At 42.5% G+C, this 115,343-nt stretch carries 104 protein-coding genes, 10 tRNA genes and 1 riboswitch (2 of these 115 running past the window's edge); of the genes, 55 read left to right on the top strand and 59 right to left on the bottom strand.

Annotated features, from left to right (window positions below):
• Positions 1-678 carry the 3' end of a methionine synthase gene (metH, locus tag K358_RS0116095; RefSeq protein ID WP_038150275.1) on the top strand. Its footprint begins 3,024 nt before the window's first position, so the window shows 678 of its 3,702 coding nt (coding positions 3,025-3,702); the start codon falls outside the window, past its left edge; the stop codon is at positions 676-678.
• 200 nt (positions 679-878) lie between these two features.
• Here metH and lysC read toward each other — a convergent pair whose 3' ends face one another.
• Positions 879-2,228 carry a lysine-sensitive aspartokinase 3 gene (gene lysC, locus K358_RS0116090; protein WP_027697777.1) on the bottom strand — a complete coding sequence of 450 codons (1,350 nt, stop codon included), beginning with the start codon at positions 2,226-2,228 and terminating at the stop codon, positions 879-881.
• A 126-nt stretch (positions 2,229-2,354) separates the two neighbouring features.
• A riboswitch (Lysine riboswitch) is annotated at positions 2,355-2,535 on the bottom strand.
• Between the two features lie 305 nt (positions 2,536-2,840).
• On the opposite strand from lysC, the gene K358_RS0116085 reads away from it, so the two are divergent.
• On the top strand, positions 2,841-3,962 hold the full coding sequence (locus tag K358_RS0116085; protein WP_027697776.1) for a pyridoxal-phosphate-dependent aminotransferase family protein: 1,122 nt from the start codon (positions 2,841-2,843) through the stop codon (positions 3,960-3,962).
• 201 nt (positions 3,963-4,163) lie between these two features.
• Here the strand turns inward: K358_RS0116085 and K358_RS0116080 are convergent, their stop codons facing one another.
• The 4 genes from K358_RS0116080 to K358_RS18650 all read right to left on the bottom strand — a co-directional run bounded on the left by K358_RS0116080 (position 4,164) and on the right by K358_RS18650 (position 10,970).
• Positions 4,164-5,954, bottom strand: a complete 1,791-nt coding sequence (locus K358_RS0116080) for a PglL family O-oligosaccharyltransferase (protein ID WP_027697775.1) — start codon at positions 5,952-5,954, stop codon at positions 4,164-4,166.
• 352 nt (positions 5,955-6,306) lie between these two features.
• The gene (uvrA, locus tag K358_RS0116075) at positions 6,307-9,132 is read right to left on the bottom strand and encodes an excinuclease ABC subunit UvrA (protein ID WP_027697774.1); all 2,826 of its coding nucleotides are present in this window, start codon (positions 9,130-9,132) and stop codon (positions 6,307-6,309) included.
• 192 nt (positions 9,133-9,324) lie between these two features.
• The gene (gene galU / locus K358_RS0116070; RefSeq protein ID WP_027697773.1) at positions 9,325-10,176 is read right to left on the bottom strand and encodes a UTP--glucose-1-phosphate uridylyltransferase GalU; all 852 of its coding nucleotides are present in this window, start codon (positions 10,174-10,176) and stop codon (positions 9,325-9,327) included.
• Between the two features lie 143 nt (positions 10,177-10,319).
• Positions 10,320-10,970, bottom strand: a complete 651-nt coding sequence (locus tag K358_RS18650; RefSeq protein ID WP_051241349.1) for a LuxR C-terminal-related transcriptional regulator — start codon at positions 10,968-10,970, stop codon at positions 10,320-10,322.
• Positions 10,971-11,281: 311 nt separating this feature from the next.
• On the opposite strand from K358_RS18650, the gene K358_RS0116060 reads away from it, so the two are divergent.
• From K358_RS0116060 to tldD, 28 genes are all read left to right on the top strand, one after another.
• Positions 11,282-11,806, top strand: a complete 525-nt coding sequence (locus K358_RS0116060; RefSeq protein ID WP_027697772.1) for a single-stranded DNA-binding protein — start codon at positions 11,282-11,284, stop codon at positions 11,804-11,806.
• 139 nt (positions 11,807-11,945) lie between these two features.
• Positions 11,946-13,937 (top strand): RNase E specificity factor CsrD, encoded by a 1,992-nt coding sequence (gene csrD, locus K358_RS0116055; protein WP_027697771.1) that lies wholly within the window; start codon positions 11,946-11,948, stop codon positions 13,935-13,937.
• A gap of 47 nt (positions 13,938-13,984) precedes the next feature.
• Complete coding sequence (locus tag K358_RS0116050) at positions 13,985-15,412, top strand: MSHA biogenesis protein MshI (protein ID WP_244875264.1); 1,428 nt, start codon at positions 13,985-13,987, stop codon at positions 15,410-15,412.
• Complete coding sequence (gene gspM / locus K358_RS0116045; RefSeq protein ID WP_083962846.1) at positions 15,412-16,068, top strand: type II secretion system protein GspM; 657 nt, start codon at positions 15,412-15,414, stop codon at positions 16,066-16,068. Before K358_RS0116050 ends, gspM begins: the two co-directional genes overlap by 1 nt.
• Positions 16,061-16,390: a hypothetical protein gene (locus K358_RS0116040; RefSeq protein ID WP_027697768.1), complete on the top strand. Its 330-nt coding sequence runs from the start codon at positions 16,061-16,063 to the stop codon at positions 16,388-16,390. The genes gspM and K358_RS0116040 overlap by 8 nt, the downstream gene beginning before the upstream one ends.
• A gap of 17 nt (positions 16,391-16,407) precedes the next feature.
• Positions 16,408-18,081 (top strand): pilus (MSHA type) biogenesis protein MshL, encoded by a 1,674-nt coding sequence (gene mshL / locus K358_RS0116035; RefSeq protein ID WP_027697767.1) that lies wholly within the window; start codon positions 16,408-16,410, stop codon positions 18,079-18,081.
• Positions 18,082-18,083: 2 nt separating this feature from the next.
• Entirely contained in the window at positions 18,084-18,926 is an 843-nt protein-coding gene (locus K358_RS0116030; RefSeq protein ID WP_027697766.1) for an ExeA family protein, read from the top strand.
• 2 nt (positions 18,927-18,928) lie between these two features.
• A complete protein-coding gene (locus tag K358_RS0116025) occupies positions 18,929-20,119 on the top strand; it encodes a tetratricopeptide repeat protein (protein ID WP_027697765.1) in 1,191 nt (396 codons plus the stop codon).
• A gap of 2 nt (positions 20,120-20,121) precedes the next feature.
• On the top strand, positions 20,122-21,849 hold the full coding sequence (locus K358_RS0116020; RefSeq protein WP_027697764.1) for a GspE/PulE family protein: 1,728 nt from the start codon (positions 20,122-20,124) through the stop codon (positions 21,847-21,849).
• A 10-nt stretch (positions 21,850-21,859) separates the two neighbouring features.
• Positions 21,860-23,080: a type II secretion system F family protein gene (locus tag K358_RS0116015; RefSeq protein WP_027697763.1), complete on the top strand. Its 1,221-nt coding sequence runs from the start codon at positions 21,860-21,862 to the stop codon at positions 23,078-23,080.
• A gap of 231 nt (positions 23,081-23,311) precedes the next feature.
• The gene (locus tag K358_RS0116010; protein ID WP_027697762.1) at positions 23,312-23,773 is read left to right on the top strand and encodes a hypothetical protein; all 462 of its coding nucleotides are present in this window, start codon (positions 23,312-23,314) and stop codon (positions 23,771-23,773) included.
• Positions 23,774-23,865: 92 nt separating this feature from the next.
• Positions 23,866-24,432 carry a prepilin-type N-terminal cleavage/methylation domain-containing protein gene (locus tag K358_RS0116005; protein WP_027697761.1) on the top strand — a complete coding sequence of 189 codons (567 nt, stop codon included), beginning with the start codon at positions 23,866-23,868 and terminating at the stop codon, positions 24,430-24,432.
• 45 nt (positions 24,433-24,477) lie between these two features.
• A complete protein-coding gene (locus K358_RS19510; RefSeq protein WP_027697760.1) occupies positions 24,478-24,936 on the top strand; it encodes a type II secretion system protein in 459 nt (152 codons plus the stop codon).
• A gap of 129 nt (positions 24,937-25,065) precedes the next feature.
• Positions 25,066-25,542, top strand: a complete 477-nt coding sequence (locus K358_RS0115995; protein WP_027697759.1) for a type II secretion system protein — start codon at positions 25,066-25,068, stop codon at positions 25,540-25,542.
• 375 nt (positions 25,543-25,917) lie between these two features.
• The gene (locus K358_RS0115990; protein WP_027697758.1) at positions 25,918-26,430 is read left to right on the top strand and encodes a prepilin-type N-terminal cleavage/methylation domain-containing protein; all 513 of its coding nucleotides are present in this window, start codon (positions 25,918-25,920) and stop codon (positions 26,428-26,430) included.
• Positions 26,427-27,050, top strand: a complete 624-nt coding sequence (locus K358_RS0115985; RefSeq protein ID WP_038150273.1) for a type IV pilus modification PilV family protein — start codon at positions 26,427-26,429, stop codon at positions 27,048-27,050. The genes K358_RS0115990 and K358_RS0115985 overlap by 4 nt, the downstream gene beginning before the upstream one ends.
• Positions 27,050-27,811 (top strand): PilW family protein, encoded by a 762-nt coding sequence (locus K358_RS0115980; RefSeq protein WP_027697756.1) that lies wholly within the window; start codon positions 27,050-27,052, stop codon positions 27,809-27,811. Before K358_RS0115985 ends, K358_RS0115980 begins: the two co-directional genes overlap by 1 nt.
• 20 nt (positions 27,812-27,831) lie before the next feature.
• Positions 27,832-28,317: a hypothetical protein gene (locus tag K358_RS0115975; RefSeq protein ID WP_027697755.1), complete on the top strand. Its 486-nt coding sequence runs from the start codon at positions 27,832-27,834 to the stop codon at positions 28,315-28,317.
• Between the two features lie 111 nt (positions 28,318-28,428).
• On the top strand, positions 28,429-32,721 hold the full coding sequence (locus tag K358_RS0115970; RefSeq protein WP_027697754.1) for a DUF6701 domain-containing protein: 4,293 nt from the start codon (positions 28,429-28,431) through the stop codon (positions 32,719-32,721).
• A gap of 214 nt (positions 32,722-32,935) precedes the next feature.
• On the top strand, positions 32,936-36,622 hold the full coding sequence (locus K358_RS0115965) for a DUF6701 domain-containing protein (RefSeq protein WP_027697753.1): 3,687 nt from the start codon (positions 32,936-32,938) through the stop codon (positions 36,620-36,622).
• 598 nt (positions 36,623-37,220) lie between these two features.
• A complete protein-coding gene (locus K358_RS0115960) occupies positions 37,221-38,264 on the top strand; it encodes a rod shape-determining protein (RefSeq protein ID WP_027697752.1) in 1,044 nt (347 codons plus the stop codon).
• A 114-nt stretch (positions 38,265-38,378) separates the two neighbouring features.
• Positions 38,379-39,260, top strand: a complete 882-nt coding sequence (mreC, locus tag K358_RS0115955) for a rod shape-determining protein MreC (protein WP_027697751.1) — start codon at positions 38,379-38,381, stop codon at positions 39,258-39,260.
• A complete protein-coding gene (gene mreD, locus K358_RS0115950; RefSeq protein ID WP_027697750.1) occupies positions 39,253-39,741 on the top strand; it encodes a rod shape-determining protein MreD in 489 nt (162 codons plus the stop codon). Before mreC ends, mreD begins: the two co-directional genes overlap by 8 nt.
• An 81-nt stretch (positions 39,742-39,822) precedes the next feature.
• On the top strand, positions 39,823-40,422 hold the full coding sequence (locus tag K358_RS0115945) for a Maf family protein (protein ID WP_051241348.1): 600 nt from the start codon (positions 39,823-39,825) through the stop codon (positions 40,420-40,422).
• Positions 40,423-40,474: 52 nt separating this feature from the next.
• Positions 40,475-41,944, top strand: coding sequence for a ribonuclease G (rng, locus tag K358_RS0115940; RefSeq protein ID WP_027697748.1), 1,470 nt, complete (start codon positions 40,475-40,477; stop codon positions 41,942-41,944).
• A gap of 11 nt (positions 41,945-41,955) precedes the next feature.
• Complete coding sequence (locus K358_RS0115935; RefSeq protein ID WP_051241347.1) at positions 41,956-45,906, top strand: YhdP family protein; 3,951 nt, start codon at positions 41,956-41,958, stop codon at positions 45,904-45,906.
• Positions 45,907-45,939: 33 nt separating this feature from the next.
• Positions 45,940-46,764: a carbon-nitrogen hydrolase family protein gene (locus tag K358_RS0115930; RefSeq protein WP_027697746.1), complete on the top strand. Its 825-nt coding sequence runs from the start codon at positions 45,940-45,942 to the stop codon at positions 46,762-46,764.
• A gap of 7 nt (positions 46,765-46,771) precedes the next feature.
• Entirely contained in the window at positions 46,772-48,220 is a 1,449-nt protein-coding gene (gene tldD / locus K358_RS0115925; RefSeq protein ID WP_027697745.1) for a metalloprotease TldD, read from the top strand.
• A gap of 334 nt (positions 48,221-48,554) precedes the next feature.
• Here the strand turns inward: tldD and yjgA are convergent, their stop codons facing one another.
• Positions 48,555-49,076 (bottom strand): ribosome biogenesis factor YjgA, encoded by a 522-nt coding sequence (gene yjgA / locus K358_RS0115920; protein WP_027697744.1) that lies wholly within the window; start codon positions 49,074-49,076, stop codon positions 48,555-48,557.
• 123 nt (positions 49,077-49,199) lie between these two features.
• Here yjgA and pmbA point away from each other — a divergent pair, with 123 nt between their 5' ends.
• The gene (gene pmbA / locus K358_RS0115915; protein ID WP_027697743.1) at positions 49,200-50,543 is read left to right on the top strand and encodes a metalloprotease PmbA; all 1,344 of its coding nucleotides are present in this window, start codon (positions 49,200-49,202) and stop codon (positions 50,541-50,543) included.
• A 294-nt stretch (positions 50,544-50,837) separates the two neighbouring features.
• Here pmbA and mgtE read toward each other — a convergent pair whose 3' ends face one another.
• The 12 genes from mgtE to K358_RS0115855 form a co-directional block, all read right to left on the bottom strand.
• Complete coding sequence (mgtE, locus tag K358_RS0115910; RefSeq protein WP_027697742.1) at positions 50,838-52,208, bottom strand: magnesium transporter; 1,371 nt, start codon at positions 52,206-52,208, stop codon at positions 50,838-50,840.
• Between the two features lie 161 nt (positions 52,209-52,369).
• On the bottom strand, positions 52,370-52,699 hold the full coding sequence (locus tag K358_RS0115905) for an HPr family phosphocarrier protein (RefSeq protein ID WP_083962845.1): 330 nt from the start codon (positions 52,697-52,699) through the stop codon (positions 52,370-52,372).
• Positions 52,696-53,580, bottom strand: coding sequence for an RNase adapter RapZ (gene rapZ, locus K358_RS0115900; RefSeq protein ID WP_027697740.1), 885 nt, complete (start codon positions 53,578-53,580; stop codon positions 52,696-52,698). Before rapZ ends, K358_RS0115905 begins: the two co-directional genes overlap by 4 nt.
• Positions 53,577-54,026, bottom strand: coding sequence for a PTS IIA-like nitrogen regulatory protein PtsN (ptsN, locus tag K358_RS0115895; protein WP_027697739.1), 450 nt, complete (start codon positions 54,024-54,026; stop codon positions 53,577-53,579). The genes rapZ and ptsN overlap by 4 nt, the downstream gene beginning before the upstream one ends.
• A 2-nt stretch (positions 54,027-54,028) precedes the next feature.
• Complete coding sequence (gene hpf, locus K358_RS0115890) at positions 54,029-54,316, bottom strand: ribosome hibernation promoting factor (RefSeq protein ID WP_027697738.1); 288 nt, start codon at positions 54,314-54,316, stop codon at positions 54,029-54,031.
• 63 nt (positions 54,317-54,379) lie between these two features.
• Positions 54,380-55,813, bottom strand: coding sequence for an RNA polymerase factor sigma-54 (locus K358_RS0115885; protein WP_425315041.1), 1,434 nt, complete (start codon positions 55,811-55,813; stop codon positions 54,380-54,382).
• A gap of 182 nt (positions 55,814-55,995) precedes the next feature.
• A complete protein-coding gene (gene lptB / locus K358_RS0115880; protein WP_027697736.1) occupies positions 55,996-56,721 on the bottom strand; it encodes an LPS export ABC transporter ATP-binding protein in 726 nt (241 codons plus the stop codon).
• A 2-nt stretch (positions 56,722-56,723) separates the two neighbouring features.
• The gene (lptA, locus tag K358_RS0115875) at positions 56,724-57,236 is read right to left on the bottom strand and encodes a lipopolysaccharide transport periplasmic protein LptA (RefSeq protein WP_027697735.1); all 513 of its coding nucleotides are present in this window, start codon (positions 57,234-57,236) and stop codon (positions 56,724-56,726) included.
• Positions 57,217-57,780 (bottom strand): LPS export ABC transporter periplasmic protein LptC, encoded by a 564-nt coding sequence (gene lptC / locus K358_RS0115870; RefSeq protein ID WP_027697734.1) that lies wholly within the window; start codon positions 57,778-57,780, stop codon positions 57,217-57,219. The genes lptA and lptC overlap by 20 nt, the downstream gene beginning before the upstream one ends.
• Positions 57,780-58,337: a 3-deoxy-manno-octulosonate-8-phosphatase KdsC gene (kdsC, locus tag K358_RS0115865; RefSeq protein WP_027697733.1), complete on the bottom strand. Its 558-nt coding sequence runs from the start codon at positions 58,335-58,337 to the stop codon at positions 57,780-57,782. Before kdsC ends, lptC begins: the two co-directional genes overlap by 1 nt.
• On the bottom strand, positions 58,337-59,308 hold the full coding sequence (kdsD, locus tag K358_RS0115860) for an arabinose-5-phosphate isomerase KdsD (RefSeq protein WP_027697732.1): 972 nt from the start codon (positions 59,306-59,308) through the stop codon (positions 58,337-58,339). Before kdsD ends, kdsC begins: the two co-directional genes overlap by 1 nt.
• A 113-nt stretch (positions 59,309-59,421) precedes the next feature.
• Entirely contained in the window at positions 59,422-60,387 is a 966-nt protein-coding gene (locus K358_RS0115855) for a calcium/sodium antiporter (RefSeq protein WP_027697731.1), read from the bottom strand.
• Positions 60,388-60,670: 283 nt separating this feature from the next.
• Here K358_RS0115855 and mlaF point away from each other — a divergent pair, with 283 nt between their 5' ends.
• The 8 genes from mlaF to K358_RS0115815 all read left to right on the top strand — a co-directional run bounded on the left by mlaF (position 60,671) and on the right by K358_RS0115815 (position 66,247).
• On the top strand, positions 60,671-61,471 hold the full coding sequence (mlaF, locus tag K358_RS0115850) for a phospholipid ABC transporter ATP-binding protein MlaF (RefSeq protein WP_027697730.1): 801 nt from the start codon (positions 60,671-60,673) through the stop codon (positions 61,469-61,471).
• Positions 61,472-61,514: 43 nt separating this feature from the next.
• Positions 61,515-62,291, top strand: a complete 777-nt coding sequence (mlaE, locus tag K358_RS0115845; protein ID WP_156888766.1) for a lipid asymmetry maintenance ABC transporter permease subunit MlaE — start codon at positions 61,515-61,517, stop codon at positions 62,289-62,291.
• Between the two features lie 26 nt (positions 62,292-62,317).
• The gene (mlaD, locus tag K358_RS0115840) at positions 62,318-62,794 is read left to right on the top strand and encodes an outer membrane lipid asymmetry maintenance protein MlaD (protein WP_027697728.1); all 477 of its coding nucleotides are present in this window, start codon (positions 62,318-62,320) and stop codon (positions 62,792-62,794) included.
• A gap of 14 nt (positions 62,795-62,808) precedes the next feature.
• Positions 62,809-63,453, top strand: a complete 645-nt coding sequence (gene mlaC, locus K358_RS0115835) for a phospholipid-binding protein MlaC (protein WP_027697727.1) — start codon at positions 62,809-62,811, stop codon at positions 63,451-63,453.
• Complete coding sequence (locus K358_RS0115830) at positions 63,453-63,770, top strand: STAS domain-containing protein (RefSeq protein WP_038150271.1); 318 nt, start codon at positions 63,453-63,455, stop codon at positions 63,768-63,770. The genes mlaC and K358_RS0115830 overlap by 1 nt, the downstream gene beginning before the upstream one ends.
• 16 nt (positions 63,771-63,786) lie before the next feature.
• On the top strand, positions 63,787-64,041 hold the full coding sequence (gene ibaG, locus K358_RS0115825) for a BolA family iron metabolism protein IbaG (RefSeq protein WP_027697725.1): 255 nt from the start codon (positions 63,787-63,789) through the stop codon (positions 64,039-64,041).
• Between the two features lie 92 nt (positions 64,042-64,133).
• A complete protein-coding gene (gene murA, locus K358_RS0115820) occupies positions 64,134-65,390 on the top strand; it encodes a UDP-N-acetylglucosamine 1-carboxyvinyltransferase (protein WP_027697724.1) in 1,257 nt (418 codons plus the stop codon).
• 131 nt (positions 65,391-65,521) lie between these two features.
• Complete coding sequence (locus tag K358_RS0115815; protein WP_027697723.1) at positions 65,522-66,247, top strand: 1-acylglycerol-3-phosphate O-acyltransferase; 726 nt, start codon at positions 65,522-65,524, stop codon at positions 66,245-66,247.
• Between the two features lie 116 nt (positions 66,248-66,363).
• On the opposite strand, the gene corA is transcribed toward K358_RS0115815, so the two are convergent.
• The gene (gene corA, locus K358_RS0115810) at positions 66,364-67,317 is read right to left on the bottom strand and encodes a magnesium/cobalt transporter CorA (protein ID WP_038150269.1); all 954 of its coding nucleotides are present in this window, start codon (positions 67,315-67,317) and stop codon (positions 66,364-66,366) included.
• Positions 67,318-67,513: 196 nt separating this feature from the next.
• Between corA and K358_RS0115805 the strand changes: the two genes are divergently transcribed.
• The 3 genes from K358_RS0115805 to K358_RS0115795 are packed head-to-tail and all read left to right on the top strand — an operon-like array spanning position 67,514 to position 70,763.
• On the top strand, positions 67,514-67,948 hold the full coding sequence (locus K358_RS0115805) for a MarR family transcriptional regulator (RefSeq protein WP_027697721.1): 435 nt from the start codon (positions 67,514-67,516) through the stop codon (positions 67,946-67,948).
• A 59-nt stretch (positions 67,949-68,007) separates the two neighbouring features.
• Entirely contained in the window at positions 68,008-69,219 is a 1,212-nt protein-coding gene (locus K358_RS0115800; protein WP_027697720.1) for an HlyD/EmrA/EmrK family protein, read from the top strand.
• Positions 69,220-69,227: 8 nt separating this feature from the next.
• Positions 69,228-70,763 carry a DHA2 family efflux MFS transporter permease subunit gene (locus tag K358_RS0115795; protein WP_027697719.1) on the top strand — a complete coding sequence of 512 codons (1,536 nt, stop codon included), beginning with the start codon at positions 69,228-69,230 and terminating at the stop codon, positions 70,761-70,763.
• A gap of 67 nt (positions 70,764-70,830) precedes the next feature.
• On the opposite strand, the gene K358_RS0115790 is transcribed toward K358_RS0115795, so the two are convergent.
• The 6 genes from K358_RS0115790 to K358_RS0115760 all read right to left on the bottom strand — a co-directional run bounded on the left by K358_RS0115790 (position 70,831) and on the right by K358_RS0115760 (position 75,682).
• Positions 70,831-71,931, bottom strand: coding sequence for a GGDEF domain-containing protein (locus K358_RS0115790; RefSeq protein WP_027697718.1), 1,101 nt, complete (start codon positions 71,929-71,931; stop codon positions 70,831-70,833).
• Positions 71,931-72,413, bottom strand: a complete 483-nt coding sequence (locus tag K358_RS18645; RefSeq protein ID WP_051241346.1) for a putative pterin-binding protein — start codon at positions 72,411-72,413, stop codon at positions 71,931-71,933. Before K358_RS18645 ends, K358_RS0115790 begins: the two co-directional genes overlap by 1 nt.
• Positions 72,414-72,554: 141 nt before the next feature.
• Positions 72,555-72,944, bottom strand: a complete 390-nt coding sequence (locus tag K358_RS0115780) for a Rid family detoxifying hydrolase (protein ID WP_027697717.1) — start codon at positions 72,942-72,944, stop codon at positions 72,555-72,557.
• Between the two features lie 30 nt (positions 72,945-72,974).
• Positions 72,975-73,436, bottom strand: a complete 462-nt coding sequence (gene pyrI, locus K358_RS0115775) for an aspartate carbamoyltransferase regulatory subunit (RefSeq protein ID WP_027697716.1) — start codon at positions 73,434-73,436, stop codon at positions 72,975-72,977.
• A 15-nt stretch (positions 73,437-73,451) separates the two neighbouring features.
• A complete protein-coding gene (gene pyrB, locus K358_RS0115770; RefSeq protein ID WP_027697715.1) occupies positions 73,452-74,381 on the bottom strand; it encodes an aspartate carbamoyltransferase in 930 nt (309 codons plus the stop codon).
• A gap of 296 nt (positions 74,382-74,677) precedes the next feature.
• The gene (locus K358_RS0115760) at positions 74,678-75,682 is read right to left on the bottom strand and encodes an ornithine carbamoyltransferase (RefSeq protein ID WP_027697714.1); all 1,005 of its coding nucleotides are present in this window, start codon (positions 75,680-75,682) and stop codon (positions 74,678-74,680) included.
• A gap of 278 nt (positions 75,683-75,960) precedes the next feature.
• Here K358_RS0115760 and rraB point away from each other — a divergent pair, with 278 nt between their 5' ends.
• Both rraB and K358_RS0115750 read left to right on the top strand, forming a co-directional pair.
• Positions 75,961-76,395 carry a ribonuclease E inhibitor RraB gene (gene rraB, locus K358_RS0115755; RefSeq protein ID WP_027697713.1) on the top strand — a complete coding sequence of 145 codons (435 nt, stop codon included), beginning with the start codon at positions 75,961-75,963 and terminating at the stop codon, positions 76,393-76,395.
• Between the two features lie 80 nt (positions 76,396-76,475).
• A complete protein-coding gene (locus K358_RS0115750) occupies positions 76,476-77,279 on the top strand; it encodes a glycosyl hydrolase 2 galactose-binding domain-containing protein (RefSeq protein WP_027697712.1) in 804 nt (267 codons plus the stop codon).
• 14 nt (positions 77,280-77,293) lie between these two features.
• Here K358_RS0115750 and K358_RS0115745 read toward each other — a convergent pair whose 3' ends face one another.
• The 5 genes from K358_RS0115745 to pepA form a co-directional block, all read right to left on the bottom strand.
• The gene (locus K358_RS0115745) at positions 77,294-77,785 is read right to left on the bottom strand and encodes a GNAT family N-acetyltransferase (RefSeq protein WP_027697711.1); all 492 of its coding nucleotides are present in this window, start codon (positions 77,783-77,785) and stop codon (positions 77,294-77,296) included.
• A gap of 142 nt (positions 77,786-77,927) precedes the next feature.
• Positions 77,928-78,389 carry a DUF2061 domain-containing protein gene (locus K358_RS18640; RefSeq protein ID WP_038150268.1) on the bottom strand — a complete coding sequence of 154 codons (462 nt, stop codon included), beginning with the start codon at positions 78,387-78,389 and terminating at the stop codon, positions 77,928-77,930.
• A 214-nt stretch (positions 78,390-78,603) separates the two neighbouring features.
• Positions 78,604-81,462, bottom strand: coding sequence for a valine--tRNA ligase (locus K358_RS0115735; protein WP_027697710.1), 2,859 nt, complete (start codon positions 81,460-81,462; stop codon positions 78,604-78,606).
• Positions 81,463-81,573: 111 nt separating this feature from the next.
• The gene (locus K358_RS0115730; RefSeq protein WP_027697709.1) at positions 81,574-82,050 is read right to left on the bottom strand and encodes a DNA polymerase III subunit chi; all 477 of its coding nucleotides are present in this window, start codon (positions 82,048-82,050) and stop codon (positions 81,574-81,576) included.
• 95 nt (positions 82,051-82,145) lie between these two features.
• On the bottom strand, positions 82,146-83,660 hold the full coding sequence (gene pepA / locus K358_RS0115725) for a leucyl aminopeptidase (protein ID WP_027697708.1): 1,515 nt from the start codon (positions 83,658-83,660) through the stop codon (positions 82,146-82,148).
• A gap of 241 nt (positions 83,661-83,901) precedes the next feature.
• Between pepA and lptF the strand changes: the two genes are divergently transcribed.
• Together lptF and lptG are read left to right on the top strand one after the other, a co-directional pair.
• On the top strand, positions 83,902-85,008 hold the full coding sequence (lptF, locus tag K358_RS0115720) for an LPS export ABC transporter permease LptF (RefSeq protein ID WP_027697707.1): 1,107 nt from the start codon (positions 83,902-83,904) through the stop codon (positions 85,006-85,008).
• Entirely contained in the window at positions 85,001-86,074 is a 1,074-nt protein-coding gene (gene lptG, locus K358_RS0115715; RefSeq protein WP_027697706.1) for an LPS export ABC transporter permease LptG, read from the top strand. Before lptF ends, lptG begins: the two co-directional genes overlap by 8 nt.
• Positions 86,075-86,142: 68 nt before the next feature.
• On the opposite strand, the gene K358_RS0115710 is transcribed toward lptG, so the two are convergent.
• Positions 86,143-86,616: an RDD family protein gene (locus K358_RS0115710; RefSeq protein WP_027697705.1), complete on the bottom strand. Its 474-nt coding sequence runs from the start codon at positions 86,614-86,616 to the stop codon at positions 86,143-86,145.
• Between the two features lie 200 nt (positions 86,617-86,816).
• Here K358_RS0115710 and K358_RS0115705 point away from each other — a divergent pair.
• The 3 genes from K358_RS0115705 to K358_RS0115690 all read left to right on the top strand — a co-directional run bounded on the left by K358_RS0115705 (position 86,817) and on the right by K358_RS0115690 (position 91,106).
• Positions 86,817-86,901 (top strand) — tRNA-Leu (locus tag K358_RS0115705).
• Between the two features lie 1,043 nt (positions 86,902-87,944).
• Positions 87,945-89,453, top strand: coding sequence for a DUF3360 domain-containing protein (locus K358_RS0115695; protein WP_027697703.1), 1,509 nt, complete (start codon positions 87,945-87,947; stop codon positions 89,451-89,453).
• A gap of 222 nt (positions 89,454-89,675) precedes the next feature.
• Positions 89,676-91,106, top strand: coding sequence for an NAD-dependent succinate-semialdehyde dehydrogenase (locus tag K358_RS0115690; RefSeq protein ID WP_027697702.1), 1,431 nt, complete (start codon positions 89,676-89,678; stop codon positions 91,104-91,106).
• 165 nt (positions 91,107-91,271) lie between these two features.
• On the opposite strand, the gene K358_RS0115685 is transcribed toward K358_RS0115690, so the two are convergent.
• The 13 genes from K358_RS0115685 to mutY form a co-directional block, all read right to left on the bottom strand.
• Positions 91,272-91,347: transfer RNA gene (locus K358_RS0115685), tRNA-Asn, on the bottom strand.
• Positions 91,348-91,385: 38 nt separating this feature from the next.
• Positions 91,386-91,461 (bottom strand) — tRNA-Thr (locus K358_RS0115680).
• Positions 91,462-91,515: 54 nt separating this feature from the next.
• A tRNA-Asn gene (locus K358_RS0115675) sits at positions 91,516-91,591 on the bottom strand.
• 39 nt (positions 91,592-91,630) lie between these two features.
• Positions 91,631-91,706, bottom strand: a tRNA-Thr gene (locus K358_RS0115670).
• Positions 91,707-91,891: 185 nt separating this feature from the next.
• Positions 91,892-91,967, bottom strand: a tRNA-Phe gene (locus K358_RS0115660).
• Positions 91,968-92,321: 354 nt separating this feature from the next.
• Positions 92,322-93,920, bottom strand: a complete 1,599-nt coding sequence (locus K358_RS0115655) for a lytic polysaccharide monooxygenase (RefSeq protein ID WP_027697701.1) — start codon at positions 93,918-93,920, stop codon at positions 92,322-92,324.
• Positions 93,921-94,215: 295 nt separating this feature from the next.
• Positions 94,216-94,291: transfer RNA gene (locus tag K358_RS0115650), tRNA-Asn, on the bottom strand.
• A gap of 47 nt (positions 94,292-94,338) precedes the next feature.
• A tRNA-Phe gene (locus tag K358_RS0115645) sits at positions 94,339-94,414 on the bottom strand.
• Positions 94,415-94,420: 6 nt separating this feature from the next.
• Positions 94,421-94,496, bottom strand: a tRNA-Thr gene (locus tag K358_RS0115640).
• A 55-nt stretch (positions 94,497-94,551) separates the two neighbouring features.
• Positions 94,552-94,627, bottom strand: a tRNA-Phe gene (locus K358_RS0115635).
• A 127-nt stretch (positions 94,628-94,754) separates the two neighbouring features.
• Positions 94,755-95,891, bottom strand: coding sequence for a membrane-bound lytic murein transglycosylase MltC (gene mltC, locus K358_RS0115630; protein WP_038150332.1), 1,137 nt, complete (start codon positions 95,889-95,891; stop codon positions 94,755-94,757).
• Between the two features lie 139 nt (positions 95,892-96,030).
• Positions 96,031-96,303, bottom strand: a complete 273-nt coding sequence (locus K358_RS0115625) for an oxidative damage protection protein (RefSeq protein ID WP_027697699.1) — start codon at positions 96,301-96,303, stop codon at positions 96,031-96,033.
• A gap of 22 nt (positions 96,304-96,325) precedes the next feature.
• Complete coding sequence (mutY, locus tag K358_RS0115620) at positions 96,326-97,381, bottom strand: A/G-specific adenine glycosylase (RefSeq protein WP_027697698.1); 1,056 nt, start codon at positions 97,379-97,381, stop codon at positions 96,326-96,328.
• A gap of 261 nt (positions 97,382-97,642) precedes the next feature.
• Here mutY and trmB point away from each other — a divergent pair, with 261 nt between their 5' ends.
• Complete coding sequence (gene trmB / locus K358_RS0115615; RefSeq protein WP_027697697.1) at positions 97,643-98,362, top strand: tRNA (guanosine(46)-N7)-methyltransferase TrmB; 720 nt, start codon at positions 97,643-97,645, stop codon at positions 98,360-98,362.
• Positions 98,363-98,470: 108 nt separating this feature from the next.
• Positions 98,471-99,394: a glutaminase B gene (glsB, locus tag K358_RS0115610; RefSeq protein WP_027697696.1), complete on the top strand. Its 924-nt coding sequence runs from the start codon at positions 98,471-98,473 to the stop codon at positions 99,392-99,394.
• A gap of 93 nt (positions 99,395-99,487) precedes the next feature.
• Here the strand turns inward: glsB and hemW are convergent, their stop codons facing one another.
• The 7 genes from hemW to K358_RS0115575 all read right to left on the bottom strand — a co-directional run bounded on the left by hemW (position 99,488) and on the right by K358_RS0115575 (position 104,239).
• Positions 99,488-100,663, bottom strand: coding sequence for a radical SAM family heme chaperone HemW (gene hemW, locus K358_RS0115605; RefSeq protein ID WP_027697695.1), 1,176 nt, complete (start codon positions 100,661-100,663; stop codon positions 99,488-99,490).
• Positions 100,664-100,666: 3 nt separating this feature from the next.
• Positions 100,667-101,275 (bottom strand): XTP/dITP diphosphatase, encoded by a 609-nt coding sequence (locus tag K358_RS0115600; RefSeq protein WP_027697694.1) that lies wholly within the window; start codon positions 101,273-101,275, stop codon positions 100,667-100,669.
• A gap of 17 nt (positions 101,276-101,292) precedes the next feature.
• A complete protein-coding gene (locus tag K358_RS0115595) occupies positions 101,293-101,724 on the bottom strand; it encodes a DUF4426 domain-containing protein (protein ID WP_027697693.1) in 432 nt (143 codons plus the stop codon).
• 12 nt (positions 101,725-101,736) lie between these two features.
• A complete protein-coding gene (gene yggU / locus K358_RS0115590) occupies positions 101,737-102,027 on the bottom strand; it encodes a DUF167 family protein YggU (protein WP_027697692.1) in 291 nt (96 codons plus the stop codon).
• A 3-nt stretch (positions 102,028-102,030) separates the two neighbouring features.
• Positions 102,031-102,585 (bottom strand): YggT family protein, encoded by a 555-nt coding sequence (locus tag K358_RS0115585; protein ID WP_027697691.1) that lies wholly within the window; start codon positions 102,583-102,585, stop codon positions 102,031-102,033.
• A gap of 35 nt (positions 102,586-102,620) precedes the next feature.
• A complete protein-coding gene (gene proC, locus K358_RS0115580) occupies positions 102,621-103,439 on the bottom strand; it encodes a pyrroline-5-carboxylate reductase (protein WP_027697690.1) in 819 nt (272 codons plus the stop codon).
• Between the two features lie 86 nt (positions 103,440-103,525).
• Positions 103,526-104,239 (bottom strand): YggS family pyridoxal phosphate-dependent enzyme, encoded by a 714-nt coding sequence (locus tag K358_RS0115575; protein ID WP_038150330.1) that lies wholly within the window; start codon positions 104,237-104,239, stop codon positions 103,526-103,528.
• A gap of 28 nt (positions 104,240-104,267) precedes the next feature.
• On the opposite strand from K358_RS0115575, the gene K358_RS0115570 reads away from it, so the two are divergent.
• The 3 genes from K358_RS0115570 to K358_RS0115560 are packed head-to-tail and all read left to right on the top strand — an operon-like array spanning position 104,268 to position 106,883.
• Positions 104,268-105,317, top strand: coding sequence for a type IV pilus twitching motility protein PilT (locus K358_RS0115570; RefSeq protein ID WP_027697688.1), 1,050 nt, complete (start codon positions 104,268-104,270; stop codon positions 105,315-105,317).
• A gap of 29 nt (positions 105,318-105,346) precedes the next feature.
• Entirely contained in the window at positions 105,347-106,450 is a 1,104-nt protein-coding gene (locus tag K358_RS0115565) for a PilT/PilU family type 4a pilus ATPase (protein WP_027697687.1), read from the top strand.
• A gap of 1 nt (position 106,451) precedes the next feature.
• A complete protein-coding gene (locus tag K358_RS0115560) occupies positions 106,452-106,883 on the top strand; it encodes a DUF3293 domain-containing protein (RefSeq protein WP_027697686.1) in 432 nt (143 codons plus the stop codon).
• A gap of 85 nt (positions 106,884-106,968) precedes the next feature.
• Here the strand turns inward: K358_RS0115560 and ruvX are convergent, their stop codons facing one another.
• From ruvX to metK, 8 genes are all read right to left on the bottom strand, one after another.
• Positions 106,969-107,391 carry a Holliday junction resolvase RuvX gene (gene ruvX / locus K358_RS0115555; protein ID WP_027697685.1) on the bottom strand — a complete coding sequence of 141 codons (423 nt, stop codon included), beginning with the start codon at positions 107,389-107,391 and terminating at the stop codon, positions 106,969-106,971.
• 33 nt (positions 107,392-107,424) lie between these two features.
• Positions 107,425-107,988 (bottom strand): YqgE/AlgH family protein, encoded by a 564-nt coding sequence (locus tag K358_RS0115550; protein ID WP_027697684.1) that lies wholly within the window; start codon positions 107,986-107,988, stop codon positions 107,425-107,427.
• Positions 107,989-108,065: 77 nt separating this feature from the next.
• Entirely contained in the window at positions 108,066-109,019 is a 954-nt protein-coding gene (gshB, locus tag K358_RS0115545; RefSeq protein ID WP_027697683.1) for a glutathione synthase, read from the bottom strand.
• A gap of 95 nt (positions 109,020-109,114) precedes the next feature.
• Positions 109,115-109,846 (bottom strand): 16S rRNA (uracil(1498)-N(3))-methyltransferase, encoded by a 732-nt coding sequence (rsmE, locus tag K358_RS0115540; protein WP_027697682.1) that lies wholly within the window; start codon positions 109,844-109,846, stop codon positions 109,115-109,117.
• Between the two features lie 105 nt (positions 109,847-109,951).
• Entirely contained in the window at positions 109,952-110,827 is an 876-nt protein-coding gene (locus tag K358_RS0115535; RefSeq protein ID WP_027697681.1) for a sensor domain-containing diguanylate cyclase, read from the bottom strand.
• Positions 110,828-110,898: 71 nt separating this feature from the next.
• Positions 110,899-111,414, bottom strand: coding sequence for a SprT family zinc-dependent metalloprotease (locus K358_RS0115530; RefSeq protein WP_027697680.1), 516 nt, complete (start codon positions 111,412-111,414; stop codon positions 110,899-110,901).
• A gap of 80 nt (positions 111,415-111,494) precedes the next feature.
• Complete coding sequence (locus tag K358_RS0115525; protein ID WP_027697679.1) at positions 111,495-112,271, bottom strand: DUF2189 domain-containing protein; 777 nt, start codon at positions 112,269-112,271, stop codon at positions 111,495-111,497.
• A 192-nt stretch (positions 112,272-112,463) separates the two neighbouring features.
• Complete coding sequence (metK, locus tag K358_RS0115520; RefSeq protein WP_027697678.1) at positions 112,464-113,615, bottom strand: methionine adenosyltransferase; 1,152 nt, start codon at positions 113,613-113,615, stop codon at positions 112,464-112,466.
• Positions 113,616-114,120: 505 nt separating this feature from the next.
• On the opposite strand from metK, the gene tkt reads away from it, so the two are divergent.
• A protein-coding gene (tkt, locus tag K358_RS0115515; RefSeq protein WP_027697677.1) for a transketolase crosses the window boundary here: on the top strand, positions 114,121-115,343 show its 5' portion. Its footprint extends 772 nt past the window's final position; 1,223 of the gene's 1,995 nt are visible here — the first part of the coding sequence; its start codon is at positions 114,121-114,123; its stop codon lies off the right edge, out of view.

Genomic DNA, 115,343 nt, shown 5'->3' with positions numbered 1-115,343 from the left:
TGTGGCTTATTCCCTGCCAATAGTGTGGGGGATGACATTGAAGTCTATGCGGATGAAACTCGTACAGATGTGATTAAAGTGTTGCACAATTTACGCCAACAAACTGAAAAGCCAAAAGGTCCGAACTACTGTTTATCGGATTACATTGCACCAAAAGACAGCGGTAAAGCTGATTGGATTGGTGGTTTTGCGGTGACGGGCGGTATCGGTGAACGTGATTTAGCGGATGCTTATAAAGCCGCTGGTGATGATTATAATGCGATTATGATCCAAGCGGTGGCTGATCGTTTAGCTGAAGCCTTTGCTGAGTATATGCACGAAAAAGTTCGTAAAGAAATTTGGGGTTATGCGGCGGATGAAAATCTGACTAATAATGATCTTATTCGCGAAAAATACCAAGGTACGCGTCCGGCACCAGGATACCCAGCTTGTCCTGAACATACGGAAAAAGGCAGCTTATGGGAGCTTCTAAAAGTTGAAGAAACCATCGGCATGTCTTTGACCACCAGTTATGCAATGTGGCCGGGCGCTTCAGTGTCAGGTTGGTATTTCTCTCACCCAGATTCACGTTACTTTGCGATTGCTCAGATCCAACAAGATCAAGCCGAAGATTACGCGCAACGTAAAGGCTGGGATGAAGTGGAAATGGAGAAATGGTTAGGGCCGAATTTGAGCTAGGGGAGGTTTCTCGAACGCTTTGCTTTTAGGGCGCTCCGCTGCTTGTAACTCGAAAAAGAAAAAACGCTATCAGAGCAATCTGCTAGCGTTGTTTATATTTTTAAAAATGGTAAATTAGAAAGGAAAACACGGTACTGAAATATACCCAATACCGCTCTTTCGAAATACGAGCTACGAGAAACGAAGTGCTCGAAAGACTTTTACTCAAACAACTCCCGATGCAACACTTCTACCGCAGTTTTTGCTTCCGCTTCTCCTACCAAGAAACATAAGTTATGCGGGCTCGCACCGTAACAAATCATACGTAAGTTGAAATCTTCTAACGCGCTGAATACTTGCTTAGCGTAGCCTTTTTTAGCACTCATATTATTACCGATTAATGCGACTAGGCTTAGGTTATATTCGACTTCAACTAGGCACAATTGCTCTAATTCTGAGCGAACCTCAGCTGGGAGTTCAGGGGCTTGGCCGGATGTATTGGTTTGATCTAGGGTTAATGACACACTAACTTCTGACGTTGTGATCAAGTCTACTGAGATCTGATATTTCGCTAAGATATTAAATACTTGAGCTAAGAAACCGTAAGTTTGGAACATATCAGGGCTACGCAGTGTCACCATGGTTTGGTTATTACGCAACGCTAACGCGCGGAATAGTGGAGCACTTTCTACTTGCTTGCGGATCCAAGTGCCACCTTTTTCTGGCTCGCGAGAAGATCCAACAAATACTGGGATCTGGTGACGAAGCGCAGGAAGTAGGGTAGAAGGATGCAAAATCTTGGCACCGAAGTTGGCCATTTCAGAAGCTTCACTAAAGCTGATTTCTGGAATCGGTGCCGCTTTTGGTGCAATGCGAGGATCGGTGGTGTAGATCCCCGGAACATCCGTCCAAATCTCTAAGCCTGAAGCTTTAACCGCCTCGGCAATTAATGCTGCGCTGTAATCACTACCACCACGACCAAGCGTTGTGGTGTTGCCATCAGCATCGCTGCCAATAAAACCTTGAGTGATCACGACATGTTGCTGGCAAAGTGGGGTGAGCTTTTGTTGTGCCAGAGTAGAAATATCGGCAACAATTGGTTCGGCTTTTCCATGATCAGAATTGGTACGTAATACTTCGCGAATATCAAATCGAACCGCGTTAATACCGCGCTCTACCATCAACTGCGTCAAAATGTGAGTCGACATTAGTTCGCCACAAGCCACGATATGATCGGTGAGTTTATCGCTCGATTGGAATGAAGCCGCTTCAGCCATGCTAGAAAGGGTAGTTAAGATAGTATCGATCGCATGTCGCGTTTTTTCTTCATCGGAAAATTGCTCAATAATGCTGTAATGAATAGCGCGAATTTTTTCTAAAGTCGCAAGGCGATCATCCGAGTTTTGTACCCCAAGCGCTAACTCAACCAATAAATTAGTCACGCCAGAACAGGCACTACTAACAACCAGTTTAGTTGACGGATTATCTTCAATTACAGCCGCACAACGACTCATGGCTTCGAAATTCGCCACACTGGTGCCACCAAACTTTGCTACGTTAAATGCGCTCACGGCATTGTCTCCCATAATTCTCAAATAAAGCCCATTGATATCAATAAGCAAACGTCCAATGTTGAAGAGAGATTTCTTAGAGCGGGGAAATACATAGAAGTGAATCACTAGAATCGTGACCATGTAAATCTTAGAAGCTCTTCACTAAGTGAGGCACTCAGTGACAGTTGCCAGGATTCAACCTGAACAACCGATGCGATAAATTTCCGAGCATTTACCCATCTCGGCGTAACTCCCCCTGAATGACTAGTTTAGGATCTCGGGATCCACTGGTCATCTGCCTGGGTTACGCTCCTCTTCCTTTTCAACCATTATCCTATGGCTGAAAGAATCTCCATTGAACGTTGTTGCACCAAAAAAGTCAATCATTGAAAAGGCTATACGAGGATATTTTTAAACTTGATTTGTCGACAATAAAAATTAAAACTGTACACAATTAATAGAGCAAGCTCACAGCTTTTATGGCTTCGCGATGAGGTGGCTCTCATTGCGTGGTAATTTTATTTATACAGCACACAAATTTCGCCGTTGTTTTTACGTGGCTCCCCAAAAGCTGAAGTAAAGTTGTTATCGAGCGAATGATAAATATGGAATACACCATTAAGGATTATTATGACAATTCAGCGCTTTTTTCCACCTCGTCGCATTTTGATGGGCCCAGGACCTTCTGATATTTCATCGGATGTTTTACAGGCTTTAAGTCGCCCGACGGTCGGTCACCTAGATCCACTGTTTATCGGCATGATGGATGAAGTGAAAACCCTTCTGAAATATGCTTTCCAAACCGAAAATGACTTTACAATTCCGGTTTCGGCACCCGGCAGTGCAGGTATGGAAGCGTGCTTTGTGAATCTGATTGAGCCTGGTGATAAAGTGATTATTTGCCGTAATGGTGTGTTTGGCGAACGTATGCGTGAAAATGCGATTCGTAGTGGCGCAGAAGTAGTGCTGGTGGATGATCAATGGGGTAAACCGGTTAGTGTCGATAAAGTAGCAGCAGCCTTTGCGGAAAACACAGATGCTAAAATCCTAGCCTTTGTTCATGCGGAAACTTCGACCGGTGCGTTAAGTGATGCGCAAGCGCTATCGAAAGTCGCTAAACAGTACGATGCGCTGACGATTGTTGATGCCGTAACCTCACTTGGTGGCGTACCACTGAAAGTGGATGAGTGGCAGTTAGATGCGGTGTATTCCGGTAGTCAAAAATGTCTATCGTGCGTACCGGGTTTATCGCCAGTGACTTTCTCTCCTAAAGCGATTGCTAAGATTCAAGCAAGAACGACACCCGTGCAAAGTTGGTTCTTAGATCAAAGCCTAGTACTTGGTTACTGGAGTGGCGAAGGTAAACGTAGTTATCACCATACCGCACCGGTAAATAGCCTATATGCGTTACATGAAGCTTTGCTTGGCTTGTATAACGAGGGGCTAGAAAGTGCCTGGCAACGTCATGCAGATATGCATCAGAAACTAAAGCAAGGTCTTGAAGAGTTAGGCTTTAAGTATGTGGTGGATGAAGCGTGTCGTTTACCGCAATTGAACTCTGTATATTTACCAGAAGGTGTTGAGGATGCTAAAACCCGTCAGCATTTACTTGAAGAGTATAATCTTGAAGTGGGTGGCGGTTTAGGTGATTTAGCTGGCAAAGTATGGCGTATCGGCTTGATGGGATATAGCGCAAAAAGTGAAAATGTGGCGTTATGTTTGAAAGCGTTGCAAGAGACGATAGGGAGGTAACGACTCTCGGACGCTTCGCTTATCGTAGCTCGTTACTCGAAATATACTTCGGATCTTTTTGCTACAAGAAGTAAAAAATTCGAGCAACGAGTTACGCTATACCGAGTTACTGATGTTTAACCATGCTTTCTCGTGATGTGAATTTAGCTTTTGCTTTTTCTAGTCACGAGAAGCGAAGCGCTCTAGTAACGAGCTACGTTTCTATTTTTCCTGTACCGCTTTAGTCTCCGATGCCGCCTCTGCCTTTGAAACCCTCTCCTCTGGCGGAATATAACGAATCTTTGAAAAATCCTGTGCCGGGAATAAGAAACTGGCTTCTTTACGGATTTGTTCTGCTTTTCTGTTATCACCAATACCTTGGTATGCGACGATTAATTTTGTATAAAACGCCGCTCTTGGTTTGCGCTTGATGATTTGAGTCGCCCAATCAATATAAGGCTGGATGTACTCTGGATTCTCAAGGTGTAAGCCGATGTTGAGTTGGGTGCTGTACACATCCCAATCAAATCTATCTTTCCAAACACTAGGGTTGGTCACCTGGTTCAATAAATCTGGATTGATTGGTCTGGTATATTCAAATCGACTGAGAACATAATTGGTATGCAGAGCGGTGATCATAAAAAACGCGGTAATGATCGGGATGACCAACGAAAAGACACTCAATAAACTTTTGGTTATTCTGCTAAAGCTAATCACTTTATATTGAGAGGTTAACTGATCGACCCAGTAGATAAGTATCACAAAGATGATCCAATGGATCGCAGAGTGATAAAACGGATATTCAAGTTGGGTATGTAACACGATTGGGAAAAATAAAGCGATTAATGCCAAACGGGTTCCTGACTGAGACTTTCGCACTTTACGAAATACCATCAAAGCCGCAATGAGCAAACCAAGTACCGATATGATGCCGCCTTCTACCGCCCAATATAAAACCTCATTATGTGGGTGATCCATCGAAGGCAATCCCGGATGGTAGTCAGGATTTAGCTGGTGTTGCCTTGCGGTGTAAACCATATAAGCCGGTTCAAACTGACCATAGCCATATCCGGTAAGTGGCTTTTCTATCACCATATCTAAGGTTTGCGGGAAGGTATAACGACGCGGGCTTTCTAAATTAGATTTTTTAGTAATTAACTCATTACCACCATTCGCCGTTGCAAGAGTATAACCGCCAGCCAAACCGACAATGATTGAAATGAGCCATAATGACATCATTCGCTTTGGCAAGAATTTAGCGAGATATGGGATCAGCAGTACGGTAGAGACAGTCGCACCTAACCAGCCAGTACGTGAGGCAAGTACCCATAATAATGGAATAGTGATGATTGGCATTAACAGCAATAAACCGGAGAATACTTTATGTAGCTGGACATTGGTGTGATTTTGTCTCGCCAGTAAGTAAGAGCTAATGGCTAACCCTGTAGCTAGAAAACTTGCGGTGACATTAGGTTGTTGGAATATTGCAAACGGACGATTTTCTTTGGTGTTGTAACCAAATGAATTACCCGGTTCTAAAAATAGGTATTGAAAGTAACTGTAAGCTGCTTCGATACATACCGCGCCAACAATGAGAAGTAATAGCGTCTGCTTTTGTTTAATCGACAACGGGTATTGGTGCAAAATCAGTAGCAACAGCCAGCCAGCCCACAGCCCGATCAAGCGTAACATGGCATCTTGAACATTGGCGGTCGAATAGAAAATTGGCAGAGTTAAAATAATACAAGCAATAAACATCACTATGGTGAGGCTCGTAATGCGTAACACTCGCTGATTGGCAATCGCATACAAGCCAATGCCAAAACTAATACTTAAGGCTAACCAAGTGGTAGAGTTGAAAGATAAAGCGAGTCCCGCACCACCTGGATTCGGCTGGAAAAAGTGCATGGCAAGTAAGAACACCACTCCTAGCGACCAAAGAAATGGTTTGGCTAAGATATTAGGTTCAGGCACTTCTTCAAGTTTCGTACCTTGGATATGTAACGTTGCCATGTACAGTGCAGCCTCTAGATGTTTGAGTTGTCTATAGGACGGTTATATTAGCATTGTTTATGTAAAAAAGATGACGAAAAGTAACTGGAATTATGGGGGAGAGTTCTAGTTTTTGGATTTAGAAAAGGTGGAGGGATAAGGGAGCTAGGCTCTGGTTCCTAGTCCCTAGGGGATGGGTTTCTAGGCCCTGGTCCCGAGTTCCTAGGTAGTTGTCGCATTAATAAATAGATACTTGCGCTTGCTTTAATATGGCTTTTCACGGAAAGCTATCCTCCAGGAACCAGGAACCAGGAACCAGGAACCAGGAACCAGGAACCAGGAACCAGGAACCAGGAACCAGGAACCAGGTTTCTTATTTCAACAACGGCTTAAGAAAGTGCGCAGTATGTGACCTTTTAACCTTAACCACTTGCTCTGGTGTGCCTGCTGCGATGATTTCACCGCCGCCATTGCCGCCTTCAGGACCTAGGTCGATAATCCAGTCGGCCGTTTTAATCACATCTAAGTTGTGTTCAATTACCACCACGGTATTGCCGTGATCACGCAGACGATGTAGAACGTTTAGTAGTTGTTGAATATCGTGGAAATGCAGCCCTGTGGTTGGCTCATCCAAAATATATAAGGTTTTACCAGTGTCGCGTTTTGATAGTTCTTTTGCTAATTTAACCCGCTGAGCTTCACCACCAGATAAAGTGGTCGCCGCTTGACCAAGTCGAATATAAGAAAGGCCAACATCAATCAGAGTTTTCAGCTTTCGGGCAATCACTGGTACCGGTTCAAAGAAAGTGTGAGCATCTTCGACCGTCATTTCTAGCACTTCATCAATGCTCTTCCCTTTGTAACGCACATCTAAAGTTTCACGGTTATAACGCTTTCCTTTACAGGCATCACAAGGTACATATACATCCGGTAAGAAGTGCATCTCTACTTTGATAACACCATCACCTTGGCAGGCCTCACAACGACCTCCACGTACGTTAAAACTAAAACGTCCCGGTTTGTAACCACGAGAACGAGACTCTTGCGTGCCGGCAAACAATTCTCGGATCGGAGTGAAAATACCAGTGTAGGTGGCAGGGTTTGAACGTGGGGTCCGGCCAATGGGACTTTGGTTAATATCGATGACTTTATCAAAGTGCTCTAGGCCATTAATTTTTTTATAAGGTGCAGCCTCTGCGGTGGTCGCGCCATTTAAGCGGGCGTGAGCGATTTTAAAGAAAGTATCGTTAATTAGCGTTGATTTACCTGAACCAGATACACCAGTCACACAGGTTAATAAGCCCACGGGAATGGATAGGTTGACATTTTGCAGGTTATTACCTGTTGCGCCAATCAGTTCAACGGTTTTCTTTTTATCCATTGGTGTGCGTTTTTTTGGCACTTCAATTTGCTTAGCGCCGCTTAAATATTGGCCGGTAAGAGAATTAGGATTAGCGAGAATATCGTCCATCGTGCCTTCGGCAATCACATTACCACCATGGACACCAGCTCCCGGGCCAATATCAATTACGTGATCGGCAGCGCGAATGGCATCTTCATCATGCTCGACAACGATAACCGTATTACCTAAGTCACGCAGATGAATTAAGGTTTTCAGTAGGCGTTCGTTATCTCTTTGGTGTAAGCCAATCGACGGTTCATCGAGCACGTACATGACGCCTACAAGGCCAGCACCAATTTGGCTGGCGAGACGAATACGTTGCGCTTCACCGCCAGAAAGTGTCTCAGCACTACGCGATAAATTGAGGTAATTTAGACCGACATTAATAAGGAAGTTTAAGCGATCATTGATTTCTTTTAAGATCTTTTCCGCGATCTGAGCACGTTGTCCGGTGAGTTTTAATGACTCAAAAAATTGCAGCGCACCATAAATACTCATTTCTACCACTTGAGGTAGCGCAGTATTGTCAATAAACACATGACGAGCTTCAGTTTTTAAACGCGCACCACCACAGCTAGAACATGACTTATTAGAGATGTATTTAGACAATTCTTCACGCACTGAGTTTGATTCTGTTTCATGGTAACGACGGTTAAGGTTATTTAGGATCCCCTCAAAAGCGTGACGTTTAACTCGAGTATCACCGCGGTCATTAACGTACTTAAATTCGATTTCTTCTTTTTTCGAACCATGCAATACCACATCACGGACTTTCTTAGGTAGCTTGTTAAATGGCTGTTGTAGGTCAAAACCATAATGTTCTGATAGTGCAGTGAGCATGTGGAAGTAGTAGAAATTCTTTTTATCCCAGCCACGAATTGCACCATTAGCAAGGCTTAAACTCTCATCTTGAATCACGCGCTCTGCATCAAAGTACTGTTGAACACCCAGTCCATCACAGGTTTCGCAAGCGCCTGCTGGGTTATTAAAGGAAAATAGACGTGGTTCTAGCTCACGCATGCTATAGCCACAATGCGAGCAGGCAAAATTAGCAGAGAAAATAATGTCTTCTTGCTGTGAATCATCCATCCAAGTAATGGTGGCAGTACCGCCAGATAACTCTAACGCGGTTTCAAAAGATTCAGCTAAACGCTGTTGCAGTCCATCACGTACTTTAAAGCGATCAACTATTACTTCAATCGTGTGTTTTTTATGTAACTCAAGAGGCGGTGGATCAGAAAGATCGCAAGTTTCACCATCAATGCGTGCGCGGATAAAACCTTGAGCTGCGAGGTTTTGTAGCGTTTTTACATGTTCCCCTTTTCGTTCTTTGATGATGGGTGCTAACAGCATAAGCTTACTGTTCTCGGGTAGCTCTAATACCTTATCGACCATTTGTGAAATAGTTTGCGCTGCTAATGGAGTGTTGTGATCTGGGCAACGCGGCTCACCGACACGTGCGTACAATAAACGTAAATAATCGTAAATTTCAGTAATGGTACCCACGGTTGAGCGAGGGTTATGTGAGGTTGATTTTTGCTCGATGGAAATTGCAGGTGATAGCCCTTCGATATGATCGACATCGGGCTTTTCCATTAACGATAAAAACTGGCGAGCGTAGGCAGAAAGCGACTCAACATAGCGGCGTTGGCCTTCAGCATACAAAGTATCAAAAGCCAGCGAAGATTTACCAGAACCCGATAACCCAGTGATAACAATAAGCTTATCACGTGGCATGGTCAGGTTGATATTTTTCAGGTTATGGGTACGGGCTCCGCGAACTTCAATTGTTTCCATGCTTCACGCTCTCATCAATGATAGAAGTGATACCAATCTGTGTATTGGTTGAGTATTGGATAAGTATTACATAGGTTATTAAAAGTGGAAATAGTTAGCTGTATAAAAATACAGTATTGTTGAGGCGTAAGACAAAGGCCGTAATAGCAATGAATCTATTACGACCTAAAAAAGCTTGCGAGTTAAAGAAGGTTACTTCTTGCTTGTCGTAGCATCTTTATCTTTTAGATACATATTTTCGTAGCAGTAGTTAGTCGCTTCGATGTAGCCTTCAACGCTACCACAGTCAAAACGCTTACCTTTAAATTTATATGCTAGAACACACCCTGATTTAGCTTGCTTGAGCAGGGCGTCGGTAATTTGGAGTTCGCCACCTTTGCCAGGTTCTGTTTGTTCAATTAATTCAAAAATATCAGGCGTCATGATGTAACGGCCAATGATCGCTAAGTTACTTGGTTCAGTGCCTGGTTCTGGTTTTTCTACCATGTCATCCACACGGTAAAGATCGTCTTTGATCATCTTACCGGCAATCACACCATACTTGTAGACTTCATTTTTTGGTACTTCTTGTACCGCAACAATAGTGCAGCGAAATTGCTTATACAGTGCAACCATTTGTGCTAGAACGCCTTGGTCAGGGTTAACACATAAGTCATCCGCCAGTACTACAGCAAATGGTTCATCACCGACTAATTCACGACCAGTCAAAATTGCATGGCCCAAACCTTTCATTTCACGTTGGCGAATATAAGTGAAGTTAGCACTGTCGATGATATTACGGATATCAACTAATAGTTCTTCTTTATTAGTACCGCTAATTTGGTGCTCTAATTCATAGTTTTTATCAAAGTGATCGGTCAATGAATGTTTACCACGGCCGGTAACGATACACATGCCATTCATACCTGCTTGGATGGCTTCTTCAACACCATATTCAATTAACGGCTTATTAACGATCGGCATCATTTCTTTTGGCATAGATTTAGTCGCTGGTAAAAAACGAGTGCCGTAACCTGCAGCAGGGAATAGACATTTTTTGATCATGTTTGAGACCTTGTATAAATGAAATGTATTTACGTGATAAAATAGCATTTTTCGTATAATAAACACAAATATAGCAAATGAGTGGTTAGGTTTCTGCAATATCGATTATCAATTGTCGAAGTATGACTAAATTAGAAAACTACTTATAGGTAGAGTTGAGCCCAGTTGATAGCTTGTCTACGGTTGTTGACATTAAGTTTTCTGAAAATTCGATATAAATGCGATTTAATTGTATGTTCACTGACAAATAGTGAATCCGCAATATCTAGATTCGATTGACCTATTTGTAAGTGAGTCAAAATTTCTAACTCTCTGCGGGTCAATGATAGCTTAGCCTTTATAGTAGGATTGGCTTTTTGGTGGTTAAGAGCTTGCCAGTGTTTGAATAGTTTTATTAATAGTAGCTTAGGTAGGCGGTTATGCCCGGCGATCATTTGTATAAGCTCGTCGCAAAACTGCTCGTTGGATGTTGAATGATAAAAATAACCAGTCAAGTTATACCATTGAGAGAGTAGGACTAAATTAGCTTTTTCAGGTGCGAAGATAAGAGCGCTTGCTTGAGCTTTTTTTAAAATAGGATGAGTCTGTAGATTGAATAATTCTTCTTCGGTAAAGCGTGCATCGACAAGCAGAACGTAAGGTTCTGGCTGATGTAAGATTTTAGACACTTCATCGTAATTGATAATCTTTAACTGAATATCAACCAGTGTTTTGACTATTGAGATAAAAGCGTCATTGGATTCAATAAATGGTGATAGCAAATACACGGAGGTTTCTTGATTTTGGCAAGTCATGTCAGCAGACCCTTCTTGATAACGCGGTTGATTTTTAATATAGCGACTGTATGAAACTTGCAGCTTGAATAGTATAAACTTATGCTGGTTTTTTATACTATTCTTGCTTTTGAGAAGAGATTCATGGAATTCAATAATTTATGATGAATGCTTTGGAAGTTTACTCAGTAAGTGGTGACTTTCGCTATTGGTTATCGTGAACATGAAGGCTAATCTCAAAGTGAGTTGAGGCGATATTATTATACCGTTAGCTGTATAAATTATGATATGATCGACAGCTATTTTTGAAATGTATTAAGACGGAGCAGAACATGGCTAGCCGCGGAATAAATAAAGTAATTTTAGTCGGAAATCTAGGTAACGACCCAGAGATTCGTTATCTACCAAGCGGTGGTGCGGTTGCAAACATTACCCTTGCGACTTCTGAAACATGGAGAGATAAAGCAACAGGCGAACAACGTGAAAAAACTGAATGGCATCGCGTTTCTTTGTTTGGCAAGCTAGCTGAAGTGGCTGGTGAGTACCTACGTAAAGGCTCTCAAGTCTACGTTGAAGGTCAACTGCAAACACGTAAATGGCAAGATCAAAGTGGTCAAGATCGTTATACAACTGAAGTCGTTGTACAAGGTTTTAATGGCGTAATGCAAATGCTTGGTGGCCGTTCTCAAGGCGGGCAAGCACCAGCAGCCGGTGGCAACCAAGGTAACTGGGGTCAACCGCAGCAACCACAAGCGCAACAATCTGCGCCGCGTGCTCCTCAGCAACAAGCACCACAACAGCAAGCTCCTCAATATAACGAGCCACCAATGGATTTTGATGACGACATTCCATTTTAATCTCAGTATGTTTAACTGAATAAAAAATGTTCGTTATCGCACGATTTGATAAAAAGCCGCATCTCAAATGCGGCTTTTTTGTTATTATAACAATTAGATATACCAAAGTGACTTCACTCGATATGGAACTTCGACTTAAATGAACCCGACTCCAACATTAAAACTAAGTACTCGCTTGGTTGCTTTTGTCACCATGATTGTTGTGAGTGCCATGTTTATATTATTCGTGGGTGGTGTGTTTACCTTTAAAAAAATGGGTGGGCAATATGTCGATCAAAGCTTGCAGCGTGTGACTGCGATTATTGATCAAGAGTTAGCCACGCCACAAGATTTTGATGCGATGCGTCATTGGCTGCCCAAATTGTTGCAGGCTAGCGATGTTGGAGAGTTGCAAATTACCTCTCCAGCAGGTGTGATTTATACCTTCAAAAATAAACATCTGCTGCAACAAGATGAATTGTTGCTGTATAAAAAAACTTATCCACTTGAGCGCAATCAAAATTACTTTGCTGAATTTAAAGTGGTGCCACCTTACGCCAACAATAGTTATTCTTTTGAAGCATTCTTTTCGTTAACACTGGCAGTTGTGCTAGTGATGTTTTGTTTATTGAAAGGATTACAGTGGTTAAGAGATCAATTGTATGGCTCTGAACTACTTGAAGAACGCGGCCGGATGATTTTAGCCGGACAGGTAGAGCAGTACACCAAAGGGGATGAGCGAGAATTCCCATACTCTGCCAGTCAAGCACTAACCCAGTTGATTGAAGAATTAAATGATGCCAGACAAGAGCGTAGTCGATTTGATACTTTCATTCGCACTCATACGTTCTTAGATAAGCTCACTGGAGCGGCGAATCGAGTGTTATTCGATAGTCGTTTGACTTCTGCACTACAAGAAACTGGTGCGAGTGGTGGAGTGCTAGCCGTTGAAATTAATGGCTGGGATGAGTTGGTTGAAACTTCTGAAAAATCCGAATACGAAGCATTTTTGGTGACTGTCGGTCAAGTATTGATGAATTTAACTCAAAAGTTTCCGAATGCGGTATTTGCTCGTTATTACAGTGGCCAGTTCACATTACTGATCCCCCATCAATCTGAAAAAGAAATATCAACCCTAGCAAGCCAGTGTATTAATCAGCTTAAAAAGCTCGAGATTCCGAGCGAATTAGACGCTGAAAACTGGTGCCACATTGGCGCAACAATTTTTTCACAAGGAGAGCGTCGCGGGAAGATCGTCGATGAAGCGGAAACAGCAGTAAAAAGTGCCCGACTAGAAGGCGTTAACGGTTGGGCTAAGTTTAAGAAATATAAGCATAAAACGGTAGAATATCGTGGTGGAGTCCGCTGGCGAAATCTATTTGATTTATCTTTAAGTCCAAATAAGCTATTTATTTATGAACAGCCTTGTTATCTAATAGAAAATGACGGCAAAAAAATCACAGAACACTATCAATTATTCACCAGAATTCCAGATGAGAAGGGTGACATAATTAAAGCTTCTCGTTTCTTAACAGCAATTGAACAAGTTGGTTACGAGAGAATTTTGGATCAAGCAATACTCAAAACTGTGTTTAGTCAGTTGAAATCTGAATGGCTAGAAAACCGTTATGCGGTGAATTTATTTACGGTGCCATTTAAGAAAAAAGACTATCGACGTTGGCTGAGAGACGAGTTATTGCAACTTCCAGCAGAAGCAAGGCAACGGCTGAGTTTTTCTTTTATTGAGCGGAACTTAGTGACGGACTTAGATGTTATGCGCCCGGTTCTAAAAATGCTTTCAGGCTTGGGGTGCCAAATCATAGTTAACCAGGTTGGCAGAACCATTGTTAGTACTCATTACATCAAAATATTGCCGATCAGTTATTTAAAATTGCACCGTAGTTTAGTTAAGCAAATCGATAGAAGAAGTGAAAATCAACTGTTTATTCGCAGCATACTAGGCTCTTGTATTGATAGTAATACTAAAGTTATAGCGGTAGGCGTTGAGACCGAAAGTGAATGGTCTGTCTTATCTCAATTAGGGTTAGATGGTGCTCAAGGGCGCTATTTTGTAGCGGAAAAACAACTGCTACCTACTACAGAAACAGCACGCGTGATTAAGCCTGGTCGAAGAAACCGTTGGCGTAAATAGAGGGATTTAAACTACCTATGAGTATTCACTCAATGCTCCAGAATTTTATGAATAGAGGTCCGGAGGTATCATCGCTCAGCATTGTTATGCTAAGTGAAGGTATTTACTTATCTAAAGTTGATCCCGAGTCTGGCCTGGAGGTGGCCTCTTTTCATGAGTTAACGGATAATAATTGGGATTTCGTTTTAAGTTCAGCGCTAAAAGAGCATAAATGTCAAAATTTGAATGCTACCGTGACTTTAGGTTCTCATTTATACCAAAGCTACCATATTGATAAACCGGCTGTTCCTAAAGAAGAATGGCCGGTTGCTTTGCCTTTCTTATTGAAAGATCTGATTACAGAGCGTGTCAATGAGATTGTCACGGATGGGGTTGAGCTCGCCGATAGCAATAAAATACAAGCTTACGTTGTCATTAAGCGTTTTGTTGAGCAACTAAAGCAAGTGCTTGATCACCGTAGTGTTAAATTATTAAACATCACACCAGAAGATGAAGTGTGGGCGCACGCGCGTTCTGATGTACCTGCTTTTATGCTATTACATCGCTCACAAAACAGTGATTTTAAAATTGGCGCCTTTGTTAATCAAAGCTCAGTTTTTCAAAGAACTGTGCGTGGTGTTGAATCGCCAATTACCGGTGAATTCGCCAGTTCATTACAAATTGATGCTTTGGCGCTTGAGCTACAGCGCTCAATGGACTACCTATCAGCACAGTTAAAACAAGTTCAGATTAATAAGCTATTTATCTGTTGTGATGATGAAAATACCGAAGAGTTACGAGAAGCGCTGCAAGAACGACTAAATGTAATGGTTGAACCGTTACTACTGTCTGATGTGACGCAAAAAAGCGGTGAAGTGTTAGTTTATGAGGCTTATCAGCTTGGACTGAAGGGCGTTAACTTATACCCAGAGCACCTTAAACCAAAGAAAGACAGGTTTAATCTGGATATCGTTGCCGCCAGTTGGGCTGCTATATTTTTGATTATGATGGTGATTTATAGTGTTTATAGTTATAAAAATCACCAACTAGATGAGCAGATTACAGTAGCAAACCGTCAGGCAACTGAACTGACTAACGAAGTTGCTGTATTGAATAAAAAACTGGCGGCTCATAAACCGTCTCCAGCAAAACTCGCGGCGGTTGATCGTTTACGTGAAGATGTCAAAACTAAGCAAGAGTCTTTGAAAGTTATTTCGAGCTTTGATTCGCAACTCCAAGTGGGCTATTCCGGCATAATGTCTGGCTTGTCGTCGATAGATCGAAGCGATATTTCACTAACCAGTATTGATATCAAAAATGGCAAAATGAATATTCAAGGTTTAGCGAAATCGCCAGAAGTGATCCCAAGTTGGGTGCAACAGTTTAAAAATGAAATGAACTTAGTCGGTCGTACATTCGAAAGTTTATCGATTAGTCGTGATGAAAATAACGTAGTGATCTTCTCCTTACGTTCAAAATCAGGAGATGAAGACTAATGGAGCAATTGAAACAACAATGGGCAGAACTGAGTGCTAAGTTTGCCAAACTTTCTCAACGTGAAAAATGGCTGACAACTGCAGCGGGCTGGATTGCCGTTCTATTCTTGCTATACACCTTTGCGGTAGAGCCAGCCCAAGTTGACCATAACGCTAAAACGGTTCGATTAGCCTCATTAAAAGGTCAAATCGGTCAGCTGCAAGGTGATATTGAAGTAATCAAATACAAACTAAAACAAGATCCAGATAAAGACGTTGATAAAGAATACACCGTGTTATTAACCGAAAGTCAGGATCTATCACTACGCTTATCTAACGTTGTTGATAGCCTTGTGACACCGAGTGGTATGGCAGAATTACTTGAGCAAGTTTTAGAGAAAACTCACCAACTGAAATTGGTTTCTTTAACGTCTCTGCCGAGTGAGCCAATTACGCGTGATGGTTCCGATGAAGATATTGGTTACTACATCCATCCGGTGAAAATTGAATTAACAGGTAACTACTTTGATATTTTAGAGTACCTTGCCGAATTAGAGCAGATGAAAGTGAAATACTACTGGCGCAGCTTTAATTACCAAGTTATTGAATATCCGCAAGCTCAATTGCAATTAGTAGTGTATACCTTAGGGGCTAAAGAGGAGTTTATTGGTGGCTAGAACCTTTATATTAAGTCTTCTTTTGATAGTGTCTGGCAACGTAATGGCGCAAGATGACGACCCAACTGCACCACTTGATTGGATGACAGGCAAAACACCAGCCGCTAAGCCTGAGCCTGTTTATTACCGCGTACCATCACTACAAAGCATTATTTGTAATGATGGTGGTGGTCAATGCCGAGCAATATTAAATAATAGAATAGTGAGTAAAGGAGAATCGGTAAGTGGTTACCGAGTGGCTGATATAAGCCGTGAATACGTCACTCTAACTCGAGGGTCTAAAACATGGAATTTAGAGCTCTTTTCTCAGGTAAAATATTAAGGTTTCAAGGTTAACTTATGCGTAAACTCATTTTAAGTATCATGATTGCCTCGTTAGCAGGTTGCTCTATGGGACACAGAGATCCCACAGAAATTAAGCACGCCTTAAATGAAGCCGTTAATGAGAATAACAGCAGCTCGGTTGATGACTTACCCGATTCCGTTCAAGCTGATCTTATGCCAGATGTTGATGGCTCTCGCTCCAGTGCTAATTCATCGGTTAAGCGTTTCCGTGTACAAGCGCAAAATGTGAATGCTAAAACCTTCTTTGCTAGCTTAGTGCAAGGCACCGATTACAGCGTGATCGTACACCCAGATGTGGCAGGCCAAGTTACTTTAAACCTTTCAGATGTCACATTAGATGAAGTGCTTGATTCAGTACGCGATATTTACGGTTATGACGTGGTGAAAAACGGTAAAGTGATCCAAGTGTATCCAGCTGGGTTACGAACTGAAACCATTCCTGTTGACTACCTACAATTTAAACGCCGTGGCATGTCACTGACGACAATTACGACAGGCTCGGTTACATCTGAATATGATGACGATGATAGTAACAGTAGCGGTAGCAACAACTCATCGACAACCAGTAGTAGTAGCAATTCCAATAGTGATGACTACAGCAGCGATGATGGTATGTCGACTGAAACCAATGCGACTGGCGGTACTCGCATCGAAACCACTAATAAAAGTGATTTTTGGCCTCAACTACAAAAAGCTGTGAAGTCAATGGTGGGGTCAGGAAGTGGTCGTAGTGTCATTGTATCACCACAAGCAGGGGTGATAACGGTACGCGCTTATCCAAATGAATTGCGTGAAGTAAAAGCTTTTCTAGGGACTTCACAAAAACGCCTACATCGCCAAGTAGTACTTGAGGCGAAAATCATGGAAGTGACATTAAGCGATGGCTACCAACAAGGTATCAACTGGTCAAATCTAAGTGGTTCGATTGGTGGTACGACTATTTCTGGTGGTACATCTGGTGCGGGGATTGTCCCTGGGCTTAATACGATTGGTGATCTACTCGGTGGTGGCACTAATATGGTGATCAGCGATGGTAACTTTACTGCGGTGATGAACTTCATGGCGACTCAAGGTGATTTAAACGTCCTATCTAGCCCACGCGTAACCGCTTCAAACAATCAAAAAGCGGTGATCAAAGTTGGTGAAGATAAATATTACGTAACCGGTGTGGATGGTGAAGTCGGCAGTGGTGATAACGCTAATGTTGCACAAAATGTTGATTTAACGCCATTCTTCTCAGGTATATCTTTGGATGTGACCCCCCAAATCGATGATAAAGGTAACGTGATGATGCACGTTCACCCAGCGGTTATTGATGTGACTACGGATAACACCTCTATTGACCTTGGCGATCAAGGCGGTACGTTTCAGCTACCACTAGCGAAAAGCTCAATTCGTGAATCTGATACGGTAGTACGTGCTAAAGATGGTGATGTTATTGTCATTGGTGGTTTGATGAGTACAGCATCGATCGATCAAACGACTAAAGTTCCATTCTTAGGTGATATACCTGGGCTCGGACACCTATTCCGTAATACCAATCAGTTAACCAAAAAAACAGAGCTGGTTATTTTGCTTAAACCAACCGTTGTAGGGGTTAACACTTGGTCTCAAGAAGTTGAGAAGTCTCGTGACCTGCTACAAGAATGGTTCCCAGATTCTGAATAATGATCTATCAATCTTTCTTCGGTTTAAGTCAGGCACCTTTTAGCCTGACTCCGACAACAGCGCTTTTTCACGGTTTAGAACCTCATTATGAAGCGATTCAAACCGTGCTAAGTGCTGTCGAAATGGGCGAAGGGATTGTCAAGGTAACGGGCGAAGTCGGTACAGGTAAAACTCTAGTTTGCCGCATGCTGATCAACCAACTAAAAGATAATGTTCATCTGATTTATTTACCAAATCCGGTTTTAACGGGCCATGAACTAAAGCAGGCAGTAGCGCATGAATTATCGCTACCGAGTGATATTGATTCAGTCAGTTTGGTGGATGCTATTCACCTGAAACTGTTAGAGATACATCAATGTGGTCGCTCAGTTGTAGCACTGATTGATGAAGCTCAGGCATTAAGTGATGAAGCGATAGAGACATTACGTTTATTTGGTAATTTAGAGACCGAACATCGCAAATTATTACAAATGGTGATTTTAGGTCAACCAGAACTTGATGAACGTTTGCAGCAGCATAGTCTACGTCAGTTTCGTCAGCGTATTACTTTTAGCGCCCAATTAAGACCGCTAACCATGAGTGAAACCGTTGCTTACATCGAACACCGAATGATTCAAAGTGGTGGCGAAGCCGAAGTGTTTAGCCTTCACTTAAAAAAATCCATATGGAAAGCGACACAAGGCATTCCACGAATGATTAATCAAGTGTGTCATAAATCGTTATTAATGGCTTTTATGGAACAAAACAAACAGGTGGGAAATCACCATGTGTTTAGTGCGTTGCATGACACCTTTGATGTTAGAAAACCAAAATATAAGACACCATATTTATGGGGTTGGAGTTAAACATGAGTACCATTAATAACGCTTTATCAAAATTAGCGGAACAGCAGTCTGCTCAAAATAAGTCAGCGCAAAACGAACCAGCGACAGTGACAAATACTGCTGACGCTTTGGTTCGTGCCAAAGTTGCTCCGGTTAAATCATCTCGTTTGGTGTGGGCGGTTGGTGGCTTTACCTTAAGTCTAGGTCTTGGGGCTTGGGCGGTAAGCAGCGCGCCGAATCCAATCCAAACGTCTGTAATGACGCAAAATGATACTCAATTCGTTCAACCTGCCGCGGTAACATCAACGCCGAGCATGCCAAGTAACACCAGCAAAGTGGTTGAGCCTGTTCATACGACCATTTATGAAGCGCCAAAAGTGGCCGCTGCGCCAGCACCGAAAGCGGCTCAATCGACAGTACAAACCGTTGCAGCAACGAAACCTGCGGCGACTAGAACTGTAGCAGCTCAACCCGTGACGAAAAAGGTAAATACACCCGCTCCTCAGCGTGCTTCTGTAGCGACTAAACCTTCTAGCGACGGCGTATTGCTGGCTTCTAATAATACACAACCGACTGCAACTCAAGATGCAGGCGAGTCTTCAATGCAAGTACACCATGTTGAACTGACTCACCGTCAAATGGCGGATAAAGCCATTGATCGTGCCAACAAAGCGCTAGAATCAAATGATTTTGCGGGCGCAAGTGCCGAATTCCAAACCGCGTTACGCTACGTACCTGAAGATGAAAATACCCGCCGTAAACTGGCTGCTCTGTATTACGGTAACAATCAAGTTCGTAAATCAGCGGAATTGCTCGAAGAAGGCATCAAGATTAATAAAAATAGCACCGCGCTACGTATGTCTTTGGCGGGAATTTTATTAAAAGAAGACCAACCAGAAGCGGCATTAAGTAGCCTAGGTTACATTCCTGATGACGTGACTGATAAATATTTAGCAATGCGTGCGGCACTGGCACAGAAATTAAAAAATAATGAATGGGCGCTGCAAAGTTACCAAATGCTGTCTCAGCGTGATCCTGAAAATGGCCGCTGGTGGCTTGGACTAGGTATCCAGCAAGAGCGCAGCGCACAGCTAAAAGAAGCCAAAGAGTCTTACACCAAGGCAATCAACAAGGTCGGTTTGTCATCACAATCACAAGCCTTTATTCGTGATCGTATTAATGTTCTGACATCTCTAGAGCAAGGAGCAGATTAAGCATGGCTCAAGTTAAACTACGTAAACGTCTTGGTGACTTATTAGTTGAAGAAAACGTTATCTCGCAAGATCAGCTAGATACCGCACTGGGCTCACAAAAATCAACCGGCCGAAAGCTAGGTGATACTTTAATTCGTTTAGGCTTTTTGACTGAGCAGAAAATGCTGGCGTTCCTTTCTCAGCAGCTTGCTCTGCCGTTAATCGATCTAAGCCGTGCCAATATTGATGTTCAAGCGGTGCAATTACTCCCTGAAGTACATGCTCGTCGTTTGCGTGCTTTAGTAATTGGCCGTAACGGTAACGCATTGCGTGTTGCGATGAGTGATCCTGCTGACCTTGCGGTACAAGAGTCGCTGCTAACTCAGTTAAGTAATTACTCTCTGGAATTTGTGGTTGCCTCAGAAAAGCAGCTTCTGAATTGTTTTGACCGCTTTTATCGTCGTACCAAAGAAATTGCCTCCTTTGCCGAGCAGCTACATGCGGAGCACCAAGGTAGTACCGCCTTTGATCTCGCGTTTGAAGATGACGAAAGTGAAGAAGTTACCGTAGTAAAACTGATCAACTCTCTGTTTGAAGATGCGATTCAAGTCGGCGCTTCGGATATTCATATCGAACCCGACTCTGATGTACTACGTCTCCGTCAACGTATTGATGGCGTATTGCATGAAACCTTATTGAATGAAGTGAACGTCGCTTCAGCTTTGGTTTTGCGTTTAAAACTAATGGCTAACATGGATATTTCAGAAAAGCGTTTACCACAAGATGGTCGTTTTAATATCCGAGTTCGTGGTCAGTCGGTGGATATTCGTATTTCAACCATGCCAGTACAATTTGGTGAATCTGTGGTAATGCGTTTATTAAACCAATCTTCGGGCATTCAATCGCTTGATGAATCAGGTTTATCGCCAGAGTTGTTAATCCGTTTCCGACAACAGCTGCGTCGCCCACATGGTATGATATTGGTTACTGGGCCAACTGGTTCAGGTAAAACCACCACTTTATACGGCGCGTTATCGGAACTGAATGAGCCGGGTAAAAAGATCATTACCGCCGAAGATCCGGTGGAATACCGCTTGCCTCGGGTTAACCAAGTACAAGTAAACTCTAAGATCAATCTAGAGTTCTCAACCGTCTTACGTACTTTCCTACGTCAAGATCCAGATATCATCTTAATCGGTGAGATGCGTGACCAAGAAACCGTCGAAATTGGTTTACGTGCGGCATTGACTGGTCACTTAGTATTATCAACATTGCATACCAATGATGCGGTGGACAGTGCACTCCGTATGATGGACATGGGCGCGCCGGGTTACTTAGTTGCCAGTGCGGTACGTGCGGTTATGGCGCAGCGTCTAATTCGTAAAGTTTGCCCTGATTGCGGTGATAACCATTACCCAGATGCCGCGACGGAACAATGGATTGCGACTCGCTTCCCAAATCAAGTAGGCGCCAGCTTTAAAAAAGGCATCGGCTGTCAGAACTGTAATTTAACTGGCTATCGTGGTCGTATTGGTGTGTTTGAATTACTCGAACTTGACCAACCTATGATGGATGCATTGCGTTGTAATGATGCTGTCAGCTTTGCTGCCAAAGCTCGTCAAACCGAAGGTTATAAACCTCTACTTGCTTCGGCAATGGAACTGGCTCTACAGGGGGTCGTGAGCTTAGATGAAGTGATGGTACTTGCGGAAGGGGATTCTTCTGCTAACCAACAACCGATTCTGCTGTAAGGAATATTGAATGCCAACTTATCAATATCAAGGCAGAAACGCGCAAGGTAGACAAGTCTCTGGACAAGTGGACGCGCCAACCGAGGAACTCGCGGCAGAATCGCTATTTTCTCGTGGGGTAGTACCAACATCAATCAGCAGAGGCGGCAAAGCAAAGAAAGAATTTGATCTTGCCGATCTATTTGCAACAGCGGTGCCGCTTGAAGTCTTTATCATCTTCTGTCGTCAGTTATACAGCCTGACCAAAGCGGGTGTTCCTTTGTTGCGTGCGATGAAAGGGTTAACTCAAAACTGCACCAACAAGCAATTAAAAGAAGCATTAGAAGATGTCAGTATAGAGCTAACCAATGGTCGTAGTTTTTCTGCTTGTTTACAGTTACACCCTGCGGTCTTTACTCCGTTGTTTGTTTCACTTATCCATGTCGGTGAAAACACTGGTCGTTTGGATGAGGCGTTATTACAACTTAGCCAGTATTACGAAAAAGAAGTTGAAACCAGAAAGCGAATTAAAGAAGCACTACGTTATCCAAGCTTTGTAATCGGTTTTATCGGTATTGCGATGGTGATTTTGAATACCATGGTAATTCCTAAGTTTGCTTCAATGTTTGAACGCTTTGGGGTCGATCTACCACTACCAACGCGTATGTTGATCGCCACCTCTAACTTCTTTGTCGATTATTGGGTATTACTATTAGCATTATTTGTTGGTGCGATATTTGGTTTTAAATCTTGGGTAAGCCGTGCTTCAGGTCGAGAGAAGTGGGATAAGTTTAAACTACGCATGCCACTGGTTGGTAGCATAGTAAACCGCGCACAAATGTCACGATTTTCACGAACCTTCGCCTTGATGCTTCGTGCCGGTGTGCCAATTAACCAATCATTAGCCTTGGCCGCAGAGGCACTAGGTAACCGCTTTTTAGAAGTGCGTTTATTGGAAATGAAAGCTTCGATTGAAGCCGGTGGTAATATTTCAACCGCCGCCGTCAACAGCGATATTTTCACTCCACTGGTTATTCAAATGATTGCCGTCGGTGAAGAAACCGGTCGCATCGATGAACTACTACTTGAAGTGGCGGATTTCTACGAACGTGAAGTCGATTATGACCTGAAAACCTTAACTGCACGTATAGAGCCAATTTTACTAGTAATAGTAGCAAGCATGGTTCTGATTCTAGCATTGGGTATTTTCTTACCAATGTGGAATATGTTAGATGTGATTAAGGGGGGGTAAAAGTCCCTAGAAAAAGAATAAAAGCGGTTGCGAGTGGCGAGAACGCTTCGCTGCGTGTAGCGAGAGAGCAAAAGCGAAGACAAAGACGTATTCGTTTCTCGGGTGCTACGCTGATCGTGTCTCGGAAAAGCAAAAGCGCGGATCGAGCAACGAGAAACGAAGTGCTCGAGCTACGAGCCACGAAAAAAGAGACCAGAAACTAGGAACCTAATATTAGGAACTAATAAACCCATGAGCGATACCAACAAACGGTTAAAATTTTTCATCTGGTGTTCGGTGGTATTTTGTATTATGGCTGCTTGGCTGTATGTATGGAAAATTAAGACTGAACCGGAGGCGGAACGCACGGCATTTATTGTTGCGCAAAGGCAAATACTGAGTAGTGCTAACACATACCGCCAAGATTGGATGCTCGATAAGCAGCCAGAAAGCGAAGTGATTGATGACTTTTTAGTTGATTTTACATCGTCAGGTTGGCCAATTACACTTACCAACGGCGAGGTTAACTGTGATAAATGGTTGCTGCTACTGTGGCCAGATAGCAAAGTATTTGGTCAAGAGTACAGTGTTTATAAGGTGGAAGGAGCAAAAAACATTGCCTACTGTGAGTATCAGTTTCCTCAGGGGAAAAAAATACAGTTACAACTGTTACATGGCACATTACATGTCGATGTGAAAGAAGCTGATCAGTAAATTTGTTTTATTTTATGATGCGTAAGAAAAATCTGATGTATATTGAGGCTCTTGATTTCAATGGTACTATTCCAACAGCGGTCTATTAAGATATGAAAAAACAATTTGGCTTTTCTTTGTTGGAATTGATCGTCGTGATTGTGGTGATAAGTCTTATCGCGATTATTGCATTACCGAAATACCTCCACATTGTAGACGAAGCGAAAAAAAGCAGTGTAGAAGGTGTAGCAGCTGGTTATACCGCCGCCGTTATGTCGGCTCGCTCGCAATGGGAAGTTGCACAACGACCTAAGCGACAATCTGGCCGTTATAATTATAATTATGTCGAACTGGACGGCTCCCCATTATGGTTAACCGATAACTCAGCCAAGGGTTTGAGTGGTTACATGAATGGTTACCCAATGTCGGTTCGTGAAGAATCAAGCAAATACACCACTACAATGTCTAATCACGGTTGTGTATTGTTGATGGAATACTTGCTACAAAATCCACCCCTTACCCAAGCGGTAGATGTAGCAGCAGAAGACAAGAAAGAGGATGTGCGCTACTTAGCCAAAGCTGACTCTAATTCTTGCGTTTATTTTCAACAAGAAGGAGCAAACCACTCCTTTACGTATGAAATGAAAACTGGTCGTGTGACCGTAAATTTACAGCCATAACTTAATGGTTGTATCGTAAACTATTAAATATAGAGAGATAAAACTATGAAAAAACAAGGCGGTTTCACGCTAATCGAATTAGTGGTTGTAATTGTTATTCTAGGTATTCTTGCAGTAACTGCAGCACCTAAATTCCTAAACCTTCAAGACGATGCGAAAGTAAGTGCAGTTAAAGGCCTTGCTGGAGCAATGAAAGGCGCAGCTGGTATTACTTACGGTAAAGCGGCTGTAGCTGGTGAAGAGTCAAAAGAAACTGGTTATATTACAGTGGATGGGGTATCGACTGCTGTGAAATACGGTTACCCAACAAATGATACTCTGGGTGATGTTGTTGATGGTCTAGATTCTGATTGGACTACACCTATTTCTGGCGCAAATACTTATGGATATGCTGGTTTTGATTGTTATGTCCAATACTCAGAGGCTCAATTAAGTGGTGGTGTAGCTATTCCTGCTAAAGTTGATGTGCTAGGTAGTGCAGAAAATTGTGTATTAAATAATTAATAATATTAGTAGTTATTTTATATCTAATGAAGGCCAGTATTATTCTGGCCTTTTACATTATTAATTTCGTTGTTGAATAAATGTTGTTGGATATTTATTCGGTCAATAACATGTCTTATTGGAATAGAAATGAAAAAGCAAAACGGTTTTACCCTAATTGAATTAGTGGTTGTGATTGTGATTTTAGGTATTTTAGCAGTGACAGCGGCACCTAAATTCCTAAACTTACAAGATGATGCCAAAGTAAGTGCGGTGAAAGGCCTTGCTGGAGCGATGAAAGGTGCTGCAGGTATAACTTATGGTAAAGCGGCTGTAGCTGGAGAAGAGTCAAAAGAAACCGGTAATATTATGGTTAATGGTGTTTCTACTGCGGTGACTTATGGCTATCCTCAAGCAACGTCTGCTTCACTTGGAGCTGTCGTTGATGGTTTGGATACCGATTGGGTTGAAAACCCGAACACTACAGTGCTTCATCCTGGAGCCGATGTGGCTTATGGTTATGAAGGATTTAATTGTATTGTTACTTACACCGAAGCTCAGTCTGCTAATGAACCAGCAAAAGTAGAAGTGAAAGGTTCTGCGGAAGGTTGTGAGATCGATAACTAAGTAGAGCATTAATTACCGTCATCCTGAAAAGCGACATAGGAGCGCAGTTCAGGATCTCCTATAGAAATGTGAGGCCTCAAAGCGTGACTGGAGATCCTGAATCACGTTCGTTCCTCACTATTCAGGATGACGTGTTGAAAAAAAGTAGTTCCTAGTTTCTGGTTCCTAGTTCCTAGGAAAAGCAAAGACAAAGACGTAATTCGTTTCTCGGCCGCTACGCTGCTTGTGTTTCGAAAAAGCAAAAGCGCGGATCGAGCAAAGAGAAACGAAGTGCCCGAGCTACGAGACTCGAAAAAGTAAAACCACCACTGTTCCCACTCCCCTCCTAGGGACTAGGAACCAGTAAACTAGAAACCTAAAAATACAGGTGCAGCAATGTCTAACCGCTATTCATCACAACGTGGGTTTACGTTAGTTGAGCTCACCATCGTTATCGTTATTTTAGCGATTCTTTCTATCTATGCTGCCAGCCGCTTTCAAGGCGCATCCTCTTTTTCTCCTTATGCCGCGCAAGCTCAAGCGATTTCGGTTATTCGTCAAATTCAATTAGCGCGCATGCAATCGAACACACCAGATGGTGCCGAAAATGAGCAATACCAATTAGAAGTATCGAATACTTGCTTAGGTTCACCGGCAGCTTGTACCGGTAATGAATCTTTAAGTAGTAAAGTTGAAGTAGATGGTCAGGATTTAAAATTTACCTTATCGCCTGATAATGGTGATATTCAATTTGATTTACTCGGGCGCCCTTTACCATTAACAATATCGGGAAATGCAAAAACAGGTAGCGAATACACCATCACCATTACAGCTACAGGTAACAATGTAGAAAGCACTAACATTTGCATTAATTCTGAAGGCTATGTTTCAGGCGGAGACTGCAAATGAAAAACAATAAAATAAAGCAGAAAGCTCAACGCGGCTTCACCTTAATTGAAAGCATCGTCGCGATGGTTGTGATGGGCATTGCGATGACGATTCTATTTTCAATCTTTTTCCCACGTGTAGAAGATTCCGGTCGTCCACAATATATCGTTCGTGCTTCTGCGTTAGGGCAGAGTGTGATGAATACTATTTTAGCTCGTAGCTTTGATCAAAATAGTGACCCGAGTGGTGGCGTAATTCGTTGTGATGATACAACCGTAAACTCGGATCTTGATACCGATCCCCCTAAATGTTCAACACAATTAGAGTTAGGTCCTGATGAGGGGGAATCTGTCGCGAATGATTTTAATGATGTCGATGATTATGGTGTCGAAGCTGACGGCACCGCTGGTCGCTGCTGGTCTCAGCCTGAATCAGGCAATTGCGCACCGTTATCCGATCTTATTAATGACAGCACTAAGTACGCTAACTTTAAAGTTGAAGTTAGCGTGGTTGATGCTAATACACCCGAATTAACCGCTAACCAGCCTTCCGGCACCCATATAATGAAAAAGATCACGGTGACGGTTTCTTCTCAGCGTTATGAATCTTTCAAAATTGTGGCTTACCGAGGTAACTACTAATGAAGCGAGTCAACAAGCGGCAAGCTGGATTTACCTTAATTGAACTTATCATCACGATTGTCGTGATAGGTATTATGGTGATGGGCATTGCTGGGTTTATTGAACTCGGTACCAAAGGCTATGCCGATACCGTCGACCGTCAGCAACTGCAAAACCAAGCTCGCTTTGTGGTAGAAAAAATTACTCGTGAAATCCGCCATGCTGTACCCAATAGTTTTGAACAAAGCGAAGGCTGCATTTCCTTTTACCCTATAGATTATGCTGGCGCTTATGCCGTGCTGCCAACTTCAGACGATGCGACATTTCAATTTATTGTTGTTAATACAGAGCTTGCTACTCCAGCAGATTTGAATGGAAAACAGTTGGTGATAAACCCAAGTGTGCAAGATGACTTAGAAAGCGGAACGAATCATATTGATTTAGTCAATGTTCAAGAAAGCTCAGACGATGATGGCGTGTTACAAACGGATGTTGACTCTAGCCAGTTTAACCAAGGTGCTGTGACCAACTCTGTGGGTAATCGCTTATATATCTACAGCAACAAAGTATCTTATTGCCTAGAAGGTTCACGTTTAGAGCGCAATGGTGTGACGGTTGGCGATTATTTGACATCAGACTCCTCGTTTGCCAGTGGCGATACTAATAGTCCAAATTCTGATTCTTTATCTCGTAGTGGTTTAATCCATATCAAACTTTCATTTAAGCAAAATGATGAAACTACGGAATATGAAAATGATATCCAAGTTTTGAACGTGCCATAAGTGAGTGACCGATGAATAGAATGAAAAACCCCCGTTCATCAAGCAATCGCCAATCAGGTAGTGTCCTGATTGTGGTGATTTTTGTGGTGGTGGTGATGGGGTTACTGGCTGCCACAATGGCACGTTTAGAATGGTCAAACCAAGATACGCAAAGCCGTGAAATTATGGGTAATCGAGCTTGGTTTATGGCGCATTCGGCTAATGAATGGGCGTTAACTCAGCTGTACCTTTTAAATCACCAAGGTAGTGTTCCTAGTGATATTGAAGCGCGTTGTAGTGGTTTAAATTCAGCCGATGCCGCTAATATGTTGACTACGCAATTTCGTGAAGACTCAGAATATGGCAATTGCTCGGTTAAAGCATTGACGTGTTCAACCAGTATTTTGTCAGCAGATGACATTGATTATACATATTTTAAAGTGCACGCAGAAGCCAGTTGCGGTGATGAGCAAGGTTTGTTTTCTGTCGAACGTTCACAAGATGTCGTGGTAAAAGCACTTAAATAACGACCCTTATTGAAATTTATAGAACTAGCTTGTTTCACAATGGCGTACCCTCTTACTCCGAACAAATAAGCTAGATAACCCTTTTTGTATGTTGTAAAAGCGGGAATACCCATGAAACCTTTCTTTGCCAGTGCGATAGCAGTGAAAAATATCGTGCTTAAAAAGTTGAATTGTCTTTTTAGTCCTTTATCTATGATGTTGTGTATTCTCGCGCTAGGGGCCACTTCGCAAAGTGCCTGGGCAGAAGATTCTTGCTCGGTTAAGGGGAATAAGAATTTTGATATCACGGTCATTATCGAGGATTATGATCCGGCCCAATCGTATGATATTAACTACGAAAAAAATGGAACGACTCTAGTTTGGTCAAACCATGATGATAGTGCCGTCATCTATGACACCACGCTAGAAGAAGGACAGAAGTATCAACTAAAGTTTTATTATGATACTGCGGCAAGCACCGTCACTTACTATAAAAATAAAAACGATTCTGACTATTGGTCTGAGGGCGTTACTGAGAATGCTGACTTCCACAATGGTGATTCAGTTTTCATTCAAGGTGGTGCTGATGATATTCAATGTTTAAATTCAGGCGATGTTGAGCCACCTGAGTCGATACCGGATGTGTGTGAATTGGTGCCTGATGTATTACAAAGTAACTATTACACTGGCGGTAGTGTGTATGGCAACTTATCGACCACGCCAGGGGCTGGAAATAAGATCTATCTTCCTTCTGATGATACCAATATGTCATTCCATTCCACTTTTTCTACGGACTGTTATTACCCGGAGGCGGGAGGACCTGTGGACTGTAAAGTCGATCCTTCGAAATTGACTCCCGGTTACCCTTTTGTACTTGAAGATCATTTTACTGGTGAGACGCTTACGATTGCAGCAGGAGAAACGTCTACTCTGGAGGCCGGCGAATATTGGTTTGACACGATAACATTTGGTGGTGATAAATCTTCATTGGTCGTGAATGGCATGGCCGTTATTCATTATAAACAATTGGTGGTTCCACCAACGGGCAGTAATACTCGCATTTATATCAATGATGGCGGTGCACCAAGAGATTTACTTTTCATTGGTCACGGGCCTGATGCTGCGGTATTAACTGATGAAAACTCTGCCGCGATCACTTCTTATGCCCACTACTATGTTGCAAATGAAGCCGATCAAGGTTTGACGTTAGGTGGTAGTAATTCGATTTTTTATGGTGGTCTTGCTGCCAATGCGGTGTCTTTAAGTGGTGTCGATAACGTATTTAATGGTGAAGGTAGTTGTGGTGACCCTGATCCAGAACCACCGACACCAGAGCCTGACCCAGACGTATGTACTTTCTTCCCTAGCGGTTTGCAGGGAAATGTGTATGACGAACAAGGGAAAATCTCTGTACCGATTGTGATTAAAGATGGTAATGGTGGCGGTGGTAACCGTATTTACCTCGATGAAGATGGTGTTTTAGGTTTTAGTGCAGCCGATAACAGTATTTATCCATCGGATGTAGGTACACCATCAAGCGGCTGTGTTTATCGTAATGCAGATGGTTCATTTCCAGCTAGTAATGAAACACATTCGGCGGTTGAGTGTAATATTGACCCTAATTTAGATGCATTTGATGGTGCCCCTCCAATGCTCGATGCATTTGCACCATCTGGTGACGCTATTCAAGGTATTGATAATGGAACTGTAACCGCGAACCCTGGTAACTACTCAACGATTAACTTTGCTAATAATGCCAGTGTGGTTGTGTTAACCACCGGTACTTACTGGATCGATACTCTGGATTTTAGTAAGAATGGCGCTATTTTACAGACTGCGGGTGATGGTCAGGTCATTATTCACTATAACCATATTACCTTTGGTGGTGATCGTGTATTTGTTAATGCGGATACTAATCGTAGTAATGAGGCTTCACAGACTCCCGACACAATTGAGACTATTCGTGGTGAATACTCCCCCCAGAACTTAATGTTACTTGGTCATGGGCCTGAGTCTGGTTTGAATAACCCTCACAGTGATACTTATATCAATGCCTTGTGGTATATCTCACCAGAATCAACCAAAGGGGTCGATATTAGTTCGACCCAGCGTTTCCAGTTTTCAGGGGCGCTCTCGGCTCCACAAGTAAGTATCACTGGTGGTTCGGATTATAGTTATGTTTATTCGATTCCAGGTGTTGCTTGTCCGGAGCCAGACCCTGATGCGAGCTATACAATTGAAGTCACTCCTGATGAGGGATATTACCTAAGTTGTGATGCGCCCAATATCACCTTTACCGTCAAAGATGATAGTGGTGAAATTGCCACTGATTACGATGGTAATATCAATGCCACATTCCCGAATGGTTTAGTGCCTGATAATGACAATATAATCCAAGGTAAAGTCATTGATGCGGACAATAATGTTTATCAACCTGTTGATGGGCAAGTGATTGTTCCTGTGACATCCGGTGAGTATAAGTCTTACGAAGTTGAGGGTGAATTAGCTGATGATAGTTCGCAAACTGATACTGGTAATATCGATTTTGTACCATTTGCATTTTATGTCGATGACCAACATGTCATTGCCGGAAAGTCTCAATCTGTCGAAGTGAAGGCGCTGGCGTGTGATAGTGATACTAATGACAAAGTTGCCGTTAATTATTCTGGTACGCCAGATGTAACTTCTTCACTAAAAGAGCCTAGTGGTGGTGTTGGAACATTAGATTTTGATGCTAGCTTTACTGGCGAAGATAACGGTGAGGTTTCAACAGATTTAACTTTCACGGATTCCGGTAAAGTAAGTGTCACCCTTGAAGATAAAAGTTTCGATTGCACAGGTTATGAAGGCTGCCCAATAGGCGAAGATGGCAAAATGGATGGAGTAATGAAAGGTGGGTTCACTGTTTATTCCCGCCCATGGACCTTCGCTATTTGTGATGCCGATAATTCAGCAATGGATGGCAATATTACCGATAGCGCAAGCCTAGGCTATAAAGCTGCAGGCCAAGAATTTGACTTACATATTCGTCCATTACGTTGGGTATCAGGAGTGACGGATCCCGTTGCTGGCGCGGAAAATATCGATGTAACCGAGCTGTGTGATAAACCCATTACTCAAAACTATTTATCATCGGCCTCACCGGATTCGACTATTCAATTGAGTTATGAACTGGCACAACCTAGCCCTGATGTTGGCCATGAAGGTTCGTTGTCGGGCACTCAATCTCTCGTTAATACAGAGAGTAGTGAGTCTGGAGAAAATGGGTACTATGATTTTGCTCAGCTTGCTTGGTCGGAAGTTGGTGTATTGACGGTGAAAATCGATACGCCAGAAGATGAAAAATATTACGGTATGAACATTAACCAAGGTTACCGTAATATCGGACGTTTCTACCCTGATCATTTATCGATTTTACAAAACTCCTGGGAATATGCTGGTGGGCATAATGGGTTCGCTTACATGAATCAACCAATTGGTATGACTTATACTGTAGAAGCGAGAAATGTGAGTGATAGTCCCACTCAGAACTACGGCTATTTTACGGAGAGTTTGCAAGCTCAAGTAGAAGTGGTAGGGGTTGATGAAGACAATCAAAGTTTAGCTAGCCGTTTTTATGTGGGCGATGAAGGGACGGATGTTGGTTGGAGCTCTGTTACACCAATATCAGATCGAAATGCTCAGTACGTTTATAGCACGGGGAATTTTGAATTCTATAAGTTAACGGAAGAGGATGCTCCTTATGCTTCAACACCCGATGGTCCATTTGATGTGGATAATTCAAATTGGGGGATGGAAGTGACTGACTCAACGGTGGATCAGGTTAACTTTGACTTTAATGATAATGACAATAGTTTTACGGTTGATACACTAAATGAAAAAGCGATGGCATTCAGTGAGAAACCTAATTTCCGTTATGGCCGCATGGTGCTAGACAGTGTAAGTAGCCCAATTGGTGGCCCTGTTTCAGTGCCATTACGTGCGGAGTACTGGGATGGTGAAAGCTATGTCGTTAATGAAGATGATAGTGGTAGCCAATTTGAAGCTAGTGTTTATTGTGCGATTGATGAAGACACTGCCGCTGCAAACGATACTGATTATCTAACGGATACCGATGGTGGAACATCTACTGATCAAGTAGAAGAAGGCACTTCGTCGATTGTTCAAGCTGGACAAGAAGAAGGTGAGCGGGCGACTGTGCGCATCTTCTTGCGACAAGGCAGTGATGGTTCGGAAAACTTTAATAACCCACTGCCTGAAGAAACTTGTGAGTGGCATAAAGAGGATTCCATCGGCCAGCCTTGGTTGCAATTCAACTGGCGAAATAAAGGTGATGAAGATCCATCAACCGTGGTTAGCTTTGGCGCTTATCGTGGTAATGACAGAATCATCTTCCGTGGTGAAGATCAGCTGACGGCAAACTAAAACTACCTTCAGCAAAAAATAGCGCGATAAAAAACGTAAAACCCTGATAACTGAAACGTTGTCAGGGCTTTCTTTTATCTGCGAGATGTGAACTAAGTGATGAGTATATGTAAGATTAAGTGGTAAGATTAATAAGGTTAAATTGTTTTTTGAATATTTCCCCTGACACTAGTAATCATAGTGATGGTTTGTGGGGAGCTTTAGGTAGGAATGGATGCGCTATTTAACTAAATTAGTATTGATGGTTTTGCTGTTGTTGCCTGTGTCTGTGTGGGCGGCAGAGTGTCCCGTTAAAGGAAATGAGAATTTTGATATCACTATTAAAGTGCCTAGTTACAATTCTACGCAGACGTATACTGTTTATTACGAAAAGCAAGGTAATAAAGATCCTGTTTTAATTTGGACGAATAAGTCATCTGTGAACGGCGAATCCCCTGTTATTTATGAATCAAGCTTTGCTGATGGTACTAGTTACCAGATTAAGTTTTTTTATGACTCTTCTACTAGCACTATAACTTATTATCATAAGCAGGAATCCGATGAGTATTGGAGTGAAGGGGAAACTCGCTCTGTAGTCCTTGATAATGGGAAATCTTTTTTGGCTGCAGATCACGCGAGTGAAGAGGATTTAAATTGTGATAGTGGTGAGGTGACACCACCAGAGCCAAATCCAAACCCTGACATTGATTGGTGTGAATACTTTCCTGAACCGGCACAAAGTTGGATAACTGAAGGTACAAACGATTATTCCAGTTATCCTCAAAGTCAATTAATCATGAGTAATGGTAAACAAGGGCAATCTATCATCGGATGGAGTGGTGGATATGTTCAAGATAACTATATCGAAGGGGGTTATACCGATGGTGAGTATGGAACAATTGATGTATTAAAAGTTGGTTTTGATCAAACATCAGATGTGAGTAATTTACATGCTCCAGGTACTTGTGAATCTGCTCCTTGCGATACTGGGGGTGAGGATGTTGATACCCGAAAAATCATTCCACCAGTTTTACTTAATGCCAACTTTCCTGCTGACGGTTCAGCTGATGTTGATATATCACCGCCTTATAATCCTGGGCAGGGGTATGAAATGTGCGATACTTCAGAGTTATGTACTCGCACCACCGATAGTACTGGTACTACAGTAATCATTGACCAAGATATTAGGAAATTAACAGTTGCGAGTTATAATGGTGAGCACTATACGATAATTCTTGATGGGGAGAAAACCATTAAGAATTTAGATGTAAACTCAAGAAATGTTGATGTGGTTTTTAAGGCTAATAGTATTATTACCGTTAATACAGCTACCTTCACACAATCCCCTACGATTATATTTGAAGATAATATTCGGGTGAATATTCAAACGAGTTGGACTTTTACGAACTCTACTGGTTTTGAGTATGCTGATGGCGCTGATAGTTCATTATTATATGGTCCAGAAGCCACAATAACGATAAGTAATCCTAATATGGATTATTATGGTTACATATTAGCCAAAAATGTAATTTTAAATAATAACATTAATATTTATGGTGCTGTTACTGCTAATAAATTACAAATGGACACGGCTGGAAGTCATATTATTTCAGCTGGTCGATGTTCAGAGGTGACACCTTCTTCTAATTACTTCATAGACGTCACCCCAGACAACCAATTCGCTTTACTATGCGAAGCGCCAGAAATTACCTTCACAGTACTCAACGAAGATGGCTCTGTGGCTACCGATTACGACGGCACCATTACCGCTAACTACCCAACTGGTTTAACGCCATTAAACCCAACTACTGGAACGCAAAACAGTGAATATGTTTACACTCCTGCTCAAGGCCAAGTGGCCGTTCCTATTCAATCTGACAGCTTACAAGAATACACCGTCAATGCGGAATTGACGGATGATTCTGATGCGAGTGATTCGGGCAATGTCCTCTTTGGACCATATAAATTCTCCGCTGATCCGGTAAAAGCGGTAGCCGGTCATCCCACTCAATTTGATGTGCAAGTACTGGCTTGTAAAGATGATGAAGTCACTGAAGTACAAGGTTATAACGGTGATAAAGATTTAACGGTTAGCGAAATTAATTTAACCAAACCAACAGCAGCTGATGGCGCGGTTGATGGTGATTTAGAAGTGAGTGCGACGCAAAGTGGCGGCTATAGTAACAGCGATGTCACGCTTAACTTTAGTGATGATGCCAAATCGCAAGCCTACCTAAAATATAACGAATCAGGCTCATTGAACTTTACTTTGACTGACCCTGAGTTCGTTTGTCCACCAGAGTACGATGGTTGTGAAGTGACCAATGATGACGGTACATCTGAAAATATCACTAGCTTGCAAGGTATCGTCAATGTTGATGTTCGCCCTTGGACATTTGCGATTTGTGATGAGAACGGTGGAAGTAATTTACCTAGCGGCAACTCCGATGGTGGCGATAAGTTTATTGCTGCTGGAGATAAGTTTTCCCTGCAAGTGAAGCCTATCGTTTGGCAAGATGGCGGCTCACTAACCGGCGATATTGATGTAAGCGGTTACTGTAACGCCACTGTGACGCAAAACTTTTTGTTATCGAATGCTCAACCAACCACAGTGTTAATGGCTAGTACCTTGGCAACACCAGCACAAGGTCGTTTAGGCTCAGGAATTCAAGCGGATGAGGATGGCAGTTTAGAGCGTGCACATGATGATGCCGTATTGAATTCAGGAGATGCTCATTACTCGTATGTTGATTTAACTTGGCAGGAAGTGGGTAGCTTAAATATTACAGCGGATACCAACAGCGATGATTACCTAGGCATGAACATTAACCAAGGCTACCGTGAAATAGGTCGTTTCTACCCACATCATTTTAGATTGGAAAATGACAATGTTTGGGATTATGCCGATGGCCATCATGACTTTGCTTATATGAATCAGCCGATTCCGATGGATTATCGAGTCAAAGCGAAAAGTGCAACGGACAGTGATACTGAAAACTATGGTTATTTTACGAATAGTTTAAAAGCGGACTTTGTGGTTGAAGCGATAGAAAGGGAAATAGTCTTTGGTGCAGGGGTTGATGGTGAGAGTTTAAATAACCGGTTAAGTAGCGGCGAAAATCAAAACTCAAATAATTGGGATAAGGCGACCTATACGTTTAACTCGAATGACTTTATGTTCTTGAAATTCAGTGTTAATACCGACCCTTACTTGACGACCCCAGATGGCCCTTATAATCGTGATAATGCACTATTTGGCGTTGGAGTAGATGCAGGAAATGTCACTTATGAAAATCAGGATGAGGTTAATTTTGAGTCTGAGTTTGTTGATACCAATACCTTTACGGCGGAAGACAGTTTAGACGGTATCGCGGTATCCTTTTTCCATCAACCAGAGTTCCGCTATGGCCGCATGGTACTCGATGCAGTGAGCGGCCCGATTGGTGGTCCTATCTCGGTTCCATTGCGAGTGGAATATTGGGATGGTGCAAGCTTTGTGGTCAATAGTGATGATAATGGCAACCAGTTTAAAACGGATGTTTATTATGTGATGAGTAATTTCGATAACAGTAGTGCTAAATTAAATAGCTCAGCATCGTCTTCATTTATTACCGTCGCAAATGGTAAATCCAGCCGAGTACAAGCTGAGCAAATTACAGCGCAAAGAGAACAAGTACGATTATTTTTAAGACAAGGTAATAATTCGAGTGGTTTTGGGAACAATTCTGAACCAGAGGCCGATGATTCTTTGAATGCGACTAATGATGGCTGGAAGAACTCAGAAGATATCGATCAACCTTGGCTACAATTTAACTGGCGTGATAAAGGCGATGAAGATCCTTCAACGGTCGTTAATTTTGGCGCTTACCGAGGGAATGATCGAATTATCTTCCGTGGAGAGTCGAATTTAACGGGTGGGTAGAAGGGGAAGCGGGTTCCTAGTCCCTAGGAAGAGCGTTTTCGAGGCTCGTTTTTCGGGCGCTACGCTGCTCGTTTCTCGAAGGTGCTCAATTTAATACCGTCATTCCAAAAGTGAGGAACGAAATGTTTGGAATCTCCTGCAGTAGTTAGAGGTTCTAAATTGTGGTTGGAGATCCTGAACTGCGCTCCTACGTCGCTTTTCAGGATGACGTTTTTTATCTCTACAACCTATCTTTTGATCTTTTCCGAGCAACGAGAAGCGTAGCGCCCGATTTTCTAGCCACGATCAATCACCTTCTTTTCCTAGAAACTAGGAACTCGAAACTAGGAACCGCTCTTTGCTTTTGATCTTTTCCGAGCCACGAGCAGCGAAGCGCCCGAACACCGAGCAACGATCAACAATCTTCTTTTCCTAGAAACTAGGAGCTTGTAACTAGGAACCGCTCTTTCCCCATCTTTTTCCTGACCTTGAGTTAACTTTATGTAAGAATACCGCCTATTCTTACTCTGTGTACGGTTAATGCTTGCCGACAGTGCAAGGCATTGGTACATTTAGCACAATTTTATTTCCTTCTATCGCTCTTAGGATAACGAAGAATATGTTCAAGAAACTTCGTGGTATGTTTTCAAACGATCTTTCAATAGATCTAGGTACAGCCAACACACTTATTTATGTTAAAGGTCAAGGCATTGTTCTTGATGAACCTTCAGTCGTTGCTATTCGTCAGGATCGTACTGGTACTGCAAAAAGCGTCGCAGCTGTTGGTCATGAAGCTAAGCAAATGCTTGGTCGTACACCGGGTAATATTTCTGCTATTCGTCCAATGAAAGATGGCGTGATCGCTGATTTTTATGTGACAGAAAAAATGCTGCAACACTTCATTAAGCAAGTGCATGATAATAGTGTTTTAAAACCAAGCCCACGTGTATTGGTATGTGTACCTTGTGGTTCTACTCAAGTTGAACGCCGTGCGATTCGTGAGTCAGCATTAGGTGCTGGTGCTCGTGAAGTGTATTTAATCGATGAACCAATGGCAGCCGCAATCGGTGCTGGCCTTCGTGTTTCTGAGCCAACCGGTTCTATGGTTGTCGATATCGGTGGTGGTACCACTGAAGTGGCTGTGATTTCTTTGAATGGTGTGGTTTACTCATCTTCTGTTCGTATCGGTGGTGACCGTTTTGATGAAGCGATCATTAATTATGTTCGTCGTAACTACGGCAGCTTAATCGGTGAATCGACAGCTGAGAAAATCAAGCATGAAATCGGTTCTGCTTACCCTGGCGATGAAGTGATGGAAATGGAAGTTCGTGGTCGTAACCTTGCTGAAGGTGTGCCGCGTAGCTTTACATTGAATTCAAACGAAATTCTAGAAGCATTACAAGAGCCTCTATCTGGCATCGTATCAGCGGTCATGGTTGCACTAGAACAGTGTCCACCAGAGCTTGCTTCAGATATCTCTGAAAATGGTATGGTTTTAACCGGTGGTGGTGCGCTACTAAAAGACATAGATCGTCTACTAACCGAAGAAACGGGTATTCCAGTTGTGGTTGCTGATGAACCACTAACTTGTGTTGCTCTAGGTGGCGGTAAAGCGCTTGAAATGATCGATATGCACGGTGGTGATCTATTCAGCGAGGAATAATGCCTTCATCTTTGAAGTTGTAGCCTTGTTGGCGTCATTCATTGACTCGTCACCTCATTGCAACTTCAATTATTTGGGAATTATCCATATGGATAGATATAACAATTTAACTGCATGAAATTGATATTTGGCCGCGGCCCTTCTTTACAACTGCGTTTATTTTTCGCACTGATTTTATCAGCCGGCTTAATGCTGGCTGATAGTCGTTTAGATACCTTTTCAAATGTTCGATATTTACTCAATAGCTCGGTAGCGCCAATTCAATATGCGGCGAATTTACCAAGAAGCATGTTTGATGGAATGTACGAACGTTTAAATAGTATGAAAACCTTGGTGCAAACCAACAGTGCTTTAAAAAATGAAGTTCTTAGCTTGAAGAGTAACTTGTTGCTACTTGAGCAATACAAGCAAGAAAATATTCGTTTGAGAGAATTGCTTGATTCTCCTTATGTGAGAGATGAGCGTAAGGTGGTGACAGAAGTGATGGCGGTTGACTCATCACCTTATCGTCATCAAGTTATGATCGATAAAGGCCGTACTGATGGTGTTTATGAAGGGCAGCCTGTCATTAACGAAAAAGGTATTGTCGGCCAAGTCATCAATGTATCAGCCCATAACAGTCGCGTATTGTTATTAACCGATAGTAATAGCTCTATTCCGGTTCAAGTGCTACGTAATGATATTCGTGTCATTGCATCTGGCAATGGCGATATTGACTCCATTCAATTAGAAAACGTACCCACAAGCACTAATATTGAAACTGGTGACTTATTAGTGACTTCTGGCTTGGCTGGTCGCTATCCGGAAGGTTACCCCGTCGCTTATGTCACGAGCGTTAGCAATGATAACCACCTTACTTTTTCTGAAATTGCGGCTAAACCTGTCGTTGCATTTGATCGTCTACGTTATTTATTACTGGTGTGGCCAGATAAAGAGCGTCAAAAGCAAGCTCAAACTATCGAATTAACGGAAGAAGAGGCGATTGGTAATGACTAATCACTTATTTAGAAACAAGTTAATTATTTGGGTATCCTTTTTTATTGCTCTTATTCTGCAAGCTGTGCCTTGGCCTGGCCCATTTGAAATGATGCGACCAAGCTGGCTTATCTTAGTCTCTAGTTACTGGATATTAGCCTTACCACATCGGGTTAATGTTGGTTCTGCGTTGATCTTAGGCCTACTTTGGGATTTGGTGATTGGTACGACTTTAGGGGCTCATGGTATCGTAATGTCGATTACTGCATACCTAGTCGCGCTAAACTTCCAAGTATTACGTAATATGGCATTGTGGCAACAAGGTGTCGTGATTGGGGGGTTAACAGTACTCGCTGAGTTCCTTGAGTTTTTCGGCGAGTTTTTAATAAAAGATATCGATTTTAATTCTCATCTTCTATGGTCGGGTCTTATTAACTGCATTTTATGGCCGTGGATGTTCTTACTTTTGAGAAGAGTGAGACGACACTGGCACATGCGATAGGATTTGAAGCTGCAGTGCTGTTGGTTGCACATCTATCCGCACTGCTACTTTGATACAAACAACTTTCACTGGCGAGGCCGCATGTCTAACTCTTCTGATTCAAAGCATTCTGATTTTTACCTGGCTTCAGGTTCCCCTCGACGTAAAGAACTTCTCACTCAACTTGACTACCAATTCAATATTGTGGTTCCTAATATCGAAGAGAAGAAACAAGCCAACGAATCTCCTGTCGATTATGTAAAACGCCTTTCTCGTGAAAAAGCCCAAGCGGGCGTGAAGCTTATTTCATCTATGGCAGAAGCCTCAGAACTGCCTGTTTTAGGGGCTGATACAATCGTGGTTATCGATGAGCAAGTGCTCGAAAAACCAAACGATTATGCTGATTGTCTACGCATGTTGCAGGCGCTATCTAATCGAAAGCATCAAGTCATGACTTCTGTGACTGTCGCAACTTCTACTGAACATCACACTAAAGTAGTGATAACTGATGTATGGTTTAAGTCTTTAACGGAACAAGAAATTGAAACTTATTGGCAAACTGGCGAGCCGTGCGATAAAGCCGGTGGCTATGGCATTCAAGGTATTGGTGGCCGTTTTGTTTCCCGCATTGATGGCAGCTTTCATGCTGTAATGGGGCTACCTTTATATGAGACCGATGAGTTATTGAAGCAATATCTTTAGAATTTATCTTAGCTAATTCATTATTAGCGACCAAAATTTATGAGGCACAATCATGAGTGCAGAATTACTGATCAACGTCACCCCTAGTGAAACCCGACTCGCAATGATTGAAGGGGGGCTATTGCAAGAAGTCCACATTGAACGCGAATCACGTCGCGGTATTGTCGGCAATATTTATAAAGGCAAAGTCAGTCGAGTATTGCCCGGTATGCAAGCGGCTTTCGTGGATATCGGTTTAGATAAAGCAGCCTTTTTACATGCCTCAGATATTGTTCCTCACACCGAGTGTGTGGCAGAAAATGAAAAGAAACAATTCCAAGTAAGAGATATCGCCGAATTGGTTCGCCAAGGTCAAGATTTGGTGGTGCAGGTGGTCAAAGATCCACTAGGCACCAAAGGCGCACGCTTAACTACAGACATTACTTTGCCTTCACGTTACTTAGTCTTTATGCCTGGAGCCGCTCATGTTGGTGTATCGCAGCGTATTGAAGATGAAGTTGAACGTAACCGCCTAAAACAAACCGTATTGCCTTATTGTGATGAAAATGGTGGCTTTATTATCCGCACAGCAGCCGAAGGGGCGGATACTGAAGAATTGGCTCAAGATGCCGCCTTTCTAAAACGTTTGTGGAATAAGATCAACGAGCGTCGTAGTAAATATAAAACCAAGTCGATGCTGTATGGTGAGATCGGTTTAGCGCAGCGTATTTTACGTGACTTTGTTGGTACAGAGATTAGCCGTATTCAGGTCGACTCACGTTTAGCCTATGAAACTTTGCTGGAATTTACCGCCGAGTTTGTGCCTAACTTAACCGACAAACTAGAGCTGTATCATGGTGATAAACCGATTTTTGATATGTACGACACCGAGAATGAAGTCCAGCGTTCATTAGATCGTAAAGTGGAATTGAAATCTGGTGGCTATTTGATTATCGACCAGACGGAAGCGATGACCACGGTGGATATTAATACCGGTGCATTCGTCGGTCGACGTAATCTAGAAGAAACCATCTTTAATACCAACATTGAAGCGACTCAAGCGATCGCTCGTCAGCTTCGTTTACGTAACCTTGGCGGTATTATTATTATCGACTTTATCGATATGCTCGAAGATGAGCATCGCCGTCGTGTCATTCAATCGCTAGAGTTGGCATTATCGAAAGACCGAGTGAAAACCAACATTAATGGCTTTACTCAGCTTGGTTTGGTTGAAATGACCCGCAAGCGTACCCGAGAAAGTATTGAACATGTCCTATGTTCGGGGTGTCCTACTTGTAAAGGTCGCGGTTCGGTGAAGACCGTTGAAACCATCTGCTATGAAATTCTGCGAGAAGTGACTCGAGTTAACCGTGCTTATGATGCCGACAAATTTGTGGTGTATGCCGCGGTTGCGGTTGCGGAAGCCTTGCAAGGTGAAGAATCACATGCATTAGGTGAGCTCGAAGTGTTTATTGGAAAAGAAGTTAAAATTCATGCTGAGCCTTTGTATATTCAAGAGCAGTTTGACGTTGTGATGATGTAGCGGAGAAGAGAGTGACCTTGCCTAAGCGCCTGTGGCGGATTTTATTATGGACAGTATTAACGATAGCGGTGGTATGGGCGGTTAGCGTCACTTTGCTGCGTCTGTTTCTCCCTAGCCTTGATCATTATCGTGATGAGATTGAAGCTCAAGTTTTGAAATCTACAGGCGTTGAGGTTCAATTTGAATCGATTCGCGGTTACTGGGGAAATATTACACCGGCATTAGCATTAAAGCATGTGCAAGTTTTTTTGCCGGGTGAGCAAATCCCAATTGTGACGATTAATCGCGCTGATGCCGAAATCGACTTGATTCAATCCTTAATTCATCTTCAACCTAAATTAGCTGATATCAAAATTGAAGGGTTGCGTGCCGATCTTAGCCGCTGGCCTTTAATCCCTGAAAAAGATCAAAAGGCAACGCCACAGTCTGATGCTTCAGATAACTCTCTAAAAAACGTACAAAATCTATTCTTACGCCAACTCGGTGAATTTTCTTTAGTTGATTCTAGTATTCAATATCTAGCGCTCAATGGTGAAATTCGTCTCGTCGATATTGATAATTTGCGCTGGGAGAATAACGGTAATCAACACCGAGTAGAAGGTGTGGTAAGTATTGCTGGCGCCAATCTAAACAAGGTTTCTGTGATCGCTAACTTTAGTGAGCAAGGGAACTTACGTTATCTCGATGGGCAGTTTTTTGTTTCAGCAGAAAATATCCGTGTGACCCCATGGATGCCGCAGTATGTTAAAGAGTCGACCACTATCGATTCTGGTCGAGTCAGCTTAAATTCATGGTTAACCCTAAAACAAGGTGAACCAACCGATGCGTTAGTTGAATTAAAGCCCTCTCATTTAATTTGGGGTAGTGAAGATAATCAACATCAACTCGATATTGATCATGGTGTGGTGAATCTTAAACCGAGCGCTGACGGTTGGAAGATCTTAGGTTCTAACTTTTTAATCAAGACCAATGATGGTAAGTGGCCGCAATTTCAATTTGCTTTAGATTGGCAGCCTGATCATCAAGCGTTGAATTTATCTCGCTTAGATATTGAAAATTTAACCCCTCTGATTGGTGTACTGAAAAGTCAAAATAGCTCAATGGAATGGCTGGATAAATTACAACCCACCGGTTCGATTGAAGACATTCGCGTCAATATACCTAAGCAAATTGACAAGATGACGTATTCCGCTTCACTAAACAAAGTGGCAATAAAGCAGTGGGATCTGCTACCTGGCATTAATAAGCTTTCCGCGACCGTGGCGGGTGATGCGAATAACGCTTCGATTAAGGCGACATTACAAGATGATGTGGTGCCTTATGGCGATGTGTTCCAAGCGCCTCTTAATATCGAGCAAAGCAAGATCAATCTGGTATGGCAAAAGTATCAAACTGGTTGGAAGCTTTGGGCTGATAAAATTGAAGTATCAAATTCAGACTTATCTGCAATTGGTGAATTTGAATTAGATTTTCCTGATGATCAATCGCCATTTTTATCTTTGTATGTTGAAGCTGACGCTAAAAAGGCAGGTGAAACATGGCGCTATTTACCAACTTTAGCGCTGGGACGAGATCTAACCGATTACCTTTCCGCTGCAATTCAAGGCGGAACTGCGAAAACAGCTCAAATTCTTTGGTATGGCTCGTTAAACGATTTCCCTTATCTCAATCATAAAGGGGTTTTCCAAGCGAAAGTACCGCTACAAAATGCACGTTTCAGCTTTGATACTGCATGGCCGGCAATTACTGATTTACAGCTCGATTTGTTGTTTGAAAATGCCAGCATGTACTTAAGATCTGATTCCGCCACATTAATGGATGTACATGCCAGCCATATTGATGGGGTGATCCCTGATTTGGATTCAGACGGACATATTGAAATCAATGCTAAAGCACAAGCGGATGGCGAAGCGGTTCGTGACTATATGACCTCAACACCGCTGGTGGATTCGGTCGGAGCAGCTCTAACGGCGGTGCAAGTTTCAGGGCCCGTCGATGCCGAGTTTAGCTTAAACATTCCATTTGACGGTAGTGACCCGGATGTGAGTGGTTTTGCGCAGCTAAAAGATAACCCGATTGCGGTACAAACTCCGTCGATTCAGCTTGAAAAAGCAAGCGGCAAAATTGATTTTAAAAATGATGTTGTGACCGGTTCAGGCTTAAAAGCCAACTTGCTAAATCAATCTATTGCATTGGATTTTAATGGTCATACCCAAGGTCAAGGCTATGCGGTGAAGATTGATGTGATAGGTGACACCGATATTCCTGAGCTGAAAAAACAAGTGGAGTCGACTTGGTTGAAACCTTTAGCGGGGAATGCGCCGTGGAATTTAGGAGTCGATTTACATTTAAATGATATTGGTTTTACTTATCAGGTTGATGGTAATGCGGATTTAGAGTTTTTAACCAGTAAGTATCCAGCGCCACTAGGTAAAGCCCTTGGCATTAAAGGTCAAGGCCGTCTACAAGCTGCCGGTAACCAAGAAACGGTTAATGCGAGAATAACCCTTCCTAATGTGAAGTATCAGGCAGATATTGATATTCGCCCCAAAACGCCAGTGTTAAGTGCCACTAACTTAATTGTCGGTCGGGGCGAGTTTAAAGTGAGTCCGATTGGTGGCCATTACTTATCAATCAACACCAATAAGTTTAATGCCGATGAATGGTTTGATTTTGCGATGGATAAAGACCATGCATTAAATATTAAACCGGTCGACGCAGGTCGACTTGTTACGGATCATTCTGTTAAGAGTTCAGCCGCTACAAACGGTGATAAAGCCGATAGCCAACAAGTTCAAGCGACAAGTATTGATATGCCAGCGATACCTGTACCAGAAGTGATTAGTATTAATACTAAAACCTTGGTGCTTGGCGATTTAGATTGGCATCAGGTTAAGTTTGATGCGATCCATAAGCCGCAAGATTGGCAGCTTAATTTATCGAGTAGTGAAATTGTCGGTAGTGGTCATTACCGAAATAAAAAGGATTTAAGCCTAGATCTAAAATCAGTACATATTTTTGTTCCTGAGTGGGACAACAAGCAAGAAACTCAAGATGCTCAACTGATTTCAGGTAAAGCCGAAGATGAACCTTTAATCAGCGAGTTTGATCGTCAATTCCACCAATATATGCCGAATCTATCACTGAAAATTGGCGACTTATGGCTGCAAGGTTATAAAGTCGGCACCGTTGATATGCAACTGCAACGTGATAAAGATAAGCTTGTTTGGAAAAACTTGGATTTTAAAACTGGCTCAAATCACTTGCAGGCAAAAGGCTGGTGGGAATTATCTGGTGAGAAGAGTCATTCGAATTTTGATTTGAGCTTAACCGGTAAGAATAACTCCGAGGTGATGGCTCGCTTTGGGATTAACTCTGGTATTCAAAAAGCGTCCTTTGATCTTTCAATGAGTTCAAATTGGGATGGTGCGCCTTGGTCAGTGAAAACCGATACTTTAAATGGCCATTTAAAAACTGAGTTTAAAGATGGCGTGATCACCGATGTCAATGGTGCAGCTCGTTTATTAGGCTTGTTCAGTTTAGATTCTATCGTGCGTAAGATGCAGCTAGATTTTACTGGCGTGTTTGATGACGGCATGACATTCGATTCCATCAAAGGTAGTGGTGACATCAAGCGCGGGATCTTTGTCACTAACGATCTTGAAATGGATGGTTCCGCTGGCGACTTAATGCTAAAAGGACAGGCGGATCTGAATACTCGTTTAGTGGATGCAGAAGTAACCTTTACTCCTGACTTAACCTCGAGCGTGCCTTTGGTGGCGGCTTTTGCTGTTGCCCCTCAAACGGCGGTGGCAATTTTTGCTATTACTAAAGTACTGTCACCCGTTGTTGATGTATTTACCAAGGTTCAGTATTCGGTGAAAGGTCCATTGGACGCACCAGAAGTAAAAGAAATCTCGCGTAGTCGTGGTGAGTACCAGTTGGAAAAATCGTCTAAATAGTCAGTGGAAGTAGGTTTCACAAGGAGTGTGAATATGTCTAAAGTCGCGCTAATTCAAATGACCTCGGGGCCAGATCCTCAAGGTAATTTGGCATTTGTTGAACAGCAACTACAAGCGATGCAAAACCAACAAGTTGATTGGGCCGTCTTGCCAGAAAATGCGATTATTTTTGGTCATCGAGAAGATTATCATCAACACGCAGAAGTTTTAGTTAAAGGGCCGCTACAATCGGCTCTAGCGAAATTAGCCAGTGATTATGGCATTTGGCTGGTGGTAGGCTCCTTTCCTATTCGGGTCAGTGATAATGTCAAAACCACTTGTCTGGTGTTTTCCTCTGAGGGCGAACTGCAAGCGGATTACGATAAGCTACACATGTTTGATGTGGATGTCAGAGATGATCATCAGCGCTATCGTGAATCAGAAACTTTTTTAGCTGGTGAGCGAGTGGTTGTTACGCAAACCCCCTTTGCTAACCTTGGGCTCTCTATTTGCTATGATCTACGTTTTCCTGAATTGTTTCAGCAATTAAGCAGAGACGGTGCTGATGTGATTGTGGTTCCTGCCGCCTTTACTTATGTCACTGGTAAAGCCCATTGGGAGCCTTTATTACGCGCGCGTGCCATTGAAACCCAATGTTGGATCGTGGCAGTAGGACAAACCGGAACTCATCCTTGCGGTCGCCAAACCTGGGGACACTCGATGGTGATCAATCCGTGGGGGCAGATAGTTGAATGTTTACCCGAGACAGCAGGCTATATAACCGTTACCATTGATACCAAGATCAACCAAGACATTCGACAAAGCATGCCCGTGATGCAACACGCTCGATTTGTCCGTCAATTAAAATCCAAACAATAGAGTACCTATGACACTTACTAAGGTAGAAAGCGAATTATTAGCGCCATCGGGATTAACCGATAGCGATATTCAAAAAACATTAGCGAGCATTGCCACTCGCCATATTGATTATGCGGATATTTACTTTCAGTCTAGCTGGCATGAGTCATTAGTATTAGAAGATAGCATCATTAAAGATGGCTCGTTTAACATTGAACGTGGTGTTGGTATCCGAGCGATTGCCGGCGAGAAAACCGGTTTTGCTTATTCTGATCAAATCGATATTAATGGCTTACAACAAAGTGCGATTGCGGCGCGTGGTATTGCTCAGCAAGGCCAACATGCCCAAGTCAAAGCCTTTACTCGCAGCGTAACACCACAAACTTATCAAGCGATTAATCCACTAGAAAGCCTAGATAAACAGCAGAAAATTGAGCTGTTAAAACAAATTGATGCCTACATTCGTAGCAAAGAGCCGTTAATTCAAGAAGTGTCGGTGAGCATTAGTGGTGTGTATGAGCAAGTGCTTGTTGTGGCAACCGATGGCACTTATGCTGGCGATGTTCGTCCATTAGTACGTTTATCTATTTCGGTCTTGGTCCAACGTGGCGAGCGTCGTGAACGTGGTAGCGCAGGCGGCGGTGGTCGTTATGGTTATCAAGCTTTCATGCAAACAATGGAAGACGGTAAAACTCAAGCGATTCACTTTGCTGATGAAGCGATTCGTCAAGCACTGGTTAACTTAGAAGCTGATGAAGCACCAGCGGGTACGATGCCTGTGGTATTAGGTTCAGGTTGGCCTGGTGTACTACTGCACGAAGCGGTAGGTCATGGTTTAGAAGGTGACTTTAACCGTAAAGAGTCATCAGTGTTCTCTGGCAAGCTGGGCCAAAAAGTCACATCGGATTTATGTACAATCGTCGATGATGGCACTTTGAAAGATCTACGCGGTTCATTGAATATCGATGATGAAGGTGTTGAAGGTCAATACAATACTCTGATTGAAAATGGCGTATTAAAAGGTTACATGCAAGATAAGCATAATGCAGGTTTAATGGGCGTCGCACCAACCGGTAACGGACGTCGTGAATCTTATGCTCATTTACCTATGCCACGAATGACTAATACCTACATGTTGCCAGGTGAGCATACTCCAGAAGAAATCATTTCTACGATCAAGAAAGGGCTTTATGCGCCTAATTTTGGTGGTGGTCAAGTCGATATCACTTCTGGCAAGTTTGTCTTCTCAGCCTCAGAAGCTTACTTAATTGAAGATGGTAAAATTACCCGACCAGTTAAAGGCGCAACATTAGTTGGTTCAGGTATTGAAGCGATGCAGCAAGTTTCAATGGTAGGTAATGATCTATCGATTGATAAAGGTGTTGGCGTGTGTGGTAAAGCTGGTCAAAGTGTGCCAGTAGGCGTAGGTCAGCCGAGCTTGAAGTTAGACTCGATTACGGTGGGCGGGACGCAGTAGAGGAAAAGAAAAAGCGTTTCTAGTCCCTAGTTTCTAGGGGCGGTTGCTGGACGAATTTCGCATCACGGTGTGTTTTCGAGTCTCGGACACTGCGTTTCTCGTAGCTCGATAGGTGCTTTGGGATTTATCGAGATTCGAGGATGTTGCGATCGGGAGCTAAAGGCATGGTTGCGGGTGACGTGTTGTGAGTAGCGTGTAAAGATCGTACTTGTCTCCGGTATACAGAAACAAGATCAAAAAAAGCAGTCTGAGATTTCAGAACTGCTTTTTTGTCTTTACTCGGCTCTCGAAGCGAAGCGAAGCGCACTCGCTACTCGCAACTTTCTTTTATCTTTTAAAGCTCTTTCAACGCTTTCAAGATCTGAAAAATCTCTCTCGACGCTTTCGGTGGCTTATTGCCGCCTTTTTCTTTTTGCGCTTGGCGTGCTAGTTGGCGTAAGCGTTGACGATCCGCTTCTGGATGTTGGTCCATGACTTCTTCAATCGCAGGATCGATTTCAGTAATGATACGATCACGCATTTCTTCTAGCTTGTGCAGTTCAGCGGTTGCTTGCGAGTGCTTATTGCGTAGGCGATCGAGTTCCGCTTGAATCGGTTCAGGATCGATTTGACGCATTAGCTTACCAATGTATTGCAGCTGGCGGCGCTTGGCTTCGTTTTTAAAACGTTGCGCATTAGCAATCGCTTCACGTAGATCATCATCTAATGGAAATTTATCCAAGGAAGACGGTTTCAAACCGACCAACTCTTCGCCCAATTTTTGTAGGGCTTCCATATCTTCTTTCATCTCGGTTTTACTTACCCAGATGATTTCCTCTTCTTCTTCCCAAGGTGCTTTTTGGTTTTTACGAGCCATAATCTCTACTTACTCTTAATATGAGAATCTTATTGGGCTATTTTAGCAAGAATTATGGGGAGAAAGCGAAATTCTTGTTATCCTAGAGGTAATAATAGTGAAATAAATTAGATAAGAGTGGATATGGACGCAAAACAGCAAATCGCACAGCAAAAAATTGAATTGGAAGCCGCCGTCGCAAAAGCGTTGGAGACTGCGAAAGTCAGCGCCGATGCGGTAGAAGTTGCGATCACAAAAACCACTGGTATTAGTGTCACGACTCATGCATGTGAAGTTGAAAATGTTGAGTTCAATAGTGACGGTGCATTAGGCATTACCGTTTACCGTGGTCAGTGTAAAGGCAGCGCATCAACGTCTGATTTGAGTGACCATGCGATTCAAAAAGCCGTGGCCGCTGCGTTAGATATTGCTAAGTTTACTTCTCCTGATCCTTACGCAGGACCGGCACCAAAAGAATTAATGGTGAAAGAGATCCCTGATTTGGATCTTTTCCACCCTGATGAACCAAACCCTGATTATGCCTCTGAAATGGCAATTCGCGCTGAGCAAGCCGCATTAGAATACAGCGACAAGATCAAGCAAAGTGATGGCGCAAGTTACGATAGCCATTACGGTATAAAAGTGTACGGCAACAGCCATGGCTTACTCGTGAGTAATGCATCAAGTCGTCACAGTTTGAGCTGTAGCGTGATTGGTGCGGGTAAAACCGGTGAAATGGAGCGTGATTACAGTTATACCATTGCACGCCATAAAGATGATCTATGGACGCCAGAAAGTGTAGGTTTACAAGCTGCCAAGAAAACCATCGACCGCTTAGATGCACGCCAAGTGAAAACCGGGCAATTTCCTGTTCTATTCCAAGCCGATGTAGCAACCGGTTTACTTGGCCACTTAGTGATGGCGATCAGCGGTGGTAATCTTTACCGTAAATCCTCTTTCTTACTTGACCGCTTAGATACCCAAATTTTACCGAGCTGGTTTAATATCGCTGAAAAACCGCATGTACTTCGCGGTTTAGCATCGGGCGCGTTTGATAGCGAAGGTGTCTACACCAAAGATGCACAAATTATTAGTGATGGCGTGTTATCGACCTACCTCTTAACTAGCTATGCGGCACGTAAGATGAACATGACTCCAACTGGTCATGCTGGCGGTATCCATAACTGGTTTGTTGACTCAACGGGTCAGGACTTTGGTCAGCTTGTCAAAGATATGGGTACTGGGCTTATCGTGACTGAATTGATGGGACAAGGCGTTAATATGGTAACGGGTGATTACTCACGCGGTGCCGCAGGTTTCTGGGTAGAAAATGGTGTAATTCAATATCCAGTTTCCGAAATCACCATTGCCGGTAACTTGAAAGATATGTTCAACAATATCTCAGCAGTCGGCACGGATGTGGAAACCCGTTCGCAAATTCAGACTGGATCAATTTTGATTGATTCGATGAAGGTTGCGGGGGAATAGATAAGCGATTCTCGAGTGCTCGTTTCTCGTGGCTAGGAAAAGATGAAAGAGCGGTTCCTAGTTACGAGTTCCTAGTTTCTGGGGAAAAAGCCGTCATCCTGAAAAGCGACGTTGGAGCGCAGTTCAGGATCTCCAATAATTATAGGATATTCCAAACAGTTCGTCCCTCACTTTTGGTATGACGGTGCTAAATTGATTCTCTCGATAGACGAGCAGCGTAGCGTCCAAGCAACGAGCACCGAAACTGCTTTTTCGAGAAACTAGCAGCGAAGCGCCCGAGAAACGAGCCTCGTTTTAAATCATATTCATCTTAATCATCAAGGTCGCAAGACCTAGGAAAGCTGATAATCCCACCATATCGGTAACGGTAGTTAGCGCCATTCCTCCCGCGAGTGCTGGGTCGATGTTCATTTTTTTCAGTAAGATTGGAATACTCACCCCTGCAATACCTGCGGCCAGCAAGTTGGCGAGCATTGCAACGGCCATGATAATGCCAAGCACTAGGCTGCCTTTCCAAAGCACCACGATACCGCCAATAATACAGGCCCATAGTAAGCCATTGAGGAGGCCAATTGCTGCTTCTTTTAATAGTAATGAGCGTTGGTTGGTATTACCGATATGACCTAATGCTAAGCCGCGAATAACTAGTGCCACGGTTTGGTTACCGGCAACTCCGCCCATTGAAGGTACGATGGTCATTAACACAGCAACCGAAGCCATTTGAGCCAAGGTGCCTTCAAACATGTTGGATACTGAAGCTGCCGCTAGTGCCGCCAGTACATTAGCACCAAGCCAAATACTACGGCGACGCACCGATTTTACCACTGGGGCAAAGGTATCTTCGTCATCATCTAGACCCGCCATACTCATCATTGAGTGTTCGGCATCTTCACGGATAATGTCGACCACGTCATCGATAGTGATACGACCTACTAATTGACCTTCTTCGTTAACAACCGGCGCGGATACCCAATTACGACGTTCAAACAAGCTAGCAACATCCGTCGCGCTGGTATCGACTGAAATCGCTTCATCCGCATCTTCCATTAACTCGGTTATAGGAGTATCGACTTGTGATGTAATGAGTGAAGTCAAAGATAAGTTACCAATTAATTTACTTTCACTATCAATTACATATAAAGCATCGGTGGCTTCAGGTAATTCGCCTTTCATACGTAAATAACGCAAGACGACATCGACATCAACATCACTACGAATAGTGATAACGTCAGTGTTCATTAACGCACCGGCACTGTCCTCGGAGTAGGATAAAGCGGTTTCGACGCGTTCGCGATCCTCTGAGTCCATTTGGTCAAGGACTTCACGTGACACATCATTAGGTAAGCTACGTAAGACATAGGCGACATCATCGGTGTCCATGCCTTCGGTGGCTTCGGCCAGTTTCTCTGGGGCCATTTTTGAGACGATGCTATCTTTGATGTCTTCAGAAAGCTCATCAAGGATCTCACCGTAATCTTCAGGATCGGTCAGTTGCCAGAGTACGTCACGGCTTTTATGCGGAGAGGCTTCTAAAAGGTGTGCAATATCCTCAGGTTCCATGTCTTGCAGTTGGCGACGAACATGGACAAAACGACCATCATCAATGGCTTCGTTTACTTCTTGGAGGGTTTGATGGGTGAGTTCAAACTCTAGTTTTTCAGCCATGACACGCCTCCTAAATACACCTGAATGACATCTATAATATTTAAGGTGTGAATATTAGCCTAATTTAATGGTAAATGTCATAGCTTATAGTGCTTTGAGAGTGGTATTTTTGCTTTAAAAGAAAGACTAGAAGGGAAAATTAAAATTTGATGAATGGCTATTTATTCTTCTTCATCAAATTTTTGTTCAATTAATGCGCACATGGCGGATAAGGCTTGCTCGGCTTGGCTGCCCTCTGCTGTGATATCAATGTACTGACCTTGCGCCGAATCAAGCAATAATAACCCCATGACACTGTCGGCAGTCACTTCACGATCATCGGCGCTGATGGTGATGACTGCATCAAAACTTTGTGCCAATTCAACCAACTTAATTGCCGCTCGAGCGTGTAACCCCAAGCGGTTCTGAATTAATACGGTTTGTTGGCACTTAGTCTGTTGGTGATCGGCCTGTTGGTGCTCAGTCTTTTGGTGTTCAGTCTGTTGGCTCATGAGTGATGTTTCTCTAGGCTAGTATGGCGAATTTGCACTTGATGACCCAGCGCTTTGAAATGCTCGCCAAGTTGTTGAGTGATATAGACAGAACGGTGTTTACCACCAGTACAACCAATTGCAACGGTTAAGTAGCTGCGGTTATTTTTCTCTAATAGCGGTAGCCATTGTTTAATGAAGCCTTCAATGCTCGATTGCAATTCGAGAACATCGGACTCTGCGGCAAGAAAATCGATAATGGGCTGATCCAATCCGGTTAGCGGTCTTAACTCTGGCACCCAGTGAGGGTTAGGCAAAAAGCGCACATCGAAGACGTAGTCGGCATCATTCGGTAAGCCATATTTAAAGCCAAATGACTCAAAGACCATGACTAATTCTTTAGAGTCGCGACCTTGTACGCGGATTCGTACCGTCTCACTTAATTCATGTAAAGACAGGTTACTACTATCCAGCACTAAGTCCGCTTCTTCTTTTAGATTAAGCAGTAGGTCTTTCTCTAATTGAATCGCTTGCTCAAGAGAGAGCTTTTCTTTATGCATAGAAAGCGGATGCAAGCGACGAGTTTCGCTGTAACGCTTGAGCAAAGTAGACTGGTCGGCATCTAAAAATAGCAGGTTAACATCATACGATTGCTTAAGGTTTTGCAGCGTAGTCGACACCGCGGTTGGATCTTGCGGCAGGTTACGAATATCAATGCTTACTGCAACGTTTTGTTTGCTACTACGAACCGAGGCGACAAACTCATCCAGTAAGTTCACCGGAAGGTTATCAACGCAATAATAGCCAAGATCTTCCAATACGCGCAAAGCCACACTTTTACCTGCGCCTGATTGGCCGCTGACTATGGTGATATGTAATGGTTTAGACTGGTCCGTATTCATTCAGTACCAACCATAATATTGTATAGATCTTGGTCGGTTTGAGCATGGCGTAACTGCTTTAATGTTGCTTTGTCGTTGAGCTTTTCAGCCATCAATGACAAGGTTTTCAAATGAACTTTACATTGTTCATCTGGCACGAGTAGTGCAAAGAGAATATCGACAGGGCGGTTATCAATCGCATCAAAATCGACTGGTTGCTCGCACTGTAGTAAGACTGCAATGGCTTGTTCGCTATCTAGCATGCGGCCATGAGGAATGGCGATACCGTTACCGATACCTGTGGTTCCTACTTTTTCACGAGACAACATGCACTCAAATAAGCGATTTGAATCTAGGCCACTATTTTGCGCTGCGATTTCACTAATGATTTCGAGTGCACGTTTTTTGCTAGTGCACTGAACTGCGGTTTTAGTGCAGCTCAGTGACAATACTTCATTTAATTGCATAGTTAATGACTACTTAGTTTCTCTTTGTGTTTATTGAGTTGTCGAGTGAGTTTATCGACTAAATCATCAATTGAGGAGTACATGTTCTCACTTTGCGAGGAAGCATGAATTTCACCTTGGTTGACGTGCAGTGTCGCCTCTGCGATCTGATCTAACTTTTCAACACGCAATACCACATGCGTGTTGTTGATATGGTCAAAGAAGCGTTCTAGCTTTTGGAATTTGGTGTTCACATATTCGGTTAACGCATCGGTTAAGTCGACGTGGTGCCCGGTAATATTCATTTGCATAAACTTTCCTCTTTAGTTAGATACTCAAATCACTTGAGTACTGCCTATCCTAGATCAATAGACCTAGAGTAGACGTTTCCGTTGACTAGAAGGCGCAATGCCGAGCGATTCACGATATTTAGCGACCGTTCGTCTTGCTACTTGTATTCCTTGTTCAACTAAAAGGGCTGCAATTTTACTATCACTTAATGGCTTCTTGATATCTTCAGCGGCGACGAGCTTTTTAATTAAAGCGCGAATCGCGGTTGATGAACATTCACCTCCAGCTTCAGTGCTGACATGGCTTGAGAAGAAGTATTTAAGTTCAAAAATTCCTTTTGGTGTATGCATATATTTTTGGGTTGTTACACGAGAAATCGTTGATTCATGCATATCGACATCGAGTGCGATATCGTTGAGAACCATTGGCTTCATCGCTTCTTCACCATGTTCAAAGAAATCTTGCTGATGTTCAACTATACAACGAGCAACTTTGAGCAAGGTCTCGTTTCGGCTCTCTAAACTTTTAATCAGCCATTTGGCTTCTTGAACATGGGTACGTATATATTGGCTATCGTTACTATTGCCTTTGCCTAAGGCGGCGTACTGCTGATTAACCTTTAAGCGTGGCACGCTGTCGGGGTTGATAGTAACGGTCCATTTTCCTTTATCTTTAAACACTGAGACATCTGGCACGACATACTCGATATCATCTCCGCCGACATGATTACCCGGTCTTGGATCGAGTTGCTGAATCAGGGTTAAAATTTGTTTTAGCTCATCTTCTTTCAGTTTAGCTTCTTTACAGATGAGTTTGTAATCTCGGTTACCTAGGTAATCAATATAATTGTGTAACACCATTTTAGCTTCATCGAGCCAAGGGGTGTCTTTCGGGTAAATAGCCAGTTGCAGTAATAAGCATTCTTGAAGGTTACGTGAGGCGACACCGAGTGGATCAAACTGTTGAATGCGCTTAAGTACCGCTTCAATTTCATCGAGTTCAATTTCATCGTTACCAAGACTTTGCTGTATATCGTCTAAACTTTCGGTGACATAGCCGTATTCATCGAGACTATCGAGAATAGCCAGCGCTATAGTGCGGTCGGTATCGCTGAAAGGGGTGAGCTCTAATTGCCACTCTAGGTAGTCTTGTAGCGTTTGTGTAGTTTCACCTTGATAGATAGGGAGTTCGTCGTCGCTATTTATGCCTGTGCTGCCAGTGTTAGCGCTATAGACATCTTCCCAGCTCGCATCAATGCTAAGTTCATCGCTAATGGTTGATTGTTCAATATGCTCAGTGCTATCTGGTACTTCAAGCTCATTTTCCTGCGCGCTGGTGGTGTCTTGTTGAGTATGTTCCGCTGAGTCGTTATTTTGATTGACGTCGTCAGCTTGTTCAGTCAATTCATCATCGACTTCCAATAGCGGGTTGGAATCGAGCGCTTCTTGGATTTCTTGTTGTAAATCGAGTGTAGAAAGTTGCAACAAACGTATCGCTTGCTGTAACTGAGGGGTCATGGAAAGCTGTTGACCAAACTTAAGTTGTAATGATGACTTCATGCAATACTCAGAGCCTTTTGTTCTGGAATATCCCTATTCATGGTGTCTTGAATGATGCTTAGTATCTAAATCGATAGTGTGGCGACGTCGATAGTGGCGATTCCTTCGCTCACATCATTCAAGTTGGCGCTAAAGAGCTGTTATAAGCGGAATTGTTCACCTAAGTATACTTTCTTCACTTGTTCGTTATTCAATACTTCTTCTGGAGTACCGTTGGCGATCAAGTGGCCTTGGCTCACAATATAGGCGTGCTCACATACATCTAATGTTTCACGTACGTTGTGGTCGGTGATCAATACGCCTAAACCACGGTCACGTAGGTGTTCAATGATTTTTTTGATGTCGATAACCGAGATAGGATCGACCCCAGCGAAAGGTTCATCCAATAAAATAAATTTCGGGTTTGCCGCTAATGCGCGAGCAATTTCAACACGGCGACGTTCACCACCAGAAAGCGCCATCCCGGCACTTTTACGAATATGCTGAATATGAAACTCATCGAGCAGTTCTTCTAAACGATCTTGCTTATCTGCTTTGGTTAGCTCATCACGGGTTTGCAGTACCGCCATGATGTTGTCTTCGACAGACAATTTGCGAAAGATCGAGGCTTCTTGAGGTAGGTAGCCTATCCCCATACGAGAACGTTGGTGCATCGGCAGAATACTGATGTCGGTTTCATCAATACTGATGGTGCCTTCATCACGAGAGACTAGGCCCACAATCATATAGAAAGAGGTGGTTTTACCTGCTCCATTAGGCCCAAGTAAGCCGACAATTTGGCCTGATTTTACTTCTAAGCCTACATCACTGACGACTTTTCGGTTGCCATAAGTTTTAGCCAGTTTTTCTGCTTTAAGAGTCGCCATAATTATTTTTGTTCCAATTGCGCAGGTTGAATAACCGTTGATACTCGCTCGCCATCACCACTACTTGCTTTTAAGTTTTGGCTGGAAATATGGTAAGTGATCTCTTTTCCCCTGATAACGCTATCGTCTTGGTGTAGTTCTGCGTTGGTAGTCATCACAAGTTGATCTCTGGCAACGTTGTACACTAGGGTATTTGCCTGACCTTTTAACAATTTGCCTTCATCGGTTTTTTGTGAAAAGTGAGATGGCTTACCATAGCCTTGTAATTCGGTGAGTTCACCAGTTTTTGTATTACGGAAAGCGATCAATTTATCAGCAGTTAGCACAATGCTGCCTTGAGTCAGTTTCACATTGCCAGTAAACGTAACTTTGTTGGTTTTCATATCCAAATCTTGGCTATCAGAGCTGATATGGATCGGCTGTTCTTGATCGCTGGTCAGTGCCCATGATGAAGCTGAAGCGAATAAGCAAAACAATACACTAAGGTATAAAGAGCTACGGTGTAATATTTTCATAGGTACCTTGCACTTGATTAAAAAGCGTGGCGAGGTTGGTATCAAAGTTACCTTTCATCGCGTTGCCAATATTTGTAAATTGTGGCCCAACCATTGTGACAGTAGTGTCGGTTGAAAAATCCTTGCTATTCAAATCAATAAGCATTTTTTCTGTGGTCATGCGATCAAAGCTTGCGCCTTCAATCACATTACGTGCTACCACATTATGTTGTAGTGTTAATAGGTGATCTTTTGATAACACCGCACTATCCGAGGTAACGACCCATTCTTCAGTGCTGCCTTCGCGGTAAACCACCAACTTAGGTTTATAAAATATCGTGTGGCCATCTTGCGCAAAGTGCTCTAAAGAGTCCGAGTACATTTTATAATTACGCAGCCCATCAATATCATAAGTAGTATTAGTGAGATTCTTACCGATAAACAGCGGCGCTTCTAAACTCGGTGCAATCAGCTCTACGTCATCTGCCGATTGCTCATAAAGATAATAAGCCGACCAAGATGCCACAAAAAAGAGCAGTAGATAAATGAGTTTAGATAAGCTCATCATATACTGAGCCCTTGATAGGTTTCGAGTTCATCTTTCGCCTGTAAAATTAAATCACACACTTCACGTACCGCTCCGTGACCGCCTTTAATATGGGTAACATAATTGGCGCGTTGCACTAACAACGGGTGGCCATCGGCAACGGAGACTTGTAAGCCTACTTTTTCCATTACAGGCCAATCGATCAGATCATCCCCAATATAACCAACTTGCTGTGGTGAAACCTTTAGCTTGCTCAAAATATCTTCATAGGCGATAAGTTTGTTATCTTGGCCTTGATAGATAAGCGTGATGCCTAAAGCTTTCATGCGATTTTCAACGATTTGAGATTGTCGACCGGTAATAATGGCGATTTCAATCCCAGCTTGCATCAATGATTTAACGCCATAGCCATCGCGAGTGTGAAAGGTTTTGAGCTCTTCACCTTGATTACCCATGTACACCAAGCCATCTGAGAATACGCCATCGACATCACAGATTAATAATTTGATGTTTTTGGCTATATTCATGATAGTCGTTGGAGCTTGTCCGTATGGGGTAGGTGTCATTTGGCTCATTACATTACTCCAGCCTTTAATAAGTCATGCATATTCAGTGCACCGACTAATTTACCATCTTGGCATAGCATTAAGCCATTGATACTTTTTTCTTGCATGATATTTAACCCTTCCACCGCCAGTAGATTTGGTGTTGCAACGGTTGGGTTCTTAGTCATTACTTGGCTGATAGGCGTGGTGTGAACATCAATACGTTGATCGAGTAAGCGGCGTAAATCACCATCGGTGAAAATGCCAAGTAGCGTCATATCTTTATCGACAACTGCTGTCATGCCAAGCCCTTTTTGTGACACTTCTAACAAAGCATCACGAATCAAAGCATCTTGACCTACCGTTGGTAGTGCGGCACCTGAATGCATAATGTCAGACAGCTTCAGTAGTAATTTACGGCCTAACGCACCACCTGGGTGCGATAGTGCAAAATCTTCAGCGGTGAAACCTCGTGCTTTCATTAACGCGACCGCAAAGGCATCGCCCATCACTAAGGTAGCAGTCGTACTTGATGTTGGTGCCAGATCCAGTGGGCAGGCTTCTTCTGGTACGGTGATTTGTAGGTGGACGTCAGCCAGTGTGGCCATGTTAGATTCTGGTTTGCCAGTCATGCCAATAATACGGATATGACGACGTTTGAGTACTGGATAAAGCGCGAGAATTTCAGAAGACTCACCAGAGTTTGAGATGGCTAATACAATGTCATCAGAGCCAATCATGCCCAGATCACCATGGCTTGCTTCTCCTGGGTGTACGAAGAATGCAGGAGTACCTGTGCTGGCTAAAGTGGCAGCAATTTTGTTACCAATATGACCTGATTTACCCATACCCATTACCACAACTTTGCCTTGGTTGTTTAAAACCATATCGCAAGCGTGTTGGAAGTCGTCATTAAAATACTGCGCTAGCTGTTGTAGGCCTCGCATTTCAATTGATAAAACATCTTGGGCAACAGAGCGGTAATCAAAAGAAGTCGACATCAATGTTATTCCTAGTCTGGGGAGATTGTACTTAACGGCACTATTAATTAGTGAGTTAACGATAATTCAATAAAAAAGGCGACTGTGTGGCCGCCTGTTCGCAATTTCTTGTTTTAGGCACTGATATTGTAAAACAGATAGCCTTGATAAGCTAAAAAGCACAGCAATAATATCCCGCCTTCAGTGCGGTTAATACTACGAGATTTGCCTAGAGCCATTATAACAAGTAGTAATGATACGCCTAGCATGACCCAAAAGTCTCGGTTCATAGCATATTCACTTAATACCGAGGGGTTAATGAGCGCAGGAATGCCCATGACTGCTAAAATATTAAAGATATTCGAGCCGATGATGTTACCTACAGCCATGTCATCTTCACCTTTAAGAACGCCAGCGAGTGACGCTGCAAGTTCAGGTAAACTGGTACCAATGGCGATGATAGTCAAACCTATCACTAAGTCGCTCATGCCGAAGTATTTGGCAATGATTACCGCGTTATCTACTAATAAATCGGCGGCTATCGGCAATAAAATTAAACCGACGACTACCCAAAATATGGCAATTTTATTATCAACGCCATCAGGGATTTCGGATTCTTGTTGCTCTAACAAGATATCTTTTGTACCTTTTTCATTCTGGCTAATTTTAAGCATACCCAAAATAAAGGCGGCAAATAAAGCAATTAACACAAGACCTTCAGTAAAGCCTAAGTAGTCATCCCACATTAATGCACCAGCGATCAAGGTTACGATGATCATTAATGGCAATTCACGACGCAAAATCGTTGAGCTGATCGATAGCGGCTTAATCATTGCGGTAATCCCTAAGATAAGCGCAATGTTGGCAATATTTGAACCTAGTACGTTACCAATTGCGGTATCGGTTTTGCCTTCCAGCGCCGCCGTGGCAGATACCATCATTTCAGGTGCCGATGAGCCCATTGCTAGGATAGTCATGCCGATGACTAGTGGGGAGATGCCCATGTTCTTTGCAACGGCTGCTGAGCCATAAACCAGCTTATCAGCACTCCATACTAATAGTGCAAGGCCAACAACGAGTAATACAACCGCAAGTAACATGATGATTCCTGTTTATGAAAGTGAATTAAAAAGTGAACGAAATATTGAGTAGATTAAGGTACAAGCTAGCTATCCTCAATATAAGGGGCGTAATTTTGACGTTTCAAGCAGCAAAAAGAAAGTCTCTTGATGTATTAATTAATGAATTGTCTCTATTTTATATGAAAAGGCAGATAAACAATGCGGATTTTAAGCTTATTTGATGCATTGTTTTGAACTCAAGATGTAATGTGCTTATTATGCGATAATGTATTGCTTTTGTTAGTGATTATAAAGGGAAGTTATGACAGCGGAATTGGTATCGATAAAGTCTCTGACGTTTCAGCGTAATCAAAGAGTGATTTTTGATGATGTGAATTTGTCGATCCCGAAAGGAAAGATCACCGCCATTATGGGGCCATCGGGGATTGGTAAAACGACATTGCTGCGTTTAATTGGTGGCCAAATTTCACCAGACCAAGGCGAGATATGGTTTGATGGTGACAATATTCCTGCTTTAAGCCGCCAGCGTCTGTATCAAGTTCGTAAGAAAATGAGCATGCTATTTCAATCTGGTGCTTTGTTTACCGATATGAATGTATTCGATAATGTCGCTTTTCCTTTGCGGGAACATACCGAACTGGATGAATCTTTAATTGCCACCCTAGTAAAGCTCAAACTGGAAGCGGTTGGATTACGAGGGGCGGCGCAATTAATGCCAAGTGAACTTTCTGGTGGTATGGCTCGGCGAGCCGCGTTGGCGAGAGCTATTGCTCTGGATCCTGATTTAATTATGTATGATGAGCCGTTTGTCGGACAAGATCCTATCACCATGGGCGTGCTGGTGGAGCTGATCAAAAACCTTAACCATGCGCTTGGCGTGACTTCGATTGTGGTTTCCCATGATGTGCCGGAAGTAATGAGTATTGCCGATTACGTGTATTTATTGTCTAACGGTAAAGTCATTGCTCAAGGCTCTCCCGGTGAGCTTCATCAGAGTACCGATGAGCGTGTACAACAGTTTTTGACTGGAAAAGAAGATGGCCCAGTTCCGTTCCATTTTCCTGCTTCACCAATTGAAAAGGATATATTGGGTTGTGAATAAACCAGAGCAAAACCGTGATCCTGTAAAAGACAGTCATCCTATAATCAATAAGGTCGCCCGAATTGGCGCTCGTACAATTGGCTTAGCAGAAGCTTGGGGAAGAGCTTCTTTGATGTTGTGGGGCGCACTTGTTGGTAAGCCTCAATTGAGGAAAAACTTTCCTTTATTTATTAAACAGCTCTACGCCGTTGGGGTGCAGTCTCTGGCGATTATTATTGTGTCAGGCTTATTTATTGGCATGGTGTTGAGCTTACAAGGCTACATTATATTAGTGGACTACGGCGCAGAAGGCAGCTTAGGTCAAATGGTAGCACTGTCGCTATTGCGTGAGTTAGGGCCAGTGGTGACCGCATTATTGTTTGCTGGGCGAGCGGGCTCGGCGTTAACCGCTGAAATTGGTTTGATGAAAGCGACTGAGCAATTATCTAGCCTAGAAATGATGGCGATTGATCCGTTGCGTCGAGTGGTTGCGCCACGTTTTTGGGCTGGTGTCGTCTCAATGCCGATACTGGCTATGATCTTTATGGCGGTTGGTATCTGGGGTGGACAGATCGTCGGCGTAGAATGGAAAGGAATTGATGCGGGGAGTTACTGGTCGGCGATGCAATCTTCAGTCAGCCTTGGTTACGATATTGGTAATAGTGTTATTAAGAGTATGGTGTTTGCGATAACCATCATCTGGATTGCATTATTTAATGGCTATGATTGCATCCCTACATCAGAAGGTATTAGCCGCGCCACTACTCGCACGGTTGTACATTCTTCATTAGCGGTATTAGGGCTAGATTTTATTCTGACTGCCTTGATGTTCGGTCATTGATTTTGAATTTATATTGGAAGTAAATCATGCAAACAAATCGTCGTTTAGAATTTATGGTAGGTAGCTTTGTCTTATTGGGCGTCATTGCGATTTTAGTGATGATGTTTAAAGTGGCGAATGTCACCAGTATTGGCCCAAGTGATAGTTATACCTTGAAAGCGCGCTTTGATAACATTGGTAACTTGAAAGTTCGTTCTCCGGTAAAAGTGGGTGGTGTAGTAGTAGGGCAAGTCACTGACATCAGCTTAGATACCCAGAACTACATTCCGGTTGTTAGTATGTCGATTGGCCGAAAATTTGGTGAATATCCAGATACTTCAAGCGCGCAGATCTTAACTTCAGGTTTAATTGGCGAACAATATATTAGCCTAGTACCAGGCTTTGTGATGGAAGGAATGAGCAGTACCTTAATGGATGGCGATTTTATTGAAGACACTAAGTCTGCGTTAGTGTTAGAAGATTTAATTGGCCAGTTTTTATATAGCAGCAAAGAGTCTGAGTGATACAGGAGTTAGGTATGTCTTGGTTAAGAAAAACAGCGTTACTGTTGGCGTTTATGGGGGGGGCTTTTAGTGTGAATGCCGCAACCGTTGATAGCAGCAATCCCTATAAAATGATGCATTCGGTTGCAGAGCAAACTTTTGATCGACTTAAAACCGAACAGCCGAAAGTGCAAGCAGATCCGAACTACTTAAAAACCATCGTAGAACAAGAAATGATGCCGTACGTCAATTATCAATATACGGCACTAAAATTACTTGGTCCGAACTTGCGAGGGGCTGATAAGAAAGAAGTAGGCGAGTTTATTCAAGAGTTTCGTGCTTATTTAATTACTTCTTATGCGCAAGTTTTGACGCAATATACTGATCAAACCATTCAATTTGCACAAGAGAAAGCGGTTAACGATGATGTTCGCATTCTCTCTATTCCAGTTGAAATCATTGATAACGGCCGTCCAAATATTAAACTTGAGTTTACCTTATTGAAAAATACCAAGACCGGTGAGTGGAAAGCTTACGACATGGTAGCAGAAGGGATCAGTCTCCTTTCAAGCAAACAATCGGAATGGAATACAAAAATTCGTCAAGATGGCATTCCAGCAGTGACCAAAGAGTTAACTCAGTTGGCACAAAAAGACATTGTTTTTGAAGGTAAAAAATAGTGCAGAGTCGTCATTGGCGAGAGGAAGGAGAGCAGTGCGCCTCTATCATTGGTCAATTGACTCGTGATACTGTACCCGAGCTGTGGTCTCAGCTACAAGCGTGGCAGCCACAAATTGCGCAATATGAAGTATGCTTAAAAGAGCTCGATAGAGTGGATTCTGCAGGCATGGCAATGCTTATTCATTTATTACAGCATGCAAAAAATCAAAATTGTCATATAATGCTGACCTTTATGCCAAGTCAGCTATACACATTATTTAAACTTAGCAATATTGATGAACTATTTGCTGAGCATATTCAAGTTACCGACGATTAAAAAATTAGAGGGTTACGTGGACATTATCCAAGTAAAACAAATATTAGATGACGCCTTGTCATTACAAGAAATTCACGTGAAAGGTGAAGGCAGCCACTACGAAGTCGTTGCGGTTGATTCATCTTTTGAAGGTATGAGCCGAGTTAAAAAACAACAATTAATTTACGCGCCTCTGATGGAATACATCCAAAGAAATGATATTCATGCCGTATCAATTAAAGCGTATACACCCGAAGAGTGGGCGCGCGATAAAAAGCTGATGTCACTATAGATTCCACTGGCTCTATAGACTCAATCGCTTTTGCTTACTTCTTGCTTGAAAGAAGTAAAGAATAAAAATAAAGAAGCAAGGTTCTTATACTAATGGAAAAATTTAGAGTACACGGCTCAGGTCCGCTACAAGGTGAAGTCACCATTTCTGGGGCTAAAAATGCAGCGTTACCAATTTTGTTCTCTACTATTTTATCGGAAGGTCCGGTTGAAGTAGCGAATGTTCCTGCATTACGTGATATCGATACTTCGATTGAGCTACTGAAGCGCCTTGGTGCCGAAGTTGAGCGCAATGGTGAAGTGTTAAGTGTTAATGCTGGCCCAATTCATGAATATTGTGCTCCGTATGACTTAGTAAAAACCATGCGTGCTTCAATTTGGGCACTCGGTCCTTTAGTGGCTCGTTTTGGTCATGGTCAAGTTTCTCTGCCTGGCGGTTGTGCGATCGGTGCTCGTCCAGTTGATCTACATATTCATGGTCTAGAGCAACTTGGCGCAACCATTACGCTTGATGAAGGTTATGTAAAAGCAGAAGTTGATGGTCGCTTGAAAGGTGCTCATATTGTAATGGATAAAGTGTCGGTTGGCGCAACCATTACGATTATGTCTGCAGCAACGTTAGCAGAAGGTACTACGGTATTAGAAAACGCGGCGCGTGAACCAGAGATTGAAGACACCGCTGCATTTTTAAATGCAATTGGTGCGAGAGTTACTGGCGCAGGTACTGGTACTATTACCATTGAAGGCGTTGAGCGTCTGTCTGGTGGTCAACATTCAGTGGTCGCTGACCGTATTGAGACGGGGACATTCCTCGTTGCGGCTGCCGTTTCTGGTGGTAAAGTAGTGTGTCGTAATACCAAAGCCTCTTTACTTGAAGCGGTTTTGGCTAAGCTTGAAGAAGCGGGCGCGAAAGTGGAATCGGGTGAAGATTGGATTAGCTTAGATATGACAGGCCGCGAATTAAAAGCGGTAACGATTCGTACTGCCCCACATCCTGGCTTCCCAACGGATATGCAAGCGCAGTTTACTTTGCTGAATATGATGGCGAAAGGCGGCGGCGTGATCACAGAAACTATCTTTGAAAATCGCTTTATGCATGTACCAGAATTAATGCGTATGGGCGCTAAAGCTGAGATTGAAGGTAATACTGTTATTTGTGGTGATGCTGAAAGCTTAACTGGTGCACAGGTGATGGCAACAGACCTTCGTGCTTCTGCGAGTCTTGTTATTGCTGGTTGTATTGCTAAAGGCGAAACCATTGTTGATCGTATTTACCATATCGACCGTGGCTATGACCGCATTGAAAATAAACTGAATGCGCTAGGTGCTAATATCGAGCGTTTTAAATAATAGCCTTAGAAAGTGAGCCTTTAATCCGCTTGCTTTTGGGGCCATGGAAGCTGAAACCTAATGGTTTCGGCTTTTTTATTGTATAGGGCGCTGGCGATTTGCTTTGCGCTTTATGTGATTGGAGAAACTGAATGATTGCTTTACTACGCATTATTGCTGTCGCGATATTTGCTGTATTCATGTTTGTTTTTGGCTGTGGCTACTGTTTATTCAGTCCACGTAACCCTCGCCATGTTTTTACTTTTGGCCGCATGTTTTCCCGAATGGCTAAAGTATTCGGTATCAAGCTTGAGCTGAGAATTCCAGATAATGCTTATGAGCGCGGTCAACATATCTACTTAGGTAACCACCAAAATAACTGGGATTTATTTACCATTTCAGCTGCGCTCACGCCAAATGTAGTTACGGTCGGTAAGAAAAGCTTAGTTTGGCTGCCTTTGTTTGGGCAGCTTTATTGGTTAACAGGTAATATCTTGATTGACCGTGCCAATCGCAGCAAAGCGATGGATACCATTAGCCAAGTTGCCGATCAAATTAAGAAGAGCAAAGTATCGGTGTGGATGTTTCCTGAAGGGACACGTTCACGTGGTCGCGGTCTATTGCCGTTTAAAACCGGTGCTTTTCATGCGGCGATTGCTGCTCAAGTTCCTATTATTCCGATTGTGTGTAGCTCAACCGATAAGTTAAAACTGAACCGCTGGAATAACGGCCATGTGATTGTTGAGATGCTGCCACCGATCAGTGTTGAAGGCTACAATAAAGAAAATGTTCGCGAGATACTGAAACTGTGCCGCAATCAGATGAAAGCAAAGTTAGAAGAGCTTGATGCCGAAGTACTAGAGCGTAACGCGAAGTAAGCTTCTTTTGACTAGAAGTAAACTTAGTTGCGGATAACTAGAATTCAAGACAGTAGAAAGCCAATGAATATTTGTGTTCATTGGCTTTTTGTTATTCAATTATTGGTGAATAGGAATTACAACCAGCCTTTACGTTTAAAGTAAAAGTAAGGGGCAAAGCCTGAAGCGACCATTAACGCTAAAGCGGCCGGGTAACCAAAGGTCCAATCTAATTCAGGCATAACATGGAAATTCATCCCATAAATACTGGCGATTAATGTTGGCGGTAAGAATACCACTGCGGCGATTGAGAAGGTTTTGATGATCTGGTTTTGCTCTATATTGATAAAGCCTTGCGCCGAATCCATTAAGAAGTTGATCTTCTCAAATAAGAAGGTGGTGTGAGACATCAAGGTTTCAATATCACGCACAATTTCACGTAATGTTTCCAGCTGCTCTGGTGTCGACTTTAAGTGACGCAGTAAAAATGAAATCACGCGCTGAGTATCCATCAAACATAAACGAATTTTACCATTACTGTCTTCGAGTCGTGCAAGGCGGCTAATGCATTCTTCCCAATCTGCTTCCTCATCCTCCAGTACGGTATAGCTGATCTTTTCTAATTGATGGTGAATATCCTCGATGGTATCGGCATGATTCTCGACTTTTTGTTCCAAGATGGTGATAAATAGTGATTGAACATCATCAGACTGAACCTGACCTTTACGAGCCCGCAAACGCAATAATCGAAAGTCAGCAATACTTCCTTCTCGAATGGTGATTAATCGGTCTTTTTGCAGAATGGAGGCAATGTTGACCGTAGTATGGCGACCTTCGCTCGGTGAAAGAAACAGCGAGTGGACGTGCAACCCTTCATGATCGACAAAATAACGCGAAGATGCTTCGATTTCTTCTACATCATTAGTGCCGGGAATTTGAATACCAAGTTGTTGTGATAAAAACAGACGCTCTTCATCGCTAGGATCGTGGGCATCTATCCAGTCAGCTTGTTCGATAAGAGGTTGTAGATCTTGTTGTTTGTCATAGCTTATTTCTTGAATAAAGCCGTTATTGATTTTGAAAAATCGCATCGTGAAAAAGTCCTTTTTGATGATGGACGAATATCCCTATCTTATACCCAAGTAACCTCAAGATGCGAATTTCAGCCTAAATCATCTGTAATTTTATGGTTACATTTTGAAATACTTATTGACAGATACTTGCCTAGGCAAATAAAATGCCGCCAAGTATTTGCCTAGGCAAGTAAGTTGAAACATAAAGGTGCTTATGACCACTTCTCCTTATATTCATGCATCGAGTATTCCTTTAGGAAAACTCATTGGTTTAGTTAACCATCATAAAGATAGATTGCTTTCACAGTTCTTGATGCCACTCGATATCACTCCTGCTCAATTTAAAGTTTTGGCGGTGATCGAATGTGAAAAAAAGAATTCACCAGCAGAAATCAGTAAGTTACTCGCTATCGATTGCGGTTCAATGACGCGCATGGTTGAGCGTTTAATTAAAAAGTCGCTCGTAGAAAAGCAACCGAATCCAGAAGATAAAAGAAGTGTCATTTTGATATTAACCCCTTCTGGTCAATCACTATTAACCCAGTGTATAGAAGTGATTGAAACTCAAGTGAGTCCATTGTTGATAGGCGATTTATCTGCTGATGAAGTAAAACAGTTGAGTGGCTTATTAGAGCGGTTACTGCCTTAACGAAGCGTTATTTAGGCAAGAAAAAATTATAATTACATTAATGATCAAATGGTTGAATCATGGAAAACAAACAAAATATTGAAGCTGCTGTAAAACCAAAAAGTAAGCGCAAAACCTCTTTTCTTATCTTATTGGTTGCGTTATTGGTAATTGGTGGCGGTTGGTTTGCTTACTATCAAATGTATGCAAAATTCGTAGAAGAAACCGACGATGCGTATGTAAATGGTAACCTTGTGACGGTATCGCCACAAATTGCTGGCACCGTAACTAAAGTGATTCCAGATGCTGGTGATTATGTCAAAAAAGGCCAAGTACTGGTGGCATTAGACTCTAATGATACCCAAATTGCCCTGCAAAATGCTGAAGCTAAATTAGCGAGCAAAGTTCGCGAAGTTCGTAGTATGTATGCCGCGGCGGATAACTTTAAGGCGAAAGTAGAAACCAGCAAAGTTGAGTATCGTCAGGCATTAAATGATTATAACCGTCGTAAAAATTTGGTAGCAAAAGGGGCGATCTCGAAAGAAGATTTAACTCACTACCGCGATAGTTTAGAAGCTGCCAAAAGCCAATTAGAAGCGGCTGAGCAATCATTACAAATGACGGTAGCACTTGTTGATAACACCGTGCTAGAAACGCATCCAGGTGTGAAATCAGCGGTTTCTGCTTTACGTAAAAGCTATTTAGATAATATGCGTACTAAAATTGTGGCACCGGTTAGTGGTTATGTGGCTAAACGTGCTGTGCAATTAGGTAGTCAAGTACAGCCCGGTAGTCAGTTAATGGCAATCGTTCCATTACATCAAGTGTGGGTAGATGCCAACTTTAAAGAAAGCCAAATGAAAGATATGCGTATTGGTCAGCCAGTGACGCTTACTTCTGATCTTTACGGCGAAGAAGTTGAATATAAAGGTGAAATAGAAAGCCTAGGTATTGGTACGGGTAGTGCGTTCTCTCTTCTTCCTGCGCAAAATGCTAGTGGTAACTGGATCAAGATTGTTCAGCGTTTGCCTGTAAAAATCCATTTAGATGAGCAAAACCAAGATAAGTACCCGTTGCGTATTGGTCTATCTATGGTAGCGAAAGTCGATATTAAAGATACCGATGGTCAGCTATTGGCAAAAGAAGCTGCGAAAAAAGCTCGTTATAACACTGATGTTTACCATAACTCACTTGAAGAAGTGGATAAGCTAGTTGCTAAAATTTTGCATGAAAATGTTGGCGTAGCAAGTGTTAGCGCAACCAGTGTTGGCACAACAACGACCGCACAATAGAGGCGTTCATGAACGATCAAACATACACGCCTCCTAGTCTGCCACTGGCGGTTATCGCTCTCGCATTAGCCACGTTTATGCAGGTACTCGATAGTACGATTGCTAACGTCGCATTGCCGACGATCGCAGGTAACTTAGGGGTAAGTTCAGAGCAAAGTACCTGGGTTATTACTTCATTCGCGGTGTGTAATGCAATTGCATTGCCGCTTACCGGGTGGTTTTCTCGCCGCATAGGGCAACTTAGACTGTTCATTGTATCGGTGGCATTATTTACCTTTTCGTCATTCCTTTGTGGAATTGCGACCAGTATGCCAGAGCTTATTGTATTTCGTGCTCTACAGGGATTTTTTGCCGGTCCTATGTTTCCGATGTGTCAGACGTTATTGTTGGCGATTTTTCCATCGGTTAAACGGGGGGCAGCGTTAGCGCTGATTTCGATGGTGACGGTGGTTGCACCGATTGTCGGGCCGATTACCGGTGGTTGGATAACCGATAACTATTCTTGGCCGTGGATCTTTTTCATCAACTTACCGATTGGTATTTTTTGTTGTTTAGTGGTTTGGCAGCAATTGAAAGATCGCGTTGATGTGACTGCGAAAATGCCGATTGATTTTATTGGCATTGCTTTGTTGGTGCTCGGGGTAGGTTTACTGCAAGTTGTGCTCGATTTAGGTAATGATGCCGACTGGTTTGCTTCGACTCACATTGTAGTGATGACCTGCATTGCAGCAGTGGCTCTGATTTCATTTGTGATTTGGGAGCTAACCGATGACCACCCAATCGTAAATTTATACCTGTTCAAAGATCGTAACTACACAGTCGGTACGCTAGCACTGGTATTAAGTTATTCGGCTTTCTTTGCCATTAATATTATTTTGCCGCAATGGTTACAGATTTACATGGGATACACTTCGATTTGGGCGGGCTTAGCTTCTGCGCCAATGGGAATATTGCCATTTTTGCTGACGCCGTTAGTGGGTAAATATGCGCATAAAGCCGACATGAGAATCTTGGCGACAATCTCCTTTGTGGTGATTGGCTTATCATGTTTCTTACGCTCCCATTTCAATACGTTTGTTGATTTTAACTCAATTGCTCAAGTGCAGTTGTTTATGGGGATTGGTATTGCATTTATGTTTATGCCCCTCACCACGATATTCTTATCGAACTTGAATGGGCAGCAAATTGCTGATGCATCAGGCCTGACTACTTTCTTACGTGTACTGGGCGGTAGCTTTGCTTCCTCATTAACAACTTGGTTATGGACTCGTCGAGCTGATTTTCATCATGCGACGTTAACCGAGCATGTGAGTAATTATGAGCCTGCAGCGGTGGATTATTTGCATAAGATGGGCGGAGAGACACAAGCTAACTTAGCGGCTGTGGATCATATCATTACCACTCAAGCTTTTATGAACTCAACGATTGATTACTTCTACATGCTAGGTTGGTTGTTCTTTGCGTTGGTTGTGATTATTTGGTTTGCTAAAGGGCCATTTATTAAATCAAGTACTGATACATCAGCGGCTGCCTCAGCGCATTAATGAAGGTGTAAATTGAACTTAATAAAGGAGCGAATGATATCGCTTCTTTTAGTTTTTTAGGGGCCGTTTAAATTGACGAAGCAGGCATATGATAAAAAGCATAATCTTTATCAGTGGTTTGTTTGGTTTGATCTAGCGCTAAGATTGCTTGGTCGAGTAACGCCCCAGCTTCGGATGGATTCTTTTTATTTGATTGGCTGATGCCAAGACGAATACGAACCGGAAATTGATGTTCTTCGGATTGATAATCAAACTCGAGTTGTTGTTGTAACTTTTTAATTCGAGCCGTTAAGTTATGTTGTATATCTGGCTTAGTACAAACAAGTACAAATTCATCCCCACCAAGACGAAAGGCTCTGCATTGTTTTATCGAGGCAAGTCTTTGAGTAAATGCTACTAAAACCTGATCCCCCACTTGATAACCAATTTGATCATTAATTTGCTTAAAACACTTTAGGTCGATGGCGCATACACTGACTGTTGAAGATCGTTTTAATTGCTTCTTTAGGTAGCCCGATAAGGCGCGTCGATTACCTAACTGAGTCAGTGGATCGAGTTGCGCTAGCTCTGCTGAACGTCGGCTCATTCTAAGTAAAGCGGTAGAAAGTAATACGGTAATGATGAATGCCGATAACTGCCAAAGTTGAATGAGGTCGTTATTTTTACGTGTACCTTCGCTAAGGCTACTTGTGAGAACACGACTCAGTGAATAGTTTAAATTTAGTAAGTCATCCTTAACTTTCATAACCTTATCTGAAAATGCCTTTGTGTGCAGATGACTAGGATTGTTAAAATCATCATCTAATGCTTTGATACTGTTAAAAAGCGTTTCCACGTCTTTAGTGACTTGTGGGTGACGGCTGCGTAAAAGCTCGGTGATACTGGCTTCTAAAAAGAGTTGTAGGCGGTTCCAAACCAGATCGTAACTTTGAGTTAGGTCTGATAAAGGAATCGCGCCTAGTTGATACAATTCGGTCTTGTATAAAAATTTTTCCGATTGGTGGATCATTCTGTTAGCGTACCAATTGGTCGAGCGATAAAAGCGATCGATATTGTGATTATTTTCTTTTTGTAGGTAGAAGCTCCAGAGAAAACCAGTAGTAAAAAGAGCTAACAATAAGATAAACGTAGTGTTGATCATCACAGGCTTCGAAATATGTAAGCGCATTATAAAGCCTTAATCTTGTTTATTTGCCAAACCAATTGATTACGTAGTTTATCCAGCGAAAGCCAATGGGGGTTCTGATCGAAAGGCACCAGTAACCAAAAAGGGCCTTTATTACGTAATGACAGTGCTTTTTCGTCTTGTCGAAGCGCTAAGATAAATGGGTATTTTTTTAAATCGTGAATATTGATGTCATAGGAGTAACCATTGACGGCATAGATTCGAATGCCATTGATTGAAGGTTTCAGCTTATCAGTAATTAAGTTTAATCTCGGTCCTTGATAGGTATGAATACCTTTAGTCCAAGGCGTCGAGGTGGTGAAAGTTGTCTGAGGCAGGCTTTCCAGATCTTCACGGCTTAGGTTTATTTGTTGCCCAGTTGGCGATTCTAAGCTCAGAATAGGCGACGATTGGGCAACAGTTGAAATTGCCATAAGTATTAAAACTAATGTCAGTTGAAGAGAATATGAGGCTATCGATTTCATTAGTAATAGTTACCCTGCGTATATATTTCGTCGCATTCTAACATTACCATGACAATTAGTGCTATTTTGTTGTGTTTTTTTTAAACAAAAAATGAGAGGGACTAGCCTCTCATTAAGTAAGGTTTGTTGTTTTTCTACCGCTTACTTGCGAACGGCAATTGCTTCAATTTCAATACCAACATCTTTTGGTAAACGTGCGACTTCTACACAAGAACGTGCAGGGTAATTGGCAACCTTGTGCTCATCAAAGAATGCGCCGTAAACTTCATTTACCGCAACAAAGTCATTTAAGTCTTTTACAAAAACAGTCATTTTAACAATATCACCAACTGTTAACCCTGAAGACTCTACAACCGCTTTAACGTTATCTAAAGACTGACGAGCTTGAGCGGTAATTTCTGCTGGGACTTCACCTGTTGCTGGATTAACTGGAATTTGGCCTGAAGTCATTACCATGCTGCCAAGATCGACGCCTTGAACGTATGGGCCAATCGCTGCGGGTGCTAATTCAGTATGCAATACTTTAGTCATTATCTTTTCCTTGTTATTCCGTGGTAATAATTATTTCTCAGTCATGATTTCGCGAGAAAAGCTTTTCTCACAATACTTACACTTTAAGCGAATATCATCATTTTTTTCAATCACCGTAAAAGTGCTGGAAACTGGCTCGTTATGGGTAATGCAATTACTGTTGGCACAGTTGAAGACGTCAGTGACCACTTTCGGTAAGGTTAACGCCAGTTTCTTCACTACATGATAATCTTCGATTTGATTGACCGTAGCATGAGGGGCATATAAAGCGAGTTTCTGTGCTTGCTCTTCGGTGATAAAGGTATTTTCAATTTTGAGTAAATCTTTAGCGCCAAGAGCCGAAGATGGCAGGTTTAAGCCGACGGTCACTCTTTCATTTGAGTTATCCATTTCAAATAGCTTAAGTACTTTAATGCCAATATGCGCTGGGATGTGGTCGATCACGGTGCCGTTTTTAATCGCTTCAACTTGTAATTGGTATTGCTTAGACATGGAAGGCCTCCGTGATTATAAAGTTTGGTTTAGAACAAGCGCGAGCAGTGCAGTACGAGCGTAAACGCCATTTTCTGCTTGTTCGAAATAATAAGCGTATGGCGTTTTATCAACATCAACCGTGATTTCATCAACACGAGGTAGTGGATGAAGCACTTTCAAATTATCTTTAGCATTTTTTAATGCCGCCGCGGTTAATACAAAGGCTGATTTAATATGAGCATATTCTGACTCATCAAAACGCTCTTTTTGTACGCGCGTCATGTATAAAATATCGAGCTTCGAGATCACTTCATCCATATCGGTATGTAGGCTATATTCAATGCCTGCATCATCCAGTTCTTCACAAATGTAATCAGGCATGGCCAGTGCTTCAGGTGCGACAAAATAAAAACGTACATTGCTGAATTTAGCTAAGGCTTGAGTCAGCGAGTGTACGGTGCGGCCGTATTTTAAATCTCCGACAAACGCGATATTGATATTATCTAAAGTACCTTGCGTTTCATAAATGCTGTATAGATCGAGTAAGGTTTGGGTTGGATGTTGGTTTGAACCGTCTCCAGCATTGATGATAGGTATATCGTTGGAGAACTCAGACGCTAAGCGCGCCGCACCTTCTTGTGGATGGCGTATTACAAAAGCATCGACATAAGAAGAAATGATGCGGATTGAATCGGCAAGCGTTTCACCTTTATTTGCGTGAGAAGTATTTCCTGCATTATCAAAGCCAATCACACTACCACCAATACGCTGAATGGCAGTTTCAAAAGACAATCGAGTACGAGTGGAAGGCTCAAAGAAGCAGCTTGCCACCACTTTGCCTTTGATTAATTCCGGCTGAGGATTCTCTTTAATTTGTGCGGCAGTTTGAATGATTAATTCAAGCTCCTGACGAGACAGTTCTGGAATGGAAATAATGTGCTTTTGATAGAGCGAGTTCGCCATGATTTGTCCTTACATTCACGCTAGAAACAGATACAAAAAAGCCTCCCAAATAAGGAGGCTTGATCATGAAAGAATAAAAGCAATAACAGAATTAAATAAGCCCATTTGCTTGAAGCAAAATTTGATATTTAGGCTTAACAGTCGCATTGCTCACTCCTTTGATAATTGGCGGAAATTATACTCCCAATAAAAGTAAGCGCAAGCGTTTGCTAAAGCTCTAGTCTAATTATTGTGTGCCTTGATTCCTATTTATCGAATGAAGCGAGCTACCTCAAGATGCTAGTCACCTCAAGTTACTAGTCGCCTAGAGTCGCCACCATAACGGCTTTAATCGTATGCATGCGGTTTTCTGCTTGATCGAAAACAATAGAGTAGTCTGACTCAAATACTTCTTCTGTCACTTCTAAGCCTTTCATGCCGTATTTTTCAGCCACTTCTTTACCGACGGTCGTTTCATCATTATGAAAAGCAGGTAAGCAGTGCATAAACTTCACATTCGGATTGTTGGTAGCATTAATCATATCCATATTGATTTGATAAGACATCATCAAAGCTACACGTTCATCCCAAGCATCTGCCGCTTCACCCATCGAAACCCACACATCGGTATATAAGAAATCACAACCTTGAACACCTTCGGCAACATCTTCGGTGAGTGTGATTTTAGCGCCAGTGCTTTGGGCGATAGTTTGGCAAGTTTCCACTAAGCTTTCTTCTGGCCAAAATGCTTTCGGTGCAACTAGGCGAATATCCATTCCCATTTTCGCCGCGCCAACCATTAATGAATTACCCATGTTGTTTCGAGCATCACCTAAGTAAGCGAAACTCACTTCATTTAACGGCTTGTCTTGGCTGTACTCTTGCATAGTTAGGAAGTCAGCTAAAATTTGCGTTGGGTGAAATTCATCGGTTAAGCCATTCCATACTGGTACGCCGGCATGCTCTCCGAGTTCTTCCACAATCGCTTGTCCAAACCCGCGATATTCGATGCCATCATACATACGGCCTAAAACGCGCGCGGTATCTTTCATTGATTCTTTATGGCCAATTTGCGAACCAGAAGGGCCTAGGTAGGAGACTTGAGCACCTTGATCAAACGCGGCAACTTCAAAAGCGCAACGAGTACGAGTGGAAGGTTTTTCAAAGATCAGCGCGATATTTTTACCTACCAGCGATTTCTTCTCACAGCCTGCGTATTTGGCGCGTTTAAGATCACGAGATAAGCTGAGTAAAAAATCGATTTCTTTCGGCGTGAAATCCAGTAGTTTTAAGAAATTACGGTTGCGTAAGTTGAAAGCCATAACTACGTCCTTGTGAGTCGGTGGTAAAAGTTATTTATACATAAAAATGCCAATAAAGTGAATTTTTATTTGTTTTTGATGTGGTGAAAATCAAAGTATCCATAACCACCACATTAACGCTTACTTAGTATGAGCTTTCATGGCAAAATACACCTATATATTTCGTACATGAAGTGCGACGTTGTTAACGGTGTTCATTTACCTCACTGTCACTTTAATTACTTTGTGTATATATAATTTATTTATATCGAAAATTTGCCCACACTGGAGCTTAAACTATGTCTAATAATGATCAATCGATGCAAGACGATTATATGTCGGTAGAAGAACTGATTGAATTTCAAAAAGAAGAAACACGTGAAATTATCGCAGCATTGATTGAAGATGGCAGTGATCCAGACGCGCTTTACGATATTGAGCATCATTTATTCGCTGAAGATTTCGCAACATTAGAAAAAGCAGTGATGGAAGCATTCCAAATGGGCTTTGAAGTGTTAGAAGCCGAAGAAACTGAAGACGAAGATGGCAGCAAAGTATTGTGCTGTGATGCGATCATGCAATCGGCTTTAGATGCTAACCTTATTGATGAGCAAGTTGAGAAACTGGTCCATTTGGCTGAAAAGTTTGACATCATCTATGATGGTTGGGGCACTTTCTACGAAGGTGAAGACGCCATTTATGATGAAGAGAATGACGATTACGATAGCGAGTAACGCTTTCTTTTTCGTTAAAAAATACCAGCTGAATATAGCTGGTATTTTTATATCTATTCCCTACAGATTCACGGACGATTATGCACTTTTTACTTGATGGCCTTTGGCAAATATCCCCGCTTACTGATTTATCTATTCCTCAAGCCGATATCGCTTTTCCTGCCAAATTGAGTTCGGTATTACCTAGTCACTTGTCTGAACAAGAGATTGATCAGCAAGAATGGCATTTAATGCACGATATCGAGGTCGATCAGTCAATGTTAGATCTTGCGGGGGTTGATCTTGTGATCGATGGTATTGATCGTTATGCCGAGGTGCGAGTAGGTGGTGTGGCTGTATTTGACTGCGATGGTAGCCAATATCGTTATCAAAAAGATATTCAGCCTTATCTTAACCTTGGTAAAAATCGGATTGAGATTTTGTTTTTAGAGCTCGATGATGACTTCTTGATTGAAGAGGAAGCATCGGTTTGTCATTTAGGCGAGCCAGTTAGCGATACTCCAATTGTCAGTGGAATTAAGCGTACACCTTTTTTACGTTTAGTACGCAATGTTCGATTGCAGCATGTGGTGACCGAGCAAATTTGGCATCACGGTGGTGGCTGTGAGTTAAAGGTCGATGTGTATTATTCGACATTAAAACCGGGCTTAGTTTCAACTCAAATTAAATACGAAGGGATGATGTACACCATACCTTTGGATGTGAGAAGCGACCATGTTACGGCTATTTTTCAGGTCGATGCTCCTAAGCAAGCGGTGATAGAGCAAGAAACCAATCAAGCGTTATCTGGTAATACCGAACTCTATGTTCACTTAGATGGTTATCATTTCACTTTCGATGTGGCGCTATCAGAAACACAAAGCATTAACCACTATCCTTTGTAGCTTTAGATTACCGCTCATGAGTTCAATACTTTAGCCATCACTACTTCACAATCACTGTGACCGGTATCTCCCCAAGGTCCATCCAAATGCTGAAAGCCAAGCTTTTGATATAACGCAAGCGCCGCTTTCAGCTCCGCGGTGGATTCTAAATAACACTGCTCAAAGCCGATTTCTCTCGCTTGCTCAAAACAAACATCAATTAATTTTTTAGCGAAACCTTGGCCACGAGCGTGATTTAAAATATACATTTTCTGTAACTCACACACTTCGGGCTTACCGACGAGTGGAGCAATCCCAGCACCACCCACAACTAAACCATCTTTATTGATCATTACCCAGTATTGTGAACGTTTAGCTTGATAGACTTCATATAAGTTATCGAGGGTTGGATCGGCCACGCTATAACCTTTATCGGCAGTTAAACCAAATTCGGCGGAAACATCACGAATAACATGAGCAATTTGAGGGTTATCTTGCGGCTGAATAGGGCGAATGGTGTAAGACATAGTACGACTGGACTCTTAAGGATATAAGCAATATCAAGAAAGTGTACCTCAATACTTATTGGCAATAAAAACAAAAACGCCCACTATCTTATTCGGAGTAGTGGGTCGTGGGCGTCTGTTGTTTAAAGTGTTGATTGTAGAACTAATAAGCTCTGACTTGGTCGTCTTTTACTTCTGATACTTCTGATACTTCAATACTATGCTGCTGCAAGTCATGGTGATGGCAGTGTAAGCTGATTTTCGCTTTTTCATTACGTTGCCATACGCGTTCGTGGAAGTAGAACACAACCGTATTAATACTGGGCTCTAACGCCGCCATTAAACCACCGACAAACATATCACCGGTTAACAAGTAAACCACTAAGAAAGCGACGCTAAAGTGCAAAACAGCGAAGCTAGCGGTTTTACGACTTGGTTTTAACATTGCCAAACGAGCCCATTTAGGCTGCTGCCACGCTTTCTCATGGAAGTAAAAAGCAACCGTGTTCACCATAGGCTCAATCATCGCGATCAAACTACCTAAGATAATGTCACCGGTTAATACATAAGCAACGGTAAAAGCGACACTGAAATGTAAGATAGCGAATGTGAATGTCTTTTTCATAATGACTCCGAATAATGTCTTTGTTTTGTTGAATACATTATTGCGAATAATTCTCATTACGTAAAGTAGGTTTGTGATTATTTATTTGATAGGTAGAAGCTATTGATTAGGTCGTTTCGCTGAAAAACGAAAAAGGCTAACCTCTCGGCTAGCCTTTAATCGTTCTTTTTCGAGTTACGAGCAGCGTAGCGCCCGAAAACCGAGTATCGCAGCTTTACAACGCCGCAATCGTCGCTTTTTGCTCTTCCAGTTTAACCAAAGTTTCTTGGTAACCTTCAAGTTTCGCGCGCTCTGCGGCAACTACGGCTTCTGGCGCTTTAGCGACAAATCCTTGGTTGTTTAACTTGCCTTCGATGCGTTTGATTTCACCTTGAATACGAACGGATTCCTTATCTAAGCGAGCAAGTTCTGCATCTTTATCAATCAGACCAGCCATAGGGATCATGATGGTTGATTTGCCTACCAGTGAAGTTGCACATGCTGGTGTTTCTTCGCCTTCTGCTAATACTTTCACATCTTCCAGTTTACCTAGAGAGCTTAATACAGCTAGGTTATCTTCAAGACGCTTAGCATCAACCGAATCGGCTTTCAGCATGATAGAAAGTGGTACGCTTGGCGCAATATCGTATTCTGCACGTAGGTTACGGATACAAGTGATGAATTGTTTTACCCACTCGATATCGTCTAGTGCTTTTTGGTCGAAATTGTTTTCATCAAACTGAGGCATGGCCTGAGTCATGATGGTGTCGCCTTCAACGCCAGGAACAAGCGGTTTCACGCTCTGCCAGATAGACTCTGTGATGTATGGGATCACAGGGTGCGCAAGACGCAATGTTTTCTCTAGTACAGTAATTAGAGTACGACGAGTAGCACGTTGTTTTGCTTCAGTGCCTTTCCATAATACTGGCTTCGTTAGCTCTAAGTACCAGTCACAGAATTGGTTCCAGATGAATTCGTATAGCGTATTCGCTGCCATATCTAGACGGAAGTTTTCGATATGTGCGTTGAACTCTTTAGCCGCGATTTCGAATTGAGATTCAATCCATTTGTCTGCTAGAGAATATTCAAGCTCGGCACCTTCAGCAAAACCACAATCTTGCTCTTCTGTATTCATCAATACGTAACGGCTTGCGTTCCATAGTTTGTTACAGAAGTTACGGTAACCTTCAAGACGTTTCATATCCCAGTTGATGTCACGGCCAGTTGAAGCCATAGCTGCTAGGGTGAAACGTAGAGCATCAGTACCATAAGGTTCGATGCCGTTTTCAAAGGTTTTACGCGTGTTTTTCTCGATCTTCTTCGCAAGCTGAGGCTGCATCATGTTGCCACAACGTTTTTCAACCAGAGATTCAAGATCAATACCGTCAATCATATCGATTGGGTCAAGTACGTTACCTTTTGACTTAGACATCTTATCGCCGTTTTCATCACGGATAAGGCCAGTCATGTAAACGGTTTTGAATGGGACTTGCGCTTTACCATCTTCATCTTTCACAAAGTGCATGGTCATCATGATCATACGGGCAACCCAGAAAAAGATGATGTCAAAACCAGACACCAATACATCCGTTGGGTGGAAAGTGGAAAGATCTTTGGTTTTTTCCGGCCAGCCCATCGTGCCGAACGTCCAAAGCGCTGAAGAGAACCAGGTATCTAATACGTCATCGTCTTGGCGTAGAACGATCACTGGATCGAGATTGTTTTTCTCACGCACTTCTTCTTCAGTACGACCGACATAAACGTTGCCGCTGTTGTCATACCAGGCTGGAATGCGATGGCCCCACCAAAGTTGGCGAGAGATACACCAGTCTTGTACATCACGCATCCATGCAAAGTACATGTTTTCATATTGCTTAGGTACGAATTGAATTTCGCCATCTTCTACCGCTTTTACTGCTGGAGCAGCTAAAGGCGCAGTACGAACATACCATTGGTCAGTTAGCATTGGCTCGATAACCACGCCACCACGGTCACCGTAAGGAACGGTTAGGTCGTGATCTTTAACTTCTTCTAATAAGCCAAGGGAATCCATTTCTGCAACGAGCGCTTTACGTGCAGCGAAACGTTCCATGCCTTGGTATTGAGCAGGGATGTCACTGCTGTAAACATCTGATGGTTCACCAGTCGTAGTGAAAACTTCAGCAGCATCACGGATATCAGCATTTAGCGTTAAAATGTTGATCATTGGAAGCTGGTGGCGTTTGCCCACTTCATAGTCATTGAAATCGTGCGCAGGAGTGATCTTCACACAACCCGTGCCTTTTTCCATGTCAGCGTGTTCATCAGCAACGATTGGAATACGGCGATCAACGATAGGCAAGATGATTTCTTTGCCAATGATATCTTTATAACGAGGATCTTCTGGGTTAACCGCAACACCTGTATCACCTAGTACGGTCTCAGGACGAGTGGTTGCTACCACAATGTAGTCTTTACCTTCCGCGGTTAATACGCCATCGGCTAATGGGTAGCGGAAGTGCCACATGTGACCTTTTTTGTCTTTGTTTTCAACTTCAAGATCAGAAATCGCGGTGTGCAGCTTTGGATCCCAGTTTACTAGGCGTTTGCCGCGATAAATGAGGTCATCTTCGTAAAGACGTACGAACACTTCACGAGTGGCATCAGATAGGCCATCGTCCATAGTAAAACGTTCACGATCCCAATCAACCGAAGCGCCAAGGCGACGAAGCTGACGAGTGATGTTGCCACCAGATTCTGCTTTCCAATCCCAGATCTTATCGATAAAGGCTTCACGACCGTAATCGTGTTTTGTTTTGCCTTCTTCTGCTGCAATCTTACGCTCAACTACCATTTGAGTCGCGATACCTGCATGGTCGGTACCTACTTGCCAAAGGGTGTTTTTGCCTTTCATACGCTCACAACGGATCAAGGTATCCATTATGGTATCTTGGAAGGCGTGGCCCATATGAAGACTACCGGTGACGTTCGGCGGTGGAATGACAATGCTGTAGGCTTGCTTTGAAGTATCACCATGAGGCTTGAAGTAACCAGCCTCTTCCCAACGCTGGTATAGCGCTTGTTCAATTGATGTTGGGTTATATGTCTTTTCCATAGTCTTCTTTTATCGATACGTTGAGCGTGAAAAATAATGTTTTTCGAGTCTAGAGCGCTGCGCTTTTTCGTTGCTAGAGCGCTTCGCTGCTCGATTTATTAGTTACTCGATTTACGTGCTTTGCTTTTCCGAGCTACGAGTAACGTTTTTAATGTTAATTGTCTGCATTTCAAAGCCAGCTTGTCGGTAGATTTTATACCTTTCTCGAGCTTGTTGCTTTGGTTTTTCTTCGCAAGGAACGAAGTCTACCACTTGTCTAAAGGTCTGAGCAAAAATTGTATTATCATTCGCCATATTGATGACTAATTGACGGTTGCGATGCGGCTTTACTTGGCTAAAGCCTATTTCAATTGGAGTTCCATATTGAGGACCTTCCCCAGATAAGTTATGCGATTGAAATTGTTCAGGTTCTTTTTGCCAAAAGGCTTCATCTACTGCTTCTGCTTGGCTTTTATCTTGTGCATTGACGTACACTTTTGCCCCTTGAGAAGCAAAATAGCTGGCTAAATACACCACATAGTCAATATGGCCACTAGCCGTATCTTGTAAGCTGTTTGGTTCAATGATGTAAAAAGTTGCAATAGCCATACGCGGATTTTATGTTCGTCAAAAATGAAAGGGGACCGTAAAGGTCCCCAATTTTATACTCTTTATTAGCCGAATATAAACGTATTTGAATGTGCTTATTCTTCGAATATTTGTGATCCTGATGCACGGTTCACTAAGAACTGTACCAACAATGGTACTGGTCGGCCGGTTGAGCCTTTTTGTGCGCCCGATTTCCAAGCTGTGCCTGCAATATCAAGATGCGCCCAATTGTATTTCTTGGTAAAGCGAGATAAGAAACAGCCAGCGGTAATGGTGCCACCCGGGCGACCACCGATGTTGGCCATATCAGCAAATGGGCTATTGAGTTGCTCTTGGTATTCATCAGCCATTGGTAGACGCCATGCGCGGTCACCGGCTTGCTCTGATGCGTTGACAATCTCATGCGACAGCGGATTATGGTTAGCAACTACTCCACTGATGTGATGACCTAGTGCAATAACACAAGCGCCGGTTAAGGTTGCAACATCAATTACGCAATCAGGATCGAAGCGCTCAACATAAGTCAGCGCATCACAAAGCACTAAACGACCTTCTGCATCGGTATTTAATACTTCAACCGTTTGGCCTGACATAGTAGTCAAGATATCACCAGGACGATAAGCGTTACTACCAGGCATATTTTCACAGCCGGCTAACACAGCAACCACGTTAATTGGTAAGTTAAGTTTCGCGAGAGCTTTCATGGTGCCAAAGACAGAGGCTGCGCCACACATGTCGTATTTCATTTCATCCATGGCTTCGCCTGGCTTTAATGAAATACCGCCTGAATCAAAAGTTAAACCTTTACCCACTAGCACAATCGGCTTCGCTTCAGGATCGGGGTTACCTTTATAGTTGATGATGGACATCATAGATTCATTACGCGAGCCGCGACCGACCGCTAGGTAAGAGTGCATGCCGAGTTTTTCCATCTCTTCTTCACCAATGATTTTGGTGGTGATGGTCTCGAAATCATCGGCTAGACGACGTGCTTGAGAAGCAAGATAAGCTGGGTTGGCAACATTTGGTGGCATATTACCAAGATCTTTCGATGCTTTAACACCTGATGAAACAGCTAAACCATGAGCAATCGCTTTTTCGCCTAGGTTAAGCTCGCGACGAGTCGGTACGTTAAACACTAATTTACGTAGAGGACGACGAGTTTCTGGTTTATTGCTCTTAAACTGATTAAAGGTGTAAAGGCTATCTTTTGTTGATTCAACTGCTTGGCGAACTTTCCAATAAGTATCACGACCTTTGACATGGAGCTCCGTTAAGAAGCATACTGCCTCCATTGAGCCAGTGTCGTTCAAAGTGCTGATGGTTTTTTGGATAATATCTTTGTATTGACGTTCACCTAGTTCACGTTCTTTACCACAGCCAACCAGTAGAACACGTTCAGATAACATACCCGGTACTTGGTGCAATAGCAGCATTTGGCCTGGTTTACCTTCGAGATCACCTCGACGTAATAATGAACTAATATAGCCGTCGCTGATTTTATCTAGTTGCTCGGCGACAGGAGAAAGGCGACGTGGCTCAAACACACCAACGACTATACAAGCGCTGCGTTGTTTTTCTGGGCTGCCACTTTTTACACTGAACTCCATGCGTACTCCTACATCCTAAAGACAAATAGAACTAAATGTTGGATAATGCTTATTCTTCGTTGCCATTGAGCAAACTGTTCTAGAATTAAGCGACACAAGATTTAGTTAGAAATAGTAAATCGAGTAACAATTAACTCGACATTTAAAGATTAATATAGTTAAAAAACATTAAAAATAATAGACTCATCGGAAAACTATAGTGATTCCGTCAAAAAAACAAGTTTTGTATAGGTAATGCTGCGTGATTATTGTTAGATATTTGATCCGCGAGACACTCAAAAGCCAGTTCGCCGTCTTCTTTGTGCTTTTTCTCGTGTTTTTGAGCCAAAAATTTATCAGTGTATTAGCTGATGCGTCTGATGGGGATATTCCCGCCAGCATGATTGTATCGATTGTTGGCCTTAATATGCCAGCAATGGGGCTATTAATGCTGCCATTGAGCTTATATGTTGGTATCTTACTGACTTTTGGCCGCCTGTACGCTGAAAGTGAAATCACGGTAATGAACGCTACCGGGATTGGTAATAAGTTTTTGGTGCATGCTGCTTTGTACCTTGCCGTTATCACTGGTGCTATTGCCGCATTTAACTCTTTATACCTTTCACCTTGGAGTCAGGAAAAGGTAACGCAATTGCTTGAGAAGGTAACAGCAACCAGTAGTATTGATTTGCTTAAAAAAGGCCAGTTTCAACCTGCACCAGATGGCAGCGCAGTGGTATTTGTTGATGATATTAAAGATAAAAAACTGACTAATGTATTTGTGGCTCAAGCACAACCAAGAGACTCGATTCGTCCAAGCGTAATGTTTGCTAACTCAGGTGTGGTGCAAGAATTTCCCGATGGCCGTCAAATGTTAACCCTGAAAGATGGTGTTCGTTATGAGGGCATTCCTAACTCTTTAGATTACCGTAATACCGATTATGACGAATACTCAGCGTTAATTGGTCAACGCGATGTACAAAAGAAAAAGCGTAAATGGGAAGCCATTCCAACCAAAGATCTTATCGGTATAAATGACTTAGAAGCAAAAGCTGAGTTGCAATGGCGATTGAGTTTAATTGTTTGTATCCCGTTGCTCACTTTAGTCGTGGTGCCTTTATCGGCGGTTAACCCAAGACAAGGGCGCTTTGCCAAACTAGGTCCTGCAGTATTGATTTATTTAGCTTACTTCTTAGCGATCAGTGCCATGAAATCGGCTATCGAAGATGGTAGTGTGCCGTCAGCATTGGGAATGTGGTCGATTAATGCTTGCTTGCTGATTGCCGGGATTATTCTCAATAGTTTAGATAGCTTATTTGTTCGTGGACTCAAAGATAAATTGAGAAGAAGGAAGTTGAGCCGTGTTTAAAATTCTTGATTGGTATATTGGCCGAACCATTATTGCCACGTCATCTTTGTGTCTCGCGACCTTGGTGGGTTTATCTGCCATCATTAAATATGTCGAGCAGTTACGTAAAGTAGGTCGTGGGACTTATGATTTAATGGAAGCTTTGTACTTTGTAGTATTAAGTATTCCTCGTGATATTGAAATGTTTTTCCCCATGGCTGCATTACTTGGCGCTTTGATTGGTTTAGGTATGCTAGCCGCCAGTTCTGAACTTGTGGTTATGCAGGCATCGGGTTTCTCTAAACTGAATATTGGTGTTTCAGTATTGAAAACCGCAGTGCCGTTGATGTTAATGGTGATGATCCTTGGTGAATGGGGCTCACCACAAGCACAAAAACTAGCGCGAGACTCTCGTGCCATGGCGATTGCGGGTGGTGATATTGTTTCAGTTCGAGATGGTGTTTGGGCGCGTGATGGTAATAACTTCATTTATATTGGTCGAGTAAATGGCGAAGATGAATTGAAGGGCGTGACTATCTGGCAGTTTGATCAAGAGAAAAAACTCAATGATATTCTGGTGTCTCAAACTGTTCGTTACGAAGACGATAATCGCTGGATGATGAAAGATGTTCAAATTACTAAGATGAAAGATGACGTTCAGATCAGTAAAGTGAAAGAGTCAAATTATGAATGGCAAACGACATTAACGCCGGACAAGCTCGCGGTAGTAACGGTTAAGCCTGAAGAGTTATCGTTAACCGGTTTATACAGCTACGTGACTTACTTGAGAGACTCAGAGCAAGATCCATCTCGCTATGAATTAGCCTTTTGGCGTAAGGCATTCCAACCATTATCGATTGCAGTGATGATGTTGATGGCACTATCGTTTGTCTTTGGTCCGCTGCGTAGTGTGACCATGGGGGCGAGAATTTTGTCGGGTGTTATTGCCGGCTTTACTTTCTACATTTCCAGTGAAGTCTTTGGCCCTATGAGCTTAGTATATGGCACACCACCGATAATAGGCGCACTCGCTCCGAGTGTGATCTTCTTAATGGTCGCCGTGATGCTGATGAGGCGAAAAGCCTAACAATGACACAGCCAAACTAAACAAGGGATGCCAAGTGCATCCCTTTTTAATGTTGTTCAAATATGAGTTTAAACTGCTTTTGGTAGGTGAACTACTTGGCATTTTGACCACATATCTTGCAGGGCTCTTTTTTCAGAATCAAATAATACGGTGATATTACCCAGCCCAAATAGAGATGTAGCGGCTCGAATTAAAGATTGAGAAAAACGGATATTGCTGCCATCTTTATTTTGCACTCTTAACTTCCAAGCTCGCATACCGAGAGTTTGTCCTTTCATCCAGAAGAAGCTTAAAAAGCCTATCCAAACAAACACCACATAACCATGAAACAAGATACTCCAAACAGGGTGGTGATTAAGTAAATCACTAACATCAAGATAAGAGCCGTAGTTGATGATTCCTTGAGATAAAAGGGCCTCCATGGTAGCAATCACAATACCTACCGCGATCATTTCCACCGCAATAATAATCAGAGCATCATAAAATATCGCCGCCAAACGACGTAAAAAACCAGCAGGCTTGGTGTGTACTTGAGAATTCATAAGCGATCTAATTTATAAAAGGTGTCAGCAGAATAGCCATTTGTATGAGACATTTAAAGTTGAAACTTGTATCTAACTAACATTAATGGTGAAAATATCAGCGATTAAACCATTTTGAAAATTTAACACTTGCGCCGATGCCTTCCATACGTATAATTCCAATCACTCCTTAGCGTTATAGGCTAATTGAGTGACAATTTGGCGGTGTGGTGAAATTGGTATACACGACGGATTCAAAATCCGTTGCCTTCGGGCGTGGCGGTTCAAGTCCGCCCACCGCTACCAGATTTAATGGCAGAGCCTCAGTTAACGCTGGGGCTTTGTTGTATCAGGATTTTATCTTTTTTGGTCGGAAGATTTTAGCTGGTGGAAAGAGTCAATTTGTTTTGTTTTCCCGTTTTTGCGGTTGCGTATTTGGCGTAATTTGGCGGAAAGGGGTATTTCATGGTTATCATTCAAACCCGTAAGGGTAAAAAAGCGTTTCTTACCGTGTTGAGTTTATGTGAGATAGGAAGCGTGTTTCTAAATCATTCAAGTTAAAAAAAGATGCTCAAAAGTTCGTAGCCAATATAATGGCTTACGAAAGTTTTGCGTACTCACTAACAAATCACACTCTTATTACTTGGAAGTTTTCTGATGCTGTTAAACAGTTTATTGATCAGGATAATGGCAAAGATACGAGCAAAATCCAACGGCTTAATTTTTGGCTAAATACCTTTAAGGACACACCAGTCGGAAAAATGACACGCCAACAAGTAAGAACTGAATTAAAAAAAACTATCTAAAGAAATAGCACCAGCGACACTAAACCGCTATAAAGCGGCTTTAAGCTCATTGTATCGCTTTCTATCTGATGAATGTTCTTTATGTCTTTATCATTGAACTGTTTTTTTTGTTAGGTATTAATTTATTACCCCTGAAATTAACAATATTACAAATATTATCTACCGTTTTTTATACTAGTAACAGCACTCTACGACTAATGTCTAACTATCTGAGACTTTTTGTTTTTTTTCGTTTGGTATAAGGTACTAACGACTGAACTTCAATTATGATTTTTAGTTGTAGGTTGATTTGTTATTTTTATTTAATAGTGATCTTAAAGATGTTTATAAAAATAACGACCATATTTATGGTTATTTAATATTCTTTTTTTTATGAATGGATTTCACTGGTTAATAATAATCTAAAGTATAAATAATATTAGTGTTGTCGGGTTGTTTTTAGAAGGGAATATATAGATGACTACTCTGCTAAATTTTCGTACCGTGAGTAAATAACGGTTGTTGGAATAAAACATCTTAGATATGTGAGCGAAAGGAATCAAAATGAGCAGTACTTTAGAGTCCGAACATATACGAACAGATAAGCCTCAAGCCAATGAGGATCAACTCACTTATGAACAGCAACATAAACCAAGGTCGGAATTTGATTCCCGAGAAGAATATTTAGAACACGAATTACAAATCATGGCGCCTAAACGCTGGCGTCCTAATTTGCCATTTAAAGATTATCGATTTGAGATAGAAGATACCATCCCAGCTATGGCGGCTACCATTGGCAAAGTTGTTATGGTGGGAGCCATTGCAGCAACTTTTGCCGGAGCTCTAGGATTAAATGAAAGTTTTATTTTAGAAAATGTTCGTTATGAATTACTCATAGCATCAGTTTTCATTATTATTTTCTCTGGTTTTTTATTGCCGACTGCTAATCTCGCGGGTACACATGGCCCACTAATTCCTTTAATTCCTATCGTTGTTGCAGCCGGCGGGCACCCGATGGCTTTTGGGTTGCTGATTGGCGCTTTTGGCTTAATCTTAGCCATCAGTAAAGGTGGCAGCATGTTGGCAAATCTCACTAGTAAAGGTGTGTGTGGGGGGTTATTGCTCTACCTTGGCTTTGTTGGAACCGCTTCTCAAGTTAAAAAGCTGTTCGCTTGGGCTGAGGCAATAGGTATGAGTCATATTGCTTTTGTCGTGATCTTTTGCACCATTATTTTATATGCTTTATTGGAACATTTTCGTAAACGTTGGCTAGCCGTTCCTCTTAGTTGCTTGCTGGGTGGTATTTTAGCTTTTGCAATGGGTGCCCCGTTTTCTTTCCAAACCGAGCCAGGTTTACCCAATATGAATCCTATGTATTGGTGGGGGGAAGATACCGGCTGGATGCTAGGTTTGCCTACGATTGAACATTTTATGGTGGTATTGCCCTTTGCTATTTTAGCAGTGGCTATGTGGTCGCCAGACTTTTTAGGCCATCAAGTATTTCAAAAGATCAGTTATCCAGAACGTACAGAAAAAGTACAAATGAATATTGACGATACCATGACCACGGCCTCAATCCGTCAAACGTTCGGCTCTTTGGTTGGTGGTACTAATTTTGCTTCCTCATGGGGGACCTATATCGTACCGGCCGCTATTGCTAAACGTCCAATCCCTGCTGGTGCTTTACTGACGGCTCTATTTTGTATTATAGCGGCTGTTTGGGGTTACCCAATGGATTTAGCTATATGGCAACCTGTTCTTTGTGTTGCGTTAATTGTTGGGGTATTTGTTCCATTGCTAGAAGCTGGAATGGAAATGACGCGTGAAGGGAAAACCACACAATCGGCAGCGATTGTTGTATTTTCTTCAGTGGTTGTTAATCCAGCATTTGGTTGGTCTCTCACCATGTTGTTAGATAATTTAGGCTTAGTAGGTTGTAAAGAACGTAGCGGTCAACTTAGTAAAATGAGCCGTTGGGTGTTGCCTGGAGCGATGTTTATTGTACTAAGTGGTGTAATGGCGCTGGTTGGGCTTTTACCAGGGATACCGGCAATTATCCCAAGTTTTCGTTAACCTTTGAATAGTAGCTCTTGAATGTTTGAGCATTTTTTTCAATTAATAAACGGCCATGATAATTACAACCATTAATCATCATCGATACTAACCATTTGATGCACAATAAAGCCAAATTCAATCTAAATTGAGCTTGGCTTTTTTATTGAGCGCATTATGAAAGCGTCTTATCGATTTAATTTCAGCTAAACTGAATGTATTAAAAACAAAAAAGGGATGAATATGAAGCAATTAAAAAATCAAACACTCCTTGCCTCGGTGTTAACGGATGGCAAAGGACAGCAAGTATTCAATCCATTTGATAATAGTTTGCTCGCCACTGTGCCGGTTTCTTGCCAGGCGAGAATTGAGCATGATGTTGCTGATATGGAAGCAGGGCAAAAAGCCTGGCAGAAAAAGCCGGTTGCTGAACGCTGTCAGCTCATGAAGAAATGGCATCAATTGATTTTACAAAATGAAGATGATCTTGCCATGTTGATCACTTTAGAAGGTGGTAAGCCATTAAAAGAAGCGTTAGGTGAGGTGCGTTACGGAGCCTCTTTTATTGAATGGTTTGCTGAAGAAGGGCGTCGCGCTTACGGTAATACCATTCCATCGGCGAGTAATGACAAAACCATTTTAACGGTAAAACAAGCGATTGGTGTGGCGGCAGCAATTACCCCTTGGAACTTCCCATTAGCCATGATCACCCGTAAAGCGGCGCCGGCACTGGCCGCTGGTTGTAGCTTTATCTGTAAACCGTCTGAATCAACGCCTCTGACGGCATTTGCGGTCACTGAGTTGGCATATCAAGCAGGCATCCCTAAAGACGTTCTACGCATGGTTGTGGGCGAAAATGCACATGATGTAGGGGAGGTGTTCACCTATCACCCTTCTGTTCGTAAGTTTTCGTTTACTGGATCGACTCTCGTGGGGCGTAAATTACAAATGCAGTGTGCTTCAACCATTAAACGTACCTCAATGGAACTCGGTGGCAATGCGCCATTTATCGTGTTCGATGATGCGGATATTGATAGTGCGGTTAAAGGGGCGATTGCCAGTAAGTTTCGCAATGCTGGGCAAACGTGCGTTTGTGCCAATCGTTTTTATGTGCAAGATGCGGCTTATGATGAATTTATTGAAAAACTGGTGGCGGAAGTCGATAAACTTAAAGTCGGTAACGGGCTTGATGAGTCAACCGATATTGGTCCGCTTATCTCAAAAGAGGCGAAGCAAAGAGTTTCTGATTTGATTGAAGAAGCGAAAGGTCGCGGAGCAAGACAAATAAATAAAGAGCAATCACTAAAAGGCAACTTTATAGCGCCAACTGTGTTGGTGGATGTTGAGCACGATAGACCATTAGTTCAAGGTGAGATCTTTGGCCCAGTATTACCGATCATTCGTTTTTCTGAAGAAGATAAAATGATTGCGATGGCCAATGATACTATCTACGGCTTAGCCGCTTATTTTTATAGTCAAGATATGAACCGCATTTGGCGTGTCGCGCATAATCTCGAGTACGGTATGGTAGGAGTCAATGAAGGCATTATTTCGACGGAAGTTGCGCCGTTTGGTGGTATGAAACAATCGGGTAATGGTCGAGAAGGGGCCAAAGAAGGTTTGGAAGAATACCTAGAGACGAAATACGTGTGTATTGGTGGGTTAGATCGATAATGAAGCAGGGTAAAGGTTTCTAGTTCCTAGTTTCTAGGAAGAGCGCTACTTCTCCTCGGCTCCTGAGAGTAGCGTCTCCGCCCCCTGTTCTCGTTTTTAGTTTTCCGAGTTTCGGAGTTCTATAAACGAAAAAAAACCTCATCAGATGATGAGGTTTTTTTAAAGTGGCTCCCCTTGCAAGACTTGAACTTGCGACATACGGATTAACAGTCCGCCGTTCTACCAACTGAACTAAAGGGGAATTATTCTTTTTTCATCTCTAGTGGTTAAGCTAGAAAATGGTGCCGACTACCGGAATCGAACTGGTGACCTACTGATTACAAGTCAGTTGCTCTACCTACTGAGCTAAGTCGGCGCACTGTATTTATTGCTTCTAATTATCTGAATGCTTGATTCAAACAATTTAAATTGGCTCCCCTTGCAAGACTTGAACTTGCGACATACGGATTAACAGTCCGCCGTTCTACCAACTGAACTAAAGGGGAATTATTCTTTTTTCATTTCTAGTGGTTAAGCTAGAAAAATGGTGCCGACTACCGGAATCGAACTGGTGACCTACTGATTACAAGTCAGTTGCTCTACCTACTGAGCTAAGTCGGCGCACTGTATTTATTGCTTCTAATTATCTGAATGCTTGATTCAAACAATTTAAATTGGCTCCCCTTGCAAGAATCGAACTGGTGACCTACTGATTACAAGTCAGTTGCTCTACCTACTGAGCTAAGTCGGCACACTGTATTTTTCAATTTGACGTCTACTTTATCAAGACACCAAGCTATAAATAGTGGTGCCCGGAGGCGGAATCGAACCACCGACACGAGGATTTTCAATCCTCTGCTCTACCGACTGAGCTATCCGGGCGACGGGGGGTATTAAACGGTTTTTCGTGACTAACGTCAACAGTAAAATATAAAAAAATGTTCGTTTGAGTAATTTATAGTCGCCATTGCGTGTTTCTCCACACAATAGGACGTTTTTTTCTCAAATTTTGCGGTTTATTTGTGGGTGATTACTGACGTGAAAGCGAATGAGAATAAGAGTAGCTTGGGTATAAGTTTAACTTGAGTTCAATTCATCGTGCTGAATGCCGAAAATATAAGCTAAGTGAGTCATTATCATCGAATACATGATAGCTCGAATACATAATAGAAAGGAGAGGTAGCGATTAAACTATCTCTCCTTTTTTCGTTACAGCTTATCTGATGGAATTAAATATTATATTTGGGTCCACGGTCCACCAGAGGTTGGTTCATCACCTTGTGTCCACCACTGTGCTTTATAAGAAGCGCCTTGGTAGTTTACCGTATCACCGGATGTATAGACTTTATCGGCTTGCCATTCAGAATTATCACTTGCGGCCGCTTGCCAAGCACTTGAGGTGTCTGGTTGGTCACCTTGAGTCCACCATTTAGCGGTATAGCTCACGCCGTTGTATAGCACGACATCACCGCTATTGTAGGCGATTGCACTATCCCAAGTAGTTTCTCCATTGTTATTACCGTCACCTTCTAACGGAGTTACGGTAATGGATATGGTTGATTGGCTGGTGGTGATAGGATCACCAACCGAAACCACTATGCTTTCATTGAGACTAGTCGTAGTTTCAGGTGCTTGATAATTGACGGTAATGCTAGTGTCACTTTGAGTGATGATATTACCTTTATCGACACTGAATATCAGTGGATCATTGTCACCATCGGTTGCTGAAACCTCAAATACAAGGCTTTCTCCGCTTTGCACGCTTAAATCGCTTGGAGCGGTAATAACCGGAGCTTGATTGCCCGTTTTGATTTCTAGCTGATAACTGTAATTTGAGTTGGTGAGATAAACCAAGTTGCTATACAAGTCTTGGCTTTGGTACTGAATAGTTTGTGAAGCTGAGTCTTTTAGACCAATTTGCACCGTTTGTGGGTATTTCTGATTCACGGCTGTTGCTAAGGATTCTGCCCAGACAGTTTCCGCATCATTATCAATTGCGAATTTTTCAAATACGATCTCTTGGCCGTTTTCATCAAAGATACGTAGCCAAGCAGTATCACCAGCATTTGCATCAATGGTTGAAGCTAGGTAGTTACCGCTACTGATCCATTTATCGAGTGGGTTATTAGGGTCGGTTCCATCATCGTTGCCGGTAAATGAAACGTCACTACAGTTATAAAAACCTTCCCCTGCCGGATCTTGACGCTGCCAGCGGGTATATAAAATGGCATCACCAGTACGATCCGTTGGCAATGTAATTTCCATTTGATAGTACTTTTTGCCATTAAGATCAACAGTTGCCAAGTTGCCAAATTCCGCGATTAAATCTAAATCACTCCAAGCCAGTGGCATGGTTGCAGAATCATAACTTGGCTTGGTTAAGTAAACCTTCCAAAAGCTTGGGTTATGCGGCGTATTGGCACGGTATTGCAAAGTGACTTTACCATTGTTGGTTAAATCAAGTTTAGTCTTTTGCCAATCAGGTGAAGGGAGGTCGATACCATGTTTAGCTTTATCGCCCGCAGAGCATAATTCTCCATTAGGAATCGTTGCTTCAACGGCAGCTTGGTCATTGTAATTAGAAACTAAAGTGGAAAACTCTGGCTTTTGCACAAATGGCGTCCAGCCTGATTCTAAAAACGCGGCACGACAAGCAGCGTTGGGAATAGTACTACCATCTGTTGAATCCCAGTAGCCGCCATCCATATCACAGATCTGTTGTCTTGCTGGTGGGTAGTCTAGGTAACCATGCGCTTGTAAATGAGTTGATAGTAAAGTTAAGCCAATGACGCTCGTGGATAAGCATAATTTGCTTCGAAAAAGTGAATAATTCATACGCACCTCCATTTGTTATTGAATGGCATGGAGTGTGGTGGGGGATAAGGAAAAGACAGAATAGAAAATTGTTAGTTTGAACACTCTCTCGAAGAAATTTATTTTCAGTTTCACTTGTCGAAGTAAAATTGAATAGTGGCTTTGAAAGTGAAGCTAATTGACATAAAGATTACATAGATTGGAAAAAGTTAGCTAAGTAGAGAAAATGTGGTGGGGCGAAGCTATGGTAAAGGATGGGTAAAGGATGTTATTGAAGGCGAAAAAAAACCTCATCAGATGATGAGGTTTTTTAAAGTGGCTCCCCTTGCAAGACTTGAACTTGCGACATACGGATTAACAGTCCGCCGTTCTACCAACTGAACTAAAGGGGAATTATTCTTTTAACACTAATTGATGCAATCAGTCGTTAACTAAATAATGGTGCCTCGAGGCGGAATCGAACCACCGACACGAGGATTTTCAATCCTCTGCTCTACCGACTGAGCTATCGAGGCAATAAATGGTGCCGACTACCGGAATCGAACTGGTGACCTACTGATTACAAGTCAGTTGCTCTACCTACTGAGCTAAGTCGGCACACTATATTTATTGCTTGTCCGTGTATGTAACCATGACACCAACAATTTAATTGTGGTGCCCGGAGGCGGAATCGAACCACCGACACGAGGATTTTCAATCCTCTGCTCTACCGACTGAGCTATCCGGGCAACGGAGCGCTATTAAACGGATTTTCTGCTTCACCGTCAACTTGTTTTTGTAAAAAACTCGAAAAAAAGGTTTGTTTGCTGCCAATTTAAGCAAAAAAGTGTGATTTGCTGTTTTTTAATACAAATGTTACTTCATCGAATGAAATTCTTTTTGATAAGCCGTTACTTTTTCTAGGTAACGACGTGACTCGGCATTCGGGTGTTTTTTGGTCAGCGCCCAATAAACTTGACTGGTTTGTAAGCTGTTAATGTCATTGATGGCACTGGTTTTACCGCCGCCAAAGGTGTTAAACACGCCACCTGAACCACCGTTATACGCTGAAATCATGCTGTATTGCAGCGAAGTTGAATTTCGTATGCCCTTCAAGTAACGATTCTTTAAAATATAAAAGTAGGCAGTCCCAGTATCGATATTGTTGGCTGGGTTATACAAATATTTCGGCGTTGGCATACCCGATTTACCTTTCACGAGGTTAAACACATCGTGACCGGCTGTCTTAGGCACCACTTGCATTAAGCCATAAGCATTTGCCCAGCTCACTGCGTAAGGGTTGAAGCTACTTTCTGTTTTGATGATGGCATAGATAAGATCTTCAGGGATGCCATATTGTTTTGAAGCCTTACGTACGATATCGGCATATTGGTAACTACGTAATTTGGAATGGTTTTGCACCATAGGGATGGTGACATAATAAGATTTTTTAAAATCAACGGTACGAGTTTTGAGTTTGTTTTTTATAAGATAATCAGCAAATTGACTCGCACGCCAAGACCATTGAATCGATTGACCATTTTGGTCAACGACTTGATCGGATAAGAAAGGTTTACCGCCCATCGCGATCTCTTTGGATGAGAATAAGTCGACATTCGCCGGGTTATTTGGCGTTAATAGGGTAGTCACAATCGCTTGCTTTAAGTGCCCAGTAGGATCGGTCGAGGCAATGGTTTCTACTGTGACAGTACCATTATCAAAGTCGATGTCGGCTCGGTTTAAGTAGCCATCGGTATATTTAACGTAGGTTTTAGCACCCGCCATCTTGATATTATCTTGTCCCCATTTGTTGGCAACTTGGCCGGAGAACTGATTCATCAAACTATCTAAAGCGGCGGTATCTTTAGCAAATTGCCCAGGAAGAGGCGCTAGGTTTTTAGCAAAACGATTGGTAGGGGTGTAATCGACATCATAAATACTTTCGATAAATTCTCGACTACAGCCAGAAAGAGCGAAAAAGGTGATGAGTAAGAGCCAAAGTTTTTTATTCATGTCGAGTTCGAATTTGCTTAAAAACAAAACAGGCATTGCTTTCGATTTCCCAAAACGGGAAGAGCAATGCCTGCTACAAAAGTTGGTTGCATTATACCCAAATAACGCTCACCTTGAAGCTATTTGGGTATATATCCGATTATTCACTCGGTGGGGTATAACCATCAATAATGATGTCTTTTCCTTCAAATAAGAAATTAACCATTTCAGTTTCTAGTAGTTTACGGTGCTCTGGATCCATCATGTTTAACTTTTTCTCATTGATCAGCATGGTTTGTTTATGCTGCCATTGGCCCCAAGCTTCTTTGCTGATGTTATCGAAAATACGCTTACCGAGTTCACCAGGGTAAAGTTGGAAATCTAAGCCTTCCGCTTCTTTCTTTAAGAAAACACAGTTTACAGTACGGCTCATAGGAGCTCCTTGAGAGATTGAATTAATCGTTAAGTTCGTAAGGCAAGCTATGCAGCAGTTGTTTAACTGGTGCGGCGAGCCCGACTTCTTTCGGTTGAGATAAGTTATACCAAAGACCTTGCTGACCTTCCATCACCAAGCTTGGTTGTTTATTTAATTTTACTAAGATTGGCGTGATATCTAAGTGATAATGGCTAAAAGTATGACGAAAGGCCGTTAATGTACTTTTCTGGCTTATCATCGTATCCGTAATAGCTTTACTATCTAGCAAATCTTCAATGGTTTGATTTGAATGTTGAGGGAAACAAAATAACCCTCCCCAAATGCCGCTTTGCGGACGCTGTTCTAGCCAAACCTGATTGCCGTGATAAAGCATCACAAACCAAGTTTCTTTTATCGGCTTGTCTTTTTTCGGTTTTTTACCCGGAAAATCAAGTTGGCGGTGTTGGGCTTTGGCTTGGCAGAATTGCTCGATTGGGCATAAATCGCATTTAGGTTTACTGCGAGTACAGACTATTGCGCCCATATCCATCATGGCTTGATTGTACTTATCGACATCATGCTTCGGCGTATGTTGTTCCGCTATTTGCCATAATTGGTTTTCAACGTTTTTTTGTCCCGGCCAGCCTTCTACGGCAAAACAACGCGCTAAAGTACGTTTAACATTACCGTCTAATATGGCGTGAGGTTGCTTATAAACCGAAGACAAAATTGCCGCTGCGGTAGAACGGCCAATCCCCGGTAGAGCATTCATTTGTTCTATATCGGTTGGGAACTCACCTTGGTAGTCTTGTTCGACAATTTGCGCCGCTTTGTGCAGGTTACGAGCACGGGCGTAATATCCTAGTCCTGTCCAAAGGTGGAGCACTTCATCTTGATGCGCTTTGGCTAAATCTGTCACGCTAGGAAAGCGCTCAAGGAAGCGTTCAAAATAAGGAATAACCGTGGTGACTTGGGTTTGTTGTAACATGATTTCTGATAACCAAACCTTATAGGCGGTTTTATTTTGCTGCCAAGGCAAGCTTTTACGGCCAAAGTTTTCATACCAATTTAAAATGGAATCAGAAAATGTGCTCACTGGTTACTCTTTATTTGAATTTTAATTGGCGTTGATTCCACCATAGCTATACAGTTTAGTAAACCATGTAAATTAAATGGCTATTTTAGGAAGTAGTAGTAAAGCGATGAGAAAGTCGATTAATTCGACGATAAAAGCTTGCACCTTGAGCGTATCTTTGGATAATTCTCACCCTAATTTTGAATAGCCAACACTATTTTAAAACCGATAATTATTTTCAATCGCTAAGCCTCAGGCTTGGCATAATCTTCAGGCGAAACCATGACAGAAGTAACAACCAACGAAGTAAATGAAGAAGGCAAAATTGTTCGCAGAATTCGCAGTTTTGTTCGCCGTGAAGGGCGCTTAACCAAAGGCCAAGAAAAAGCGATTGAAGAATGCTGGCCAACCATGGGCATTGAGTTTGCTCAACAGCGCCTAGATTGGAAAGAGGTATTTGGTAACGATAATCCAGTCGTTCTGGAAATTGGCTTTGGTATGGGCGCGTCATTAGTTGAAATGGCGAAGAACGCACCAGAGAAAAACTTTATCGGTATTGAAGTGCATAGCCCAGGTGTGGGAGCTTGTTTAGCGTCAGCGCAAGAAGCTGGCGTAACTAACTTACGTGTAATGTGTCACGATGCGGTTGAAGTGTTCGAGCACATGATCCCAGACAATAGCTTGATTACGTTACAACTATTTTTCCCAGACCCTTGGCACAAAAAACGTCACCACAAACGTCGTATTGTGCAACTAGGGTTTGCCGAAATGGTTCGTCAGAAGCTAATTGTTGGTGAAGGCATTTTCCACATGGCAACTGACTGGGAAAACTACGCTGAGCATATGATTGAAGTGATGAATGAAGCGCCGGGCTTTGAAAATATTGCCACTGATGGTGATTTTATTCCTCGTCCGGATGAGCGTCCATTAACCAAGTTTGAAGCTCGTGGCCACCGTTTAGGTCACGGAGTATGGGATATTAAGTTCCGTCGTAACGCTTAATGGAACTTAACTTTAGACCTTTGGGTCTACAGGATTAACCTTGTTAAAGCCAGTAGCAGATGCCGCTGGCTTTTTTGTCTATGAGCATTTTCCTAAATAGGAGTTGTCATGCCACAAGCAACCACTGAATTATTGAATGATATTTTAGAGCAAGTTCGCCCATTAATTGGTCAGGGTAAAGTGGCGAATTACATTCCCGCTTTAGCGTGTGTACCGAATAATAAATTGGCTATCGCGGTTTATACCAACGATGGCAAAGTGGTGAAAGCTGGGGATGCTGATGAGCCGTTTTCGATTCAGTCGATTTCGAAAGTCTTAAGTTTAACGCTTGCAATGGGCTTATATGAATCCGAAGAAATTTGGCGTCGAGTAGGTAAAGAGCCCTCTGGCCAAGCCTTTAACTCAATGATTCAGTTGGAAGTGGAACAAGGGATCCCGCGTAACCCTTTTATTAATGCAGGGGCGATTGTGGTGGCAGATATGCTGCAATCTCGTTTGTCGGCACCTCGTCAGCGTTTATTAGAGTTTGCTCGTCAACTTTCCGGCGATACGCATATTGTGTATGACAAAGTGGTGGCAGCCTCTGAAATGCAGCATAGCGACCGTAATGCTGCCATTGCCTACTTGATGCGTTCATTTGGTAATTTTGAAAATGATGTGATCCCCGTTTTAAATAACTACTTCCATGCTTGCGCATTGAAAATGAGCTGTGTCGATTTAGCCAAAACCTTTAGTTATCTCGCCAATAAAGGACAATCGGTACACACCAAAAAACAAATCGTCGCACCCAATCAAACCAAGCGTTTAAATGCCTTATTAGCGACTTGTGGGCTTTATGATGGCGCAGGTGAGTTTGCATTCCGTGTTGGCATGCCGGGGAAATCTGGTGTCGGTGGCGGTATTGTGGCAGTCATTCCCGGTGAAATGAGCATTGCAGTATGGTCTCCAGAATTAGATAAATCAGGTAACTCATTAGCAGGGACTGCGGCGCTGGAGATATTATCGACGGAGTTAGGGCGGTCGATATTCTAAAGAGCCTTACGTCAATCGGAGTCTCGTTACTCGTCGCTCGATAGGGCCTTCAAGCGACGAGAAGCAAAGCGCTCGAGAAACGAGATTCGTTTTTTATTCTTCTTCTACAAACAACGCCACCAAGTCATTAAAAAACAATTTACCTTTTTGAGTAATGTGCCAATGACTTTCCGTTTCGGTTAGATACTCTTGGTCTATTGCCGTTTGGATTTGCGCTTCAATCACGGTAAGCGTCAGTCCTGTACGCTCTACAAATTCAGCTTTTGGGCAAGCTTCAATTAAGCGGAAGCGATTCATAAAGTATTCAAATAGGCGATCTTCGGCTTCGACTAAGGTTTCGGTATCTAGGTAGCTTTTGACTAGGTTTTGGTAAGCCGCTAAATAGCCTCTAGGGTGCTTGACCTTAGTTGTGCGAACGATTCGTCCATCTGAAAAGCTTAACTTGCCATGAGACCCGCAGCCTATGCCTAGGTAATCACCAAAGTGCCAATAGTTAAGATTATGGCGACATTGATAACCAGGTTTGCTGTAGCCTGATATCTCATATTGTACGTAACCAGCATCGGTTAATCGCTGGTGGCCTTGTTCGAAAATATCCCACAAATCGTCATCATCCGGCAGAATCGGCGGTTTAGAATAGAACAAGGTATTGGGCTCAATGGTTAATTGATACCAAGATAAGTGATAAGGATTCAGTTCAATCGCTTTATCTAAATCGGCTAGTGCTTGTTGTTGGGTTTGATTCGGTAAGCCGTGCATCAAGTCTAAGTTGAAACTGTTTAAACCAATCTTATGCGCCAGATGAGCGGCATTAATCGCTTCTTGCTGGCCATGAATTCGGCCTAGAGCTTGCAGTTTTTCTTCTTCAAAGCTTTGCACTCCGATAGAAATGCGATTAATCCCTTGGGTTTGAAATTGAGCAAAACGCTCAGCTTCAATGGTACCTGGGTTGGCTTCCATGGTGATTTCAATATTGTCTTCAAATGGCAGCAGTGCTTCGATGCCTTGCAATAAGCGGCCAATTTCTGACGGCGAAATTAAGCTTGGCGTACCGCCACCAATAAATATTGAATGCAGTAATCTAGGAGCATCAGCTAACTGATATTTTTCAATGTCGGTTTTAAGGTCTTCTAACAAGGCATCAATATATTGAGTTTCTGGGATCTCACCTTTTTGAGCATGCGAGTTGAAATCACAATACGGGCACTTTTGAACACACCATGGAATGTGCACATATAAACTTAATGGTGGCGGAGTAATTGAATTCATGTCTTAACTTAAAAACTGAGGAGAATCAGATAGTTCAGCAAACAGTTTTTTCAGAGCTTTACCGCGATGTGATAGCTGCTTTTTACGCACAGGTTCTAGCTCGGCAGAAGAGCATTGATCTTCAGGAACCCAGAATACCGGATCATAACCAAAACCATTTTCGCCTTGAGCTTGTTCTAAGATCTTACCTTCCCATTGGCCGTGACAGACTAAGGGGGTGGGATCATTTTCATGGCGCATCAACACTAAAACACAGTGAAAGCGCGCGCTACGTTGTTCACTAGGTACGCCTTTCATTTCTTCTAGCAGTTTCTCAAGGTTATGTTGATCGGTGGCCCCTTCACCTGAATAGCGGGCAGAGTAGATCCCAGGCGCGCCTTGTAATGCATCCACTTCTAAGCCTGAATCATCAGCAATTGCCGGTAAGCCCGTTTCTTTTGCAGCATGGCGAGCTTTGATAATCGCATTTTCGATAAAGGTGGTGCCGGTTTCTGCCACTTCTGACACCTTATATTGGCTTTGCGCTTCAACCTCAAAGCCAAATTCAGAAAGTAGGTCAGCCATTTCTTTGACTTTTCCTTGGTTGCCAGTGGCGAGAACGAGCTTTTTCATTGGAGATCCTGTGTTATTTATTCTTCAACATAAAACTTTTGTGTGAAGCTGATTGGGCCGCTGCCCGTGTTACCTGCGTCAATATTAATATTGAAGGAGAGTTGTTCTTCATTGGTGATAGGAAATTCAGCTAAGTAATAAATCGCTTTACCTTCTTTCACTTGTTTGAAATTAAGTTGTTTTGTTTGGCCTATCAGGTTTTTACTGCTACCGGTGACTTTTGCATCCACCGCAGGTTTGCCGAGTTTACTGGTGTCTAACACGCTGATATTTAAAATTGCCGAATAGCCATTACGCTTTAATTTGTATTGGGTGGCCACTTCGGGAGTAAGCATAGCGGAATTGAAAGCAGAGTAGTGCACTTCGCTATTTTTAATGGTTTTAAATTGCCCAGCAAAACTTGGCAAAGAAACCAGAGTCACTAGGGCGATAGTTATCCATTTTTTCATGAGACTTCCTTATCAAAGTAGGTTTTGTATCGACTCGGGAATAACGCTTGGGGCAGCGATTCGAATGGTTTTATGCCTGCCTAATTCGCCTTTTTCGATAGTCACAGAGCTTTTTGGTACCTTACAAAGCTTGGCTAGGTACTTAGTTAAATAGGCATTAGCTTTGCCATCGACTGGCGGAGCAGTAATGGCGATTTTTATTTCATCCCCATGCAAGCCGACAATGTTATCTCGGCTTGCTTTGGGTTGAATGTAAACTCGCAGTAGTAGGTCTTCTCCTACGAGTTGTACCGGTATGGCCATCGATTAAAGCTGATACCAAATCGGACCAACTACATCGCCCATCAAGTAGTTGGCAAATTGTAGAATTAAGAATAGAACCAGCAGGCTAAGATCGAAACCGCCCATTGGAGGAAGGATTCGACGAATTGGTGCCAGCATAGGTTCGGTTAATTGCACCATCACATATTCAACCGGGCTGTTGCCTTGGCTTACCCAGCTTAGAATCGCGCGAATCAGTAATATCCAGAATAGTAACCCACCAGCAGCTTTAACCAGTGAAAGTGCGCCGAACATTAAGAAGCTAGGACTAAACACTAAGCTGCCATTTGAAATTAAAATTAAGCAAATGAATTTAGCGACGCTTAGCACGTAGGCAAAGATAATCGTCGCTAAATCAATATTGCCCACCGATGGAATAATGCGGCGTAGAGGAGCAACCACTGGTTGGGTGGCTTTAACCACAAATTGTGAAAATGGGTTATAGAAATCAGCACGCGCCAATTGTAACCATACGCGTAAAATCACGACCATAATGTAGAGATCGAATACGGTAGAAACTAGAAAAGTCATTGAGTTCATTACTGCAAACCTTGTTATTAATATTTAAATCGAAATTAAATTAGTTTTTCCATTTCTTCAGCACGGTTAACCGCGGCTTGCATCGCTTTGGATACGATGTCAGAAAGGTTATGTTGGTTAAATGTTTTTAGTGCTTCAGCGGTGGTGCCGCCTTTTGATGTTACCTGTTCACGAAGAGTTGATAAATCGAGCTCTGGGTTTGCTACCACCATTTCAGCCGCGCCTAGGGCTGCTTGTTGAATCAGTAAGCGAGCGGTATCTTTATTGAAACCTTGCGCCATTGCTTCTTGTTGCATCGCTTCCATAAATAGGAAGAAGTAAGCTGGTGCACTACCAGCCGCAGCAATAATATTATTGATGCCAGATTCTTCATCTACCCAACAGATCTCGCCAACTGCAGACATGAGCTCCCCAGCAAAGTCTTTATCATCTTCAGAGACATTATCGGTGGCAAATAAACCGCTCATGCCTTTACCGACTAATGATGGCGTATTGGGCATCACGCGCACTAATTGTACGGTTTGACCAAGCATTTCGTTTAAGCGCTTTGCAGATATACCAGCGGCAATCGAGATGATTAATTTGTTGCTCAGATCCATCGATTGAAAATCAGCACATACATCCGCCATCATTTGTGGCTTAACCGATAAAATCACCACGTCTGCTTGTTCAACGGCTGCAACATTATCGGTTGTTGTGTGGATCCCGTAACAATCAGCAAGATGTTTGAGCTTGTCTTCATCACGACCCGTTGCGGTAATATTACCCGCTTTATAGCCACTTGATAGCATACCTGCAAAAATGGAACGCGCCATATTGCCAGAGCCGATAAAACTGATTTTACGTTGTTCCATATCTGTATCGTCCTAGTATTTTATCTTTATGCGAGTATATCGTTGCTGCACTTATTGTGCTCGTTATTTACAACAACATTGAGTGCTTAATTGGAATAATCCCTTGCTCCAAAAATAGCAGTGCCAATACGAACCATAGTACTGCCCGCTTCAATTGCCGCTTGCATATCACCACTCATGCCCATCGAAAGGGTATCGATTTGTGGGTAGTGTGATTGTAACGCTTGTTTTAATTCTGCTAATTGCTGAAACGCTGCCAATTGTGAGGCGTGATCAGAGACATTTTCAGGAATTGACATCAACCCTCTTAATGTGAGGTTTGGTAAGTCATTTATCAACTGAGCTAAAGCAAAAACTTGTTGATGATCGGTACCTGATTTAGAGCTTTCACCACTGGTATTGACCTGAATTAGAACTTGTAAGGGTTTACCGTCTGGACGTTGATCATTGAGGCGTTGAACGATTTTTTCACGGTCAACCGAGTGTACCCAGTCAAAATTTTCTGCGATCAGTCGAGTTTTATTCGATTGTATAGGCCCAATGAAGTGCCATTCAAGGTCACTCTGGTTATAGTGTTGAGAAAAATATTGGATTTTTTCAACGCCTTCTTGGACGTAATTTTCACCAAAACGTTTTTGCCCCGCGGCAATAGCATCTTCTAGTGCAGTAATTGGTTTAGTTTTACTTACTGCTAATAGTTGTACTGAGTTAGAATCGCGGCCATATTGTTGCTCAGCGGTACGAATCTGCTGATTAATTTGTTCAATGTTTTGTTGAATACTATTTTTATCAGAACACATCATAGTTTTTCTTCGATAAGGGATATAAATGGATATTGCTGAGTTATTGGAATTTAGTGTAAAGCATAACGCATCAGATCTACATCTTTCTGCGGGCGTTCCTCCAATCTTACGTATTGATGGCGACATCAGGCAGTTAGAAATGACAGCTTTCACGCATTCAGATGTTCATGCATTAGTTTTCGATATTATGAACGATGCCCAGCGTAGCGAATTTGAAGAAAAACTAGAAATCGATTTTTCATTTGAATTGCCAAATATTGGCCGTTTTCGTGTCAATGCTTTTAACCAATCTCGCGGTTGCGCGGCGGTATTTCGTACTATTCCCGTCGATATTCCTTCGTTTGAAGATATTTCAGCCCCAGAGATTTTCGAAAAAATTGCTAACTATGAAAAAGGCTTAGTGTTAGTGACAGGTCCAACCGGTTCAGGTAAATCAACAACCTTAGCGGCCATGGTCGATTACATTAATCGTAACCACAAAAAGCATATCTTAACCATTGAAGATCCTATCGAATTTACTCACTCCAATAAAAAATGCTTGGTTAACCAGCGTGAAGTGCATCGTGATACTCATAGCTTTGAAGCGTCTTTACGCTCAGCGTTACGTGAAGATCCTGATGTGATTTTAGTCGGTGAGCTGCGCGATAAAGAAACCATTAGCCTAGCCCTAACCGCAGCGGAAACCGGTCACTTAGTGTTTGGTACTTTGCATACCAGTTCTGCGGCTAAAACTATTGACCGTATTATTGATGTGTTTCCAGGTTCAGATAAAAATATGGTTCGTTCTATGCTATCGGAATCGTTGCGTGCGGTTATTGCACAAAAATTATTAAAGCGTGAAGGCGATGCTGGTGGACGTGTTGCTTGCCATGAAGTGATGATTGCAACCCCTGCGATTCGTAACTTAGTGCGTGAAGACAAAGTTGCTCAAATGCTATCGATGATCCAAACCGGCTCGTCTATGGGCATGCAAACCATGGAACAAGCAGCACGTAAGTTGTTGATGCAAGGCTTAGTGACCCAAGAAGAAGTCGAAAGCAAAATTGAAACCTTAGCGTCAGCGTCACCGTATTAGTGTCACCGTATTAATTTGAAGGAAACCACATGCAACTTTCACAAGTCCTAGAAATTATGGTGTCATCCAAAGCGTCGGATATTTATTTGACGGTTGGCGCGCCATGTTTGTTTCGTATTGATGGTGAGCTTAAAGCTCATGGTGATCCATTAGATAAAGGTGGGGTAGAAGCCTTACTGTTTGAAATGATGGATAACGAAAGACGTGAAGAATATCAATCTATCCATGAAGCAAACTTTGCCATTGTGCATGGAAAGGGGCGATTTCGTGTTAGTGCTTTTTTCCAGCGAGAATTGCCAGGCGCAGTTGTCCGTCGAATCGAAACTCGTATCCCAACTATGGAAGAGTTGCAGTTACCTGAAATATTAAAAGAATTATCGACCGCTAAACGTGGTTTAGTGCTGGTGGTAGGGGCGACTGGCTCAGGTAAGTCGACTTCAATGGCGGCCATGACTGGCTATCGCAACTTAAACAAAACTGGCCACATATTGACGGTAGAAGATCCGATTGAGTTTGTTCATGAACATAAAAAATGCATAGTGACTCAACGTGAAGTTGGCCTTGATACCGAAAGCTATGAAGTGGCATTGAAGAACTCTTTACGCCAAGCGCCAGACATGATTTTAATTGGTGAGATTCGTAGTCGTGAAACCATGGAATATGCGATGACGTTTGCCGAAACTGGGCATTTATGTATGGCAACCTTGCACGCCAATAACGCCAACCAAGCCTTAGAACGTATTTTGCACTTGGTGCCGAAAGATCAAAAAGAACAATTCTTGTTTGATTTATCGTTAAATTTGAAAGGGGTCATTGCTCAACAATTAGTACGAGATAAGCATGGCAATGGTCGTCATGGGGTGTTTGAGGTGTTATTAAATACGCCACGGGTATCTGATTTAATTCGTCGAGGTGACTTACAAGAGCTTAAAACGACCATGATGCGCTCTAAAGAAGCGGGGATGCAGACTTTCGATCAGGCATTATTTGCGTTATTACAAGCCGATAAGATCAGCTTAGATGATGCAATGCACAGTGCAGATTCGCCTAACGATTTACGTTTAATGCTCAAGTCTTCTGGTGAGGCTAAGTTTGAAAGCAGCTCACTAAAAGATATTAAAATAAACCTATAATATGATGAAAATAGATAAAGAGTTAGTTGAAGCTTATCAGCAAACTTGTTATCGAGTTGAAATCGATAGGCAGGCCTTTAAGTTATTTATTGGTCAGCCTAATATACAATTTTCGGCTTACTGCCAGCAGAATAAAATTCAACAATGGGCAATTATTACCGCCTATAACCCTTACTCAAACCCAACCGCTGAACCACTCAATCAACAAGCCAATATCGCGTTATCAAACGAGTTACAGGCTCTAGGTTATGAGTTTTATCGTGGTGATGGTATGCCGGACTCTTCTGACTGGTCAATTGAAAAAGGGTTTTGGATTGCCAATATTGAATTGATAACCGCGAAAAACCTGGCAATCAAGTATCAGCAGAATGCGTTTGTTTTTGGTGATAGCAATGGGATTCCATTGTTGCACTTGTTTGGCGAGGTAAACTAAAAAGAGTTGATGGTTAATATCAACTCTTTATTTTTACTGCTTAGGGTTGAGCTGCTTAGAACTGAGTAGATTAGTGCGGAATAGATTAGTACTGACTTTCAAACCAACTTTCTAAAATAACAACAGCTGATTGGCAATCGACATTACCTTTGCTGAGAGCTTTATAGCCGCCCATCGAAAATAACTCCGCACGTGCTTCTTGAGTCGAAAGGCGCTCATCATGCAATTCTACTTTTACGCCAAAACGACCATGCAGACGGTTGGCAAATTTGCGTGCTCGAGTAGTGATATCGGTAAGATCTTTACCTTGCATATCGGTCGGTAAACCGACGACGACGAGATCTGGCTGCCATTCTTTAATTTGTTTTTCGATGTCTTCCCATTTTGGTATGCCATCTTGAGCTTTAAACGCTTTGAGCGGAGAGGCGGTGCCTGTAATGGTTTGGCCTATGGCACTGCCTATGCTTTTGGTGCCGTAATCGAATGCCATGATGGTTTGGTTAGACATGATGTTTCTCTATAAGTGTGATTATCGCGAGATTTAAGCGTGACCAGCATCGCCAGATAATTGTGAAACGCTGATCCCGAGTAATTGTACCGCTTTTTTCCAGCGAACATGTACTGGAGTATCGAATAGAATTTCTAAATTAGCAGGCGCGGTTAACCAAGAGTTATCGAGTAGTTCTTGTTCTAACTGACCTGAATCCCAGCCTGAATAACCTAGGGTAACAATGAATTTCTTTGGTTCGGCTTCGGTGCCAAGTACCGTCAGAATATCTTTTGAGGTTGTGACTGCCAGTTCGTCAGTAATTTCAATACTTGATTGGTAAGTATCTTTACGGCTGTGTAGAACAAAGCCTCGGTCGGTCGCCACCGGGCCACCATTTAATAAAGGTGCAGATAAACTTTGTTGGCAAATACGTGGGTGAACAGGCTGAACATCAATTTGTTCGAGCATGTTTTTAATATCAATGCCGACAGGATCATTAATGACTAACCCCATCGCACCATCTTCATTGTGTTCACAGATATAAATCACGCTGCGATTAAAATGAGAGTCTTGCATGCTGGGCATAGCAATTAAAAAGTGATCGGTTAAGTTCATTCTGCTCTCCATAAGCAATTTACGTATGGCAACCTATTTGCTGCCATACGTTTTTAACGTGACCTAGCTAGGTAAGACTATTTAGCCGCGGCCACACGACGCTCAATAGCATCCATTAACTTACCTGTGATAGAGATATCAAATGCCGCTTCAATCTCTTTAATGCAGGTAGGGCTGGTGACATTAATTTCAGTTAACTTATCACCGATTACATCGAGACCAACGAAAATTAAGCCTTTTTCTTTTAAAGTTGGGGCAACCGCTTGGGCGATTTTTAGGTCAGTCTCGCTTAACGGACGAGCTTCGCCACGGCCACCGGCAGCTAAGTTGCCACGAGTTTCCCCTTTAGCTGGAATGCGCGCTAGGCAGTATGGCATTGGCTCGCCATCAACCACTAGAATGCGCTTATCGCCATTACTGATATCTGGCACAAAGGTTTGCGCCATTGCATAGTTTTGACCGTGGTTAGTCAGTGTTTCGATAATCACCGAAACGTTCGGATCATCTTGTTTCACACGGAAGATTGATGCACCGCCCATACCATCGAGCGGTTTTAAAATCACATCGCCATGTTGCTCGCGGAAGGCTTTAATTTTTTCCGCTTTACGTGTTACTAGAGTGGTTGGCGTTAATTCTGGGAACCAAGCGGTAAACAGTTTCTCATTGCAATCACGTAGGCTTTGCGGCTTGTTTACAATTAAAGTGCCTTGTTCTTCCGCGCGCTCAAGAATGTAGGTAGCGTAGATGTACTCGGTATCAAACGGAGGATCTTTACGCATTAAAACGGCATCCAGTTCTGATAACTCAATCGACTGCTCTGACGTGAATTCATACCATTTATTGGTATCTTCAAATAGGGTTACGATCTTGGTATCAGCAAGCGGCTTACCTTGTTCTAGATGGAGATCAGACATTTCCATGTAATGGATTTCCCAACCACGACGTTGGGCTTCTAGTAGCATTGCAAAGCTTGAATCTTTTTTGATGTTAATGGTTGAAATCGGGTCCATTACGATGCCAATTTTCATCATTGATACTCCATAGTTGGCGAATTCATTAATATCGCTTTTTTATCGCGATATTGAGATATTTATATCCAAGTATCTTAAGGTCACTTGGGGATAGCTTAACCGAGATCGCCAAAGCGAACTTGTAGGGCGGTAATTGCTGATATGCCAGCGGTTTCTGTACGTAGCACGCGTGGGCCTAAGAGTGTTTCTTCAAACTGATATTGTTCGGTCATTTGAATTTCTTCATCAGACAGGCCACCTTCAGGGCCAATCAGTAGACGTACTTTACTGACCGGTGCTGGCAGAGTATTGATGGAGTACTTTGCTCTAGGATGAAGGTTGAGCTTTAACCCATCATAATCTTCTGCGCACCATTGTTCTAGCTGCATCAAAGGGCGAACGGTCGGCACGATATTACGACCACATTGCTCACAGGCGGCAATCGCGATTTTTTGCCATTGTTGCAGTTTTTTCTCGAAACGTTCTGCATTGAGTTTGACACCACAACGCTCTGAAATTAAAGGCGTAATGGTATTGACCCCTAGTTCGACCGCTTTTTGAATGGTGAACTCCATTTTGTCACCACGAGAAATGACCTGACCAAGATGTAGATCTAACGGTGATTCAATACTACGTTCGATACGCTCTTTGATTTCTACCGTCACATTCTTTTTTGAGACAGCAAGGATCACGGCAGGAAATTCCACCCCAGAACCATCAAAGAGTAAAAGGTCTTGGCCTTGAGTCATACGCAGTACTCGGCCAACATGACCGGCTGCGTCTTCAGATAAGTGGATTTCCCCTAGCTGTTCGATAGCTTGGGGATGGTAAATTCTCGGGATTCTCATGTCATGACCTGTGTAAGCTTAATTGCTTTTCTTAACATGGATGTTTTAACAGTAAAAAACAAGGGGCAAGGTTAACTTCACACACTATGTTTTACGATATGTGCATTAATCTTTGATGATGACTTGATTACGGCCTTGATGCTTGGCTAAATAAAGCGCTTGGTCGGCACGAATATAGCTTAAATCAATCTTTTCACCTTTCTGGATTTGCGTGACACCCATAGAGAGAGTACAGCGAATTCGTAATGGCTGAATATCTTCTTCCACTGACACAATAAAATGATGATTTTCAATTGCAGAACGTAGTGATTCCAAACGAGTCATAACTTGTTGAGATGAATCAGAACGAATTAGCAAGATAAACTCTTCGCCCCCTAGACGAGCAAGATAATCATTTACTCCCACAAAGTCTTGTAGTTTTTCTGCAAATTGCTGCAGAGTTTTGTCACCAGCAAAATGCCCATAAGTATCATTTACTTTTTTAAAGTAATCGATATCAACGATTGCCATAAAAAATTCTTGTGCAACATCGGTATGGTGTAACTGAGTGAGTTTGTTGATGATATAGCGGCGATTATGTAATTGAGTGAGCGGGTCTTGTTCGGCTAATTTTTTTAAGCGACGCTGTTTATTGACGGTATCCGTCACAATACTAATAAAAGTACAAACTGCTTTTTGGCCCTTCCAAGTGATCAGTTTATCAATAATTTCAACCATCACCGGGTTACCAAGTAAATCGGTATGGGCGATCAATTTGGGGTCGGTTTGTTGCTCTGCGAAGGCTTTTTGATAACGGATTAGTGCTTCTTCCCTTTCTTCAGGGTTAATTAGCACCATTAGTGATTCCATATCCAGAATTTGATCTGCGCTTTTTAAGCCACTAAAGCGAGCAAAGGCATCGTTGGCATAGAGCGGTTTGAAGTCAATATGAATGACGCATGGATGAGGGTGAATCTCGAGTATATGTTGATATTCATTCATAGCGCTACTCATCGTTACCTCAAAGGAGTTGAGGTTATTTACGGTCTAATCATAAAGAAATACAAGCTATTTTATAGGCCATTGATCACTTTTTCTTTATTTAATAGCTTTAATTGGGTGCCACATAAAGAACAATGATAACGAGTTTGTTGTTGTTTCACCTTATTGTGTCGCCGAATCGATAATTGGTGGGTTTGGCATTGGCATTGATAAGTAAAGGTTTCTCCCTGTACCGAACTAATATCGAAAGCATGATAAGTTTCAGGAGGACACCGGAAAATATTGGTCATCACATAGCGCCACTCTTTGCCATGAGGCTTTACACGACCAAATTGATGGTAGGTGATGAGGTGGGCCAGTTCATGCGGAATCACTTGTTCTACGAATGCTTGCTGATTTTCGATAAGTAATGTCGGATTTAAGCGTATTTGCCATTGTTGCAGATACGCTTTTCCTGCCACTTTTCCTCTAACTTGGAAGGACAGTTCTGGTGTTGGAAAGGTGCATTCAAGGGCTAACTCTGCTTTTTTCAGGTAAACCTGAAGGCTGCTTTCCAATTGATGAATTAAATCTTGAGGAACGACAATGGCTGACACGATGACTCTCTACTAACATTCAGAACCGATAGAGGAAGCCGAATGTTAATAGAGAAAGGTAGGAGATACAATTAATGTTTACGGGTGATGGTTTGTCGATAACCATGCCAAGTGGCAAAGCCTAAAACGGGCATTGCAATGATCATTCCTATACCTGCTGTGGCAAAGCCAAAACCGATACATAGCACAATGATTCCAGCCCATACGACCATTGCGCCTAGATTATTTTTGACGGCGTTATAGCTAGTAAAGACGGCGGTCATCATATCAACTCGTCTTTCCATCATTAAGGGAATGGAAAATGCTGACATAGTAAAAATGACACACGAGAAAATAAACCCAACCACAGAACCACTAATTAAAAAGGGTAGGAAGGCTTCTAGTGAGGCGCCTTGCATTTCTGGATATAAGGCATGTAAGAGGGCGGCAATACGCATCCAAAAAATCATCGCCACACAAAGTAGTAAGGCAAAGCTCCATTGTGAAACCCCATTACGCTTAATCGCTTTTATGGAATGGAATAATTTAGGTTTATGGTGTTTTTCTATCTGCCAGCTAGCATCGTATAGCCCTAGTGCTAAAAATGGGCCGATTAACATATAGACAATCAGGCTAGGGAAAATCACTAAATGAGAACCTTGCAAATAGACTAGCCACTCGATACCTGCGGCGGCGGCGGCAAAGCAAATACCGTAAAATAAGCTGATCACTGGGGCTTTGAAAATATCGCGAAAGCCGAGTTTCAGCCATTGTAATGGTGCGGATGTAGCGATTTTCTCGCAAGGTATGGTGCGAGCATATTCGCTATCTGGTGTTCTAAAATCTGATGGTTTGGCAGTACGAGGCATAAATCCTCCTAGCAGTTCATGAGGGAACAAGTCTGTGCTTGTGTATATAAATATTGGCGCTTTTTGGGATAATTACAAATTTAATGATTAAAATTTGTGCGAATTTGACGGGTGGGAATATTTAATAAGTAATAAAAAACCCTCACCGAATGGCAAGGGTTTGAAAGTATAGTGTTTTGTTCTAAAGGCTAATTATAAGCCAGCAAATCCACGTAGTGCTTCTGCTTTGTCGGTTGCTTCCCAAGGGAACTCTTCACGACCAAAGTGACCATAAGCAGCGGTTTTCTTGTAGATAGGTTGAAGTAGGTTCAACATTTCTTGTAGGCCGTATGGACGTAAGTCGAAGTGCTGACGAACGGCTTCAATAATGATGTCTGAAGGTACTTTCTCAGTACCAAACGTTTCTACCATGATTGAAGTCGGCTCTGCGACACCGATAGCGTAAGAAAGTTGAATTTCACAACGATCTGCAAGGCCTGCTGCTACGATGTTTTTCGCTACGTAACGAGCTGCGTAAGCCGCTGAACGGTCAACCTTTGATGGATCTTTACCAGAGAAAGCACCGCCACCGTGACGAGCTGCGCCGCCGTAAGTATCAACGATGATTTTACGACCAGTTAGGCCACAGTCACCCATTGGACCACCGATAACAAAACGACCGGTTGGGTTGATAAAGAATTTAGTTTCTTTATTTAGCCACTCAGAAGGCAGTACCGGTTTGATGATTTCTTCCATTACCGCTTCACGTAGATCCGGTGTGGTAATTGAATCACAGTGTTGAGTTGATAGTACGACTGCATCGATACCAACAATCTTGCCTTGATCGTATTGGAAAGTAACTTGAGATTTTGCATCAGGGCGCAAGAAATCAAGTTTGCCACTTTTACGGACTTCAGCTTGCTTTTGTACAAGTAGGTGAGAGTAAGTAATTGGTGCTGGCATCAATACATCTGTTTCGTTACACGCATAGCCAAACATAATACCTTGGTCACCAGCGCCTTGATCTTTAGGATCGGCTTTATCAACACCTTGGTTGATGTCTGGAGATTGTTTGCCGATAGTATTTAATACAGCACAAGAGTCTGCATCAAAGCCCATATCAGAATGGACATAACCAATTTCACGAACGGTTTCGCGAGTAATTTCTTCAATATCAACCCAAGCAGAAGTGGTGACTTCACCACCAACCATTACCATGCCGGTTTTTACGTATGTTTCACACGCCACACGTGCTTTAGGATCTTGCTCTAGGATTGCATCCAATACCGCATCAGAAATCTGATCAGCAATTTTATCAGGATGGCCTTCAGATACAGATTCTGAAGTAAATAAATGCTTAGCCATGTGTGAGTGCTCCACTTTGAATCACGCCAATTCATCGCTTGATGATGAATGCAGTTAAGTTAGAAAAGACGCGTTCTTATATAGCTAAATGCTATGAATCGCGTCTTTTAAAAAACAATAAATTCTGTAGGTGTTTCTACATCTAGACGTCTATTCTAGTTTTGATTGGTCGAATTACAAGCCTTTTTTACATTAAAGGGAATATTGCTTGTGAAAGTGGGAGAGGGAGTGGCGCAAAAATGTACATAAATATGGCAATTTACTCTATTGACGTATTCGATTGCATTCCCATAATGACGGGAGTTGAGGGGAAATAATGTGACAATGCTAAAAAAGCAAAAAAAATAACCCCAAAAGAGAAAATATCAAGTGGTTAAAGTTTGCAGTCATGCAGTCGCTTTGCGACAATACCACGCAGAATTTAAAGTGAGTTGAAGTATTCGGCAAGCTTTCCCAACCTTAATAAATCGCTTATGCACTTTTAATGCACAAATCAGGAGCAGACATGACGTCTCGTAAAGATCTAGCAAATGCAATCCGCGCACTTAGCATGGACGGTGTTCAACAGGCTAATTCAGGCCACCCAGGTGCCCCAATGGGCATGGCCGATATCGCTGAAGTTCTTTGGCGTGGTCACTTGAATCACAACCCACAAAACCCTGAGTGGTTTGACCGCGATCGTTTCGTGCTTTCAAACGGCCACGGTTCGATGCTGATTTACTCTTTGCTTCACCTTTCTGGTTATGACCTTCCTCTTTCTGAACTGAAAAATTTCCGCCAACTGCATTCAAAAACCCCAGGTCACCCTGAGTATGGTTATGCACCAGGTATTGAGACTACCACTGGCCCACTAGGCCAAGGTATCACCAATGCGGTTGGTATGGCGTTAGCTGAAAAATCATTAGCGGCTCAGTTTAACCGTGAAGGTCACGATATTGTTGATCACTTTACCTATACATTCCTAGGCGATGGCTGTTTGATGGAAGGTATTTCACACGAAGCGGCTTCTTTAGCGGGTGTGTTGGGTCTAGGTAAATTGGTTGCATTCTGGGATGACAACGGTATTTCTATCGATGGTCACGTAGAAGGTTGGTTTGCAGACGATACACCTAAGCGTTTTGAAGCATACGGCTGGCATGTAATTCCTGCTGTTGATGGTCACGATTCAGATGCCATTGAAGCGGCTATTCAAGCGGCGAAAGCGGATCCTCGTCCAACGCTTATCTGTACTAAAACGGTTATTGGTTTTGGTTCTCCAAACAAAGCGGGCACGCATGATTGTCACGGCGCTCCATTAGGTGCTGACGAAATTACAGCAACCAAAGCTCAGCTTGGTTGGGAACACGGTCCATTCGAAATTCCTTCAGATATCTACGCTGAGTGGGATGCCAAAGAAGCGGGCGCAGCGAAAGAAGCCGCTTGGAACGAAAAATTTGCAGCGTATCAAGCCGCTTTCCCTGAGCTTGCGGCTGAATACACGCGTCGTATGTCTGGCGACCTTCCTAAAGAGTGGGAAGAAAAAGCAAACGCAATTATTGCTGATCTTCAAGCAAACCCTGCGAATATCGCTTCACGTAAAGCATCACAAAATGCACTAGAAGCGTTTGGTCAAATGCTTCCTGAGTTCATGGGCGGTTCTGCTGACCTTGCACCTTCAAACTTAACTATGTGGTCTGGTTCTAAGTCTTTAACGGCTGAAGATGCTTCAGGTAACTATGTACACTACGG

It is taken from the genome of Vibrio litoralis DSM 17657, assembly GCF_000426765.1.
Lineage (GTDB): Bacteria > Pseudomonadota > Gammaproteobacteria > Enterobacterales > Vibrionaceae > Vibrio > Vibrio litoralis.
This window is presented reverse-complemented; position numbering and strand designations above follow the sequence as displayed.

Bases quoted from the DNA above. Each gene is read 5' to 3' on its own strand.
- tldD (WP_027697745.1), top strand. From the start codon at position 46,772: ATGACACTTACTAAGGTAGAAAGCGAATTATTAGCGCCATCGGGATTA.
- K358_RS0115565 (WP_027697687.1), top strand. From the start codon at position 105,347: ATGCAACTTTCACAAGTCCTAGAAATTATGGTGTCATCCAAAGCGTCG.
- K358_RS18650 (WP_051241349.1), bottom strand. From the start codon at position 10,970: ATGACTTGCCAAAATCAAGAAACCTCCGTGTATTTGCTATCACCATTT.
- K358_RS0115780 (WP_027697717.1), bottom strand. From the start codon at position 72,944: ATGACTAAAGTATTGCATACTGAATTAGCACCCGCAGCGATTGGCCCA.
- gshB (WP_027697683.1), bottom strand. From the start codon at position 109,019: ATGATGAAAATTGGCATCGTAATGGACCCGATTTCAACCATTAACATC.
- rapZ (WP_027697740.1), bottom strand. From the start codon at position 53,580: ATGAATACGGACCAGTCTAAACCATTACATATCACCATAGTCAGCGGC.
- mltC (WP_038150332.1), bottom strand. From the start codon at position 95,891: ATGAATAAAAAACTTTGGCTCTTACTCATCACCTTTTTCGCTCTTTCT.
- K358_RS0115535 (WP_027697681.1), bottom strand. From the start codon at position 110,827: ATGAATGAATATCAACATATACTCGAGATTCACCCTCATCCATGCGTC.
- mlaD (WP_027697728.1), top strand. From the start codon at position 62,318: ATGCAAACAAATCGTCGTTTAGAATTTATGGTAGGTAGCTTTGTCTTA.
- hemW (WP_027697695.1), bottom strand. From the start codon at position 100,663: ATGAATTCAATTACTCCGCCACCATTAAGTTTATATGTGCACATTCCA.
- K358_RS0116005 (WP_027697761.1), top strand. From the start codon at position 23,866: ATGAAAAAACAATTTGGCTTTTCTTTGTTGGAATTGATCGTCGTGATT.
- K358_RS0115595 (WP_027697693.1), bottom strand. From the start codon at position 101,724: ATGAAAAAATGGATAACTATCGCCCTAGTGACTCTGGTTTCTTTGCCA.
- K358_RS18640 (WP_038150268.1), bottom strand. From the start codon at position 78,389: ATGAAAAAGACATTCACATTCGCTATCTTACATTTCAGTGTCGCTTTT.
- corA (WP_038150269.1), bottom strand. From the start codon at position 67,317: ATGCGATTTTTCAAAATCAATAACGGCTTTATTCAAGAAATAAGCTAT.
- K358_RS0115985 (WP_038150273.1), top strand. From the start codon at position 26,427: ATGAAAAACAATAAAATAAAGCAGAAAGCTCAACGCGGCTTCACCTTA.
- K358_RS0115690 (WP_027697702.1), top strand. From the start codon at position 89,676: ATGAAGCAATTAAAAAATCAAACACTCCTTGCCTCGGTGTTAACGGAT.
- rng (WP_027697748.1), top strand. From the start codon at position 40,475: ATGAGTGCAGAATTACTGATCAACGTCACCCCTAGTGAAACCCGACTC.
- pepA (WP_027697708.1), bottom strand. From the start codon at position 83,660: ATGGAGTTCAGTGTAAAAAGTGGCAGCCCAGAAAAACAACGCAGCGCT.
- K358_RS0115655 (WP_027697701.1), bottom strand. From the start codon at position 93,920: ATGAATTATTCACTTTTTCGAAGCAAATTATGCTTATCCACGAGCGTC.
- kdsD (WP_027697732.1), bottom strand. From the start codon at position 59,308: ATGTCGACTTCTTTTGATTACCGCTCTGTTGCCCAAGATGTTTTATCA.
- murA (WP_027697724.1), top strand. From the start codon at position 64,134: ATGGAAAAATTTAGAGTACACGGCTCAGGTCCGCTACAAGGTGAAGTC.
- K358_RS0115995 (WP_027697759.1), top strand. From the start codon at position 25,066: ATGAAAAAGCAAAACGGTTTTACCCTAATTGAATTAGTGGTTGTGATT.
- K358_RS0115795 (WP_027697719.1), top strand. From the start codon at position 69,228: ATGAACGATCAAACATACACGCCTCCTAGTCTGCCACTGGCGGTTATC.
- csrD (WP_027697771.1), top strand. From the start codon at position 11,946: ATGAACCCGACTCCAACATTAAAACTAAGTACTCGCTTGGTTGCTTTT.
- glsB (WP_027697696.1), top strand. From the start codon at position 98,471: ATGCCACAAGCAACCACTGAATTATTGAATGATATTTTAGAGCAAGTT.
- K358_RS18645 (WP_051241346.1), bottom strand. From the start codon at position 72,413: ATGAAATCGATAGCCTCATATTCTCTTCAACTGACATTAGTTTTAATA.
- K358_RS0115965 (WP_027697753.1), top strand. From the start codon at position 32,936: ATGCGCTATTTAACTAAATTAGTATTGATGGTTTTGCTGTTGTTGCCT.
- ruvX (WP_027697685.1), bottom strand. From the start codon at position 107,391: ATGTCTAACCAAACCATCATGGCATTCGATTACGGCACCAAAAGCATA.
- galU (WP_027697773.1), bottom strand. From the start codon at position 10,176: ATGATCAAAAAATGTCTATTCCCTGCTGCAGGTTACGGCACTCGTTTT.
- K358_RS0116050 (WP_244875264.1), top strand. From the start codon at position 13,985: ATGAATAGAGGTCCGGAGGTATCATCGCTCAGCATTGTTATGCTAAGT.
- K358_RS0115750 (WP_027697712.1), top strand. From the start codon at position 76,476: ATGCACTTTTTACTTGATGGCCTTTGGCAAATATCCCCGCTTACTGAT.
- trmB (WP_027697697.1), top strand. From the start codon at position 97,643: ATGACAGAAGTAACAACCAACGAAGTAAATGAAGAAGGCAAAATTGTT.
- lptA (WP_027697735.1), bottom strand. From the start codon at position 57,236: ATGAAAATATTACACCGTAGCTCTTTATACCTTAGTGTATTGTTTTGC.
- K358_RS0116060 (WP_027697772.1), top strand. From the start codon at position 11,282: ATGGCTAGCCGCGGAATAAATAAAGTAATTTTAGTCGGAAATCTAGGT.
- proC (WP_027697690.1), bottom strand. From the start codon at position 103,439: ATGGAACAACGTAAAATCAGTTTTATCGGCTCTGGCAATATGGCGCGT.
- K358_RS0115550 (WP_027697684.1), bottom strand. From the start codon at position 107,988: ATGAACTTAACCGATCACTTTTTAATTGCTATGCCCAGCATGCAAGAC.
- K358_RS0115885 (WP_425315041.1), bottom strand. From the start codon at position 55,813: ATGACCCCTCAGTTACAGCAAGCGATACGTTTGTTGCAACTTTCTACA.
- K358_RS0115815 (WP_027697723.1), top strand. From the start codon at position 65,522: ATGATTGCTTTACTACGCATTATTGCTGTCGCGATATTTGCTGTATTC.
- K358_RS0115905 (WP_083962845.1), bottom strand. From the start codon at position 52,699: ATGAGCCAACAGACTGAACACCAAAAGACTGAGCACCAACAGGCCGAT.
- K358_RS0115805 (WP_027697721.1), top strand. From the start codon at position 67,514: ATGACCACTTCTCCTTATATTCATGCATCGAGTATTCCTTTAGGAAAA.
- hpf (WP_027697738.1), bottom strand. From the start codon at position 54,316: ATGCAAATGAATATTACCGGGCACCACGTCGACTTAACCGATGCGTTA.
- K358_RS0115710 (WP_027697705.1), bottom strand. From the start codon at position 86,616: ATGAATTCTCAAGTACACACCAAGCCTGCTGGTTTTTTACGTCGTTTG.
- mgtE (WP_027697742.1), bottom strand. From the start codon at position 52,208: ATGGCTGAAAAACTAGAGTTTGAACTCACCCATCAAACCCTCCAAGAA.
- K358_RS0115525 (WP_027697679.1), bottom strand. From the start codon at position 112,271: ATGCCTCGTACTGCCAAACCATCAGATTTTAGAACACCAGATAGCGAA.
- K358_RS0115600 (WP_027697694.1), bottom strand. From the start codon at position 101,275: ATGAAAAAGCTCGTTCTCGCCACTGGCAACCAAGGAAAAGTCAAAGAA.
- K358_RS0116080 (WP_027697775.1), bottom strand. From the start codon at position 5,954: ATGGCAACGTTACATATCCAAGGTACGAAACTTGAAGAAGTGCCTGAA.
- K358_RS0115560 (WP_027697686.1), top strand. From the start codon at position 106,452: ATGATGAAAATAGATAAAGAGTTAGTTGAAGCTTATCAGCAAACTTGT.
- K358_RS0115990 (WP_027697758.1), top strand. From the start codon at position 25,918: ATGTCTAACCGCTATTCATCACAACGTGGGTTTACGTTAGTTGAGCTC.
- mreD (WP_027697750.1), top strand. From the start codon at position 39,253: ATGACTAATCACTTATTTAGAAACAAGTTAATTATTTGGGTATCCTTT.
- mlaC (WP_027697727.1), top strand. From the start codon at position 62,809: ATGTCTTGGTTAAGAAAAACAGCGTTACTGTTGGCGTTTATGGGGGGG.
- ptsN (WP_027697739.1), bottom strand. From the start codon at position 54,026: ATGCAATTAAATGAAGTATTGTCACTGAGCTGCACTAAAACCGCAGTT.
- rraB (WP_027697713.1), top strand. From the start codon at position 75,961: ATGTCTAATAATGATCAATCGATGCAAGACGATTATATGTCGGTAGAA.
- yjgA (WP_027697744.1), bottom strand. From the start codon at position 49,076: ATGGCTCGTAAAAACCAAAAAGCACCTTGGGAAGAAGAAGAGGAAATC.
- K358_RS0115570 (WP_027697688.1), top strand. From the start codon at position 104,268: ATGGATATTGCTGAGTTATTGGAATTTAGTGTAAAGCATAACGCATCA.
- K358_RS0115695 (WP_027697703.1), top strand. From the start codon at position 87,945: ATGAGCAGTACTTTAGAGTCCGAACATATACGAACAGATAAGCCTCAA.
- K358_RS0116085 (WP_027697776.1), top strand. From the start codon at position 2,841: ATGACAATTCAGCGCTTTTTTCCACCTCGTCGCATTTTGATGGGCCCA.
- pyrB (WP_027697715.1), bottom strand. From the start codon at position 74,381: ATGGCGAACTCGCTCTATCAAAAGCACATTATTTCCATTCCAGAACTG.
- K358_RS0115575 (WP_038150330.1), bottom strand. From the start codon at position 104,239: ATGTGTTCTGATAAAAATAGTATTCAACAAAACATTGAACAAATTAAT.
- kdsC (WP_027697733.1), bottom strand. From the start codon at position 58,337: ATGAGCCAAATGACACCTACCCCATACGGACAAGCTCCAACGACTATC.
- K358_RS0115625 (WP_027697699.1), bottom strand. From the start codon at position 96,303: ATGAGCCGTACTGTAAACTGTGTTTTCTTAAAGAAAGAAGCGGAAGGC.
- yggU (WP_027697692.1), bottom strand. From the start codon at position 102,027: ATGGCCATACCGGTACAACTCGTAGGAGAAGACCTACTACTGCGAGTT.
- K358_RS0115945 (WP_051241348.1), top strand. From the start codon at position 39,823: ATGTCTAACTCTTCTGATTCAAAGCATTCTGATTTTTACCTGGCTTCA.
- K358_RS0115745 (WP_027697711.1), bottom strand. From the start codon at position 77,785: ATGTCTTACACCATTCGCCCTATTCAGCCGCAAGATAACCCTCAAATT.
- lptC (WP_027697734.1), bottom strand. From the start codon at position 57,780: ATGAGCTTATCTAAACTCATTTATCTACTGCTCTTTTTTGTGGCATCT.
- mreC (WP_027697751.1), top strand. From the start codon at position 38,379: ATGAAATTGATATTTGGCCGCGGCCCTTCTTTACAACTGCGTTTATTT.
- metK (WP_027697678.1), bottom strand. From the start codon at position 113,615: ATGGCTAAGCATTTATTTACTTCAGAATCTGTATCTGAAGGCCATCCT.
- mshL (WP_027697767.1), top strand. From the start codon at position 16,408: ATGCGTAAACTCATTTTAAGTATCATGATTGCCTCGTTAGCAGGTTGC.
- K358_RS0116015 (WP_027697763.1), top strand. From the start codon at position 21,860: ATGCCAACTTATCAATATCAAGGCAGAAACGCGCAAGGTAGACAAGTC.
- rsmE (WP_027697682.1), bottom strand. From the start codon at position 109,846: ATGAGAATCCCGAGAATTTACCATCCCCAAGCTATCGAACAGCTAGGG.
- K358_RS0115760 (WP_027697714.1), bottom strand. From the start codon at position 75,682: ATGGCTTTCAACTTACGCAACCGTAATTTCTTAAAACTACTGGATTTC.
- K358_RS0115730 (WP_027697709.1), bottom strand. From the start codon at position 82,050: ATGGCTATTGCAACTTTTTACATCATTGAACCAAACAGCTTACAAGAT.
- K358_RS0115855 (WP_027697731.1), bottom strand. From the start codon at position 60,387: ATGTTACTTGCGGTTGTATTACTCGTTGTTGGCCTTGCACTATTAGTA.
- K358_RS19510 (WP_027697760.1), top strand. From the start codon at position 24,478: ATGAAAAAACAAGGCGGTTTCACGCTAATCGAATTAGTGGTTGTAATT.
- gspM (WP_083962846.1), top strand. From the start codon at position 15,412: ATGGAGCAATTGAAACAACAATGGGCAGAACTGAGTGCTAAGTTTGCC.
- K358_RS0115585 (WP_027697691.1), bottom strand. From the start codon at position 102,585: ATGAACTCAATGACTTTTCTAGTTTCTACCGTATTCGATCTCTACATT.
- K358_RS0116020 (WP_027697764.1), top strand. From the start codon at position 20,122: ATGGCTCAAGTTAAACTACGTAAACGTCTTGGTGACTTATTAGTTGAA.
- mlaF (WP_027697730.1), top strand. From the start codon at position 60,671: ATGACAGCGGAATTGGTATCGATAAAGTCTCTGACGTTTCAGCGTAAT.
- K358_RS0116010 (WP_027697762.1), top strand. From the start codon at position 23,312: ATGAGCGATACCAACAAACGGTTAAAATTTTTCATCTGGTGTTCGGTG.
- uvrA (WP_027697774.1), bottom strand. From the start codon at position 9,132: ATGGAAACAATTGAAGTTCGCGGAGCCCGTACCCATAACCTGAAAAAT.
- K358_RS0115735 (WP_027697710.1), bottom strand. From the start codon at position 81,462: ATGGAAAAGACATATAACCCAACATCAATTGAACAAGCGCTATACCAG.
- K358_RS0115790 (WP_027697718.1), bottom strand. From the start codon at position 71,931: ATGCGCTTACATATTTCGAAGCCTGTGATGATCAACACTACGTTTATC.
- lptB (WP_027697736.1), bottom strand. From the start codon at position 56,721: ATGGCGACTCTTAAAGCAGAAAAACTGGCTAAAACTTATGGCAACCGA.
- K358_RS0115960 (WP_027697752.1), top strand. From the start codon at position 37,221: ATGTTCAAGAAACTTCGTGGTATGTTTTCAAACGATCTTTCAATAGAT.
- K358_RS0116025 (WP_027697765.1), top strand. From the start codon at position 18,929: ATGAGTACCATTAATAACGCTTTATCAAAATTAGCGGAACAGCAGTCT.
- K358_RS0115930 (WP_027697746.1), top strand. From the start codon at position 45,940: ATGTCTAAAGTCGCGCTAATTCAAATGACCTCGGGGCCAGATCCTCAA.
- K358_RS0115980 (WP_027697756.1), top strand. From the start codon at position 27,050: ATGAAGCGAGTCAACAAGCGGCAAGCTGGATTTACCTTAATTGAACTT.
- K358_RS0115800 (WP_027697720.1), top strand. From the start codon at position 68,008: ATGGAAAACAAACAAAATATTGAAGCTGCTGTAAAACCAAAAAGTAAG.
- pmbA (WP_027697743.1), top strand. From the start codon at position 49,200: ATGGACGCAAAACAGCAAATCGCACAGCAAAAAATTGAATTGGAAGCC.
- K358_RS0115970 (WP_027697754.1), top strand. From the start codon at position 28,429: ATGAAACCTTTCTTTGCCAGTGCGATAGCAGTGAAAAATATCGTGCTT.
- pyrI (WP_027697716.1), bottom strand. From the start codon at position 73,436: ATGTCTAAGCAATACCAATTACAAGTTGAAGCGATTAAAAACGGCACC.
- K358_RS0115975 (WP_027697755.1), top strand. From the start codon at position 27,832: ATGAAAAACCCCCGTTCATCAAGCAATCGCCAATCAGGTAGTGTCCTG.